The organism is Mesorhizobium sp. B3-2-1 (assembly GCF_006439515.1).
Taxonomy (GTDB): domain Bacteria; phylum Pseudomonadota; class Alphaproteobacteria; order Rhizobiales; family Rhizobiaceae; genus Mesorhizobium.
On sequence record NZ_VFTI01000006.1, the window covers coordinates 57,672 to 171,705 of the forward strand.

Annotated in this window: 109 protein-coding genes, 1 tRNA gene and 2 pseudogenes (2 of these 112 only partly in view); 54 read left to right on the plus strand and 58 right to left on the minus strand. The window is 62.3% G+C overall.

All coding sequences use genetic code 11. From position 1 onward, the window contains the following. On the plus strand, positions 1-284 hold the 3' portion of the coding sequence (locus FJW08_RS08250; protein ID WP_140764462.1) for a sigma-70 family RNA polymerase sigma factor. It extends 280 nt beyond the left edge of the window; 284 of the gene's 564 nt are visible here — the last part of the coding sequence; the start codon falls outside the window, past its left edge; its stop codon occupies positions 282-284. On the opposite strand, the gene FJW08_RS32350 is transcribed toward FJW08_RS08250, so the two are convergent. From FJW08_RS32350 to FJW08_RS08340, 20 genes and pseudogenes are all read right to left on the minus strand, one after another. After that, the gene (locus tag FJW08_RS32350; protein WP_181182874.1) at positions 285-461 is read right to left on the minus strand and encodes a hypothetical protein; all 177 of its coding nucleotides are present in this window, start codon (positions 459-461) and stop codon (positions 285-287) included. A 162-nt stretch (positions 462-623) separates the two neighbouring features. Beyond that, on the minus strand, positions 624-842 hold the full coding sequence (locus FJW08_RS32355; protein ID WP_027144326.1) for a hypothetical protein: 219 nt from the start codon (positions 840-842) through the stop codon (positions 624-626). Between the two features lie 222 nt (positions 843-1,064). Continuing rightward, positions 1,065-1,937 (minus strand): annotated as a pseudogene (locus FJW08_RS32890) (class I SAM-dependent methyltransferase); the annotation flags it as partial. Beyond that, complete coding sequence (locus FJW08_RS08260; RefSeq protein ID WP_140810103.1) at positions 1,843-2,835, minus strand: GNAT family N-acetyltransferase; 993 nt, start codon at positions 2,833-2,835, stop codon at positions 1,843-1,845. The gene FJW08_RS08260 and the pseudogene FJW08_RS32890, both read right to left, overlap by 95 nt. After that, complete coding sequence (locus FJW08_RS08265; protein ID WP_140764675.1) at positions 2,832-3,896, minus strand: glycosyltransferase family 4 protein; 1,065 nt, start codon at positions 3,894-3,896, stop codon at positions 2,832-2,834. Before FJW08_RS08265 ends, FJW08_RS08260 begins: the two co-directional genes overlap by 4 nt. Positions 3,897-4,055: 159 nt before the next feature. After that, a complete protein-coding gene (locus FJW08_RS08270) occupies positions 4,056-4,988 on the minus strand; it encodes a beta-xylosidase (protein WP_140764678.1) in 933 nt (310 codons plus the stop codon). Beyond that, positions 4,981-5,742, minus strand: coding sequence for a TIGR04290 family methyltransferase (locus tag FJW08_RS08275; RefSeq protein WP_140810104.1), 762 nt, complete (start codon positions 5,740-5,742; stop codon positions 4,981-4,983). Before FJW08_RS08275 ends, FJW08_RS08270 begins: the two co-directional genes overlap by 8 nt. Positions 5,743-5,744: 2 nt before the next feature. After that, entirely contained in the window at positions 5,745-6,548 is an 804-nt protein-coding gene (locus FJW08_RS08280) for a sugar phosphate nucleotidyltransferase (protein ID WP_140810105.1), read from the minus strand. After that, positions 6,548-7,648 carry a glycosyltransferase gene (locus tag FJW08_RS08285; protein WP_140810106.1) on the minus strand — a complete coding sequence of 367 codons (1,101 nt, stop codon included), beginning with the start codon at positions 7,646-7,648 and terminating at the stop codon, positions 6,548-6,550. Before FJW08_RS08285 ends, FJW08_RS08280 begins: the two co-directional genes overlap by 1 nt. A 14-nt stretch (positions 7,649-7,662) precedes the next feature. After that, positions 7,663-8,259, minus strand: a complete 597-nt coding sequence (locus tag FJW08_RS08290) for a histidine phosphatase family protein (protein WP_140764690.1) — start codon at positions 8,257-8,259, stop codon at positions 7,663-7,665. After that, positions 8,256-9,359, minus strand: coding sequence for an inositol-3-phosphate synthase (locus tag FJW08_RS08295; protein ID WP_140764693.1), 1,104 nt, complete (start codon positions 9,357-9,359; stop codon positions 8,256-8,258). Before FJW08_RS08295 ends, FJW08_RS08290 begins: the two co-directional genes overlap by 4 nt. 246 nt (positions 9,360-9,605) lie before the next feature. Then, positions 9,606-9,803 carry a hypothetical protein gene (locus FJW08_RS08300; RefSeq protein ID WP_224597712.1) on the minus strand — a complete coding sequence of 66 codons (198 nt, stop codon included), beginning with the start codon at positions 9,801-9,803 and terminating at the stop codon, positions 9,606-9,608. Positions 9,804-9,880: 77 nt separating this feature from the next. Beyond that, positions 9,881-10,927: a UDP-glucuronic acid decarboxylase family protein gene (locus FJW08_RS08305; RefSeq protein WP_140810107.1), complete on the minus strand. Its 1,047-nt coding sequence runs from the start codon at positions 10,925-10,927 to the stop codon at positions 9,881-9,883. 23 nt (positions 10,928-10,950) lie between these two features. Beyond that, on the minus strand, positions 10,951-12,054 hold the full coding sequence (locus FJW08_RS08310; RefSeq protein ID WP_140810108.1) for a glycosyltransferase: 1,104 nt from the start codon (positions 12,052-12,054) through the stop codon (positions 10,951-10,953). Next, positions 12,051-13,145, minus strand: coding sequence for a glycosyltransferase (locus FJW08_RS08315; RefSeq protein WP_140810110.1), 1,095 nt, complete (start codon positions 13,143-13,145; stop codon positions 12,051-12,053). The genes FJW08_RS08310 and FJW08_RS08315 overlap by 4 nt, the downstream gene beginning before the upstream one ends. Further along, complete coding sequence (locus FJW08_RS08320) at positions 13,142-14,272, minus strand: glycosyltransferase (RefSeq protein WP_140810111.1); 1,131 nt, start codon at positions 14,270-14,272, stop codon at positions 13,142-13,144. Before FJW08_RS08320 ends, FJW08_RS08315 begins: the two co-directional genes overlap by 4 nt. A 2-nt stretch (positions 14,273-14,274) precedes the next feature. Beyond that, a complete protein-coding gene (locus FJW08_RS08325; RefSeq protein ID WP_140810112.1) occupies positions 14,275-15,375 on the minus strand; it encodes a glycosyltransferase family 4 protein in 1,101 nt (366 codons plus the stop codon). Continuing rightward, on the minus strand, positions 15,360-16,652 hold the full coding sequence (locus FJW08_RS08330) for a TIGR04295 family B12-binding domain-containing radical SAM protein (RefSeq protein WP_140810113.1): 1,293 nt from the start codon (positions 16,650-16,652) through the stop codon (positions 15,360-15,362). Before FJW08_RS08330 ends, FJW08_RS08325 begins: the two co-directional genes overlap by 16 nt. After that, a complete protein-coding gene (locus tag FJW08_RS08335; RefSeq protein WP_140764711.1) occupies positions 16,649-17,728 on the minus strand; it encodes an NAD-dependent epimerase/dehydratase family protein in 1,080 nt (359 codons plus the stop codon). Before FJW08_RS08335 ends, FJW08_RS08330 begins: the two co-directional genes overlap by 4 nt. Next, positions 17,725-18,831: an NAD-dependent epimerase/dehydratase family protein gene (locus FJW08_RS08340; protein ID WP_140764714.1), complete on the minus strand. Its 1,107-nt coding sequence runs from the start codon at positions 18,829-18,831 to the stop codon at positions 17,725-17,727. The genes FJW08_RS08335 and FJW08_RS08340 overlap by 4 nt, the downstream gene beginning before the upstream one ends. A gap of 213 nt (positions 18,832-19,044) precedes the next feature. On the opposite strand from FJW08_RS08340, the gene FJW08_RS08345 reads away from it, so the two are divergent. Next, positions 19,045-19,317 (plus strand): hypothetical protein, encoded by a 273-nt coding sequence (locus FJW08_RS08345; RefSeq protein ID WP_140764717.1) that lies wholly within the window; start codon positions 19,045-19,047, stop codon positions 19,315-19,317. A 121-nt stretch (positions 19,318-19,438) separates the two neighbouring features. Here the strand turns inward: FJW08_RS08345 and FJW08_RS08350 are convergent, their stop codons facing one another. Then, positions 19,439-20,035 (minus strand): response regulator, encoded by a 597-nt coding sequence (locus tag FJW08_RS08350; protein WP_181182875.1) that lies wholly within the window; start codon positions 20,033-20,035, stop codon positions 19,439-19,441. 4 nt (positions 20,036-20,039) lie between these two features. Next, complete coding sequence (locus FJW08_RS32360) at positions 20,040-20,285, minus strand: hypothetical protein (protein ID WP_181178808.1); 246 nt, start codon at positions 20,283-20,285, stop codon at positions 20,040-20,042. 82 nt (positions 20,286-20,367) lie between these two features. Here FJW08_RS32360 and FJW08_RS08355 point away from each other — a divergent pair, with 82 nt between their 5' ends. The 4 genes from FJW08_RS08355 to FJW08_RS08370 all read left to right on the plus strand — a co-directional run bounded on the left by FJW08_RS08355 (position 20,368) and on the right by FJW08_RS08370 (position 24,667). Further along, entirely contained in the window at positions 20,368-23,478 is a 3,111-nt protein-coding gene (locus tag FJW08_RS08355; protein ID WP_140810115.1) for a CheR family methyltransferase, read from the plus strand. Then, entirely contained in the window at positions 23,475-23,852 is a 378-nt protein-coding gene (locus FJW08_RS08360) for a response regulator (protein ID WP_140764726.1), read from the plus strand. Before FJW08_RS08355 ends, FJW08_RS08360 begins: the two co-directional genes overlap by 4 nt. Positions 23,853-24,179: 327 nt before the next feature. Further along, complete coding sequence (locus FJW08_RS08365) at positions 24,180-24,446, plus strand: hypothetical protein (RefSeq protein WP_140764730.1); 267 nt, start codon at positions 24,180-24,182, stop codon at positions 24,444-24,446. Beyond that, on the plus strand, positions 24,443-24,667 hold the full coding sequence (locus tag FJW08_RS08370; RefSeq protein ID WP_140810116.1) for a hypothetical protein: 225 nt from the start codon (positions 24,443-24,445) through the stop codon (positions 24,665-24,667). The genes FJW08_RS08365 and FJW08_RS08370 overlap by 4 nt, the downstream gene beginning before the upstream one ends. Positions 24,668-24,775: 108 nt before the next feature. Here the strand turns inward: FJW08_RS08370 and FJW08_RS08375 are convergent, their stop codons facing one another. Further along, positions 24,776-27,076: an FdhF/YdeP family oxidoreductase gene (locus tag FJW08_RS08375; RefSeq protein ID WP_140810117.1), complete on the minus strand. Its 2,301-nt coding sequence runs from the start codon at positions 27,074-27,076 to the stop codon at positions 24,776-24,778. Between the two features lie 212 nt (positions 27,077-27,288). Here FJW08_RS08375 and FJW08_RS08380 point away from each other — a divergent pair, with 212 nt between their 5' ends. The 3 genes from FJW08_RS08380 (at position 27,289) to FJW08_RS08390 (ending at position 28,470) form a co-directional block, all read left to right on the plus strand. Further along, positions 27,289-27,507: a hypothetical protein gene (locus tag FJW08_RS08380; RefSeq protein ID WP_140810119.1), complete on the plus strand. Its 219-nt coding sequence runs from the start codon at positions 27,289-27,291 to the stop codon at positions 27,505-27,507. Between the two features lie 78 nt (positions 27,508-27,585). Then, positions 27,586-28,086 carry a diguanylate cyclase gene (locus FJW08_RS08385; protein WP_224597725.1) on the plus strand — a complete coding sequence of 167 codons (501 nt, stop codon included), beginning with the start codon at positions 27,586-27,588 and terminating at the stop codon, positions 28,084-28,086. Between the two features lie 156 nt (positions 28,087-28,242). Next, a complete protein-coding gene (locus FJW08_RS08390; RefSeq protein WP_181178809.1) occupies positions 28,243-28,470 on the plus strand; it encodes a hypothetical protein in 228 nt (75 codons plus the stop codon). An 860-nt stretch (positions 28,471-29,330) separates the two neighbouring features. On the opposite strand, the gene FJW08_RS08395 is transcribed toward FJW08_RS08390, so the two are convergent. Next, entirely contained in the window at positions 29,331-29,534 is a 204-nt protein-coding gene (locus FJW08_RS08395; protein WP_140810120.1) for a CsbD family protein, read from the minus strand. Between the two features lie 602 nt (positions 29,535-30,136). On the opposite strand from FJW08_RS08395, the gene FJW08_RS08400 reads away from it, so the two are divergent. Next, positions 30,137-30,319: a hypothetical protein gene (locus tag FJW08_RS08400; RefSeq protein ID WP_140810121.1), complete on the plus strand. Its 183-nt coding sequence runs from the start codon at positions 30,137-30,139 to the stop codon at positions 30,317-30,319. Between the two features lie 368 nt (positions 30,320-30,687). Here FJW08_RS08400 and FJW08_RS08405 read toward each other — a convergent pair whose 3' ends face one another. Then, positions 30,688-31,209: a ferritin-like domain-containing protein gene (locus FJW08_RS08405; protein ID WP_140764742.1), complete on the minus strand. Its 522-nt coding sequence runs from the start codon at positions 31,207-31,209 to the stop codon at positions 30,688-30,690. Between the two features lie 747 nt (positions 31,210-31,956). On the opposite strand from FJW08_RS08405, the gene FJW08_RS08410 reads away from it, so the two are divergent. From FJW08_RS08410 to FJW08_RS08425, 4 genes are all read left to right on the plus strand, one after another. After that, positions 31,957-32,859, plus strand: a complete 903-nt coding sequence (locus FJW08_RS08410; RefSeq protein ID WP_140810122.1) for a hypothetical protein — start codon at positions 31,957-31,959, stop codon at positions 32,857-32,859. A gap of 470 nt (positions 32,860-33,329) precedes the next feature. After that, positions 33,330-33,596 (plus strand): hypothetical protein, encoded by a 267-nt coding sequence (locus FJW08_RS32895; protein ID WP_224613777.1) that lies wholly within the window; start codon positions 33,330-33,332, stop codon positions 33,594-33,596. A 135-nt stretch (positions 33,597-33,731) separates the two neighbouring features. After that, on the plus strand, positions 33,732-34,013 hold the full coding sequence (locus FJW08_RS08420) for a hypothetical protein (protein ID WP_224613776.1): 282 nt from the start codon (positions 33,732-33,734) through the stop codon (positions 34,011-34,013). A gap of 2 nt (positions 34,014-34,015) precedes the next feature. After that, complete coding sequence (locus FJW08_RS08425) at positions 34,016-34,285, plus strand: hypothetical protein (protein ID WP_224598904.1); 270 nt, start codon at positions 34,016-34,018, stop codon at positions 34,283-34,285. 27 nt (positions 34,286-34,312) lie between these two features. Here FJW08_RS08425 and FJW08_RS08430 read toward each other — a convergent pair whose 3' ends face one another. Next, positions 34,313-34,639 (minus strand): hypothetical protein, encoded by a 327-nt coding sequence (locus FJW08_RS08430; protein WP_140764748.1) that lies wholly within the window; start codon positions 34,637-34,639, stop codon positions 34,313-34,315. Between the two features lie 62 nt (positions 34,640-34,701). Continuing rightward, positions 34,702-34,953: a DUF982 domain-containing protein gene (locus FJW08_RS08435; protein ID WP_140810123.1), complete on the minus strand. Its 252-nt coding sequence runs from the start codon at positions 34,951-34,953 to the stop codon at positions 34,702-34,704. Between the two features lie 264 nt (positions 34,954-35,217). Here FJW08_RS08435 and FJW08_RS08440 point away from each other — a divergent pair, with 264 nt between their 5' ends. The 3 genes from FJW08_RS08440 (at position 35,218) to FJW08_RS08455 (ending at position 37,692) form a co-directional block, all read left to right on the plus strand. After that, complete coding sequence (locus FJW08_RS08440; RefSeq protein ID WP_140810124.1) at positions 35,218-35,958, plus strand: DUF4142 domain-containing protein; 741 nt, start codon at positions 35,218-35,220, stop codon at positions 35,956-35,958. A 21-nt stretch (positions 35,959-35,979) separates the two neighbouring features. Next, positions 35,980-36,582 carry a general stress protein gene (locus tag FJW08_RS08445; protein WP_140764756.1) on the plus strand — a complete coding sequence of 201 codons (603 nt, stop codon included), beginning with the start codon at positions 35,980-35,982 and terminating at the stop codon, positions 36,580-36,582. 447 nt (positions 36,583-37,029) lie between these two features. Further along, positions 37,030-37,692, plus strand: coding sequence for a hypothetical protein (locus tag FJW08_RS08455; protein ID WP_181182876.1), 663 nt, complete (start codon positions 37,030-37,032; stop codon positions 37,690-37,692). 73 nt (positions 37,693-37,765) lie between these two features. Here the strand turns inward: FJW08_RS08455 and FJW08_RS08460 are convergent. Beyond that, positions 37,766-37,842, minus strand: a tRNA-Pro gene (locus tag FJW08_RS08460). A 198-nt stretch (positions 37,843-38,040) separates the two neighbouring features. On the opposite strand from FJW08_RS08460, the gene FJW08_RS08465 reads away from it, so the two are divergent. After that, complete coding sequence (locus tag FJW08_RS08465; RefSeq protein ID WP_140810128.1) at positions 38,041-39,561, plus strand: phosphomannomutase/phosphoglucomutase; 1,521 nt, start codon at positions 38,041-38,043, stop codon at positions 39,559-39,561. 18 nt (positions 39,562-39,579) lie between these two features. On the opposite strand, the gene FJW08_RS08470 is transcribed toward FJW08_RS08465, so the two are convergent. Further along, the gene (locus FJW08_RS08470) at positions 39,580-40,467 is read right to left on the minus strand and encodes an NmrA/HSCARG family protein (RefSeq protein ID WP_140810129.1); all 888 of its coding nucleotides are present in this window, start codon (positions 40,465-40,467) and stop codon (positions 39,580-39,582) included. Between the two features lie 113 nt (positions 40,468-40,580). Between FJW08_RS08470 and FJW08_RS08475 the strand changes: the two genes are divergently transcribed. Both FJW08_RS08475 and FJW08_RS08480 read left to right on the plus strand, forming a co-directional pair. Then, entirely contained in the window at positions 40,581-41,480 is a 900-nt protein-coding gene (locus FJW08_RS08475; protein ID WP_140762824.1) for a LysR family transcriptional regulator, read from the plus strand. 51 nt (positions 41,481-41,531) lie between these two features. Continuing rightward, a complete protein-coding gene (locus FJW08_RS08480) occupies positions 41,532-43,766 on the plus strand; it encodes a mannose-1-phosphate guanylyltransferase/mannose-6-phosphate isomerase (RefSeq protein ID WP_140762827.1) in 2,235 nt (744 codons plus the stop codon). 6 nt (positions 43,767-43,772) lie between these two features. On the opposite strand, the gene betB is transcribed toward FJW08_RS08480, so the two are convergent. From betB to betI, 5 genes are all read right to left on the minus strand, one after another. Then, positions 43,773-45,236 carry a betaine-aldehyde dehydrogenase gene (betB, locus tag FJW08_RS08485; protein WP_140762830.1) on the minus strand — a complete coding sequence of 488 codons (1,464 nt, stop codon included), beginning with the start codon at positions 45,234-45,236 and terminating at the stop codon, positions 43,773-43,775. A gap of 71 nt (positions 45,237-45,307) precedes the next feature. Continuing rightward, positions 45,308-46,960, minus strand: a complete 1,653-nt coding sequence (gene betA / locus FJW08_RS08490; RefSeq protein ID WP_140762832.1) for a choline dehydrogenase — start codon at positions 46,958-46,960, stop codon at positions 45,308-45,310. Between the two features lie 3 nt (positions 46,961-46,963). Further along, entirely contained in the window at positions 46,964-47,974 is a 1,011-nt protein-coding gene (locus tag FJW08_RS08495; protein WP_181182877.1) for a threonine/serine dehydratase, read from the minus strand. Further along, positions 47,971-49,500 carry a choline-sulfatase gene (gene betC / locus FJW08_RS08500; protein WP_140762839.1) on the minus strand — a complete coding sequence of 510 codons (1,530 nt, stop codon included), beginning with the start codon at positions 49,498-49,500 and terminating at the stop codon, positions 47,971-47,973. The genes FJW08_RS08495 and betC overlap by 4 nt, the downstream gene beginning before the upstream one ends. Continuing rightward, positions 49,497-50,087 carry a transcriptional regulator BetI gene (betI, locus tag FJW08_RS08505; RefSeq protein ID WP_140762842.1) on the minus strand — a complete coding sequence of 197 codons (591 nt, stop codon included), beginning with the start codon at positions 50,085-50,087 and terminating at the stop codon, positions 49,497-49,499. The genes betC and betI overlap by 4 nt, the downstream gene beginning before the upstream one ends. A gap of 198 nt (positions 50,088-50,285) precedes the next feature. Between betI and FJW08_RS08510 the strand changes: the two genes are divergently transcribed. Continuing rightward, entirely contained in the window at positions 50,286-51,452 is a 1,167-nt protein-coding gene (locus tag FJW08_RS08510; protein ID WP_140762845.1) for an acetyl-CoA acetyltransferase, read from the plus strand. A 76-nt stretch (positions 51,453-51,528) separates the two neighbouring features. After that, entirely contained in the window at positions 51,529-52,533 is a 1,005-nt protein-coding gene (locus FJW08_RS08515) for an asparaginase (protein ID WP_140762848.1), read from the plus strand. A 9-nt stretch (positions 52,534-52,542) separates the two neighbouring features. On the opposite strand, the gene FJW08_RS08520 is transcribed toward FJW08_RS08515, so the two are convergent. Continuing rightward, positions 52,543-53,919 carry a TIGR03808 family TAT-translocated repetitive protein gene (locus FJW08_RS08520; protein ID WP_140762851.1) on the minus strand — a complete coding sequence of 459 codons (1,377 nt, stop codon included), beginning with the start codon at positions 53,917-53,919 and terminating at the stop codon, positions 52,543-52,545. A gap of 117 nt (positions 53,920-54,036) precedes the next feature. Here FJW08_RS08520 and greA point away from each other — a divergent pair, with 117 nt between their 5' ends. Further along, positions 54,037-54,510 carry a transcription elongation factor GreA gene (gene greA, locus FJW08_RS08525; protein ID WP_140762856.1) on the plus strand — a complete coding sequence of 158 codons (474 nt, stop codon included), beginning with the start codon at positions 54,037-54,039 and terminating at the stop codon, positions 54,508-54,510. Positions 54,511-54,526: 16 nt separating this feature from the next. Here greA and FJW08_RS08530 read toward each other — a convergent pair whose 3' ends face one another. The 3 genes from FJW08_RS08530 to FJW08_RS08540 all read right to left on the minus strand — a co-directional run bounded on the left by FJW08_RS08530 (position 54,527) and on the right by FJW08_RS08540 (position 58,374). Then, positions 54,527-54,751 carry an AbrB/MazE/SpoVT family DNA-binding domain-containing protein gene (locus FJW08_RS08530; RefSeq protein ID WP_140762859.1) on the minus strand — a complete coding sequence of 75 codons (225 nt, stop codon included), beginning with the start codon at positions 54,749-54,751 and terminating at the stop codon, positions 54,527-54,529. A 63-nt stretch (positions 54,752-54,814) separates the two neighbouring features. Next, positions 54,815-56,935: a methylmalonyl-CoA mutase gene (gene scpA, locus FJW08_RS08535; RefSeq protein WP_140762863.1), complete on the minus strand. Its 2,121-nt coding sequence runs from the start codon at positions 56,933-56,935 to the stop codon at positions 54,815-54,817. After that, positions 56,932-58,374, minus strand: coding sequence for a methylmalonyl-CoA mutase subunit beta (locus FJW08_RS08540; RefSeq protein ID WP_140810131.1), 1,443 nt, complete (start codon positions 58,372-58,374; stop codon positions 56,932-56,934). Before FJW08_RS08540 ends, scpA begins: the two co-directional genes overlap by 4 nt. Before the next feature lie 324 nt (positions 58,375-58,698). Between FJW08_RS08540 and FJW08_RS08545 the strand changes: the two genes are divergently transcribed. Then, on the plus strand, positions 58,699-60,246 hold the full coding sequence (locus FJW08_RS08545; protein WP_140810132.1) for a helicase HerA-like C-terminal domain-containing protein: 1,548 nt from the start codon (positions 58,699-58,701) through the stop codon (positions 60,244-60,246). Positions 60,247-60,336: 90 nt separating this feature from the next. Here the strand turns inward: FJW08_RS08545 and FJW08_RS08550 are convergent, their stop codons facing one another. Next, on the minus strand, positions 60,337-61,263 hold the full coding sequence (locus FJW08_RS08550) for a LysR family transcriptional regulator (RefSeq protein WP_140762872.1): 927 nt from the start codon (positions 61,261-61,263) through the stop codon (positions 60,337-60,339). A gap of 191 nt (positions 61,264-61,454) precedes the next feature. Between FJW08_RS08550 and FJW08_RS08555 the strand changes: the two genes are divergently transcribed. After that, positions 61,455-63,152 (plus strand): GMC family oxidoreductase N-terminal domain-containing protein, encoded by a 1,698-nt coding sequence (locus FJW08_RS08555; protein WP_140810133.1) that lies wholly within the window; start codon positions 61,455-61,457, stop codon positions 63,150-63,152. Positions 63,153-63,168: 16 nt separating this feature from the next. Next, a complete protein-coding gene (locus FJW08_RS08560) occupies positions 63,169-65,682 on the plus strand; it encodes a CoA transferase (protein ID WP_140810135.1) in 2,514 nt (837 codons plus the stop codon). A 63-nt stretch (positions 65,683-65,745) separates the two neighbouring features. Here FJW08_RS08560 and FJW08_RS08565 read toward each other — a convergent pair whose 3' ends face one another. Then, the gene (locus FJW08_RS08565; RefSeq protein WP_140506114.1) at positions 65,746-66,570 is read right to left on the minus strand and encodes a L,D-transpeptidase; all 825 of its coding nucleotides are present in this window, start codon (positions 66,568-66,570) and stop codon (positions 65,746-65,748) included. Between the two features lie 171 nt (positions 66,571-66,741). Beyond that, positions 66,742-67,404 carry a haloacid dehalogenase type II gene (locus tag FJW08_RS08570; RefSeq protein ID WP_140810136.1) on the minus strand — a complete coding sequence of 221 codons (663 nt, stop codon included), beginning with the start codon at positions 67,402-67,404 and terminating at the stop codon, positions 66,742-66,744. Between the two features lie 155 nt (positions 67,405-67,559). Here FJW08_RS08570 and FJW08_RS08575 point away from each other — a divergent pair, with 155 nt between their 5' ends. From FJW08_RS08575 to FJW08_RS08590, 4 genes are all read left to right on the plus strand, one after another. Further along, positions 67,560-68,438 (plus strand): branched-chain amino acid aminotransferase, encoded by an 879-nt coding sequence (locus FJW08_RS08575; RefSeq protein ID WP_140762886.1) that lies wholly within the window; start codon positions 67,560-67,562, stop codon positions 68,436-68,438. 177 nt (positions 68,439-68,615) lie between these two features. After that, positions 68,616-69,218 carry a superoxide dismutase gene (locus tag FJW08_RS08580; RefSeq protein ID WP_140762889.1) on the plus strand — a complete coding sequence of 201 codons (603 nt, stop codon included), beginning with the start codon at positions 68,616-68,618 and terminating at the stop codon, positions 69,216-69,218. Positions 69,219-69,481: 263 nt separating this feature from the next. Next, a complete protein-coding gene (locus FJW08_RS08585; protein ID WP_140810137.1) occupies positions 69,482-69,919 on the plus strand; it encodes a cytochrome c in 438 nt (145 codons plus the stop codon). 33 nt (positions 69,920-69,952) lie between these two features. After that, positions 69,953-70,903 carry a cytochrome c gene (locus FJW08_RS08590; RefSeq protein ID WP_140810238.1) on the plus strand — a complete coding sequence of 317 codons (951 nt, stop codon included), beginning with the start codon at positions 69,953-69,955 and terminating at the stop codon, positions 70,901-70,903. On the opposite strand, the gene FJW08_RS08595 is transcribed toward FJW08_RS08590, so the two are convergent. From FJW08_RS08595 to FJW08_RS08605, 3 genes are all read right to left on the minus strand, one after another. Then, on the minus strand, positions 70,900-71,301 hold the full coding sequence (locus tag FJW08_RS08595; RefSeq protein WP_140810138.1) for an SET domain-containing protein-lysine N-methyltransferase: 402 nt from the start codon (positions 71,299-71,301) through the stop codon (positions 70,900-70,902). The genes FJW08_RS08590 and FJW08_RS08595 overlap by 4 nt on opposite strands. A 151-nt stretch (positions 71,302-71,452) precedes the next feature. Beyond that, complete coding sequence (locus tag FJW08_RS08600) at positions 71,453-72,079, minus strand: LysE family translocator (RefSeq protein ID WP_140810139.1); 627 nt, start codon at positions 72,077-72,079, stop codon at positions 71,453-71,455. A 19-nt stretch (positions 72,080-72,098) separates the two neighbouring features. Then, entirely contained in the window at positions 72,099-74,198 is a 2,100-nt protein-coding gene (locus FJW08_RS08605; protein WP_140810140.1) for a S9 family peptidase, read from the minus strand. A 609-nt stretch (positions 74,199-74,807) separates the two neighbouring features. Between FJW08_RS08605 and FJW08_RS08615 the strand changes: the two genes are divergently transcribed. Then, the gene (locus FJW08_RS08615) at positions 74,808-75,233 is read left to right on the plus strand and encodes a MucR family transcriptional regulator (RefSeq protein WP_027143963.1); all 426 of its coding nucleotides are present in this window, start codon (positions 74,808-74,810) and stop codon (positions 75,231-75,233) included. A gap of 272 nt (positions 75,234-75,505) precedes the next feature. Here FJW08_RS08615 and FJW08_RS08620 read toward each other — a convergent pair whose 3' ends face one another. Beyond that, positions 75,506-75,934, minus strand: a complete 429-nt coding sequence (locus tag FJW08_RS08620) for a SufE family protein (RefSeq protein ID WP_140762903.1) — start codon at positions 75,932-75,934, stop codon at positions 75,506-75,508. A 100-nt stretch (positions 75,935-76,034) separates the two neighbouring features. Then, entirely contained in the window at positions 76,035-76,385 is a 351-nt protein-coding gene (locus tag FJW08_RS08625) for a DUF5330 domain-containing protein (protein ID WP_140810141.1), read from the minus strand. A gap of 534 nt (positions 76,386-76,919) precedes the next feature. Between FJW08_RS08625 and FJW08_RS08630 the strand changes: the two genes are divergently transcribed. The 3 genes from FJW08_RS08630 to FJW08_RS08640 all read left to right on the plus strand — a co-directional run bounded on the left by FJW08_RS08630 (position 76,920) and on the right by FJW08_RS08640 (position 79,846). Then, positions 76,920-78,671, plus strand: a complete 1,752-nt coding sequence (locus tag FJW08_RS08630) for a HAMP domain-containing sensor histidine kinase (protein WP_140810143.1) — start codon at positions 76,920-76,922, stop codon at positions 78,669-78,671. Beyond that, positions 78,646-79,428, plus strand: a complete 783-nt coding sequence (locus tag FJW08_RS08635) for a peptidoglycan-binding protein (protein ID WP_140810144.1) — start codon at positions 78,646-78,648, stop codon at positions 79,426-79,428. The genes FJW08_RS08630 and FJW08_RS08635 overlap by 26 nt, the downstream gene beginning before the upstream one ends. Positions 79,429-79,498: 70 nt before the next feature. Continuing rightward, positions 79,499-79,846 (plus strand): DUF1491 family protein, encoded by a 348-nt coding sequence (locus FJW08_RS08640; RefSeq protein WP_127871331.1) that lies wholly within the window; start codon positions 79,499-79,501, stop codon positions 79,844-79,846. Here FJW08_RS08640 and FJW08_RS08645 read toward each other — a convergent pair. From FJW08_RS08645 to FJW08_RS08675, 6 genes are all read right to left on the minus strand, one after another. Continuing rightward, positions 79,824-80,849 carry a hypothetical protein gene (locus FJW08_RS08645; RefSeq protein WP_140810145.1) on the minus strand — a complete coding sequence of 342 codons (1,026 nt, stop codon included), beginning with the start codon at positions 80,847-80,849 and terminating at the stop codon, positions 79,824-79,826. The two genes, FJW08_RS08640 and FJW08_RS08645, sit on opposite strands and share 23 nt — an antisense overlap. A 461-nt stretch (positions 80,850-81,310) precedes the next feature. Then, on the minus strand, positions 81,311-81,880 hold the full coding sequence (locus FJW08_RS08655) for a DUF1254 domain-containing protein (RefSeq protein ID WP_140810146.1): 570 nt from the start codon (positions 81,878-81,880) through the stop codon (positions 81,311-81,313). Then, positions 81,873-82,457 (minus strand): DUF1214 domain-containing protein, encoded by a 585-nt coding sequence (locus FJW08_RS08660; RefSeq protein WP_140762929.1) that lies wholly within the window; start codon positions 82,455-82,457, stop codon positions 81,873-81,875. The genes FJW08_RS08655 and FJW08_RS08660 overlap by 8 nt, the downstream gene beginning before the upstream one ends. A 109-nt stretch (positions 82,458-82,566) precedes the next feature. Next, positions 82,567-84,720, minus strand: coding sequence for a penicillin-binding protein 1A (locus FJW08_RS08665; protein WP_140762932.1), 2,154 nt, complete (start codon positions 84,718-84,720; stop codon positions 82,567-82,569). Between the two features lie 223 nt (positions 84,721-84,943). Next, a complete protein-coding gene (locus FJW08_RS08670; protein WP_015318637.1) occupies positions 84,944-85,876 on the minus strand; it encodes a dimethylarginine dimethylaminohydrolase family protein in 933 nt (310 codons plus the stop codon). Between the two features lie 38 nt (positions 85,877-85,914). Next, positions 85,915-87,504, minus strand: a complete 1,590-nt coding sequence (locus tag FJW08_RS08675) for an amidohydrolase (RefSeq protein ID WP_181182878.1) — start codon at positions 87,502-87,504, stop codon at positions 85,915-85,917. Positions 87,505-87,580: 76 nt separating this feature from the next. Here FJW08_RS08675 and FJW08_RS08680 point away from each other — a divergent pair, with 76 nt between their 5' ends. The 5 genes from FJW08_RS08680 to FJW08_RS08700 all read left to right on the plus strand — a co-directional run bounded on the left by FJW08_RS08680 (position 87,581) and on the right by FJW08_RS08700 (position 92,578). After that, a complete protein-coding gene (locus FJW08_RS08680; protein WP_140810148.1) occupies positions 87,581-88,477 on the plus strand; it encodes a LysR substrate-binding domain-containing protein in 897 nt (298 codons plus the stop codon). A gap of 163 nt (positions 88,478-88,640) precedes the next feature. After that, positions 88,641-89,735: an ABC transporter ATP-binding protein gene (locus FJW08_RS08685; protein WP_140810149.1), complete on the plus strand. Its 1,095-nt coding sequence runs from the start codon at positions 88,641-88,643 to the stop codon at positions 89,733-89,735. Positions 89,736-89,804: 69 nt separating this feature from the next. Then, positions 89,805-90,917, plus strand: coding sequence for an ABC transporter substrate-binding protein (locus FJW08_RS08690; protein ID WP_140810151.1), 1,113 nt, complete (start codon positions 89,805-89,807; stop codon positions 90,915-90,917). 21 nt (positions 90,918-90,938) lie between these two features. After that, the gene (locus FJW08_RS08695; protein ID WP_140762949.1) at positions 90,939-91,772 is read left to right on the plus strand and encodes an ABC transporter permease; all 834 of its coding nucleotides are present in this window, start codon (positions 90,939-90,941) and stop codon (positions 91,770-91,772) included. Next, on the plus strand, positions 91,772-92,578 hold the full coding sequence (locus tag FJW08_RS08700) for an ABC transporter permease (RefSeq protein ID WP_140810152.1): 807 nt from the start codon (positions 91,772-91,774) through the stop codon (positions 92,576-92,578). Before FJW08_RS08695 ends, FJW08_RS08700 begins: the two co-directional genes overlap by 1 nt. Here FJW08_RS08700 and FJW08_RS08705 read toward each other — a convergent pair. From FJW08_RS08705 to FJW08_RS08720, 4 genes and pseudogenes are all read right to left on the minus strand, one after another. Continuing rightward, positions 92,575-93,356 (minus strand): annotated as a pseudogene (locus tag FJW08_RS08705) (fumarylacetoacetate hydrolase family protein). The gene FJW08_RS08700 and the pseudogene FJW08_RS08705 overlap by 4 nt on opposite strands. A 154-nt stretch (positions 93,357-93,510) precedes the next feature. Further along, a complete protein-coding gene (locus FJW08_RS08710; protein WP_140810153.1) occupies positions 93,511-94,134 on the minus strand; it encodes an HD domain-containing protein in 624 nt (207 codons plus the stop codon). A gap of 64 nt (positions 94,135-94,198) precedes the next feature. Beyond that, positions 94,199-94,576 carry a Rieske 2Fe-2S domain-containing protein gene (locus FJW08_RS08715; protein WP_140810154.1) on the minus strand — a complete coding sequence of 126 codons (378 nt, stop codon included), beginning with the start codon at positions 94,574-94,576 and terminating at the stop codon, positions 94,199-94,201. Further along, complete coding sequence (locus FJW08_RS08720) at positions 94,573-95,658, minus strand: amidohydrolase family protein (protein ID WP_140810155.1); 1,086 nt, start codon at positions 95,656-95,658, stop codon at positions 94,573-94,575. Before FJW08_RS08720 ends, FJW08_RS08715 begins: the two co-directional genes overlap by 4 nt. 169 nt (positions 95,659-95,827) lie before the next feature. On the opposite strand from FJW08_RS08720, the gene FJW08_RS08725 reads away from it, so the two are divergent. Continuing rightward, positions 95,828-96,673: a LysR family transcriptional regulator gene (locus FJW08_RS08725; protein ID WP_140810156.1), complete on the plus strand. Its 846-nt coding sequence runs from the start codon at positions 95,828-95,830 to the stop codon at positions 96,671-96,673. Between the two features lie 19 nt (positions 96,674-96,692). Here the strand turns inward: FJW08_RS08725 and FJW08_RS08730 are convergent, their stop codons facing one another. Then, the gene (locus tag FJW08_RS08730) at positions 96,693-97,859 is read right to left on the minus strand and encodes an iron-sulfur cluster-binding domain-containing protein (RefSeq protein WP_348642662.1); all 1,167 of its coding nucleotides are present in this window, start codon (positions 97,857-97,859) and stop codon (positions 96,693-96,695) included. A 126-nt stretch (positions 97,860-97,985) separates the two neighbouring features. Here FJW08_RS08730 and FJW08_RS08735 point away from each other — a divergent pair, with 126 nt between their 5' ends. The 14 genes from FJW08_RS08735 to FJW08_RS08800 all read left to right on the plus strand — a co-directional run bounded on the left by FJW08_RS08735 (position 97,986) and on the right by FJW08_RS08800 (position 113,537). Next, positions 97,986-98,393, plus strand: a complete 408-nt coding sequence (locus FJW08_RS08735) for a DUF3168 domain-containing protein (protein ID WP_140810159.1) — start codon at positions 97,986-97,988, stop codon at positions 98,391-98,393. A 171-nt stretch (positions 98,394-98,564) separates the two neighbouring features. Continuing rightward, positions 98,565-98,864: a hypothetical protein gene (locus FJW08_RS08740; RefSeq protein ID WP_140810160.1), complete on the plus strand. Its 300-nt coding sequence runs from the start codon at positions 98,565-98,567 to the stop codon at positions 98,862-98,864. A 90-nt stretch (positions 98,865-98,954) separates the two neighbouring features. Beyond that, entirely contained in the window at positions 98,955-99,620 is a 666-nt protein-coding gene (locus tag FJW08_RS08745) for a response regulator transcription factor (RefSeq protein ID WP_140810161.1), read from the plus strand. Positions 99,621-99,648: 28 nt separating this feature from the next. Then, a complete protein-coding gene (locus FJW08_RS08750) occupies positions 99,649-101,037 on the plus strand; it encodes an ATP-binding protein (RefSeq protein WP_246682279.1) in 1,389 nt (462 codons plus the stop codon). A gap of 182 nt (positions 101,038-101,219) precedes the next feature. Next, complete coding sequence (locus FJW08_RS08755; RefSeq protein ID WP_140810163.1) at positions 101,220-101,660, plus strand: hypothetical protein; 441 nt, start codon at positions 101,220-101,222, stop codon at positions 101,658-101,660. A 124-nt stretch (positions 101,661-101,784) separates the two neighbouring features. Beyond that, positions 101,785-102,924 carry a c-type cytochrome biogenesis protein CcmI gene (gene ccmI / locus FJW08_RS08760; protein ID WP_140810164.1) on the plus strand — a complete coding sequence of 380 codons (1,140 nt, stop codon included), beginning with the start codon at positions 101,785-101,787 and terminating at the stop codon, positions 102,922-102,924. An 8-nt stretch (positions 102,925-102,932) separates the two neighbouring features. Next, a complete protein-coding gene (ccmE, locus tag FJW08_RS08765; protein ID WP_140810166.1) occupies positions 102,933-103,376 on the plus strand; it encodes a cytochrome c maturation protein CcmE in 444 nt (147 codons plus the stop codon). Positions 103,377-103,408: 32 nt separating this feature from the next. Continuing rightward, positions 103,409-105,394, plus strand: a complete 1,986-nt coding sequence (locus tag FJW08_RS08770; protein WP_140810167.1) for a heme lyase CcmF/NrfE family subunit — start codon at positions 103,409-103,411, stop codon at positions 105,392-105,394. After that, on the plus strand, positions 105,391-105,858 hold the full coding sequence (locus FJW08_RS08775) for a cytochrome c-type biogenesis protein (protein ID WP_140810168.1): 468 nt from the start codon (positions 105,391-105,393) through the stop codon (positions 105,856-105,858). The genes FJW08_RS08770 and FJW08_RS08775 overlap by 4 nt, the downstream gene beginning before the upstream one ends. A gap of 131 nt (positions 105,859-105,989) precedes the next feature. After that, positions 105,990-107,540: a Do family serine endopeptidase gene (locus FJW08_RS08780; RefSeq protein ID WP_140810169.1), complete on the plus strand. Its 1,551-nt coding sequence runs from the start codon at positions 105,990-105,992 to the stop codon at positions 107,538-107,540. 355 nt (positions 107,541-107,895) lie between these two features. After that, complete coding sequence (locus FJW08_RS08785) at positions 107,896-108,570, plus strand: response regulator transcription factor (protein WP_181182879.1); 675 nt, start codon at positions 107,896-107,898, stop codon at positions 108,568-108,570. 8 nt (positions 108,571-108,578) lie between these two features. Then, the gene (locus FJW08_RS08790; protein ID WP_140810172.1) at positions 108,579-110,054 is read left to right on the plus strand and encodes an ATP-binding protein; all 1,476 of its coding nucleotides are present in this window, start codon (positions 108,579-108,581) and stop codon (positions 110,052-110,054) included. Next, positions 110,054-113,014 carry a bifunctional [glutamine synthetase] adenylyltransferase/[glutamine synthetase]-adenylyl-L-tyrosine phosphorylase gene (locus tag FJW08_RS08795; RefSeq protein ID WP_140810173.1) on the plus strand — a complete coding sequence of 987 codons (2,961 nt, stop codon included), beginning with the start codon at positions 110,054-110,056 and terminating at the stop codon, positions 113,012-113,014. The genes FJW08_RS08790 and FJW08_RS08795 overlap by 1 nt, the downstream gene beginning before the upstream one ends. A 49-nt stretch (positions 113,015-113,063) precedes the next feature. Next, on the plus strand, positions 113,064-113,537 hold the full coding sequence (locus tag FJW08_RS08800; RefSeq protein ID WP_140810174.1) for a hypothetical protein: 474 nt from the start codon (positions 113,064-113,066) through the stop codon (positions 113,535-113,537). Between the two features lie 45 nt (positions 113,538-113,582). On the opposite strand, the gene FJW08_RS08805 is transcribed toward FJW08_RS08800, so the two are convergent. Beyond that, positions 113,583-114,034 carry the 3' portion of an ATP-binding protein gene (locus FJW08_RS08805; protein ID WP_140810175.1) on the minus strand. The gene runs 1,870 nt beyond the window's last position, so only the last 452 of its 2,322 coding nucleotides appear in the window; the start codon falls outside the window, past its right edge — the gene reads right to left on this strand; its stop codon occupies positions 113,583-113,585.

The window sequence follows — 114,034 nt, forward strand, 5'->3', positions numbered from 1 at the left end:
CCACCCAGGAATGGAGCGTTCAGGGCAAGGAAGTTCACCGCGCGATTCAAAAGCTACCCGAACACCAACGCGAGGTTCTGATGCTGATCGGTGTTCTAGGGGTGAGCTATGAGGAAACGGCCGAGATATGTGGCTGCGCGGTGGGGACGGTCAAAAGTCGGCTAAACCGTGCCCGGGCCAACGTTCTCGAATTGCTTGGGGAGAGTTCGCTGCAGACATTGGTGGAAAGGCGAAACCATCTGTCGGACGGTCAGCTCGATATCGACGGTGACAGCCGCAGATAGTCAGTTCTTCACGTGACGTTTACGTCTCTCGACCAGCGCGTTTTGCAACTCCATCGCCAGTTTGGTCAGCCGGTCCGGTATCCTTTCCTGCTCAATCGCAGATAGGAGAGAAGTGATCTCCCGATCCATAGCCAGACCGAATTCTGGGTCCACCGTATCATCGCTCGAACGAGACATCATATTCTCTTGATAGACAGCAGTCCCTTGGTCGTAGTGTGGTGACGAATGCTCGACATTACAAGGTGAGGTTCGCCGCCGGCACGGTTGCTGGCTAGCCTTGCACAGATTTATTTCCTTAGCCCTATGTCGCCGCGGGCCAAGAATGGGGTGTGACGGCGTTCAATCCTTCGGCAACTGGTTCGCGGCATGGTCCTGATATTGATCGGACTTGATGCGATTGCCATCCAGTCCACGCTCCTCGCTGTGCTGCTTCTTGTCGCGATTGGACAAAACGGCGTTTTCTCCGACCTTGTCCTTGGGCAGGTCGGTCATCGCGCCGGCGCCGGTACCCTTGCCCTGTGTGCCGCGGCCGAAATGTTTTTTGTCGCCGGATGCCATGACTTTCTCCTTTGGATCGGTGACGTTCTTCAGCGCTTCTGGTTCGACGTCCGAACTGGCGGTGCGCGGTAATGTTCCGCCGCCGCGAGCAAGCAGGAAGGCATCGCCATCCCATAACCGAAACGGCTTCTCGCCATTGATGACGACCCGCAATTGGTGAGCTTCGGCCAGACGACTGATATCGGCGCGGTCCAAAAAAAGCGATCCGCGATAAGAATAGTTCAGCAGGGCCAGCCACCCCGGCTGTCTCAGAACGCGTGCAATCTCCTCGAAATGCCGCTCAGCCATGCCGGCCAGAACGAGATAAGGAAAGCAGTCGACCGCCAGCACGCAATCGAAACTGCTGTCGTCGAATTCGGTCAAGTCGAGACCGGAGGTTCGCCGCACCTCGACATTGCCCAGCGCGGCGCACCGCTCAGAGGCGATGGAGATCATCCGCGAGGATATGTCGATGCCGACCATCCGGTTGAAGGAGTTGGAAAGCGCACCTTCGAAACGGCCGATGCCGCAACCAATGTCCAGGACGTCCCGGCCGGTGCCGGTGAAATCCTGCTCTTTGAGCCATGCAGCGATTTCGTCGGTGGTGGCTGACAGCCTGTCCTCATCGCCGAGGGATGCGAGTTGGACGCTTGCTGTTCCCGAAATCGCTGCCGCCGCATCGAAGCTCGATGCCAATCGCGTGACGACAGCGGCATCTGTCTCGTCCTCGTCGCGTGCGTGCCGAACGGCCGCGCCCGTGGCCCGTAACAAGGCGAATGCGCTTGGTTTGCGGCGAAGCAGCCCGGCTACCTCTTGCAGTCTTTCCGCGTATTGAGGAACCGACGGGATGAGATCCAGCACGATCTCCGCCAATTCCGCCGCTCCGATCCTCGTCTGTAGGTAAAGCGCCAGCCTGGCGATGACGGCTTCGGCGCAAACGCCATCCTTCATGCAGTCTTCGACGGCCGATCTCATCGCTGTCCGGCTCTGGGCCGATTTTGGGCCGGTCGCGATCATGGTATCAATTCCGCGTCCAGACCCTGCGCATCGTCCACCTGTCGATGGCGCCCCAGCCATATTTGTAGGCTTCCTGACCGCGCAGGAAATCGAACTCATGCGCCCCCTCGCGGATCGACTCCTCGATCGCGTGGCCGATCAGGATCGCGCCTGGACTCTCTTCGGCATAAGCAGGGTCGAAGCCCCCGAGATAGGCATAGGCGCGACCGCGATGATGAAAGCCGTAATAGACGCCGACGGTTCTGCCGTCGATTGCGAGCAGCCAGCACCGGGCAAGGCCACGAGCGTCGAGCAAGGGAAGCGAGTGCCTGTGGAATTGCTTTACGGCGACGTCGGCCAACACACCACCTCCGCGTCCGGCCCAGCGCGCGTCGTGAAGGCGGATCAACTGATCGAGGAAGGTTTGGGGTTCGCCGCGTGCCGACGACAACGCGGTCCGGCCGCGCCTGGCTGCGGCCTGTCGCGCCCGTCGCAACTGGCGCCTTCGTCGGGAGGGCACACAGCCCGCAAGGGTTTCGTCGCCGGCGATAGCGAGCACGGGGCAAACGCCATGAAGGCCTGGCCGCCCGGCCTTCAGGTCGGGATGGATCATGGCAAGACCGGCAGCGTCTTGCGGCAAATCCGACAAGACCCATTGCGACCATTCAACCGAGAGGATCTTTTCAGCAATTGCGGCTGCGACCAGGGCTTCGGTGCCGGGAACACACAGGATGTCCAGATAGTCGCTGAGCGAAATCCCGACCGGAAGCAATTTCGAGCCCGCGACCCCGTGCTCGAGATAGAGCGGCGCCAGTCCCAACAGATCGCCTCCGTGCCAGACCGCGACCGTCGCCAGGTCGCCCGGCGCGAATGTACGCCACCATGGCACCAGCCAGGCGGGAGATTGAAACGGCGTCGCGGAAGAACTCTGCTCCCACAGTTTCCACCAGTGCGGCGCGAGGCTATCGAATTGCGCCGGATCATCGATGATCTCGCTACGCAGCACAGGCTCGCTCACGGTGTGGTGGCGAGGCGCGCGGCATCGGTGCCAAGTCGCGCCAGTGCTTGATAGGCATCCATGTAGGACGAGATCATTCGTTGCAGCGAAAACCGCCGCCGCGCCTCGGTCCGGCATGCCTCGGCGTCCAGGCTGGGTGCCGCAATGATGGCTTGGGCCATCTCGTCGATAGAGTTGACGAGAAAGCCGGTCCTGCCATGCTCGATCACATCGGGAAGCGCGCCATTTGGAAAAGCCACGACCGGCGTGCCGCAGGCCAGTGCCTCCATGGCGACAAGTGAACTGGTTTCGGCGGCAAGGCTCGGGATGACCAGACAGCGCGCTGCGTTGAGAAAGCGTCGCTTGGCGGTGAAACCGATCGGACCAAGGAAGCGGCGGCGGCCATCGAGTCGAGGTTGGACCTCGTCGCGAAAGTACCGCGTGTGCATTTCGTAGGGATAGACCTTGCCGCCGACAACCAGTGGCACACCCGCCCGTTTGGCTGCCTCCAGCGCCAGGTGAATGCCCTTTTCCGGGCAGACCCGGCTCAGAACCAGTGCAAAGTCGCGCTTAGCTAGCGGCAGACTGAGCGCCTCTATGTCGACGCCATTCGGAATTGGCGCCGCCAGCCTGGCGCCGGGAGGCGCGGTTTTCTGCTGGGCAGCCGAGACGGCGTGGAGCCACAGGTCGTCGCGCGTCGGGCGCAGTGCCTCGGCCGGATACCAGTCCAATGGCAAGTGAAGGGTCACCAACGTCGGGCCATCGGCTGGCAGGTAGGCGTCGAAGTCGATGCCATGCAGATGAACCACGTCGATCGGCCAAGTGGCGCGGGCCGTGGCGATCGCGGTCCGATGAGCCTGCTGCGCGCGGCCCTTTGCCGCTTCGTCGAGCACGCCGCGTTCCGCCGGTGTTTCCAGAAGGGTGCCGCTCGCGCTGGAACCCCGGCAGCCGACGACGACAGACCGGTGACCCGCGTGAACCAGTGCCCGATCGAGCATCGACAGGACCTGCTCGGCACCTCCGACCGCGTCCGGTCCCACAGGCGCGAGGGGATAGGCGACATTGAGGACGGTAAGCGTCATGGCCGGCCGAGCGATTGTGAGGGATGGGCGAGGGCGCTTGCGACCGGCCGCATGTCCTCGAAGCTCGAAGGCAGTGAATTGCGGCGAATTGCGTGGCAACCGCGGGCCACGATTTCCGTCAGCGCATCCGTTGATCGCGGACCGGATCGCATGAGAGCCTCACGCCGCCGAGGCCCGCTGCGTCGGAAGCGAGTCGGACGTCATGCTGGGCGCGTAGCGGCGGACCATCGATGCGCAGAATTCAGCGAATTCCTCGGGCACCAGTGGAGGGCTGGTGTGGTGAGGCATCATTCCACGATGTTCCGGCGTGAAGCAGAAGGTGACCGTGACATCGAAAGGGGCGAGGGCTTCCATCTGTCGGTCGAACCAGTCCAACGCATTCGGCCTGAAGCTGTCGGCCCAGGAAAGCCCCGTGCGCACGTTGGTGACGCCGAGCCGCTTCATCCATGCGACGGCGTCGTCCAGTCGGGGGTCCTCGAAATGAAACCACTGTACCAGCCCCATTGCAGGTGTGTGGCGCAGGAATTCTTCTATCGCCGGCTTCGGCGTACCGTCCTGGCGCAGCAGCCCCATGTGGAAATGACGATAATAGGAGGAGCCCTCCGCTTCGCGATGCCGCGTCGTTGCCCCCCATTCGCGCGGAAGGTCGTAGAGGCTATACCACTGAATTCGTGGTGCGTTGCCGAGCAGCAATTCGGCGGTGCGCTTGAGGCCCCAGACCTGTATTTCCTCGGCCCCGAAGGTCGATATGCCGACTTCGCTGACCCAGATGGGAAGATCGGTGACGGTTGCGATCTCGCCGATCCTCTGCGGCCATTCCTGAATTTGCCACAAGTTCCAGTCAAGAGGAAAGCCGTGTACCGCAACGGCGTCGACGTGGTCCAGTACGCCGAATCCCTTCATGTGCGCGATAAAGTCGGGGTCTATTGGCGAGATGCCGCCAAGCACCTTTGCCAGGGCCGGGTTCTCGGATGCGATCGCATCCGCCGACAGAATTGCCATCCTGGCAAAGCGGCTCCAATCGGGGTCGAGCTCGGGGTCCCAGTGCGATTTGTTGTTGGGCTCGTTCCAGATCATCGCGGCTTCAATCATGGAGCTTTCCTTTCGAAGGGTAAATTGCGCCGCCGCCGGCCGGATCGCCGGCCGCGCGACAGAAATAGACCTCCTGTTCGGGATGCAGAACGATCTCGAAACCCGCGCTGCGCAGCATCGCCTCGGTGCAGGCCCGGTTGGGTATCCACCAGTTGGTCGGATCATCCGCGTAGCGTTGCTCCACGAAATGCAGCTTGGGAAATTCTGGCCGGTCGAACAGATCATGCATCCAGAAGGGATAATTCTCTTCCAGCTCCAACAGATCCGCGCTGCCGCGTTGCATGGACTGAAAAATCATCATGTCGCCGGCGACGTGCTCGCGGATTAAGTCGAGCGCGAGCAAGGGGTGGCGCAGATGGTAAAGCACCCCCATGAACAGCACGACGTCGAATGTCTCGCGCAGGGCACCAACGTCGTAGACCGATAGCTTCTGGAATTCGATCTCGCAATCCGCGATCTCGGCCGCAAAGCGGGCCTGCGCCAGATAGCCCTCGTCGAAATCGATGCCGAGGACACGGGCGGCGCCTCGCCGTTTCATCTCGATTGAATAGAAGCCGGCATTGCAGCCGATGTCCAGCACGGTCTTGCCGGCCAGATCGGCAGGTATGGCGTCAGCGAATTTGCGCCATTTGATCAGGGGGTAATTGCCGAGAAAGTGGTCGGGTGCAGTTTCGACGCCGGCCAGTTCCATGTTGTGGAACCATGGGCCGAGCGCGTCGATGCGTCGTCGGATTTCGGCTTGGGAATGCAACATGGTCAGCCTCCTTCGCCCGGGACAACGGGAACATGCGAGTGCGTGCCGGGCATGATCGCGGCGGGCTGGTGAGGGGCGGATGGGACGCCGTCTTCAAGCAACCGTAGGGCTGTGCGATAGCCGTTGAAGGTACCGACATCGACATAAGCGGACCCAGCCTTGACACCGTGGGCCACACCGCCGGCCGCAAGGTAGGCGTTGATCAATGTGCCGATGTATTCGTCACGGCGGTCCCGCTCGCGCCACAGTACCGCAAGCCGATGCAGGATATGACCGGGCATCTTGAACGCGCCCCAAACCCAGTTCGTGGAGGCATCCTGTCGCTTGACCTGGATTTCGATCACGCGCTCGTCGTCCTCGGTGCAGACGGCGTCGAAGAATTCCGGGCGGTCAACGGGGAAGAGCAGAAATGAAAGCTGATCGTCGGGCAAATGACAGAAACCGTCCTCGGGAAACCAGATCGTATCTGGAAGACCGACCAGGACGACCTCGTCGGACGCCACGAGGGGCACTGCCCGGAAAATCGCATCGCAGAGGCCGACGGGGTTGGGCTGCACCACAAAGAGGGCCGTCGCGTCGCCGTAGCCGGCTGCGTAGTATTCCAGAATGTCGGATTTGCCCGATCCGATGATGAAGCAGATCTTGTCGACGCCGGCCTGCACCATGCGCCGCACCAGATACTCGCTTACTGCGCAGGGACGTTCGGTCTGGCCGTCGATCCGGCTGCCAACCGGCAGCAGCTCCTTCGAGAAACCGAGCGGTTGAATGCGGCTGCCACGTCCGGCAGCGGGCACAATGCCCAACATCAGACTGCTTCCTCCATCGGTTCGCCGACCGGATTTTGCGAGGCGTCGACCAGGATTTTATCCAGTTCCGCTGCACGCTTGGCGGAAGTGTGCTCGCTCAAGACCCGCTCGCGGGCACGCCTTCGGATGCCGTCGAGTTCAAGCTCCGGCAATTGCAGCGCGGCGACCACATCATCCGTGTCATGCGCCAGCAGGACTTCGCGGCCGGGTTCGAAGAAGTCCGCGAGGCCTGGCCATGCATCGGTAACGATGGCAGCCCCACACGCAGCCGCTTCGAAGAGCCGTCCCGACGGGCACCAGCCTTTTTGCGCCATCGCTTCCCGCGTGACGTTGAGCGTCAGCCGCGACGATGAGAAGAACGCCGGATGGTCGGCGGGCGGCAGATGCCTGACGAAGAAGATGTTGTCGCTCCACGGGAATTCCTGCGGATATTGCGCGCCGCCAATGATGAAGCGCTGATCAGGCAGGCGCATGGCCGGGCGGACCAGCAGCTTTTCGACGCCGGCCTGGCGATCTGCCGCGTAGGTCCCGAGATATGACAGATCGCCGGCGAATTCGGCCCGCTTCTCTGCCGGCCGGTGCCTGTCCGGATCGACATGCCCATAGAGCGGCATTACGTGACGCGCACCCAGAACCGTCTTCAGCGCCTCGATCGCCGAGCCGCCGGTGTAGCTCAGGACGAGATGGTAATCGGCAAGGCCCTCTGGTCCGAAATAGTGCGGACGCTCGCCGTGCTCGACGCGGGCAAGCGTGACTGGAGTGTCGAGATCGTAGAAGACGCGCAGCCCGCGACTTGCCTGCTGGGCAAGGCGGGAAGCTTCGACGGCGTCGGGGCAGTAGGAGGTGACGACAACGACATCCGCTTGCTTCATTGCCCGTTCCGCGACGCGGCGAATGTCCTCCCAGTCCGGATAGATGACGACGTTGCCGCCGTCGAGCTGATCCAGATCGCGGGTCCCGGCATAGTAGGGAGTGTCGCGTTCGAAAAAGGTGATGGACCAGCCCAGCCGGGCGAGGGCGCGGATCAGCCCGCGCCATAACGTGGCATGGCCGTTCCCCCATGAAGATGTAACGGTGAGACCGAAAATGACCATCCGCATGGGGAATTTCCTCGTCAGGCAACTTCATTCATTCGCAGGAGCTTTGAGCCCCAGTCGCCCGACACGATCGTCGTGATCGAGGCGGGATCTATGTCGAAGCGAAAGCAATCGCCGACTGACAAGCCGAGCACCTTGCAGACGGCGGCCTTGATAACGTCGGCATGGCTGATCAGGGCGATGCATTGGTTCTGACGCAGCTCGCGGACGTCGTTCATCAGCGAGACGATGCGCTGCTGGACGTCCAGCATGGTCTCGCCGCTCGGTGTCCTTGCCTCCTGCCGCTGGTCGTTCCACGCCCGCCAACCGGCGTCGTCATTCAATTCATCGAAGGTCTTTCCAGACCAGTCGCCGAAGTCGATTTCGTCGAGTTCGGCGCGGATCGCGATTTCACCGACACCGCAGGCGAGAGCAACCGGTAGCGCCGTCTCCTGCGTGCGCTCGCGTGGGCTGCACAAGACGGCGGCGATTGTCTCTCGGGCCATGCGCCCGCCAAGGTGCTCTGCTTGAGCTTTTCCGGTCTCGCCAAGGCAAACGCCGGCCATGCGCCCGGCAAGATAAGAGCCGACATTGTCGTGCGCAGCATGGCGGATCAAGAAGAACGTCGTCGTCATTCCGCGGCATCCAGCAAAGGCTCGTCCTTGCCGGCGATGAAGGCGAGCGTCCGCTGTCGGGCTTCGGCGTCGGTAAACTGTTCGGGAGGTGACTTCATGAAGTAGCTGCAAGGACCCGTGAGCGCTCCGGCGATGCCGCGGTCGAGCGCCAGCTTGGCGCAACGCACCGCGTCGATCACCACGCCGGCTGAATTGGGCGAATCCCACACTTCCAGCTTGAGCTCGGCATTAAGCGGCACGCCGCCGAAGGTCGTGCCTTCGACACGGATGTACGCCCATTTGCGGTCGGTGAGCCAAGGCACATGGTCGCTGGGTCCCACATGGATGTTGCCGGGCTCCAGGGGAACATCCAGCTGGCTGGTCACCGCTTGCGTCTTGGAGATCTTCTTCGATTCCAGCCGCTCACGTTCCAACATGTTAAGAAAGTCGGTGTTGCCGCCGAAATTCAGCTGATAAGTGCGATCGATGCGCACGCCGCGCTCGCGAAAGACATTGGCCAGCAGCCGGTGCACGATCGTCGCGCCGACCTGGCTCTTGATGTCGTCGCCTACCAGTGGCAGCCCGCGTTGCTCGAAGCGCCGCCGCCATTCCGGACGCGAGGCGATGAAAACCGGTATGCAGTTGACGAAGGCGCAGCCGGCCTCGAGCGCGCATTCAGCATAGAAGTGCGTCGCCTCCTCCGAACCCACCGGCAGGTATGAGACCAGCACATCGGCTCCGCTGTCGCGCAAGATCCCGCTGACGTTGGCAACCGGCTCTGGCGCCTCTTCGATCTCGTTGCGCAGATATTTGCCGATCCCGTCGAGCGTCGGCCCGCGCTCGACGCGAACACCGGTCGTCGGTGCGTCGGCAAAACGGAATGTGTTGTTCGGGGCGGCGTAGATCGCCTCCGCGACGTCGCGACCAACCTTGCTCTTGGCGACATCGAATGCACAGACAATTTCGATGTCGTCGACGTGATAGCCACCGAGATCGACATGCATCAGGCCCGGGACCGGTTCATTGCTTTTCGCATCACGATAATAGGAGAGACCCTGCACCAAGGACGACGCGCAATTGCCGACTCCAACGATGCCAACACGAATCTTTTTCGATCCCACGAAACTGCCGCCCTATGCTGTTCAAAGGTAAGTTCCTTGCGCCGAACCGCCACCCTGCCGGAATGTTCCCTTGCTCGACTGAAAAATTGTGACCACAAGCGGACCGAGAGTGCACGACAGCTTAAGGAGGGAGCGACCCGAGCGCTTGTCTCGCGGCACCACGCTGGATCATGCACGGCTGCCCGGACAGAGACTGCCGCGGAGTTCACGCGCTATCTGGCCCGGATCACGCCAGGGCGTGGCCCATCAATCCAGCCTTCGCAGCATGTCTGCTTCCTGCTCGAGAATAGCGGCCACTTCTTCCCGCTGCAGATGCGTCATCATCAGGCTGACGCAGCACTCCAGATAGGTGATCGAGGCTCGCCGCAAATAAGCAGCCATTTCCCGTTCCGCCATCTTGTCGATGTCCGTCGCGGATCGCTTGGGTTGCATGACGTCCTCCATATCTGGTCCTGTCGTCAAACCACAAGCTGGAGCGGATGTTCCCGCGGTTCGATGGGCAGATGCCGCGGTGCCGGCTATCAGGCAGGGAGGTTCTGCAGCCCGCCTGACATAGGCCTCGCCCTTGTGGCGCGACCGGGTATTTCATCGCCGATCTGGCCGCCTTCGAGCGAAGCGAAATAGTCGATCGTCCGCGCGAGCCCCTGGTTGAGAGGCACTCTCGGCGTCCAGCCGAGCAGTTCTTTCGCGCGCGATATGTCAGGCTGCCTACGTCGAGGATCGTCCTGCGGCAGCGGCAGAAACGTCATGTCCGACTTGGTGCCGGTCATCGCCTTCACCAATGCGGCCAGCTGCATAATGGTGAATTCTCCGGGATTGCCCAGATTGATCGGCTTTCCCGGATTCGGAGCGATATCCATCAGACGCATCAACCCATCGATCAGATCGGAGACGTAGCAGAAAGATCGCGTCTGCAAGCCGTCGCCGAAGATCGTCAGCGGGCGCTTCTCCAAGGCCTGCATGATGAGGTTCGAGACGATGCGGCCGTCCGCCGGGTCCATTCTCGGCCCGTAGGTATTGAAGATACGTGCGACACGAGCATCGGCGTTGGCGGCTCTCAGATAGTCGAAGCAAAGTGTTTCGGCAGTGCGCTTGCCCTCGTCGTAGCAGGCGCGTGGGCCGATGCAGTTCACGTGGCCGACATAATCCTCCCTCTGCGGATGTTGTTCCGGATCGCCATACACTTCACTCGTGGAGGCCTGCAGCAATCGGGCATCCTTGCGGGCGGCGAGTTCAAGCAGGTTCAACGTTCCGATGACGCAGGTTCGTGTGGTGTGGATCGGATCGGCCTGGTAACGCGGCGGCGACGCGGCGCATGCCAGGTTGAAGATGCGGTCCACCGGCTCACCAAGGTGCAACGGACGGCAGATATCCTGCTCGATCAACCGGAAACCCGGATGGTCCATGATCGCGTTGATGTTCTCCATGCGCCCGGTGAGAAAATTGTCGGCGCAGATCACGCGCCAGTCATCGCGTAACAATGCTTCGCAAAGATGCGATCCGAGGAAGCCCGCGCCACCGGCAACGAGCACCGTCTTTGCCCTTGGCGCTTTTTTTGTTTGTCGCATCGCGATTTTCTCCTGTCTGCCGGTCATGCTGCACTTCCGATATTGAGATCGAGGACCACCGCCCCTTTTTGCGTAAGCGCCGTGATGAATTCGCGAGCCCTGGCCACACCGGTGTGGGAGGCAAGGACGAGTTCGCGTGCCCGGTCTGCCATGGCGAGACGTGTACGAGCCGATTCCCGGGACAGAATCGCGACGACATCATCCGACTTCTTGGCCGTGTGGATCGTCGATGCGGGAAAGAAACTGTCGAGGCCTGGCGAGCGATCGCTGATGATCGGCGTGCCGCAAGCGGCGGCCTCGAAAAGTCGCACGCTGGGCGACCATCCCGCGGCAATCATGGAACTGCGTGTGACGTTCAGCGTATAGCGCTGACGGCTGTAGAATGCGGCGTGATCGGCCGGCGGCAAATGTTCGATCCGCTCGACGTTGTCGGGCCAGTCGAGGTCGGAGGGATATTGCGAGCCGGCCACCACGAAACGCCGATCCGGCATGCGATGCGCAGGCTCGAGCAGGAGCGCATTCAGCGTGGCCTGTCGGTCCATGCTGTAGGTGCCGAGATAGCCGAGATCCCAGCGGATCGAATCCGCGGTGCGGTAATGCCGTTCCGGATCGACCGAACAGTAGAGCGGCTCGGCGCGGCGCGCACCGAAGGTCTGCGCCAGATCGGTAAGCACTGGGCCGCCGGCGAAAGAGAAATAGATGTCGAAGTAGGGGATCTGGCGCCAGCTCAAATAGTCGCAATCGTCCGCCGACAGCTTCGCCAGAGTCACAGGCGTGTCGATGTCGTAAAAGCAGAATTGTCCCTTGCAAAGTGAAGCGACGATGTCGATGACTGCGCGCCCTTCCGGCACGAAAGAACCGATGACCACGACGTCGGCCTCTTGCAGGCACCGTGCGTAGTCGCGTTGCAGTTCCTGTACGGTATCGTAATAGCGCAAGGAGCAGAAATCCGGATCGCGCAAATCGCGGTGATTGGCGTACCACGGCACATCGCGCTCCAGAAAAGTAACGCGGTGGCCGAGATCGTGAAGGCCCTTCAGCAGACCTCGAAAGGTGGTGGCGTGGCCGTTTCCCCAGGACGAGGACAGCGACAGGCCGAGAAAAACGATATTCAACTGCGTGGTCACTCAGCTGCCTCCACGGTCCCATGCGTCAAATGCCGTTTGAAGACTTCATCAGCCACGGTCGCCCGCAACGCGTAGGTATGGTCGGCGAGAACGCGGCGAAGTGCGGCCTGGCCGATTGCCTTTGCCCGACCAGGGGTCAGCGCCCGCATGATTTCGGCGACATCGCCACCGTCGCGCGCCACAAGGATTTCCTCGCCGGGTTTCAGGAACAGATCCACGCCCAACCACGAATCGGTGATAAGGCAGGCGCCGGCGCCTGCCGCCTCGAAGACACGCGTGGCCGGTGAAAAACCATTGGCCGCCATGCTGTCGCGGCTGATATTCAGCACGGCCTTTGGCGTCACATTGAAGGCGTTGTGATCGCGGGTCCCGACATGGCCGAGCCAGTCGACATTGGCGGGGAGCGGCTTGTCGCCCCAGCCCGATCCGCCGAGCAGAAACCGTTGTCGCGGCAGCTGGCTCGCGGGATCGAGGAAGAAGGATCCCACACGTGCTTCACGATCCGGCAGCCTGTTGCCGAGGAATGCCAGATCGCAGGCAAAGCGGGCATTGCCGGCGACCGGGTGATGCGTTTCTGGATCGAGCGCGTTATAGATCGGCACGCACTCGTTTGCGCCCATGGCACGATAGGCCCAAACGACAGGATCGCCGCCGCCATACGTCAATACGAGGTCGATTTCCTGCAGCGCGTGATGCAGCGGGTGGTCCGGCTCCCCGCGCAACTGGGCGAGCGTGGCCGGTGCATCCACGTCCCAGAATACCGTGAGCGCATCGCTGCGGGCGTGGTCCAGGACGGCGCGCAGCAGCGCCTCGTCCTCGAAACCGACGCCGCTCGCCTTGACGACGATGTCGGCCTCGGCCGCACGCGCCGCCACCTGTATCAGGGCATGCCCGGTCGCCTCGTAAACGACGACGGTGCACCATTCCGGCGCCTCGATGTCCCGGTTCTTCTGCCTGTCATAGACGTCGGGCTCGTAGAAGGTGATTTCGTAGCCCAGTTGGGAAAGCGCCTTCAGCAAGCCACGGTAATAGGTCGCGGCACCGTTCCAATAGGACGACAAAAGGCTCGATCCATAGAATGCGATCTTCATGCGGCGGCTTCCTTTGCGGCGGTCGGGTGAGTGGTGTGCCGATTCGTGCATTGCGACAGCACGTCGAACAACTCGTTGACGCGGTGCCGGCAGGTGTGTCGCGAACGGATGGTCTCAAGACCCGAGGCCACCAGGGAGGTTGCGAAATCGGAATCGGCCAGCACCGCCTGAATGTGTTGCCGCATTTGGATGCCATCCTCGGCAAACAGGAAGTCGACGCCGGGTCTGAAAAGCTGCTCGACATCCGACCATGGCGCTGAAATCAGCGGGATGCCGCAGGCGAGTGCCTCGAACATGCGGATCGTTGGAATACCGGGCAGGCTTTCACGGTAGGGGCGCCGCGGAATGTGCACCGTGACACGATGCGCGGCAAACGCTTTGGGCACTTCGGCGTTGGCGATCCACCCTTCGTAGCACAGGCCACCGGCGGCCAGGTCGGCAAGTGCCGGCTTGGGATAGCGCACACCGTGAACAGTGGCCTCAAGGCCGAGATCGCGCACCGGTTCGATCAGGAACTCCCTGAGTTCGGCGGTCCGTTCGTCGTCGCCCCAGTTTCCGATCCAGACCAGATCGGACGTGCGGTGGATCTCCGGGTGGGGCTTGAACAGGCGATCGTCCGCCGCTTCATGCCAGGTGAAGACACGCTTGCCCCAGCCGGCGCGCAGATAACTCTCGCGCAGCGCTTCGCCAAAGGCGAGAACGCCGTCATAATGCTCCAGACGGAGCGCCGAGATTGCTTCGGCGGCCGACACGGCCCGGTGATGAGTGTCGTGAAACAGAAGGATGAAGTTGCCGCCACCGGCCCGGACACGGCCTATACGAGCGACAAGCTCCGGGTCGGTCCATTCGTGGACGATCACCACGTCGGCCTCGGCGATCCAGGCTTCGTGGTCGAACCCGGCATCATAGGTCACCGGCATCAATTCGGGGAAATCCTTGCGGAAACGTTCGATCGCGTAGGATCCCTTCTCGGCCAGCAGGCTCGACCGGCTCCAACCGTCCGCCGGCTCCAGAGCAATGGCCTGATGCCGGCGGGCTACCAACTCCCGCATGACGCCCCGAAGGAAATGGGCATTGCCGTGGTTCCAGTCTGAGACGAGGGAGTGGGTGTAGAACAGGAAGCGCATGATCAGCGCTCAGCCACGGCCAGCGCCGCCTTTTCGTAGACATCGCGCATGGCCACTGCCTGCCTCGCCAGCGTGTACCTGCGGCTGCGGCGGAGGGCTGCCTGACCGAGTTCCCCCCTGTGCCCGGCATCGCTAGAAAGGCGATTGATGCAGGCAGCCAGATCATGCGGGTCGCGCGCGTCGAAGAACATCGCGGCCCCGTCCCATAATTCGCGATAGGTCGGGATGTCCGAGAGCACCAGGGGCGTTGCCGACATAGCCGCTTCCAGCGCCGCCAGGCCGAACGGTTCGTAGAGCGATGGCGATACAAAAATGCCGGCGCGGGCCATCAAGGAGCGCACCTCGTCATACGGCAGTGCCCCGAGAGGAACGGCGTGGTCGACGGTGGCACGCTCGCCGTTCGGGCCGTGCATCGAACCGGCTGTAAAGATGGGCCATTGCGTCAAGGAGGCGGCCTGGTCGACCGCCGCCACGTTCTTTCCCTCGTCCCACCAGCGGGCGGCGGCGAAGACCAGCGGCTGGCGGTGTTCGACGTGCGGGACCGGACGTGCGCCATTTCCCACGACGTGGAGGCGTGCGATCGGGCCATAGCACGTCTCAAGCAACTGGGCATGACTGCCGCTCGGCGCGATGACCGCATCGGCCCTTTCGAAGCCGCGCCTGTTGCACTCTTTCTGCCAGCTCCATGCGCTGTCCAACGCCTGTCCCCTGACGGAATGGAACCATGTCGTTACGCATGAATGCGAAACGACTATGACTGGGCAGGGCGCATCCAATCCCACCGCCTCCGTCGGCGCGTTGAGGTGCACGAGGTCGATGGCATGGTCACGCATCGGCGCACGCAACTCCCGCGGCAAGCCGTCCAGATCGCCGGCGTCGCGGGTCATCCAATCGAGCGGCGTGTTCAACCATATCAGCGTTGCGAAGGACCGCGCCTCCTCGGCCTGCTGCCTGGATGGTTGCGGCCCCAGACCGGCGAACACGATGCTGTCGCCGCCCTTGACCAGTTCCCGGCCGAGGTCAAGTGCATAGCGCCATACTCCGCCCATGGCGTCGACCGTCATCAGGATGCGCCGTTTGCGCGACCTCAGTGTCCGCAACATGCCGCCTCCAGTTCCGCCAGCGGACGCGGACGCTTCTCCTGGATGTCGCTGAACTTCTGGAACGATGTGAGATAATGGTCATGGGCGCGCTCCCAGGCGAGATCGTCGGGTTCGCCCCAAAGCTCGCGATAGCTGGGCGAACTCGGATATGGATAAAGCGGGACGGGTTCATTGGCCCACACGCCATTGTCGATCAGGTGGGTTCGCCAGTGATCGACAAGTGCCGGATCGTCCTCGACCACGCCGATCAGATTGGCCTGGACGAAGGGAACGTGGCGTCTGGCTTTGACAAGCAGCGCGGCAAGTTCCTCGGTGCCCAGCCGGCAGCGCTTGGCCAGCATGGCGCGCCCTTCCACCGTCAGGCTTTCGAGCCCGGCTTCGATGGATACGCAGCCGGCCGCGCCCAGCAATTCAAGCAGCTCGGGTTTCCAAAGATCGATGCGGGTCTGTACGCCGAATTTCACGTCGCGATCGACCAATGCCTCCAGCAACGCTTTTTGGGGGAGGAAGATTTCGTCGATGAAGTAGATGTAGCCGACACCTTGGGCGATCAGCCGATCGATTTCGCTCACCACCGCTTCGTGGCTGCGGCGGCGATAGGCATCGCGGAAATCGATCTTGGCGCAGAAGCTGCAACTGTACGGACAGCCGCGTGACGCCTCGACCTCCGCGCCGAACCCATGCTGTTGGTCATCGAACCTGTGATGGTGATGCGAATGGGCGGCGATCCAGTCGGATGGCCATTCCAGCGGCGGATGATCGACAAACGCACTGGCATGGACGCCGCCGTTCGAAACCAGTTTGGCGTCCCGCAGATAGGCGGTCGAGGGGACCAAGCTCCAATTGTCGCGCCCGGCAAGGTCGGCGACGACTTCCTCGCATTCGCCGCGCACGACAATGTCGACGCCTAGCTTGCGCAAGGTCGGCGCCGGCGTCGCCGAACCATGCGGCCCGACGGCGACCGTGCGTCCGCCGCGCCCGGCGAGACGATTGAGGAAATCGGCCGGCACGCGCAACTCCGGCGGTGCGCAGCGCCAAAACAGATAGGTCGGCGCGGTGCTGACGACCGTCATCGCAGGCGCGAAATCAGCCACACGTTCGTAGAGCCCTGAGTTGTCGAGCTTCTGCAACTGGCCGTCCAACAGCAGCACCTCATGGCCGGCCGCTTCGAGCAGGGCTTTGGAATAGCCGAGTTCCAGCGGCAGATGCGGTTGGCGGCAGCCGAAATAGATGCTGTCGTCATACGTCCAGGAGGGGTTGACCAGGGCTATTCTCATGCGACGCACCTCACGGCTTCGGAATGGGGCTCGAGCCGGTGGCGCTGCAGCCAGTCGGCGAGATGGCGAATGCCCTCGCGCCACGCGACGTGTGCCTTCCAGCCAAGCGCGGTCTCGATTTTGCGGGTATCGGCGACGAAGAAGGGCTGGTCGCCGGTCCGCTCTCCATCGTGGCGGATCGAAAGCTCACGGCCGGTCAGGCCGCCGATCTCGCTCAACAGCATACGCAGGCTGAGCGCATTTTCTGGTCCGCCGCCAAGATTGAATGCCTGGCCATTGGTGATGTCGATATGGTCCAGCACGGCCCTGTAGGCGGCGACCGCATCGGCGACGTACAGGATGTCGCGCACCTGCCTGCCGTCGCCATAGATGGTGATTGGCCGTCCCGCCAGGGCACTGAGCAGGAAGTGCGCCACCCAGCCCTGGTCCTCGGTTCCAAACTGGCGCGGACCGTAGATGCAACTCATCCGCAGCACCGCCGTCTGCATGCCGTATGATTTGGCATAATCGAGCACATACTGGTCCGCCGCGCCCTTGGAGCAGCCATAGGGGGTGCAGAAATCCAGACCTCGGGTCTCATCGATGCCGCCGGCCTGGATGGCGCTGTCGCAAGCTATGTAGCGGTCGCCGTCCTCGCGAACCGTGACATCGGGGAGGCTGCCATAGACCTTGTTGGTGCTGGCGAAAATCACCGGGATGCGCTCACCACTCAGTCGCGCCGCTTCCAGCACGTTGAACGTTCCCCGGAGGTTGATGTCGAAATCCTCGTCCGGCCGGACCAGGCTCGTGGTGACGGCCGTTTGCGCGGCCAGATGGAAGATCGCCCTGGATCTCATCAAAACGGGCGCCAGGGTATTGGCGTCCCGCACATCGACGGTTTCGACGGTAAGGCGGTCGCCATGTTTCCGGGCCAGCCATTCAAGGTTCTGTTCGACGCCGGGACGACTGAAATTGTCGACCACCAGCACTGGCTCGCCATCCGACAGCAGGCTGTCGGCCAGGTTTGATCCTATGAAGCCGCTGCCGCCGACGATGGCGACCGGCGCTTCGCGACGGTCGCGTGCGCCCGGGCTCATGACACCAACCCGCGATCTTCGAGCTCGCGCTTCATTTCGGCGCCGCGGTCGACAGCGACCGTGTTGCGTACCCAGGAGACGAAATCCCCGAGAGAATTCTCCAATCGGCGCCCCGGTTCGAAACCGAGCAGCTCACGTGCTTTGGAAATATCGGCGAAGCAGTTGCGTATGTCGCCGGAGCGCGCCTTGCCGAGCAGCTCGGGCGAACGGCTCGGGGTTCCCATGGCCTCGGCCAGCAAACGCGCGACTTCGCTGATCGCATAGGCCCGCCCGCTGCCGATGTTGATGACGTGGCCCTTTGCCTGACGTTGCTGCAGCGCAAGGCGGAAGGCGCGGGCGACGTCCTGCACATGAACGAAATCGCGCTTCTGTTCGCCATCCTCGAAGATCATCGGCCGTTGCCCATTGGCGAGACGTGAAGCGAAGTTGGCCAGCACGCCGGTATAGGGATTTGATAGCGCCTGGCCGGCTCCGAAAACATTGAACAGGCGCAGCGCGACCGCATCGATGCCGTACGCTTCGCCGAAGATCAGCACGGCGCGCTCCTGGGCGTATTTCGTCAGCGCATAGATCGAGGCGAGATCGACCGGCTTTTCCTCGTCCGTCGGCACCGGCGAAAGGGGTTCGCCTTCCGGCGACAGCGGATTCCACTGTCCGCTTTTGATATCGCTCGCCTTGCGCCGGGCGTTATTGATGCGCCGGCCGTGAGGCGTGACATAGAGGCCCTCGCCATAGACGCTCATCGAGGAGGCGACGACGATCCGCTCGACCGGGTGTTTGATCAACGCCTCGAGCAAGGTAGCCGTGCCGAGATCGTTGGTGCCGACATAACGCGTTATCTCGTACATCGATTGTCCGACGCCGACTTCCGACGCCAGATGAATGACCGCGTCGACGCCTTTCAGCGCTTCGGCGACGACCTCGCGGTCGCGGATGTCGCCCTTGAGCAGTTCGGCTCCGCGCGGAAGCGCGACCGCTTCGCCCGCATGCACCTGCTCCAGCAGGGCATCGAGAATGCGAACGGAATAATCCTGAGTGATGAGTTCTTGTGTGACGTGGCGGCCAATGAAGCCGCAGCCTCCTGTAACCAATATGCGTTTCACGACGACTCCTCGGACAAGTGACCTCGGCGCCCCGAACTTTTCGGCAAAAGGTTTGTTCCCTGTGCTTCAACAAAGTTCCCTTCGCGGGCGTCGGCGGAAGCGAGCGCATCGCCATCGGCCCATATGGTGGAACATTGGCGCCGCAATACTGTTAGGGCGCTCGAGGCCGCCATGACGCCGCTACGGCGAAGCCAATCATCAAGGGAGATTTCAATGTCGCAGTCTCAGACGACCACCAATCACGACGAAATTCGCAAATGGGCCGAGGAGCGGCAGGGCCGGCCGGCGGTGGTTCGCACCAAGGGCGAGGGCGGCATACTGCGGATCGACTTCGGCGAGCCCGAGGAAGCATTCGACCCCGTCGATTGGGACGAGTTCTTCCGGATATTCGACGAGAATGATCTGGCGTTCCTGTATCAGGCCAAGACCAGCGACGGAAAAGCCAGCCGCTTCAACAAATTCGTCGAGCGTGAGCGCAAGGGTTGAGAACGCCAGCCTGCGGGCGATCCAGCCGGACTCCAGAAAATCTTGGAATTCGCTGGAACAATCGACGGCTCCATTTGCAACCCCAAGGGAGCGACTTAGCCTCGGGCTCGGAGGATAAAATTCAATGCATGAGCTTTGCGCCGCGGGCTTTCGCCACCTCTCGCATGATGTCGTTGAGCCAGTTTTCAGTGGACTGGCCAAGCTGCCTTTGGTCGATGTCCCGGATGGCTTGCTCGAGTGTTCTCTCGACGAGCCGGTCCGATGCGTTGACGTCTCCCAGCAGAAGACGCGCCGCGAGGCGCAGTTTGGGCAAAAGGCTAAAGACGTCTTCTGGCGAAGGGGGCAAGGCGATGTCCGCTTGTTCCGACCCCTGCGCTGGAAAAAGGGCGTTGAACACGGCCTTGCTGCCCGAGGATTTTCGCAAATTGGTGGCGTAGCGAAGACGTTCCGGAATGGCGATGTCGTTGTCGCCGCTGAAGAACACGAACGGGATGCCACGGTGCATCAACTTGTCCGCGATCGGAAACACGTGTCGGCCGTTGAGATTGATGTCAAGGATCGCAGCTTCGGCTTGGTCGGTATGTTCGGCCGCCTGCTCGACGGTTGCCGCGGGTCCGAGGATGATGGCGCCCATGTTGCCGAAAAACCGTGCGAGATCTCCCGCCATCGCCCATTCGTCTTCGACAATCAGAATATGCAATCCCCGCAGATCGCGCACGTCGTCATCCTTTCTTCGAAGGGAGTTTAGGATGCAGAGAAGCTGCTTTCCATTTTCTATCATCCAGAGCCGCCTGCAATCGTTTCGCAAGCACCAGCATGCGACCCGGGACGGGCCCTGCATCGAGGTACTTGATTAATTGAGGCGAACCTGGCGCCATAGGTGCCAGGAGCTTCAGGCCAGCAAAGCGTTTTGTCATTGAACCACCATGGATGTCGGGTTCAACGTCATTCGTGCTGCCTTGTTCCATTCTGCCTGCGCGCTATATGGTTGTGTCCTGTCCGAACCGATCTTGAGGGAATCATGTCGGGTCGGTGAAAGAGGGACATGCCGTGACAGCCCGATCCATCAAGTTCCCCATCGTCGGCGTCGGCGCGTCAGCGGGTGGCATTCCCGCGATGGAAGGGCTGTTCAAGGGCATCACCAGTCAGCCCGGCATGGCGTTCGTGGTCATCACGCATCTAAGCCCCAAGCGCAACAGCCTGCTGCATGAGGTTATCGACCGCTACACCGAGATGCCCGTGGTGGTGGTCGAGGACGGCGTGGCTGTTGAACCGGACCACGTCTATGTGATGCCGGAAAACGTCACTCTCGTCATCGAGGATGGCGTCTTGCACCCGAGGCGGCCCAATGGGCTTACCCAGGAGCGTAAACCCGTCGATATTTTCTTCAGCGCACTGGCCGACGACCAGGGCGAATACGCGGTCGGCGTCATTCTGTCGGGCGGTGATTCCGATGGAACCTTGGGCGTCAAGGCCATCAAGGAGCGAGGCGGGCTCACCGTCGCGCAAGCGGCTGACGGCTACGGTCCGCGCAATCCCGACATGCCGCAGAGCGCCATTGCCAGCGGGCTCATCGACGTCGCCGTGCCCGCCGAGGAGATTGGGGCGAAGCTCGTGGCTTACGCCCGCGGCTTCGACACGCTGGACGGGCTGGCGAGTGACGAGGACGTCCATGCGGCAGACCTAGATCAGGTCCGCGAACAGATATACGGGATCTTGCGCAGCCACTCCGGCCACGACTTTTCAGGTTATAAAACCAAGACATTCCTGCGCCGGATCAAGCGGCGCATGCAGATCGCCCAGATTCAGTCCATCGGCGCCTATATCGATTGGCTGAAGAAGGACCCTCGCGAGGTGATGAACCTGTTTCGCGATCTGCTGATCAATGTCACCAACTTCTTCCGCGATTCCGACGCCTTCGAATTGCTCGAACAAAAGATCATACCGCGGCTGTTCGACGGCAAGACGGCGAGCGATACTGTCAGGGTCTGGGTTCCCGGCTGCGCCACGGGCGAAGAGGTGTTTTCCATCGGGATCTTGCTGCGGGAACACATGGAAACGCTTTCGGCCGTGCCTCGCGTCCAGATTTTCGCCACCGACATAGACGAGCCGGCGCTGGCGGTTGCGCGCGCGGCACGCTATCCCGAAGCGTTGATGCAGGGACTTTCCCCGGAACGCAAACAGCGGTTCTTCAACGGCGATGGCGAAAGCTACGTCCTCAGCAACGAAATCCGGGAACTGTGCATCTTCTCGCCACATAGCGTCATCCGCGATCCGCCCTTCTCGCGCATGGATCTGGTTTCGTGCCGTAACCTGCTGATCTATTTCGGCCCAGCCATTCAAAGCCGCGTTCTTCCTGTCTTTCACTATTCGCTGAAGCCCGGGGGTTATCTTTTCCTCGGCACGTCCGAGAGCGTTGGGCAGCACGAAAATCTGTTTGCCACCGTCGACAAAAAACATCGCCTCTTCCAGGCACGGGAGCATGTCTCGCCGCACATCAGGCTGCCGGCCCTGATCGGCGATGTTCCTTCCGGCGTTTTTCCCGCCGAAACCGCTGGCTTGAAGAAGGCAACGGTCGGCTATCCGCTGCGTCAGGCTGTCGAGGCGCAGGTGCTGGAGCGGTTCGCGCCGCCGCATGTCCTCGTCAACGCCGAAGGCGACGTCGTCTACTATTCGGCGAGGACCGGCAGGTATCTCGAAGCGCCGCAAGGTATCCCCAGCCGGCAGTTGCTGACGATGGCGCGCCGCGGGCTCCGGCTGGACCTGCGTGCCGCATTGAGGGAAGCGACCACGACACGCCGCACGGTCGTGCGGGAAAACCTCGCCGTCGAGGAAGACGAGGAACGCGTGCAACCGATCAGGCTGACGATCGAGCCGCTCGCCGAGCGGGGCAATGGTGAGCCGCTTTACCTTGTCCTCTTCGAGCCGTCGGGACCGACGCAGGCCCGATCCGATGAGGCCGGCGGAAGTCGTGACAGCGACAGCACCGCCGATCTCGAGCGGGAACTGCGCGATGTAAGAGAGCGTCTCCAATCCACCATAGAGGAATACGAGACCGCCCTTGAAGAGGTGAAATCCTCGAACGAGGAACTTGTCTCCGTCAATGAAGAGTCGCAATCCACCAATGAGGAACTTGAAGCGTCCAAGGAAGAGATGCAGTCGCTCAACGAAGAGCTCAACACGATCAATGCGGAGTTGACCAGCAAGATAGAACAACTCGATCACGCCAACAGCGATCTGCGGAACCTGTTCGAAAGCACCGACATCGCGACCATTTTCCTCGACCGCAGTCTTGTGGTGCGGACCTTCACGCCGGCGGCTTCGTCCTTCTTCAGCCTGCGCCCCTCCGACGTCGGCCGGCCGTTGACTGATTTGTCGAGCCAACTCGATTATCCCGAGTTGAAGCAGCACATCGACAACGTGTTCGAGACAGGCGAGACCCTGGATCATCATCTTGCGCGCGATGCCAGGGGTCTGTTTCACATGGTCCGTATCAACCCCTATCGGGACAAGGGCAACAGGATACAGGGCGTCGTGGTGACACTGGTCGACGTTACCACCCTGGCGCGGGCGGAAGAGCATCAGCAGGTACTCATCTCGGAGCTCAACCATCGCGTCAAGAATATGCTGGCGGTGATCGCCAGCATTGCCAACCGCACGCGGGACAGTTCCGATACGAAGGAAGAGTTCGTGGACGCGCTGATCGGTCGGCTGCACGCCATGTCCCGCGCCTACGGACTGCTGACCCGCGAGAGGTGGAAGGAGGCTTCGGTCAAGGAATTGCTCCATCAGGAACTCGAACCGTTCGGCATCGAACGGATCGACCTCGATGGCGACGACGTAAAACTCGGCCCGCAACAGGGCCTTTCCCTCAGTATGGCGATCCACGAACTGGCCACCAATGCGGCCAAGCATGGCGCCTTGTCCAAGCCCCAAGGCAGGATCGGCGTCAAATGGGAGATGGATGGCGACAGTTTCACGCTCGGCTGGCGCGAAAAGGACGGCCCTCCAGTCAATGAGCCGTTGAACGATGGCTTTGGCCTGAACCTGTTGAAGGGGGAAATCGGCTACAGGCTCGGCGGCCATGTCGAGACCTCCTTCCGCAAGAACGGTCTCGAGATCCAGATCGCCTTTTCGGCAAACCATAAGGACGCGACATGAGCGATAGATCGCGCGTTCTGGTGGTCGAGGACGAGTGGCTGATCGCGGAGGACGTCGCGTCTGAGCTGCGTGCAGCGGGCTATCCGGTGGTCGGCCCTGTTTCGTCCGTTGCCGCCGCGCTTCAACTTGTCGAGGCGGACAAGGTCGATGTGGCGTTGCTGGATATTCAACTCAACGCTGAAACGAGCCTGCCGGTCGCGGAAGTCTTGCTGGCCCGCGGCACTCCGTTTGCCTTCGTAACGGGATTTGGGGAGCGCGATGTTCCAGCCCCGTTTCGAAGCTGCAAATTCGTGGCAAAGCCCGCAAGCGAAACGGACATCCTCACCGCCGTGGCGGAGCTCGCGTCGCTTCGCGCAGCCAGGAAACAGTCGTGATTTAAAGCCTGTCGTGATCAATCCAGCGGATTACGAAGGACGGACCGATCTCGCCATTCTGGAACCGTGGCCAAAAGCGGATCTCCCGTTCAGGCGTGAACAACTCGAAGACGTCAAAGTGGAACAACTGGCGTCGATTGGTGTTCGGTATCGTGTGGCGTCATTGCTCCCCCCGATTGACGCGGCACGATCGGGTTCCCCTCAACCTGATCAGCCCGCGCACTCCCCGGCCGGGAAGCGCGGGCTTTCCGTCAGGAGCGGTCATGTTTTGAACCAGGTGGAACAACCTACCCGTTCGGCAGTTCGGCGCGCAGGAGGAACCACCAAATGCATTATGCCGATGAAATCGCGCTCAGGCGCGTGAAGATGCTGGTTGAACAATATGTTCTCGCCAGAAGCAGAAGGTATGATTTCGTGTCGACCGAGCTGGCATGCAAGGCCATTCGTCGGGTGGTTCGGAGCCCCATAGAAGATGCCGAACTGGATCATCTGCTGGCCCGGAGTGCGGTCAAACAGGGGCTTTCGGTGCGGTTCGACCGCGTAGGCCACTTGGAGGCTGCTTCAGCCGAGTTCACCGAGGAAAAGCCGGCATGAGAGCGGCGTTGTCAATATGTGTGGTCGCGGCGTTCCTTGCCTTGGCGGGCTGCAACGACAATGCCGACCCTGTCAAATCCAAGACAGATACGATGAACAGCCAGCCGGTCGACAAGAACCCGACGACGGATACCGATCCGACGCCACAGTCCAGTACTGGCGGGGACCAGCAGGGCACGCAACCCAAGCAGCCGGCATTGCCGAAGCGATCTGGCGGTTAGGGGTCAACCGGCGGTCAGGGTTGACGCCACTGCCTGTTCAGGATTTTGCCGCCAGCCAAAATGGTGGGCGAGGTGGAAAGGGGATGCCCCTCTGGTCTCGGTCATATATCAGCCGATAATTCTTACCGGGACCGACTTCGCGGCCGGCACGTGAGCCTTCTTGGCGCGATGCCAGAGCGGCACCAGGGGATTGAGCTCTGGATAATAGCCGGCGCAGTTGCCTTGAGGCACGGAATAAGGTGTCACGCGCAAGCCACGCACGCGCCGCTCCACGCCGTCATCTGCATGGGTTTCGAGATCGACCTGCTGCCCCGCGCTCAACCCGAACCGCTGGATGTCGGCCTCGTTCATCAGCAAGACCATGCGTGCGCCATGGATGCCGCGCAGCCTGTCATCATAACCGTAGACGGTTGTGTTGAACTGGTCATTGGAACGCACCGTCATCAGCGTCAGGACCTTGCGCCCCGATATATCGATGTCGGGGTTCGTCTCGAGCGTCGTCGGCAGCTTGAAATTGGCCTTCTTGTTCGGCGTCTCCCAAACTCGTTTCGATGCCTTGATGTCGCGATGAAAGCCTCCAGGCGCCAGGAACCGTTTGTTGAACTGGCGAAAATGTTGTGGGAAGCAGCGCTCGATCTCGTCGCGAATGCGCGAGTAGTCGGCAACCCACTCGTCCCAAGGGATTGAACTCGAGCCCGGCACGGTGGCCTTGGCCAGCTCGGCGACGATCTTCGGCTCTGAAAGCAGATTTGGCGAAGCTGGCGGGCGTGATCCAAACGAGCCATGGATACAGGCGGTGGAATCCTCCATGGAAACGGTTTGATCGCCGCTTGCCTGCCGGTCTCTCTCCAGCCGCGACAGGCAGGGCAACAGATAAGTTACCGCCCCAGGGATGAGATGACTGCGGTTGAGTTTGGTCGCGATTTCGACATGCAGGCCCAATCGCCGCCAAGCCTTCTCGACCAGGCCGGTTTCGGGCACGGCGCGCACGAAATTGCCGCCTAGGCCGACAAAGCCCTTCACCGAGCCAGCAATGACACCTTCGCAGGTCTCGACCGTATCGAGGCCCTTTTCACGCGGAGGCTCGAAAGCATAGAATTCGGCGAATTTGTCGAGCGGAACGAGCTCAGGCTTTTCAGATATGCCGACGGTGCGCTGGCCCTGGACGTTGGAGTGACCACGTAGCGGCGAAATGCCGGCGCCGGGTTTTCCCATGTTGCCGCGCATCAGCAGCAGGTTGCACAGCATCTGGACGTTCTCGGTGCCGTGCCTGTGCTGCGTCAGACCCATCCCATAATTACCGATCACCGCATTGGAGCGGCCGTAGACTTCTGCCACATGCTCCAGATCCGCTCGCGCGATGCCCGACCGTGTGACGATGTCGTCCCACTTGGCAGCGCGTAAATAGGCTTCGAAATCAGCAAAACCGTGCGTGTGTTCAGCGACGAACTCGACATCGAGGACGCGCAAATTTCCATTCTCCCGAGCCGCGTCGTCGAGTGCCAGCACCGCCTTGGCAATCCCGGTCATCGCTGCAATGTCGCCGCCGCTGCGGACCTGGAAGAAGTCGCTGGACATCTTGGTGCCGGGGCTTGGCGACAACATTTCGACGGGGTCCTGCGGATTCTTGAAACGCCTAAGCCCTCGCTCCGGCAAGGGGTTGAATGTGAACACCGGCACGTCACGCTGGCGAGCCTCCTGCAGCGGGTGCAACAGCCGCGGCGCCGTCACGCCGGTGTTGTGGCCGAAGAAGAACATCATGTCGCATTTGGAAAAGTCTTCGAGCTGCACGGTCCCAACCGGCGAGCCGATCGACTCGGGAAGCCCGACCGAGGTTGATTCGTGACACATGTTGGAAGAGTCGGGCAGATTCGACGAACCGTAGATGCGGGCGAAGAGCTGATACATGAACGACGCTTCGAGCGAGGCCCGGCCCGATGTGTAGAAGACGACCGACTTCGGATCGAGCCGCCGAAGTTCCATGCCGATCTCGGCAAAGGCTTCATCCCAGGAGATCGGCTCATAGCGGTCGTTGACAGCGTTGTAGCGCAGCGGATCGGTGAGCCTGCCTTGCTTTTCCAGGTCGCGATCCGGCCAATCGAGCAGTTCGGTGACCGAATGTCGTGCGAAGAAGTCGGGGCCGCAGCGCAGCTTCGTCTGATCCCACATGGTGGCCTTGGCGCCATTTTCGCAAAACTCGAAGGGTCGCGGCTCCGCTGGCTTGGCCCATGAGCAGGAAACGCACATGTAGCCGTCCGCCTTGTTCTGCTTGAGCAGCGTGCTCCATATCCCAGACATCAGCAGGCCTTCGCCATATGCCTTGCGGATCAGGGAGGACAGGGATCCCCACCCGCCCGTCGGGTGGTCGTATTTCTTGATTTCGACACGATCGGTAACGGCGGGTTTCATCGCGGGTCGTCCTTGCGAAAGCCATTACCAAACCTCGCCCCTGCTTGATTGTTCCCGATTGTGCGAAACGAACGTCGCTGGTGCAATTTGGCCGCCCTCAATCCTCGCTTGCCAGGCCAGTACGGGCGACCATCGGTGTCTCGGCATCGGTTCGCACCTGCTGTGGAACTATTTTGGTCATTAGCTGTTCGGCAAGGGAAGGGAGCAGCGCGATGGAGCGACGCAACGCGGTAATTTCGCTGGTGATAGCCGCCGTCATTATCGTCGGATTCCTGATCGGCTTTCATTACGTTGATATGGGCTGGCGCACCTCGCCCCTGAAACGAGCGCCTGAGCAGAACCAGGGGGGTAACGCTCCGGCGGATACCTCACCGGCCGCGGGCATCCAGAAAAATCCCAAGGAAAATACAGAAATGCCGGGGCAGCAGTGATTGACGGCTTTCTAGCAACAGCAGCTTGGCTCAGCAGGGACGCTATCTTTCATATGAACTCAGACGAGAGGACGTTGTGTGTCAGATCCCTCCGTTCTGATCCTGATGTATTTTCTTCTCCCCGTCTGGTTGGTCGCCGGTTTTGCCGACTGGCTCTGCCATCGCGCGTCGCATATCGAGTCGACCGCGGGCGCCAAGGAATCGCTGATCCATCTCGTGATGTTCGCCGAGGTCGGCGTGCCATTGCTTGCCGCCATGTTCCTCGATGTGAACGCCCTCGTCGTAGCCGTCATGATCGTCACCTTCTTCATTCACGAGGCGACGGCGATCTGGGATGTGCGCTACGCCACAACGGCGCGCACCGTAAATGGGGCTGGTCAGCGTCGTCTCCCTCCATTGGGGACGTTGCTTGCACTGTTCGGGACAGGACGGCAAACCGCACGTTTTGATCTTGCCTGGAGATCGCAGCCGCTGCCGGTGACTTATATCGTCTGCGTGATGGTCGTGATCCTGCTTTTCGAATTGCTGCCTTATCTGGAAGAATTCGTCAGGGGTTCCGTGCCAATGCCGGCAGGCTGATCCCGCCGAAAGCCGGACGCGACCCGGGCCAGACGACATTGCGGTGACGCGCCTATCGGAAACGACGTCTGCAACCGTCTGGGCGCGTCCTGCGCGGAACATCTCCGCTTTGCTGGCCATTATCAGAGGGTGAGAGCACGGACATGGAGTGTGCTGATGGGCATCCTTTCCGATCTGGACAAGAAGCTGACCGACAACATGTATGAGCATGGCAGCGAGCTTACCGATGCCGTTGCGGATCTGCCGCGGGCGATCGTCGAAACCGTCGACCGGCTGATGCCCTTCATTCAGCCGGAAGCGCGCGAGGCGGTAAGATGTCAGGTCCTCGGCCTAATCCACGAATACAGGATCGAGAATCCCGCAGGCGCGAGCGAGCAGGGTTGAACGAACCGGCATGGTCTATCGAATGAGGCTCGGGTCGGCTGACATTGCTCCCTTTGCCACGTTCCATTTCTCGCCATCCGCGCCCGCGCGGCGTTCGATTGACCGGCATGCGGCGCACTCCAGATCAACTTATGATTTGCTTCGGTCGTGGGGAGACTGTTCTTGTGGCGCATCAAGTGCCGGCTTTGGCCTTCGGTGGCCGTCATCTAAGGCTGGATTAGATTACCGGTGGCCGTTGGTCTGGGCGTTTCGACGGGATGCTCGTGCCATGGCCGCCACCAAACGACGGCTGCAATGAACAGCGGCCAATTGCTGCCGGGCCGCGGTTCGGTTCGCACAATGCTTCTGCTAGGATAGTGCTATCTGGTCTCGCTTCGGCGGGCCCACGCCATGCTTCGTGCCTGCTGCGTGATAGATGAGTCCATGTGATGGAAGCAGTTCAACCGCGGCCTGGCTCCGCTGCCCGAATGGCCGTCCGGCGCCCAGTAATTGTAGACACCCCAACAAGCATTGCCCGTGCGCCGCGGCAATTCGCTTGGAGCGCGCTATTTTCCTCAGTGCAGCTGTCGCCACGGTCCTAATCGCCGAACTAGCGAACGAGTACGACTTCCATCTCAGCTGCACGGTACGACTGAATGGAGGCGCAAAGTCGCCATGCGATAGGCCAGGACCGGGCTTCTTCTCCCGATCTGGCACACTTTAACGCCAAGTTGGAAGGATGAGATCGTGTGGTGGTGCATGGTATACCAGGCAGCGAAGCTTGAGGCACCGGCGACGTGAATGGGAGATACCGCAATGAAGGACAAAGCTGGTCGCGACTGAGCCCGGACTGAAGGCTGCGGCTCCCTCGCCCCCGCACGCTACCAGCCCTGGCGGGCATACCATTCGTCGATATCGCGACGAACTCGGTCCTTCTCGGTACCGTAGCGCTCCTGGATCTTGCCTTCTAGCTGGTCGCGCTTGCCGCCGATGCGGTCGAGATCGTCGTCGGTAAGCTTGCCCCACTGCTCCTTGACCTTGCCCTTAACCTGCTTCCAGTTCCCTTCCACGCGGTTCCAATCCATGCTCGGAAGTCTCCTTGTTGAACACGAGGGCAAACGGCTGCAGGGCGCAGATGTTCCGGTGCAGAGTGAACTGCCGCTGGTTTTATTTTTGGAACATTTCTGAGCTTGCGATTTGGGAATGAGACGGCGGGCAGTCCCCGCACCCTCGCAAAAGGCGGCTTGCGGGACCGGGTTCCAGAGCCAGCACCGGGCCCCCTGGCTCTTCCCGCCGCGGGCGGAGCCTAGGATTGAAGCTTGTACCTCAAAAATCCATCGTCTCTGTTGGTACCGCGGTGTCTCGAGTTTGCCGGCTTCAGTCCGCAGGGCGCCAGACGATCCTATTCTGAGAATCTGAGACTCGAAGCCTGCCGATCCGCAAGTGTTCTGATCTGAGGCGGCTCGTCCCAAGCAAATGCTGACACCTTCGATGTCGGGTAAATGTTTCGCTTGTAGGAGCGATTTTGTTGGTCGTGTCCCATCAAGTGGTGTAGCTGGCGGTTACGAAGCCGCTCGCGAGCGCGCCGTTAGTAGCGCTGTAGCGAGTGAGCGGCGTGTCGGTGGTCATCGGCGTTTTCCGGTAGGGTTTGGTTGTTGACGCCAACCCCATTTCGGAAGGACCACCGATGACCGACGACATGATGAACCTGCGCACGCTCGTGGAGAAGACCCCGGATGCCGATCTGCTGCGCGAGATGATCGGCTTTGCCGCCGAGCGGAAGCGCCCCGGCCGTGACAAGCCTGCCGCATCCAAGCTTCCATTGCGGCTTGCAGGGCGCGGCGCATCTTGTCCGAGATGCTGGCCGTGAGCCGCCGTGGCTGTTGGCTGACATCGGACCTTTCGTCCTGACACTAATGCGCAAACTGTCGTGTTACGATCTGATGGCGCTAGGTCACCGATCTGACGGTTCTCAAAACAGATGAGGAGAGTTGCTACGTCCAGAATCAATCCCGCGCCTTGCTCTTTCACCCCGGCAGCGCAGTTGTCGCCCGGTCGTGGCAACTGCACTCGGCACAGGGCCGCCGGGCCAAGACCCAGAACGGTCCAATCAATTGCGAATGCTGATTAATGTGCACAAGGCAGCATACGTCCTTAGGTGAAAACCGCGGCCTCGGTCGGGAGACCGAGGCCGCATCGCCAGTTTTTGGCACGCGAACCGAGAGTATGCGAGGCGCCTCAGGCGGCCGCCTGCAAGGCCCGCTCGTTCGCGCCGCTTTCGCCCAGCTTAGTAAGGGTTTCGTCGGTGGCGGATTCTTCCTTGAGAGTCTGGCGCAGCAAGGGCAGCGCATCCTTCAGGCCCAGTTGCTCCGCCCACGCAATCAGCGTGCCGTAGCGCGCCATTTCATAGTGCTCGACCGACTGGGCAGCCGCCACGAGGCCCGCGTCGAGTGCCGGCTCGTTCTTGTATTCCTCGAGGATTTCCGAACCCTCTTCGATGATCCCGTCGATTGCGGGACACGTCTTGCCCCGGGCCTGCTTGCCTAGCATTTCAAAAACTTGCTCGAGCCGGTCGACCTGACCTTCCGTCTCGGTGCGATGCTTTTCGAAGGCTGCGCTCACCTCTTCCGATTGCGCCGCCTTGGCCATCTTCGGCAGCGTCTTTAGAATTTTCTTTTCCGCATAGTAGATGTCTTTCAGGCCATCCACGAACAGGCTTTCCAGGCCGTTCGCAGCGCCGAACGAACTGTTCTTCACCATCAATGTCTCTCCTTCGGTTGGCTTGCTGTTCCAAACAGAACGGCGTTCGCCCAGTGTTCAAAGTTAGCGAAATTCGAGGAAGGCGTTTCGACTTCCTCGAGCAACCAGAACCGACAGAGTCAAGCGACGTTCCCGGCGAAATATTTTGTGATCTTCTACTCGACGAGGCACGGGGTCGGGCTGGGACGGTGATCACTTCGGGGGCGCTCGCCGCCGCGCGGAAAGATTTGGTCTATCATGGTGAGCGCGGCACTTGGCCCGGCAGGGACCAGCAGATCCTGGGCGGCGACCTTCCGAGATGCGGCAAACGCAATTGCCAGACGGCATATGCCGTCATGCGTCGTCGACCCGCCGACCAAATGCGCTAGCTGTAACGGGAAAATAGCGCAATTCACCGAAACCGGCTGTCTCGGACGGTGTATGATCGTCGGCAGCCTGATGACGCTGCTGGTCTCGCAGGTCTGATGGCGGAAAGGCTGAGTTGCCGCCTCATCCGATCGGCCGCGCTCCTGGCCGGGGGACGGGAAACGAATGCAATGGGAGGCGCCAGATCAGCTGAACGAACCTTGTCTATTCTGTCCTTGATCTGGGTGACTAGACCTTTGGAACGAAAGCCGGTTCCGGGAATTGGTATTCGTCTCGACAATACAGGAGGTTGCCATGGGACGCGGTATATTGCTTTGGCTGCTGGGAGTTCCAATCCCGATAATCATTCTGCTCATGCTGTTCGCACGCTAGGAGCGTCAGATGAACCCTGTAATTGCTGACATTGAAGTTTCCGGCTCAAGGGAGTCGTCGTCATCAGCCGTGAGCTGGGCCCCGATCATTGCGGGCGCTTTTGCTGCGTCGACGCTGACGATAATCCTGATGCTGATCGGCTCGGGACTGGGACTGACGATGATTTCACCCTGGACCGGCGCAAGCGCGTCGGTCACCACTTTCGCGGTTTCGGCCGCCGTATGGCTGGTCGTGGTACAATGGCTGTCGGCCGGGTTAGGCGGTTATCTTACCGGCCGCCTGCGCACAAAATGGGTCGGCGTTCACGATGATGAAGTCTACTTTCGCGATACCGCGCACGGCTTCCTTGCCTGGGCCTTAGCAACGCTGCTGGTTGCGGGGGTCTTCGGCTCGGCTTTATCGGCAACAGTCGGGGCGGATGTGCAGGCCACGTCCAACGTCGTCTCGGGCATGGCTGCGGGCGCTACTTCGGCCGTCACGAATGCCGCGGGCGGCGCGGGTGACAATGACAGCTTGGGCTACTTCGTCGATGCGCTGTTCCGGCCAGCCAATAGCGGAACCGCCGCTCCTGCTGGCCAGAACGATGCCGGCGCGACCGCCCAGGCGACCCACATCCTTGTCGCGAGCGCTTCCAGGGGAGGGGTATCGGCCGACGACAAGACTTATCTTGCGAAACTGGTCGCATCCCGCACCGGGCTTTCGGAGGCCGATGCCGCAAAGCGCGTAGGCACGGTTCTCGCAGGAATAGAAGACGCCAAGAACAAGGCGAAGGCCGCCGCGGACACTGCCCGAAAGGCAAGCGCCACTTTTGCGCTGGTCGGCGCCCTTTCGATGATCGTGGGTGCTTTCATCGCCGGCGTTGCCGCGGCACTTGGCGGCAATCAGCGCGATGAAGACGCGGCCCGCCACTGACCGCCAGCTACCTTGCTGGGTTGCCTGATCAAATTCGCCCGTCGGCTTGCCGGCGGGCGCTCGTCTTTGGTGGAACGTGGTAGTCGAAATCAAGGTCGGCTGGTCGAGAGTCTCCGCCTGAGCGAACGTGCTGTGGTGATGTAAGTTGGCCAGCCTCGGCGCCTCGATATCGCCATACCTGTTCTATTCCTCCGGGGCCATCGAGGACCAGTGGGACAAGAGCTATCTCCGTGCCAATCGGGCCATAGCGGGACTGGGATGGCGTTCGGGGGGACCATTTCGGTAGGCGTGCTGATCGTGGCCGCCCTCATGCTGGCGACGCACGGCTTCGACCAGGTGGAGGACTATCACCAGTTGCCGTTGATGCTGATCCCAGTATTCGGCTTGTGGGGTTTCGTCCTGCTCATAGCCTCTCTCGCCATTACCTGCCTCGGCGCTGCTCTCGAAGTCGAGCTGCAGAGGCTTACCTCGTGGCTCAAGGTTTCGGCTGGACGTGGGGCGAGGATCGCAAGCCGCGCGACAACCCAGGGTTCAGCGCGGTGTACACGGTATCGTTGTTTCTTGCCGCTATCCCCATCATGCTTGGTCTCGATCCGCTGAGGCTCACCATCTTTTCCATGGCGCTGACGGCGGCCAGCTTGCCGATGACCGTGGTTCCACTGCTGTTTCTGCTGAACGACGCTATGTCGGCGCGCATCGCAACGGTATTTTCTCCAATGCCGCGGTCATCTTCATGATCGCGCTCGGCTTTGTGCTGGCTGTGGTGACGATTCCGCTGCAGATATTCGGAGGCACATGATGAAATTGCTGCGTGATCTCCTGGACAAGCAGGTGGTTGACCGCGAACAGGTCAAGGCAAGATCGATGGGCTGGTGGCGGAGTTGCGGCAGGGCAAGCCGCCAAGGATCGTTGCGATCGAACTTGGCTCCATCACTTTGGCGCGCCGCCTCGGCGCAGGACCCGGGCGGTGGATGGCGCAACTCGCGGCAAAGCTGGGCGGCAAGCGCCATGGCGAGCCGCATCGGATCGCCTGGCACAAGGTGCAGGATATCGGTATCGATATCGAGTTCAATGTGGATGTGCGTCAGACGTCGATCTTCGCCTGGCAGGACTGGCTGCGCGATCATGTCATCGGACGCATCCCGGGAGCTTGATGATGACCAACGTCAATCTCGAACATCTAGCTGGGCGATGCGTTCTATCGCAACGAGGCAAGAGCATCGGCTACATCGAGGAAATCTGCGCCGAACGGGATGACGACGATTTCGTCGCGTGGCGGTGCTCGATCTGTTTCGGCTGCGCCGCCGTGATGGTCTGTACCGCATCCCTTGGGACAAGCTCGACATCCGACCCGGCGCGCCCGCGGCTGCTGTGCCCGATGACCGAACTCTCTGGCATGAAGAGCGCACCCGATCTTCGCGAATAGGTCATCGCCGCGCATCGTCGTGAATTTTCAGCGCAGCATGCTCGCGGCCAGAAAAACCGCGGCTGCCACCAAAACGACAGCTGCTATGACCAAGAGCGGCCAGTTGCCGCGAGGCCGCAGTTCCGGTTCGCCTTCGATCGGCCGCATCGCATTGGCGAAGCTGGCGTCGTTCTCGAATTTTGGCCGGGAACGTGGCGGCTCTGCTTCAGCTACCGGATTTTGTGTGTCGGCCGCCTCGGCGTCGGTTTCCAGCGGGGCAATGGCGGGATCGAATCCCGGCGTTTTGTCCTGCGTCGCTCCCGCCTGAATCTCTCCTCTGGCAGAGGCAGGAGTAGGATTTGACATCTTCGCCATGACCTCTCTCTTTCCAATTTCCAACCGAACTCTGCCAAATCCGCGGCGGAGGTTTGCAATGCCTAGATTTGCTCAAGCAGGATCCTGGCGTCCTTGGCCGCAACGATGAACGCCTGTCTCGCGACCTTTGGATCTTTTTCGCCACGCATCACGGCGAGGCACGCCCTGATCGCGGCAAGACACATTTCGGATGTCGGCTTTGGCCAGTCCCGCAGCAGCACTTCAGCGGCATCGGACACCGGGACGACAACCCTGTCTCGTTCAATTCGGCCCGGTTGAATGACGACCGTTTTTCTGAAACGGCCTGTAAGCACCTGCCCCTCCGAGACCTGCCCCTGTCACTTTACGAAGCCTGCCGAAGGAGACGGCGTCGCGCAGACCGCTCCCAACTCTGCGACCGTCGATTTGTTCCCGCGCACCCGGCGTTTGGAATGGCGGCGCCTGGAAACCGCTTGCCTCCACGGCGGTCTTTGGCGCCGCCTGGTCCGCCATCGTGTCATCTGGACGCGGGGAACAAAGCGCATTTTGGCTTGTTAGGAACGCAGCGAAAATTCGCTCACTGATAAAGGATAAAGCCGATGAAAACACGACACCTTCTTGCCGCCTTCGCCACTGCTTCCGTTGTTCTCGCAATGCCTGCCTTCGCTGCCGACAGTGCCCAGGATTTTGTCGACAAGGCTGCCGTAGGCGGCAAGTTCGAGGTCGATTCGAGCCAGATTGCCCTGGGCAAGACCCAGGACCAGCGCATCAAGGATTTTGCTCAGATGATGATCCGTGACCACGGCGCCGCCAACGCCAAGCTGGAAGCGGTCGCCAACCAACAAAAATTGAAAGTACCGGCAGCGCTCGACGCCCAGCACCAAGCGGATCTGGACAAGCTCAAGAACGCGCAGCAGCCGATCGATCCACTCTATGTCGACATGCAGCGCAAGGCGCATGACGACGCAGTCAAGCTGTTTGAAGATTATGCCAGCGGTGGTGACAACGCGGCACTCAAGACTTTCGCCCAGCAGACGGTCGGTACGCTGAAGATGCACCAGCAGACGATCGAAAAGATCGCCGCCGGGCAGGATGACATCACCGGAGCGACAACGCCGGCGGTGAAGACCGACAATACTCCGAACGCCGCCGCTCTCGTGCCGGGCGCAAACAGCTTCACCGAAGCCCAGGCCAAGAGCCGTATCGAGAATGCGGGATATAAAAACGTGTCGAAGCTTACCAAGGACGACCAGGGCATCTGGCGCGGTCAGGCCGCCAAAGGAGGCGAAAACCTCAACGTTGGGGTCGATTACCAGGGCAACGTCGTTGCAAGCAAGTGAGCATGGATCAGGAGAAATCACATGAAAACGGTAACCGGACTTTTCGACAATTATGACGACGCAGCCGATGCGGTCGGCGAGCTCGAGGCGACGGGCGTTCCGCATTCCAATATCAGCATCGTCGCCAATAACTCGGATGACTGGTACGACACAAACCGTTCCGAGGCCGCCGAAGATGCGGGCAGCGGTGCGGGAATCGGAGCTGTGGTCGGCGGTGCCGGGGGCCTGCTCACGGGGCTTGGCGTCATGGCCATCCCTGGTGTTGGCCCCGTGGTCGCGGCCGGATGGCTCGCCGCCACCGCCGTGGGAGCGGTGGCCGGTGCCGTCGCCGGTGGGGCGGCCGGCGGCATCATCGGCGCCCTGACGGACTCGGGCGTGCCCGAGCGCGATGCACACGTGTATGCGGAAGGTGTACGCCGCGGCGGCACCCTGGTGACGGCCAAGGTGCAGGACGAGCTCGTGCCGAACGCCGAGGAGATCTTGGGTCAGTCCCGATCGGTCGACCTGACTGAACGCCGCAGGATGTACGAGGCCGACGGCTGGACCGGCTTCGACGTCAATGCAGGCGAATACGTGCCAGGCGAGATCGACCGCGACCGGGGACGCGCAATCAATCGACGCTGAAACCGAATCCGCGGACGAGGTCGGGAAACTGGACCTGATCCTGCTGCGGCACCGAATGTAGCCCTCGATCCTGCTTCGTTATGACGGAGCGCTACGATCGAACCCATCTCGACGGAATCGGGTTGGGTTCGATCTCACTTGTGGGGAGCCGTAGGCACGGCGAAGAGGCAGGCGTGAGCCTCTGCCTTTTTCTGCCTTCTACGGAATCGGCCCTGCACGATCCTTCAGTGACGGAACGGACGGGCCGCCCGCAATAGATGTCATTAAATCAGCTTTGCCGCTCTTAAATGCGTACATCACTGGGGATGCCGATTTCATGGCAGAATTTCCACTTATCACCGACATCCATATTTCCAAGCCCGGCTCTTTTACAACCAAAACATTGCGGACACGTTTGTCTTACGGTCCGCAACCAGGAGGAGGATGCCGTGAACGGAATAATCTATCTTGTCGGCCTCGTGGTGGGCGTTTTGTTCATTCTGTCACTTTTTGGACTTCGGTAAGATCATGGCCAAAATAGCCCCGACGGAAAGCGTTGCAGTGACCCCAAAAGGGGCTACATCGTCCTATCTTGAATGGGGAGGCATATTCGGCGGGGGTGTCATTGCTTGCGCCACTTCAGTGGTTCTTTTGCAATTCGGGTCAAGTGCTGGTTTGGGGCTGGGTTCTCCAACTCTTCCCAACGGGGGCGCCTCTTGGAATGTGCTCGTGGCCGGGCTGTGGGTAGTTATCGTCGCCATAGCAAGTTCCGCAGCCGGCGGTTATGTAGCTGGACGAATGCGCACGCGCTGGGAAGATAGCAACCAAAGCGAAAGCGAATTCCGCGATGGCATACACGGCATCGCAGTCTGGGCTCTAGCGACACTCGGAGCAGCGTTTTTCTTGGCGATGATTGCTGGCCACGGCGCGGCCGCCATAGCCAATCCCGCTGTCAACGAAAGCACGATGCGCCTTTCAGCCCATATAGCTGCCATATTTGGCTTTGCGACTGCTGCAGGCTCCGCGCTTGGCGCTGCGGCAGCATGGTTTGCAGCGATTTCCGGGGGTGAACACCGCGATGAGGGAATCGCTTTTCACCACGTCGTGCCGGTGTTGTTGCGCAAGCGCTAGGCCGCGGCATCTGTTTCTGTGGGGATATCTGTGGGGTAGCGGAAATGCCGTGTTGCTAACCCATTGTTTTGACTGGTCGGAGTGGCAGGATTTGAACCTGCGACCCCCTCGTCCCGAACGAGGTGCGCTACCAGGCTGCGCTACACTCCGTGACCAGACGCGGGCTTATAGCTGCCACACTTCGTTCCTGCAAGCGGCATTGGCAGCACTTCTGTCGCATTTCGTGCGCTTTCGTCGGGCAGTGCCGGAAAGCCCGGATTTCCATCTGGGATAAACGCGGCTTAAAGCCTTGTGTGCTAAGCCGCTGCGTCGATAGATTGTGTTTCTGCAGCCTGGAGCTCTGCTGTCTTGCCCCCAAAAATCGTTGGTGAAGCATGGCCCAACAGCTTCGAATTCGAAACCGCGGCGCTGATCAAGGCATCCGGTTTTCGGGAATACGATGCGCGCTGGTGGTTCGGCCATCCCGGTTCGACGGTGCCGCCCGAACTTAACCTGATCGGCGTTCAGGCGCTGGGTATGGGGCTGGGCACGATGATCCGCCGTCTCGGCGTTGGACCCGACATCGTCACCGGACATGATTTCCGTTCCTATTCGCTTGGCATCAAGCTGGCATTGGTTTCCGGACTGATGGCGGCCGGCGCACGGGTGAAGGATATCGGCCTGGCGCTGTCGCCGATGGCCTATTTCGCGCAGTTCGCACTGGAGACGCAGTCGGTGGCGATGGTCACTGCCTCGCACAACGAAAATGGCTGGACCGGCGTCAAGATGGGTGCGGCGCGGCCGCTGACCTTCGGGCCCGAGGAGATGAGCGCGCTGAAGGCGATCGTGCTGGCCGGCGATTTCGACCTTACAGGCGGCGGCTCCTATGATTTCGTCCGCGATTTTCGCGCCACCTATCTCGACGACCTGACCATGGGCAAGCGCTTAACACGAAAGCTCAAAGTGGTTGCCGCTTGCGGCAATGGCACTGCCGGCGCCTTTGCACCTGACGCGCTGGAACGGATCGGCTGCGAAGTGATCCCGCTTGATGTCGAGCTTGATCATACGTTTCCAAACTACAATCCCAATCCGGAAGACATGCAGATGCTGCATGCCATCAGGGACAAGGTGCTGGAGACAGGGGCCGATGTCGGGCTGGGTTTCGATGGCGACGGCGACCGCTGCGGCGTCGTCGACAATGAAGGCAGCGAGATCTTCGCCGACAAGGTCGGCGTCATGCTCGCGCGGGATATTTCCAGCCAATATCCGGGTTCGACCTTCGTGGTCGACGTCAAGTCGACCGGACTGTTCAACACCGACGCGGTGCTGCGCGCCAATGGCGCGGCTACCGACTACTGGAAGACCGGCCATTCCTACATCAAGCGCCGCGTTGCCGAACTCGGCGCGGTCGCCGGCTTCGAAAAGTCAGGTCATTTCTTCTTCAACCCTCCGATCGGGCGCGGTTATGACGACGGGTTGGTCACGGCAATCACCATCTGCCAGATGCTGGACCGCAACCCGGCCAGTTCGATGGCCGATCTCTACCGTGCGCTGCCGCTGACCTTCGGCACGCCCACCATGTCTCCGCACTGCGCGGACGAGGTGAAGTACGGCGTCGTCGAACGGGTGGTTTCCGATTTTCAGGCGATGCAGCGGGACGGTGGCAGTTTCGCTGGCCAGAAGATCGTCGACCTCGTCACCGTCAATGGCGTGCGCGTCGTTGCCGAGGACGGCACCTGGGGTCTGGTGCGCGCCTCGTCGAACAAGCCGGAACTGGTCGTGGTCGTCGAAAGCCCGGTCTCGTCCGAGCGTCGCCGGCAGATGTTCGATGCCGTCGACGCCGTGCTGCGCCGCAGTCCGGAAGTCGGCGCCTATAACCAGACTTTCTAGTTCAGCGTTCTGGCTAGTTCAGCGTTCCAGCGCTTTGGTCGTCAGAACGCTCCAGTCGAACGCGCGCGCCCAGTCGGCAAAGCCGTGCCAGCGCACCTCCGGAAATTCCCTGTGCAAGCTGGCGATGTCGACGTCGTAGCCGACGCGGTCGAACCATTCGAACATCAGCGCAGCGTCCTCGCTTTGCTGACGAGCAACCGCGATCGGTATTTCCTGATAGCGGATCGGATGGCCGATGGCGCCGGACAGGATTGCGGCCTGTTCTTCGCCCGACAATTCGTCGCCGGCGAAATCGAAGCGCTTGCCGAATACCCGTTCCCGCCGCTCGGCGAGGGCGGCCACGAAAGCGCCGATATCCGCCAGGGCGACCAGTTGAAGCACCCGCTTGGGCGGCATCGCGAAGGCATGGATGCCTTGGTTGAGCGCACCGATCGACCACGGCGCAACGGCATTCTCCATGAAGGCCACCGGCGCGCTGATCGAATAGGGAACGCCGAGCTGCTCGATATACCGCTCGACCAGATATTTGCTTTCGAAATGCGGGATGCCTGTCTTCTTGTCGGCGTCGGCAACGGAGGAATAGATCAGGTGTCCGACGCCGGCGGTCTTCGCAGCATCGGCGGCAAGGATCCCCAGACGGGTCTCCTCCTCGAGGCCGGCTTCATACCTGTTGCCCATCAGGAACATGGTGTCGACGCCTTTTGCGGCGCTCACGACCGAGCCCGCGTCAGCGAGATCGCCGGCCACCATCTCGGCGCCGGCCGACGCCAGTTGCCGCGCGCCCTCGCTGTCCGGCCTGCGCGTCAGTCCCTTGACGCGATGGCCCCGGGCCAACAGCGCACGCGCAACCGCGCCACCTTGCTGGCCCGTGGCGCCGGTCACAAGAACGCTACGTTTGCTGGTCATTTCGTCTGCTCCTTCTTCTCTGTCTGACTTGTTTGTCCGGAGCAAAATTACGCCCTGTCCGATTGATGCATAATTGCCTATAATTGGAAAACGTTGTTCCACTTGTGAGCACAATGGTTGATCTCAATGATGTCGTCGTGTTTGCTCGCGTCGTCGAAGCCGGCAGCTTCACCGCCGCAGCACGCCTGCTCGCCATGCCCAAGACGACGGTCAGCCGCCGTGTCGCCGCGCTGGAACGCGAGGTCGGCGTGCGCCTGCTGCAGCGCACGACACGCAGCCTCAACCTGACGGATGCCGGGCGGTCCTATTATGAGCAGAGCAGCCAAGGGTTGCGGGCGATAGAGGAGGCGAATCTGCGTCTCGCGGAGGCGAGGGCAGAACCGTCGGGCACCATCCGCGTTTCGGCCCCAGTAGGTTTTGGCAGCTACTTCCTCATCCGCGCCGTGGTCGACTTTCTGGAGTTGTATCCAAAGACCAATGTCGAGCTTCGCCTCACCGACGACAAGCTCAACCTGGTCGAGGACGGCATCGACCTTGCCTTCCGCACCGGCACCCTCCAGGATTCGACGCTGATCGCCCGCAAGCTCGGCGCCACGCGCAGGCTGCTCTGCGCCAGCCCCGACTATCTCACACGATACGGAATGCCGGAAAGTCCGGCGGATCTAGCGCGCCATCGATGCGTCATCGCGGGTCCATCGGCGTCAGTTGCCCACTGGGTGCTGGATGGACCACAAGGCCAGGAGACGGCCGTGGTTGCGGGGCGCTTCGCCGCCAATGAAATGCAGGCGGTGGTTGCGGCCGCGCTCGCGGGCTTCGGCATCGCACAATTGCCCCAGGCGATGGCCGAAGGGTTGATCGATCAGGGGCGCCTGCAGCGCGTTCTCGATGACTACACGACACCGGCCGGCGGACTGCATGTCCTCTATCCGAGCAGCCGCCACCTTTCGCCCTTGGTCAAGGCCTTTATCGAACTGGCGGCCGAGCGGATTTCCAATCGGGCAAATACCGCTTAAAGGGCGTCTGTGCTACCCAATCGACCTCCAATTCCCGAGCGCGAGACCTGAATGACCGAGCGGATCGTCAGTTTTGTCATGAGCGGCGGCGTCGGTTCCCGGCTATGGCCGCTGTCGCGTGAGGACAATCCCAAGCAGTTCCACGATCTGTCGGGCGATGGCTCCATGCTGGCCAAGACCTTGCGCCGCCTGACGGCGAGAGCGGCTGGCGAGACGCCGATCTTCCTGATCGCTTCGGAGCGTCACGCCGATCGTGTCCATGCCGACTTGGCCGGTCTCGATCTTGCCGGTGGCGGTCCCCTGTTCGAGCCGGCGGGACGCAACACCGCCGCCGCCGTCGCGCTGGCGACCTTGCGCACTTTGTCGGAATTCGGAGACAGCCTGGTGCTGGTGGTGCCCTCGGACCATGAAATAGCGACGGCAGGGCAATTCTGGCAAAGTATCGAAGCGGGATCTGAGGCGGCGCGCGCCGGCCGCCTGGTGGTGTTCGGCATCAAGCCGACCCAGCCGGAAACCGGTTATGGCTATATTGAGGTATCGGCCGAGAAGGGCGGTGTGTTCGACGTTTCGCGTTTCGTCGAGAAGCCCGACCTTGCGACGGCCAATGACTATCTCAAGGCGGGAAATTTTTACTGGAACACCGGCATCTTCCTGTTTCGGGCAGGTGCCATGCGCGACGCCTTCGAGGCCTTCCAGCCCGATATCTGGCACGCCACCGAAGCGGCCTACAGGGCGGCGACATCGGACCTGTCCGGCCTCTATATGCCGCTGGAGCTCTACACGGCCATCCCATCGAACTCGATCGACTATGCCATCATGGAGCGGGCAAAAGACATTGCCATGGTGCCGGCCGGCTTTCGCTGGAACGATCTCGGCTCCTGGCAATCGCTCCTCGATGTCGGTCCCGCCGACGGCCAGGGCAATGTCATCGTCGGTGATGTCGTCGCCATCGATTGCGAGAATTCCTATATCCGCAGCGACGGCCGCCTGCTGTCGGCGATCGGCATGAAGGACGTTGCCATCGTCTCGACCTCGGATGCCACTTTCGTCGCCCCGGTCAGTCACAGCCAGCACGTCAAGAAGATCGTCGAACAACTCGAAAAATCGGGACGGCTGGAAACCAGATTCACGCCGGCGCATGACCGCGTCATCGAAAGCGGCGCCTGGCGGCGGCGCGTGCATCACTGGCTGTTTCAGGAGACCTTGCCTCTATGGTCGACATCAGGCGTCGACGAGCGCCACGGCGGCTTCCATGAGGCGCTTGGCTTCGACGGCTCCCCGCTGTTGAAGCCGAAGCGCATGCGTACCCAGGCCAGGCAGGTTTATGCTTTCGCGGTGGCCAAGGGCCACGGCTGGACCGGCCCGGCCGACCGGCTGATCGCGCATGGCATCGACTTCATGGCGGGGCAGGGCCGCACCGAACGAGGCGGTTGGGTGCGCACACTGAATGTCGATGGCTCCGTCGCCGACCCGGTCGAGGACGCCTACGATCATGCCTGCATCCTGCTGGCATTGGCGCATGCGCATATGTCGGGCAATGCCGATGCCTTGCGGCTCGGCGAAGAAACCTTCGCCTTCCTCGATGCGCATCTGGAGGACAGCCGCATGACCGGCTTCCTCGAGACATCGAGCGGGGCTGGCGAGCGGCGCTCCAACCCGCACATGCATCTGCTCGAAGCTTTCCTGGCCTGGTACCAGGCGACCGGCGAGCGCGCGCATCTGCGCCGTGCGGCGCGCATCATCGACCTCTTCCGCAGCCATTTCTTCGACCCTGAGAGCTGGACGCTCGGCGAGTATTTCGATGCCGAATGGAAACCGGTCTTGGGAGAGAAGGGGACCTGGACCGAACCTGGCCACCACTTCGAATGGGCATCGCTGCTGGTCGATTTCGCCGACCGCAGCGGCCAGGCCGAACTGAGTGTCTTTGCCCGAAAACTCTATGCCTCGGCGATCGCCAACGGCCTCAACCGTGCCACCGGCCTTGCCTATGGGGCAGTCTCGCGGCAGGGCCTGCCGCTCGACCTGATATCGCGCAGCTGGCCGCAGGCCGAGGCGCTCAAGGCGGCGATCGCACTGGATGGCTCGGGCGGCCCTGATCTGAAGCCGGAGATCGAGGCGCGCGTCGGCCGGCTGTTCCGCTGGCACATCGACCCGGCGCCGCTCGGTCTGTGGATCGACCGCATCGACGAGCGCGGCCGCTCGCTGGCATCGGACGTGCCGGCGAGCATTTTCTATCACCTGGTCTGTGCGCTGACCCAGTATCTGGATGGCACGACGGAGAAGTAGGCGGGATCAGTACGGACTGGCGACGTCCCCGGTCTCGACATAGATCGACTTCAGCTGCGAATAGAGCGCCAGTGCCGCCAGGGAGTTCTCGCGGCCGATGCCGGATTGCTTGACGCCGCCGAAGGGGATTTCCACCGGCGTCAGATTGTAGGCGTTGATCCAGCAGGTCCCAGCCTGCAACTCGGCGATGACGCGGTGGGCGCGCGGCAGGTCGCGTGTGAAGACGCCGGCGGCAAGGCCGAACTCGGTGTCGTTGGCGCGCTCGATCACCTCGTCCTCGCCATCGAATTTCAGCACGCTCATGACCGGGCCGAAAATCTCCTCGCGGGCGATCCGCATCGTGTCGGTGACGCCGGTGAACACCGTCGGCTCGACGAAGAAGCCGCCCTGGAAGCCCTGCAGCGACGGCACATTGCCGCCACAGGCCAGCGTCGCCCCATCCTGCTTGCCGGCCGCGATATAGCCGACGACCTTCTCGTGCTGTGACTTGGAGACCAATGGCCCCATCTGCGTTTCCGGATCGAGCGGATCGCCAATGCGGATTTTCTTGGTCCGTTCGACCAGCCGCTCGACAAAGCGGTCGTGAATCCCGCTCTGGACGAAGACGCGCGTGCCGTTGGAACAGATCTGGCCGGCCGAATAGAAGTTGCCGAGCATGGCGCCGCCAATGGCATTTTCGAGATCGGCATCGTCGAAGACGATCAGCGGCGACTTGCCGCCGAGTTCCATCGTCGCGTGCTTCATCTTGGACCCCGCCAGCGACAGCACCTTGCGCCCGGTCGGCACCGAGCCGGTCACCGAGACCTTGGCGACGACATCATGGCCGACAAGCCCGGCGCCGACATCGCCATAGCCTTGCACGACGTTGAACAGTCCGTCGGGCAGGCCGGCTTCCGAGTAGATCTCGGCCAGCGCCAGCGCCGAAAGCGGCGTGTTCTCCGATGGCTTGAAGACCATGGCGTTGCCCATGGCGAGCGCCGGCGCCGATTTCCAGCCGGCGATCTGGATCGGATAATTCCACGCGCCGATGCCGACGCAGACGCCAAGCGCCTCGCGGCGCGTGTAGGCGAAGGGCCCGCCGAGGTCGACAGCTTCGCCGTTGAAGACGGCGACCGCGCCGGCGAAATATTCGAGGCAATCGGCTGCCGAAGGGGCGTCCGCCACCAGCGTCTCCTGGATCGCCTTGCCGGTGTCGAGCGTCTCGATGCGGGCAAGATCGGCGTTGCGGGCGCGCAAGATGTCTGCGGCACGGCGTAGGACGCGGCCGCGCTCGACCGGTTTAAGTCGCGCCCAGGCCGGCTGTGCGGCGCGTGCGGCCTCGATGGCGAGTTCCAGCACGTTCGGCGTCGCCGAACGCAACATGGCGATGGTCTCGCCCGTGGCGGGATAGATGACCGGTAGCGGCGCGCCGCCTTCGTCCTCGATATAGCGTCCGTTGACATAGTGCGAAGCCGTGGGCTGGGCGCGCATGGGAAATCTCCAAATCATTTCGCCCCCACGCATCGGCTGTCGGGCGGCTCACTCTATCGGCGGATCATGGCCTATCTGTCAGACGCCTGCCAGCGCGGATTGATCCACGGTTCCTGGTTGGACGGCGCGAGCGGTGTGCGGCCAAGGATGTGATCGGATGCCTTCTCGCCGGTCATGATCGACGGCGCGTTGAGGTTGCCGTTGGTCACGCGCGGGAAGATCGAGGAGTCGGCGACCCGCAATCCGTCGACCCCGATGACCCGGCATTCCGGATCGACCACGCTCGATTGATCATCGGCGCGGCCCATTCGGCAGGTGCCGCAGGGGTGGTAGGCGCTTTCGGCATGGTCGCGAATGAACACATCGAGATCGTCGTCCGACTGGACATGGCTGCCCGGCGAGAGTTCCTGTCCGCGATAGGCATCGAAGGCCGACTGGCCGAAGATTTCGCGGGTCAGGCGGATGCAGTGGCGGAACTCCGCCCAGTCGTCCGGATGCGACATGTAGTTGAAGCGGATGACCGGCTTCGCTTTCGGATCGGGCGAGCGCAGCGTCACCGAGCCGCGCGACTTCGAGCGCATCGGCCCGACATGCGCCTGGAAGCCGTGCGACTTCGCCGCCGCCTTGCCGTCGTAGCGAACCGCCGCCGGGATGAAGTGGTACTGAATGTCGGGATAGTCGACGCCTGCCTGCGAGCGCACGAAGGCGGCGGCCTCGAAATGATTGGTGGCGCCAAGGCCCGATTTGAAGAACAGCCATTGCGCCCCGATCATCGCCTTGGAGAACGGGTTCAGCACTGAATTCAGCGTGATCGGTTTGGTCGCTTCCTGCTGGATGTAGAGCTCCAGATGATCCTGCAGGTTGCCGCCGACGCCGGGCCGGTCGGCCACGACGGCGATGCCGTTTTCGCGCAAATGCCCGCCCGGCCCGATACCGGACAGCATCAGGATCTTTGGCGAATTGATCGACGATGCCGCGACGATCACTTCACGTCGCGCCTTAACGACCTGAATCTGTTTGTGAGCTTCGATCTCGACGCCGATGGCGCGTTGATTCTCGATGATCACCCGGCGCGCAAAGCCTTTGACGAGACTCACGTTTTTGCGCCTGAGCGCCGGCTTCAGATAGGCTGATGCCGCCGACCAGCGGCGGCCACCCAGAATGGTCTGCTCCATCGGGCCGAAGCCTTCCTGCTTGGCGCCATTGTAGTCGTCGGTCAGTTCAAACCCTGCCTGGCGGCCCGCTTCGACGAAGGCGCCATAGAGCGGATTGCGGCGCGAGCCTCGCTGCACATGCAGCGGGCCGCCGTGCCCGCGCCAGCCATCCTCGCCGCCGTTCGAATCCTCCATGCGCTTGAAGTAGGGCAGCACGTCGGCGAAGGCCCAGCCGGCGGCGCCCTGTTCTGCCCAATGGTCGAAGTCGCGGGCGTGGCCGCGCACATAGACCATGCCGTTGATCGAGGATGAGCCGCCGATCACCTTGCCGCGCGGCGTCGCCAGCACGCGGCCGCCCAGATGCGGCTCCGGCTCGCTGGCGAAGCCCCAGTCGTAGAGGCTCATGTTGAGCGGGATCGACAGTGCCGACGGCATCTGGATCAGAGGTCCGAGATCGGTGCCGCCGAATTCGACGACGATGACCGAATGCTTGCCGTCTTCAGACAGGCGATAGGCCATGGCCGAGCCGGCGGAGCCGGAGCCGATGATGACGAAATCCGCTTCAAGCATGGTTCAAATGCGCCCATCGTTCATATGCGTGATGAAATCGGCGAGCGAAACGTTGCCGCCGGTTGCAACCACAAGGACGGTCTTGCCCTTCACATCGACCTTGCCGCCGAGCAGTGCCGCGAGTGATGCCGCGCCAGACGGCTCAAGCACCAGCTTCATCCGCTCGAAGGCGATCCGCATGGCGCCGCGCACCGACTGGTCGTCGACGGTGATGCCGCGAACGCCCGCGGTCTTGACCGCCGCGAACGGCGCGTCGCCCGGCCGTCGTGACATCAGCCCGTCGCAGATCGATTTCGGGCCGATCGGCATGGTCTCGATGCTGCCATGCGCCAGCGAGGAACCCATGCCGTTGAAGCCTTCGGGCTCGACGCCGATGATCTCGGTCGCCGGCGACAGATAATGGAAGGCGAGCGAAACGCCGCCGATCAGCCCACCGCCGCCGACCGAGCAAAACAAAAGATCAGCGCTGGCGTCCTTGGCGGACAATTGATCGAGCGCTTCGAGGCCGGCGCCCGCCTGGCCGGCGACGATCTCCGGATCGTCGAAAGGATGCAGCAGGGCCAGGCCTTCGGTCTCCGCGATCCCGCGCGCCTTGGCGGCGGCGACTTCCTCGCGGGCCCGATCGCCGTGATCGGTCAGCACGACGCGCGCGCCGTAGCCTGCGGTGGCGTCACGCTTGGCGGCCGGCGCATCGATTGGCATGACGATGGTCACCGGAATGCCGAGCGCCTGGCCGGCCGCGGCCAGCCCTTGCGCGAAATTGCCGGAGGAATAGGCGACGACGCCCTTCTTCGCCTCGTCGGGCGAAAGCCGCTTCAGCCGCCAATAGGCGCCGCGAACCTTGAACGATCCGGCCCATTGCAGCGATTCCGGCTTGATGAAGACGCGGGCCGCACCGGTTTCCTTGGCGAGCGCCGCCGATTCCAGCAATGGCGTGACCTGCGTCGCCTGGGAGGTGACGGCATAGGCCTTTCTGAGATGATCGAGGGAAGGGACGAGAAGGTCTGCCATCATTCGCCTCGCGGATACCTTTTGCTCTCTTCGAGATTGTCGAGGTTCATGTGATTGCGCATGTAGCGCTCGGACGCCTTCTGCAGCGGCTGGAAATCCCAGGGATAATAGGCGCCGTTGCGCAGCGCCGGATAGACGACCCAGCGGCGTGCCTGGCTCTCGCGCACGGCGGCGTCGAAGCCGGCCATGTCCCAACGCGACCGCACCTTTTCCATGAATGCCGCCACCAGGCTCGCATTGGCAGGGTCGTCGGCGAGATCGTCCCGCTCGAGCGGATCGGCCTCGAGATCGAACAATTGCGGCGGATCGAGTTCGCAATGGACGAATTTGTATCTGCCGTCACGGATTGCCACCAAGGGTGCATAGGAGCCTTCCGCGGCGTACTCGATCAATACCGGTGCCGTGCGCTGTCCGCCCTGGGTGAGCGGCAGCAGCGACTGGCCGTCGGTCCATGGCGCGATCGCCTCGATATCGATGCCGGCGAGGTCACAAAGCGTTGGTGCCACGTCGAGATTTGAGACCGGCGCCTCGATCAGCCCGGCACGAATGCCCTTGCCGGCAATCATCAACGGCACCCGCGCCGAGCCTTCGAAGAAGCTCATCTTGAACCACAGGCCCCGCTCGCCGAGCATGTCGCCGTGATCCGAACAGAACAGGATTATCGTGTCGTCGAGCATGCGCGTTCGCGTGAGGACGTCCAGGAGTTCGCCGACCTTGTCGTCGACATAGGAGATGTTGGCGAAATAGCCGCGCCGCGAACGACGCACCTGCTGGGGCGTGATGTCGAAAGAGGGATAGTCGCTGGCGTGGTACAGCCGCTGGGAATGGGTGTCCTGATCGTCATGCGCGATGAACCCGGTTTCCGGGTCCAGCGCTTGGCAATGCTCATAGAGATCCCAATACTGCTTTCGCGCGACATAGGGATCGTGCGGATGCGACAGCGAGACGGTAAGGCACCAGGGCCGATGGCTCGCATCATCCTGTTCGCGCGAAAGCTGATAGAGCTTCTGCGACGCGAGGAACACGACTTCGTCGTCATACTCCATCTGGTTGGTGGTTTCGGCGACGCCGGCGCCGGTCACCGAACCCAGATTGTGATACCACCACTCGATGCGCTCGCCGGGTTTGCGGTAGTCCGGCGTCCAGCCGAAATCCGCCGGATAGATGTCGGTGGTCAGCCGCTCCTCGAACCCATGCAACTGATCCGGTCCGACGAAATGCATTTTGCCCGACAGGCATGTGTAGTAGCCGGCGGCACGCAGATGATGGGCGAAGGTCGGGATCGACGAGGTGAATTCCGCCGCATTGTCATAGACACCGGTGCGTGACGGCAACTGGCCGCTCATGAACGAGGCACGGCCCGGTGCGCAGAGGGGCGAGGCGGTGTAGTTGTTGGCGAAGCGCGCCGAACGCGCGGCCAGCGCTTTCAGATGCGGTGTGTGCAGAAATTCCGCCGGGCCGTCCGGGAAAAAGGTCCCGTTGAGCTGGTCGACCATGATAATCAGGAAATTGGGTCGCTTCGCTGTCACTGTTTGTGCCGTCCGCCAAGTTTGGTTTCGAGATAATCCTCGACCAGCGCGATCGCGGTCGCGGCGTCGGGCACGCCATCCTTCAGCGCGCGCCTGATGTAGAGCCCGTCGATCATCGCCGCCGTCGCTTCCGCGGCGCGGTCGGCTTCGGTCCTGGGCAGGATGCCGGTCAATCCGCTCATCAGGTTCGAATGCAGCCGCCTTGCGTAGATTCTGAGCAGCCGGCGCAGCGAGGACGACTGCTGCGCCTCGACATAGAAGGCGAGCCATGCGGCGATGGTCTCCGCCTGGAACTGGATGTCGGAAAAGTTGACGGCGACCACGGCCGAGACGCGCTTGCGCGGGGAAGTGGCGGATTGAAGCGCGCGGCGCATGTCGGTGGTCAGTTCAGCCAGGATGTGCCGCATCGTCGCGAACAGCAGCTCATCCTTGGCGCCGAAATAGTGATGGGCAAGAGCTGAAGACACACCGGCGCGCCCGGCAATCTCGGACATGGTCACGTCAAGCGAGCCACGCTCGCCGATCGCCGAGATCGTCGCGTCGATGAGCGCCTTGCGGCGCAATGGCTCCATTCCGACTTTTGGCATGCTGTTTCCGATTTTGCGGGGAGATTATTTTTTATTGACGCGTCAATCAATAAAAAAATCGACGCTCGCGCGACCTGCACCAAGCGATTGTTGCATTGCGGCCCTTCACGGTCCGGGCAAGAATGTTTATATTTGAACAATAAAGGCGAAGCACGCCACGAGCCACGGGCGAGGCTGGCGCCAAGGATGGAGACCGCCATGACCGCATGCATCGTTGGCTGGGCGCATTCGCGCTTCGGCAAGCTCGAGGGTGAAACGCTCGAAAACCTGATCGTCAAGGTCGCGACGGACGCGCTCGATCATGCCGGCATCGGTCCGGACGAGGTCGACGAGATCGTGCTTGGCCATTTCAACGCCGGCTTTTCGCCGCAGGATTTCACGGCAAGTCTGGTGCTCCAGGCGGACGACCGGTTGCGCTTCAAGCCGGCCACGCGCGTCGAGAACGCCTGCGCCACCGGTTCGGCCGCCGTCCGGCAGGGCATTCGCGCCATCGACGCAAACGCCGCCCGGATCGTGCTGGTGGTCGGAGCCGAGCAGATGACGACGACGCCCGGGCCGGAAATCGGCAAGAACCTGCTCAAGGCGTCCTATCTGCCCGAGGACGGCGAGACGCCGGCCGGCTTTGCCGGCGTCTTCGGCAAGATCGCGCAGGCTTATTTTCAACGCTATGGCGACCAGTCGGATGCGCTCGCCATGATTGCCGCCAAGAACCACAAGAATGGCGTCGACAATCCCTATGCGCAGATGCGCAAGGATTTCGGCTATGAATTCTGCAGGCAGGAGAGCGAAAAGAACCCCTTCGTCGCCGGTCCGCTGAAGCGCACCGACTGCTCGCTGGTTTCCGACGGTGCCGCAGCCCTTATCCTTGCCGACACGGCAACGGCGCTGAAGATGCGCCGTGCCGTCGCCTTCCGCGCCAACGAGCATGTGCAGGATTTCCTGCCGATGTCGAAGCGCGACATCCTGACCTTCGAAGGTTGCGAACAGGCCTGGACCCGCGCGCTGAAGAATGCCGGCGTGACGCTCGATGATCTCTCCTTCGTCGAAACGCATGACTGCTTCACCATCGCCGAATTGATCGAATATGAGGCGATGGGGTTGGCGAAGCCCGGTGAGGGCGCCAAATTGGCGCTGGATGGCACGACGGCAAAGGACGGCCGCCTGCCGGTCAATCCCTCCGGTGGCCTGAAGGCCAAGGGCCATCCGATCGGCGCCACCGGCGTCTCCATGCATGTCTTGACCGCCATGCAGCTTGTCGGCGAAGCCGGCGGCATCCAGGTGCCGGGAGCGAAACTCGGCGGCATCTTCAACATGGGCGGTGCGGCTGTCGCCAACTACGTTTCCATTCTGGACCGGATCAGATAGACCGCCCGCATTACAGCGCCGCGCGCCGTTGGGCGGGCGAAGGACGCTGTAACATTTTGATTTTGCGGGAGGTGACATGACAAATCCGGTTCTGATCGAGGTTTTGCGCGGCGCCATTGTCGAGAGCGCCCATCGCGGTGCCGTCGCCGTCTTCGATGCCGACGGCAAGCCGGTCCTGGAGATCGGCGACACTTCGAAGCCGGTCTTTCCCCGTTCCGCCGTCAAGGCGATCCAGGCCCTGCCGCTTGTCGAAACGGGTGCTGCCGATGCGTACGGCTTCGGCAACCGCGAACTGGCGCTGGCCTGTGCCTCCCATTCCGGCGAGCCTGCGCATGTCGAACTGGCGCGGTCCATGCTGGCCAGGGCTGGGTTGGACGGGTCGGCACTCGAATGCGGGACCCACTGGCCCTCGAACCATGGCGCGGAGATTGCGCTCGCGCGTGCCGGCGGTTCGCCAAATGCGCTGCATAACAATTGTTCCGGCAAGCATTCCGGATTCTTATGCACCTGCGTCCATTCAGGCATCGCGCATCGCGGTTATGTGAGACCGGATCACGCTCTGCAGGAAATGGTGCGCGACGCCATGCAGGCAGTCACCGGCGCTGTCCACGGTGCCGACGAACGCGCGATCGACGGCTGCTCGATCCCGACCTATGCGGTGCCGCTGAGGAGTTTCGCGCTCGGCTTTGCCCGCATGGCCACGGCACAGGGCTTTGGCCCGGAGCGGGCAAAGGCTGCGAAGCGCCTGCTCTCCGCCTGTATGGCGGAGCCGTTCTTCGTCGCCGGCACCGGCCGTGCCGATCTTGCCTTGATGGAGGCAGCACCTGGCCGAATCTTTGCGAAAGGCGGAGCCGAGGGCGTCCATTGTGCCGCAATTCCGGAACTCGGCCTCGGTATCGCCGTCAAATGCGATGACGGTGCCGGGCGCGCCGGCGACGCCATCGCCGCCGCCGTGCTCGCCAGGCTGCTGCGGGCGGACGAGGCCTTGGCGGCGAAGCTGCTCGAACTGGCGAACGCGCCGATCGAAAGCCGGATTGGCGCCAAGGTCGGGGCACTGAGGCCGACGCCGGCCTTGAATTGAAAGCAGCGATCAGCTGACGCGGTTGCGCTCGACGGACAGATGCGCATAACCGCTGCTGCTGGTCTGGGTGAGGTCAGCTGTTACCGGCTCCGCCCAGCGCTGCCCGACGACGGCCCCGTTCAGCGCACCATCGATGACATTGTCGGAAATGACGGCAGTGCCGGCACCCTCGACCACGCTGACGACGATGCCGGTGCCTGCCTTGCGGATGATGTTGCCGGTGGCCACGACATTGCGCAGATACGGCCCCCAGCCGATCGACATGCCATAGAGCGGCGCGTTCTCGATGACGTTGTTGGAAGCGATGGTGTCGGCTTCGACGGCAATGCCGACACCGAACCCTGGCGGGTCCGCTGTGTAGGGGACGCTGGTCGACAAATTGCGCACGATGTTGCCGGAGCAGACACCCATGCGGCCGCCTTCGTTGAAGTTGACGATCGAGATGCCGTTGGCCGCACCATCGACGATATTGTTGCTGATGACGGCGCCCTCGAACGAGAATTCGGAATAGACCGCGGTCTCGCCCGAGCGTGAGCAGGTGTTGCCCGATATCTGCAAATTGCTGGAACTGTTGGCCCGGATCGCCGAAAAAGCGCAGTCCGAAACCACATTGCCCGAGATGACGACATTTCCGGCGCGGAAGGCATTGATGCCGTTGCCGTTCTGGCCGGTACCCCCGCTGCGCGCGCCAATGTGTTCGACGCGGTTGCCGGTGACCATGGTGCCGTCTTCCGCCGCTTGCCAGCGATGCACCAGGATGCCGCCATTGGCGCAATCGGAGACGGTGTTGCCTGAAATTGCCAGGCCTCCGGCTTCGACTGAATAGATGCCGGCATCGGCGGCCCCGGATATGTCCGAGCGCTCGATCCGGCCCACCGCATGTTCCAGCGCCAGCCCGTTCTTGCCGCTGCCTGTGATCTGGCAGTTATCCACCATCAGGTGCGCGACCCGGCGCAAATCGAGCAGCCCCTGTGCGTAGTCGCCCATCGAGCGGTTCGAGCCGTCGAAGACCAGCCCGCTGAGTTCGATATGGTCGGCCTGTTCGGTCATGAACAGATGGCCGTCGCCGCCGTAGACGATCCGCGTGGCACCCGGCACGCCGGAAAGACGCACGCGGCCGGGCAGCGAGAGATTGGACACCACATAGGTGCCGGGCGGCAGGAAGACCGGCATGTCGCGGCCGTTCGCGTCGCGCAGCAGCTTGGCGAAGGCCTTGCTCTGGTCGTCAAACGTACCCGGCTGCACGCCAAGTTCGGTGGCGTTGATCGAGCCGCGCATCGAGGCTTTCTCGATGCCCGTCAGGCTGGCGGCTGTCGCCTTGCCGAGCGCAAGGCCCATGACGGCAAAGCCGGCGGTTTGCGTCAGCAACGTTCGTCTGTTCAACATCGGCACAGAATCCCAGTGTTCAGCCCCGACACCGCAGGAATCATGCCAGACGTCCGGCGCGCCTCTTCTCAGCGGCAATGGCTTGCCGAGCAGCTACTCGGCGCCTAAGTTCAGGGAATGAGCAGAGCTTTTACCCGCGAAGAAGACAGCGAGAATGCCATCGCCGGCGTTGGCGAGCGGCCGATCAGCACACACCGTAACCTTGTGACGGAGCGCGGCCTGGCGCAGATCGAGGACAATCTGGCCGATCTGCGCGATATCATGGCGAAAGCGGAGCGGAAAGCCGACCGCGAGCGCATCGCGGTCGTGTCGCGCGATCTTCGCTATTGGACCGCGCGGCGCGAGAGTGCCGAGCTTTCCGTGCCTGAGCCCGGCAGCGATGTCGTCCGCTTCGGCATGGGAGTCACGCTGGAAAGTGATGATGGCAAGAAGGTGCACTGGAAGATCGTCGGCGAGGACGAAGCCAATCCAGCCAAGGGCAGCATTTCGCATGTCTCGCCGATGGCGGTCGCGCTGTTTGGCAAGAAGCTCGGCGACGTCGCCAGCGTCAACGGCAAGGAGTGGGAGATCGTCAAGCTCTCGGAGAGTTGACGCAAGCTAGGTCCGTCTACTTGGCCATACTTTGCAATGCGGCCTCATACTGGTCCATGACATCACGAGCAGCGCGCATCTGCCGTTCGACGTCACTTCTCACCGGTCTTAGAATGCCGCAGTCATCGGTTTCGATGATCTGGAATTGATCGCCTACTCGCATGTTCAGGTTGTCCAGCATTTCCTGCGGCAAGATCACGACACCTGATCCGTCGTCGAGCTTGCGGACAATAGTCTTCACGGCTGTTACCCTTGGTTGCATTCGTCATTGTGACACAACCTTTCCAGCGCTACAATGTTTCGCTCAACGCGCCAGCAGCCGATCCAGCAGCCGATCCGCCGCTTCCGGAATGACCGTGCCCGGCGGGAAGATTTCCGCAGCACCCGCTCGTAGCACCGCATCGTAGTCCTGCGGCGGGATAACGCCGCCGGCCACGATCAGCATGTCGCCTCGGCCGAGCTTCTTCAGCGTGTCGCGCAATTCGGGGATCAGCGTCAGGTGGCCGGCTGCCAGTGATGAGGCGCCGATGATGTGGACGTCATGCTGGACAGCCAGCCTGGCGATCTCTTCCGGCGTCTGGAACATGGCGCCGACGGTGACGTCGAAGCCGAGATCGGCGAAGGCGGTGGCGATCACCTTCTGCCCGCGGTCGTGGCCGTCCTGTCCCATCTTGGCGACGAGAATGCGCGGCTTGCCGCCGTTTTTCTTTTCGAAGGCATCAAGCTTGTCCTGCAGCCGATCGACCACAGGATTGTCGCCAAGCGCCTTGCGGTAGACACCGGAAATGGTCTGCACCGTGGCCACATGGCGCCCATAGGCTCTTTCCAAGGCGAACGAGATTTCGCCGACAGTGGCATTGGCGCGCGCGGCGCGGATGGCGAACTCCAGGAGGTTGTCCTGGCCTTGTGCGGCACGGGTCAGCGCATCCAGCGCGCTTTCGACGGAGGCGACGTCGCGCGTGCCTTTCAGCCGTTGCAGCTTCGAGAGTTGCCTGGCCCTGACCTCGGCATTGTCGATCTTCAGAACGTCGACTTCGATATCGGTTCCGGGGCGATGCGCATTGACGCCGACCAGCATCTGCTCGCCGGAATCGATGCGCGCCTGCGTGCGGGCCGCGGCTTCCTCGATGCGCAGCTTGGGTATGCCCTTTTCGATCGCCGCCGCCATGCCGCCGAGAGCCTCGACCTCCTCGATATGGGCAAGCGCACGCGCCGCCAGATCGTGCGTCAGCCGCTCGAGATAGGCCGAACCGCCCCACGGATCGATGATGCGCGTGGTACCGGATTCCTTCTGCAGGATGAGTTGCGTGTTGCGGGCGATGCGCGCCGAATGGTCGGTCGGCAGCGCCATTGCTTCGTCGAAGGAATTGGTGTGCAGCGACTGTGTATGCCCCTGGGTCGCGGCCATCGCCTCGATCATGGTGCGGATGATGTTGTTGTAGGGATCCTGCGCCGTCAGCGACCAGCCGGAGGTCTGGCAATGGGTACGCAGGGACAGCGACCGCTCGTCCTTCGGCGCGAAGTTCTTTTTCATCAGCGTCGCCCACAATAGGCGTGCGGCCCTGAGCTTTGCCACTTCCATGAAGAAGTTCATGCCGATCGCCCAGAAGAAGGACAGGCGCGGCGCGAAGCGGTCGATATCGAGCCCTGCCGCGACGCCGGCGCGGGCATATTCGATGCCGTCGGCGATCGTATAGGCGAGTTCCAGGTCGGCGGTCGCGCCTGCCTCCTGCATGTGATAGCCGGAGATCGATATCGAATTGAACTTCGGCATGTTCTTCGAGGTGTAGGAGAAGATGTCGGAGACGATCCGCATCGAGGGCTTCGGCGGATAGATGTAGGTGTTGCGGACCATGAACTCCTTCAGAATGTCGTTCTGAATGGTCCCCGCCAAATCCTTCTGCGCGACGCCTTGTTCTTCGGCCGCCACGATGTAGAGCGCCATGATCGGCAGAACCGCGCCGTTCATAGTCATCGACACGGTCATGTCGCCGAGCGGAATGCCGTCGAACAACTGCCGCATGTCGAGGATGGAATCGATGGCCACGCCCGCCATGCCGACATCGCCGGCGACACGCGGATGGTCTGAATCATAGCCGCGATGCGTGGCGAGATCGAAGGCAACCGAAAGACCTTTCTGGCCGGCGGCAAGGTTGCGCCGGTAAAAGGCGTTGGACTCCTCGGCGGTCGAAAAACCTGCATATTGCCGGATCGTCCAGGGCTGCTGGACATACATGGTCGGGTAGGGGCCGCGCACGAAGGGCGCCAGGCCCGGATAGGTGTCGAGATGCGGCAACCCCTTGAGGTCGCCCTGGCTGTACAACTGCTTGACGACAAGACCTTCCGGCGTCGTCCGCTGTCCCTTGACCTCGACCGGTGCGCGGCGGGGTGGCACCCAGCCGATCTGACTGAAATCCGGAATCAAGAAGCGGCCCCGATGGATTGATCGATGCGGACCGGCGACAGCGCTTCGCACAGGACGACACCCTCGGTGAAGGCAGGTCGCCGCTCTGCGTTCAGCGTCTCGATCGGACGCTCGCTCTTCAAGGGGTGAAGCGTGGCGCCGATGATGGCCCGCTCGCCTGACTTGAAGGCAATGCCGCGCTGGGCGGCGGCAGTGCGGACGCGCTGCTGGATATGTCCGTCCCGAAGGCTGGACAGCACGCCCCCCTCTGCCTCGATCGTCTGCAATTCCGCCCACGCTGCTTCGCAAAGGTCTGACGTAAGCGCTTCGACGGCACCGGAGCCATAGGCGGGATCGGCGACATGATCGACATGGCTTTCATTGGCCATGATCAGCTGCGCGTTGCGCGCGACGCGGCGGGCAAAAGCAGCCGGCAGGCCATGCGCGATCGTATGCGGCAGGATGGAGATCGAATCGGCGCCTCCCGCCGCCGCGGCGAAGCAGCCGATCGTCGTGCGCAGGATGTTGTTTTCGGGGTCCAATGCCGTCATCATGCGAAATGATGTCTCGGCATGGATGTTGGCCGTGGAATTGGGGATCGAGCAGGCCTCCTGGGCTCGTGCCCACAGCCTGCGCAAGGCCCTAACCTTGGCCATTGACAGGAACTGGTCCTGGTCGACGCTGAGCGCGAAACCGATATGAGGCGCGGCATAGACGAGCGGCTGCCGCGCCTTCTCGAACATTCTCAGATACGAGACCGCCGAAGCCAGCATGATGCCGAGTTCCTGCGCTTCCGTGGCGCCGGCATTGTGAAAGACGCGACCGTCCGCCTCCAGAAGCACACCGGGGACGCCCATCGAGAAGAAATGCGCCAGCGATTGCGGCATCGATTCCTGCAGCGCCTCGATCGACATGCGCAGCCGGCCGGTGCCGGCGAGGATAGCAGCCGGATCGATGCCGAAGGAAAGATTGAGCTTTGCCGGATCGGAGCGGCGCTTGCTTAGGAACGCCACCAGCCAGTCAGCCATGGGGCGGCTCCAGGGGTGGGTGTCGATGCGGATCTGGATCCTGTTGAGGGGCACGCCCTCCAGCACCGTCTCCAGTGCCTGCGCCGTCCTCGGCAGGCCGTAGCCGAACGCGTTCGGGGCACCCTCGAAGACAAGCGACAGTCCCGTCGCGCCCTGCGCGATGTCTTCCAGGGCCTGGCCCTTGGCGCGATCGACATTGGGGTCGTCGACACGCTGGCTGACGATCCAGGGCGATTGAGGATTGGCGCGCACGATCGGTTCGGCTCCGGTCGCGCGGTCATAGAGCGGCTCGACGCGGATGTTGTCGTCGGTGTGCGAGACCAGCTTTTCCTCGAAGGGTGCGCCGGCCAACGCCTTTTCCGCCAAGGCCAGCCATCGCTGACGCTGCGCATCCGTTGGCTCAACATCCCTGGTCAAGGCTCCGGCGCCCATTCATCGTCCTCGTTCTATGTGGCCGCACCAGACCGGACAGCCCAGTCTACGGTCCCCGGTCGGTTATCGCAATGCGCGTCCAAGGCCCTTATCCCACTCACCTGATATTCGATCCACCTGATATAGGGCGGCTTGCGTAGGCGGACCATGAACGATTGCCAAACACCATCGAAATTCGCAAGTTCCAAAATCCGCTCCTGGCGATTACCCGATTGGATGATTGGCCCGCGTTGGACAATTGTCATTGTCGCTGTGCAACGGCCTAACTATACCTTTCGGGCAAAGGCTGGCTTTAGACACATCAGTTTGCGGAGACCCGGACATATGGCTGACGACACCAGTATTTTCATCGGCGCCAGCCGCAAGCCCGACGACAGCTATCAGCGCGCCGAAAATCTGCTGCTGCAATACGGCAACCGCCACGGCCTGGTGACCGGCGCCACCGGTACCGGCAAGACCGTCACCTTGCAGATCCTGGCTGAAGGTTTTTCCAACGCCGGCGTGCCGGTCTTCTGCGCCGACATCAAGGGCGACCTTTCCGGTATCGCCATGATGGGCGCCGCCCAGGATTTCCTGGTCAAGCGGGCACAACAGGTCAAGCTCGACCCTTATGATTTTCAGGAATTCCCGGTCATCTTCTGGGACCTGTTCGGTGAGCAGGGCCACCCCATCCGCGCGACCATTTCGGAAATGGGACCGCTGCTCCTGTCGCGCCTGATGAACCTGACGGACGCACAGGAAGGGATCATGAACATTGCCTTCCGCATTGCCGATGAAGAGGGCCTGCTTCTCCTCGACCTCAAGGACCTGCAGGCGCTTCTCGCCAACATTGCGGAGCGCGCCGAAGAGATCAGCGCCCGCTATGGCAATGTAACGAAACCCTCTGTCGGCGCCATTCAGCGCACGCTGCTGGTGCTGGAGCAGCAGGGCGCGGCGAACTTCTTCGGTGAGCCGGCCTTGCGGATTTCCGACATCATGCGCACGACCCGTGACGGTCGCGGCGCCATCAGCGTGCTGGCCGCCGACAAGCTGATGATGAATCCGCGCCTCTACGCGACGTTCCTGCTCTGGCTGATGTCGGAGCTGTTCGAGGAACTGCCCGAAGTCGGCGACCCCGACAAGCCGAAGCTGGTCTTCTTCTTCGACGAGGCGCACCTCTTGTTCGACGAGGCGCCGAAGGTGCTGATCGACCGGGTCGAGCAAGTGGTCCGCCTGATCCGCTCCAAGGGCGTCGGCGTCTATTTCGTCACGCAGAATCCTCTGGATATTCCCGAAAAGGTCCTGGCCCAACTTGGCAACCGCGTGCAGCACGCGCTGCGCGCCTACACGCCGCGCGAGCAGCAGGCGGTGAGGACGGCGGCCGAAACCTTCCGGCCCAATCCCGACTTCGACTGCGCCACCGCCATCACCCAGCTCGCCACCGGCGAGGCGCTGGTTTCGACGCTGGAGGCCAAGGGCATTCCGTCGATGGTCCAGCGCACGCTGATCCGTCCGCCGTCATCGCGGCTTGGACCCATCACCCCCGCCGAGCGGCAGAAGCTGATCGGGGAAAGCCCAGTCACCGGCCAGTATGACCAGGTCATCGACCGCGAATCGGCCTTCGAGATGCTGCAGAAAAAGGCCAAGGAGACGCAGGACGCAGAGGCGCAGGCGCAGCAGGCAGGCACTGGCGGCTCGCGCTGGACCATTCCAGGCTTCGGCAATGACGATCCAACGCCGCAGTCCGGCGGCCGGCGCGCGCCGGCCCCGCGCCCTTCCAACCGCCAGACGGTGGCGGAAGCGGCGATCAAGTCGGTGGTGCGCTCGGTTGGCTCGTCGGTCGGACGGGCGATCGTGCGCGGAATATTGGGCAGCCTGTCGCGGGGACGTTAAGCCGCTCCGGACCGGTGGATGCCTTCACAGGCGACCTGGACCGACGGCTTCAAAGCCCTCGGCAGCTTCGGCGCCGGGCTGAAGGCGTGTCTAATGTTCACCGCGCCAGATTCGCTCGATGACGTCGAAGGCCAGAGAGACATTTGGATCGGATCGCCGCGCGAACAAGCAGGCAAAACCCAGGCTGGTCTCCAGCTTGACCCTGTCTGCGATAACCAGGCCGTTTGCCTGCCGTTCATTGAGCGCGATCGATTCCCGGCAGAGGCTCAGCCCGAGGCCGGTACGAACCATCGCCAGCATCGAGGTTTCCTGGTCGACCAGGGCGACGATATTCTGCTTGAGGCCGCCAAATTGCCTGGCAAGCAGCCTGTTATGGACCGATTCCGATGGAGTGCCGATCCAAGGAAGCTCGGCAAGCTCCTTCCAGTCCCTCCCTGCCACCATGCCGGCAAAGCCAGGCGGCGCCACGACGCGATAGGTCATGCGTGACAATGGCTTGATGAAGAACTGGGCCTCGGATTGCGTGTCGGCGGCATCGGTGCTGGTGCCGAAATCATCGAGATCGCCGAGAAAAAAGCCGACATCCAGTTCGTTGCGCTTCAGCCGGATGGCGACCTCGCCACTCATGCCTTGCCGAAGTTCCGTGTCCATGCCCGGGCCACTTTCGGCGAGAGCCTGCAGAAACGCGCCCAGGCGGGTGAATTCAGGGTCGATGATCGTACCGATCCTGAGTTTGCCGCGCAGCTTCGTGCTGAGATGCCTGGCGGTCTGTCTGAACTCAGCCGCCTGAGCCAGCACCTGCTGGCCTTTGGCCGCAAGCAGCGCGCCGTCGCGCGTCAATTCAAGTCCGCCGGCGGTCCGATGGAACAGTGTCACTCCGACGTCCTGGGAAAGCCGTTTGAGCTGAAGGCTGACGGCAGGCTGGGTGAGATTCAGCAATTCGGCCGCCTTGGTGACGTTGCCTTCCTGCGCCACGGTAACGAACGCCTTCACCAACCTGAAATCCAGATGATCCATATAAATTTCCGTTATAATCGTTTCTCCAATTTATCATTGGATTCAGCTGACAGATAGCCGCATTGTGGCATGGGAAGCATGTCGATGATGGTCGCGGGCGACGGGAATTATAAGAAAAACCCGGCTTGTAGTGCCCTTGTGAACGCGGCGCGGCGCTGCTGTTCATCGCATTTCGCGGAGGATTGACGGGAATGAAGGCGCGCGGCGTTCGCTCGGATATTGACGTTTTCGATTACATAGTGGTCGGCGCCGGGTCGGCGGGTTGCCTGCTTGCCAGCCGTCTCAGCAGCGATCCCGCCAGGCGGGTTCTGTTGATCGAGGCTGGCCGGAACGACAGCTACCCCTGGATTCACATTCCCGTGGGTTATCTTTACTGCATCGGCAATGCGCGTACCGACTGGCTTTACAACACCGAGCCCGAGGCGGGTCTCAACGGCCGCTCCCTGCGTTATCCCCGGGGCAAGGTCCTGGGTGGCTGCTCCTCGATCAATGGCATGATCTACATGCGCGGCCAGTCTCGCGACTACGATCAATGGGCGGCAGTCACCGGCGACGGCGAGTGGTCATGGGAAAAATCGCTGCCGGACTTCATGGCGCATGAGGATCACTATCGCCTCGACAACGGCGCCGACCCCGCCACCGGCGACAACAGCCGGTTCTCGGACATGCATGGCCACGGCGGCGAGTGGCGCATCGAAAAGCAGCGTCTCAAATGGGACATTCTCGAATCCTTCACCGACGCCGCTGTTCAGGCGGGCATCCCACGATCTTCAGATTTCAACGGCGGCGACAACGAAGGTGTCGGTTACTTCGAGGTCAACCAGAAATCCGGCTGGCGGTGGAATACGTCGAAAGCCTTTCTGCGGCCGGTTCGCCATCGCCGCAACCTGGCGATCTGGACGGAAGCCGAAGTCGACAGGCTGTGCATCGAAACCGCGCCGGATGGGCGTAAGCGGTGCACGGGATTGTTCCTGCACAGGCGCAACCGGCTGATATCGGTGCAGGCGAAATGTGAGGTCATTCTGTCGGCCGGGGCGATTGGCTCTCCGCAAATACTGCAGCTCTCGGGAATTGGCCCGGCGGCGCTTCTCAAGGGGGCCGGCATCGACGTCGAGCTTGATCTCCCAGGCGTTGGAGAAAATCTGCAGGATCATCTTCAGATTCGCGCCGTCTTCAAGGTCACCAATGCCAGAACACTCAACACGCTTGCCAACAGTCTTGCCGGTAAGGCTATGATCGGACTGGAATACGCTTTGAAGCGCACCGGGCCGATGAGCATGTCGCCATCGCAACTCGGCGCGTTCACACGCTCCGATCCAGGCCAGGCGCACGCCAATCTCGAATATCATGTGCAGCCGCTTAGTCTCGACGCATTCGGCGAACCCCTGCACACCATCCCGGCCTTCACCGCCAGCGTCTGCAACCTCAATCCGACCAGTCGCGGCAGTGTGCGGGTCCGCTCCGCTCAGCGCGGGGAAGCGCCCGCCATCGCCCCCAACTATTTGAGCACCGAGGAAGATCGCCAGATTGCCGCCGACAGCATCAGGCAGATCAGGTCGATCGTCGGCCAGCCGGCGCTTGCAAGATATAATCCCGTCGAATGGAAGCCCGGCGTGGAATTCCAGAGCGATGAAGATCTCGCGAAACTCGCGGGCGACATCGCAAACACCATCTTCCATCCCGTGGGAACCGTCAGGATGGGGCACAACGACGACGGGATGGCCGTTCTCGACAGTCGGCTGCGTGTCCGCGGCATCGAGGGATTGCGGGTTGTCGACGCCAGCGTGATGCCGACGATCACCAGCGGCAACACCAGTGCTCCCACGATGATGATCGCCGAAAAGGCGGCGCGCTGGATCATCGACGACGCGCAGCGACACGGACACTGAGCAAGAGATCACCGCCATGACATCGATTTCGCGTTCGGCACTGCCGCTGTCCGGCATCAAGATCATCGAATTCGGACAGTACATCGCCGGTCCCGCGGTGGCCATGATCCTGGGCGATCTCGGTGCGAGTGTCGTTCATGTCGATCCCCCCTCGGGTCCGCTCTGGGACAATCCGGCCAATGCAATTCTCAACCGCAACAAGTTGAGCGTCACGATCGACCTGAAAACCGCAGCAGGCTTGAACGAGGCGAACGCGCTGGTCGCCCAAGCCGACATCGTCATCGAGAATTTCAGGCCCAAAGTCTTGGCCCGGCTCGGCATCGACTTCGAAGCGCTGCGAAAAGTCCGTCCCGAGTTGATCACGGTATCGATCCCCGGCTTCGCCTCGAACGATCAACTGCGCAGCGACTGGCGCGCCTTCGAGACCGTTATCGCGGCCTCGTCCGGCGTCTTCACGGACATGGGGCTCAACCGGGTGCTGATGGGGATCAATCCGTCCTTTTCGCCGCTGCCCCTGGCCTCCGCCTATGGCACCATGCTCGCTGCTTCCGCAACCGTTCTGGCTCTTCAAAGTCGCCAGCGGACCGGACACGGCGATCATATCGAAGTGCCGCTCGCCAGCGCGGTGATGGAGGGCTTGTCCTACAACTCCATCAGGATCGAAGACTATCCGCTTCGCTATCAGACGCAGCGCGAGCGGGAGATCGAACGGCGCCGCAAGGAAGGCCTGCCGATGGACATGTCCTATGGCGACTTGCAGGAATTCCTCGATCCCTTCTATCGCAGCTACATGTGCGGCGACGGTCGGATGTTCTACGTCGTCTGCCCAAGCCACAAGAACCACGCCAAACGCTGCCTGCAGACGCTGGGCCTTTACGATGAACTCGTGAGTGAAGGGCTCCGCGAGGAAGACGACACCTATCTTCCCGTCTCGGAATGGTCGTCGGACGCGTCGCTCGGCGTCTATCCCTTGCCGAAATTCTGGGCCGACAAGATTGCCGCAAGGATGAAAGCGGTTTTCCTGACCCGCACTGCGGCGCAATGGGAGCGCATTTTCGGCGAGGGGTTATTTCCGGGAGCACCGCAGCGTTGGCTGCAGGAATGGATCGCCGACGATCATGCCAGGGCAACTGGCCTGATGATCGAGGTCGACGATCCCATACTGGGCCGCATGATCCAGCCGGGGCCGATGGTATGGCTGCAGGAAAGTGCGCAAGCCATGCTGAACCCGGTGCCGCGTAGCTGGGTAACCGTGGCCGAGGCCCAGGCAAGGCTGGCTGAAGTGAAACGGCAGCTCCCGCCTGTTCCAACCGCCAATGCCTCGGTCGGCTGGCTCGACGGCATCAAGATACTCGACCTCTGCAACGTCATCGCGGGCCCGCACTCGGTCGCGTACCTCGCCCGCTTCGGCGCGGAGGTGATCAAGATCGATCCGGCAAAACCGTTCTACGACTGCTGGAACACGGTGATTTTTGGCATGTCCCACATGCGCGGCAAAAAATCCGCGCTGCTGGATATCGCAACCGTTGACGGGCGCGAGGCATTCGAGAGATTGGTCAAGTCCGTGGATGTCGTCGTCTGGAACGCCACCGACCGTCAGGTCGAAGTCATGGGACTCGACCTCGAAGGGATGAGAGCCCTCAACCCCGACGCAATTTTCTGTCAGCTCGATTGCTTCAGTGGCGTCCGCGTCGGACCGCGCACCAACTATCTTGGCTATGACGATCTGGTTCAGGCGGCGACCGGCATCATGCTTCGGTTTGGGGGATCGATGCAGACGCCGGAAGAACATGCCCATGTCGGCACCATCGACGTCATGTGCGGCTTTGGCGCCGCTGTCGGCGTGGCTGCCGCGCTTTTCCAGAAATCCACAACCGGCGTTGTCGGCCGGCCACGCACGTCGCTGTCGGCGCTGACAGGGCTGGCGCAGATCCCCTTCTGCTACGACTATGAGGGCCGCCGACCATTCGACGAACCGGCGGGCCGCGAGACAAAAGGGTTCGACCCATTGTCCCGGCTTTATGAAACGGCGTCCGGTGGTTCGATCCTGCTATGTGCGTCGGACGCCGACTTACCACGCTTCGAGACAGTAGAGGGATTGACAGGGCTGGCTTCGATACCGGAGCCCGACCGGGAGACCCATCTGGCCAAGATATTCATGACCGAACCGGCCGAGATTTGGCAACAGCGCCTTGTCGAGGCTGATATCGGTGCATCGCCTTGCGAGAACATCGAGACGATCCGGGGCCGGAACGCAAGGATGGCGGACGGCAGGCCTGGTACCGAATATGGCAGTTACTCATTCTCCGTCTTCCCGGATCACCCGAGCGGCCACGCGGTGACCCAACTTGATCCTTTCGCCGTCCGGCCCAGTGAGGGAAAGGTCTATGCTCTTGCGTCGGCAGAGAAATACGGCGCCTCGACACGCACCGTTCTCGCCGCCGTCGGCTATGACGATGCTGAAATCGACAGAATGCTGAAGTCGGGTGCCGCCAGTGTTTCCTGGAGCAGCGCCTATTTGCCAGGCTGAGAACAGACACCAATGGCTCAAACTCCAAGGCGGCGTGGTTCGCCGCCTTGGATATCGATCAACTCAGAAAATCGCGTCCGTCACCGCTTTGACCGGTCCGAGCAGGACCGATCCGTCCGGCACGCCGGCGTCGATCGGGATGGCCTTGTGATTGGCCGTCGCCACCATCGGTTGGCGGGCGTCGCTGGTGACGATGACCGGCGTTTTCGACGGCACGCGATCATAAAGGTCGATGATGTCCTGGTTCATCAGGCGCACGCAGCCCGACGACACCGATTTGCCGATCGAACGCCATTCCGGCGAGCCGTGCAGGCGATAGAGCGTGTCCACATTGCCCTGGAAGAGATAGAGCGCGCGCGCCCCGAGCGGGTTCTTCAAGCCTCCGGGCATGCCGCCATTGTCGGCACTGTACTGCTTCAATTCCGGCTGGCGAGCGACCATCTCGTCCGGCGGCGTCCATTTCGGCCATTTCTGCTTCCACTGGACGACCGCGTCGCCCGACCATTCGAAGCCAGCGCGCCCGAGGCCGACGCCATAGCGGATGGCCTGGCCGCCCGGGCGAACCAGATAGAGGAAATGGCCCGTCGTATCGACGACGATGGTCCCCGGCTTCTGTCCGGTCGGATCGGGCACAATCTGGCGCAGGAACTGCGGATCGATCCTGTCGACGGGGATGGCCGGCAGATCGAAGCCGCCATCGCTGACAGCCGCGTACATCGACGCATAGTCGGCGAGCGGAGGCTCGACATAGGTTGGCGGCGGCGGCTCGGCTGGCCCCGGTCCCGTGGTGGCGCATGCCGAAACCGCGATCGAGGCGGCGCCCAGGGCTGCGGCGTTGAGAAAGCCGCGACGGCTCAGGCGATAAGATTCGATTTCGGTTATGGACATGGCTGCCTTCTTTAAGACTCAGATCGCAACAAAGCGTCAACATGCCGACGTCCGCTACGGGTGCCTGACAACACCTGAGGCGATAGACGGTTCCGATTCTGGCTCGAACGTGGACAAACAAAGGCGAAGCTGTGACTGCGCCGCCACTGTGGCGTTGGAGCCACAGGTCTATCAGGCGCCGGATACGAGTGCCTCCAGCGACGGCAGGATCAGGGCCGGCGGCAAGTCCCGGTATTCCTCCGGCTGGTTGGAGCGGTTGATCCAAACCGTGCGGAAGCCGAATTTGGTGGCGCCCGCGATGTCCCAGCGATTGGAGGACTGGAAGGAGATCGCGCCGGGATAGAGGCGCCATCCCGTGGCGACAATGTCGTAGACTGCTGGATCGGTCTTGAAGCGACGCGCCGCATCGACCGAATAGATGTCGTCCAGGACCTGGTCGAGTGCCGCTGACTTGACCGCCGCCTCCAGCATTTCGGGCGAGCCATTGGAGAGGATCGCCAGCCTGGCGCCCGAAGCCTTGAGCGCTTTCAGCACGGCCGGCACTTCGGGGTAACAGTCCAGCCTCCAATAGGCTTCCAGCAGTTTCGCCTTGAGGCTCGGATCGGCCGAAGGGACCTTACGCAAGGCGAAGTCCAGCGCCTGTTCCGTCAACTGCCAGAAATCGGCATAGGCGCCCATCAGCGTGCGCACCCAGGAGTATTCGAGTTGCTTGGCGCGCCAGACTTCGGACAGGAGCTGGCCGTCCGGTCCGATCGCGTCTGCATGGCGGCGCACGGCCGCGTGTACGTCGAACAGCGTGCCATAGGCGTCGAAAACATAGGCGGCGTATTGCATGGCAACAGTTTTGAGGCGAGGCGGGACAAGGTGCAAGCCTTGATTGCCTCGCACCCGTCGCTGGCCTCAACAAAACTCCCCGATGCTGGTTGACGGCAGCGACCAAAGCATCATCCAATGTTGTCACACAAGATTGACCGGAACAGGAAAACGCGATGACACTGGCTGCGGCGGCGCAATCCGCGACATGGACTTTCGTCGATGGCGATTGGTATGAAGGCAATGTCGCCATTCTGGGACCGCGCAGCCACGCCATGTGGCTCGGCACCAGCGTGTTCGACGGGGCTCGCTGGTTCGAGGGCGTCGCGCCCGATCTCGAACTTCATGCCGCACGCGTCAATGCCTCGGCGACCGCGCTCGGCCTGGCGCCGAACATGACGCCCGAGCGGATCGTCGGGCTGACCTGGGACGGATTGAAGAAGTTCGACGGCAAGACGGCGGTCTACATCAGGCCGATGTACTGGGCCGAGCATGGCGGCTACATGGGCGTGCCGGCCGATCCCGCCTCGACCCGTTTCTGCCTGTGCCTCTATGAATCGCCGATGATTTCGCCGACAGGCTTTTCCGTGACCGTGTCGCCGTTTCGGCGCCCGACCATCGAAACCATGCCGACCAACGCCAAAGCCGGCTGCCTCTATCCCAACAACGGCCGCGCCATCCTCGAGGCCAAGGCGCGCGGCTTCGACAACGCGCTTGTGCTCGACATGCTGGGCAATGTCGCGGAGACCGGAAGTTCGAACATCTTCCTGGTCAAGGACGGCCATGTGCTGACGCCGGCGCCCAATGGAACCTTCCTGTCCGGCATTACCCGCTCGCGCACGATGGCGCTGCTCGGCGACTATGGGTTCAGGACGACCGAAAAGACGCTGTCGGTGCGGGATTTCCTCGAAGCGGACGAAATCTTCTCGACCGGCAACCACTCCAAGGTGGTGCCGATCACCCGCATCGAGGACCGCGACCTGCAACCTGGCCCGGTGGCCAAGAAGGCACGCGAACTCTATTGGGATTGGGCGCATTCGACCTCGGCTGGCTGAGGCGGCCAGTCCGGCCTTTTTGTCGCTGCGCGGTTGGCCGCGGGAAAAGCGTGTGACAGTTCTCGGGAACCCGCTTAGAAAGGGAACCGACGCTCCACTTCCGGAGTTGTTCCAGCTCAACCCCGACCTATCTTACTCCGGTATCCACACCGGATTTTCCACGAGGGAGTACTACCCATGGCTTTCGAATTGCCCGCTCTGCCCTACGACTATGAGGCCCTGCAGCCCTATATGTCGAAAGAGACGCTGGAGTATCACCACGACAAGCATCACAAGGCCTATGTCGACAACGGCAACAAGCTCGCCGCCGAAGCCGGCCTTGGCGATCTTTCCGTCGAAGAAGTGGTCAAGCAGTCGTTCGGCAAGAATGCCGGTCTCTTCAACAATGCCGCGCAGCACTACAACCACATCCATTTCTGGAAGTGGATGAAGAAGGGCGGCGGCGGCAACAAGCTGCCTGGCGCGCTGCAGAAGGCTTTCGACAGCGATCTCGGAGGCTACGACAAGTTCAAGGCTGATTTCATCGCCGCCGGCACGACGCAGTTCGGTTCGGGCTGGGCCTGGGTTTCGGTCAAGGACGGCAAGCTGGCGATCTCGAAGACGCCGAACGGCGAAAATCCGCTCGTTCACGGCGCCTCGCCGATCCTCGGCGTCGACGTCTGGGAGCACTCCTATTACATCGACTACCGCAACGCTCGCCCGAAATATCTCGAGGCCTTCGTAGACAGCCTGATCAACTGGGATCACGTGCTCGAACTCTACCAAAAGGCAAATGCCTGATCGATCTTCCGAAAAGGCCCGGCACCCCGGGCCTTTTCTTTTTATGTCGAAGCCCCACCGCAGCTAATGCATGTCGCCCGGAAGTGTCGTCGGTTCCGGGACAACGACATGCATAAAATCAGAAGCTTACAGCAGGTCGTGCGAATCCTATTCGCCGCGACATGCTGTAGGGTCGTCCAAATCCATGCGGAGAGAAGGGAATATTCCTCCTCCTGCATCCGTTAACGTCCTATCCTGAAATACCTTCTCACGGAGCCAAATGAATGAGAAAGCTTGTCATCGCCATCTCCATGCTCGCGCTCGCCGCGTCGGCCGCCTTTGCCGATCCGATCCTCGACCGGCAGGCTCTGATGAAGGAACGCGGAAAGATCGTCGGCGGCCTGTCGAAAGTGGCCAAAGGCGAGGAGCCCTTCGATGCCGCCGCGGTGCTGACGCAGTTGCAGGCGTTGCAGGTAAATGCCGAGAAATTCGACGTAGAGGCCTTGTTCCCGAAGGGCAGCGATGCCGGCGACACCACGGCGGCGCCAAAGATCTGGGAAGACATGGCCGGCTTCAAGGCGACCGAGGATAGGTATCTCGCCAAGGTCAAGGCCACGGTCGCAACCGCTCCGGCCGACGTCGACGCGCTGAAGACGCAGATCGGAACCATCGGCTCGGACTGTGGCACCTGCCATCAGGGCTACAGGGTTAAGAAGGGCTGATCTCCTGACATGGCATGGCTTAAATCGCCAGCCATGGCATGGCTGAGGAAGCTCGCCGGCGCAGCCCTCGTTCTTGGCATCGCCGGCGCGGCCGCCGGGTGGCTGCTGTCGGCGCCGGTCAGGCTGGAAGCAACGGCCCTGGCCCAACTCGGCCCCGGCGATGTTGCCCGCGGCAAGCGCATCTTCTATGCCGGCGGCTGCACCTCCTGCCACGCGAAACCCGGGTCGCAGGGCGATGCACGGCTTCAACTCGTGGGCGGGCTTGAACTCAAGACGCCGTTCGGCACCTTTGTTCCGCCCAACATTTCGCAAGATCCCAAGGATGGCATCGGCGCATGGTCGGTCGAGGATCTCGCCAATGCCATGCTGAAGGGTGTTTCGCCCACGGGTGAGCATTTCTATCCGGCATTCCCCTATGCCTCTTACGCGCGCATGAAACCATCTGATGTCGCCGACCTCTACGCTTTCCTGAAGACGCTTCCCGCCGTCGCCGGCAAGGCGCCGGGCAATTCGTTGGCGTTCCCGTTCAACATCCGGCGAGGCATCGGCCTATGGAAGCGCCTCTATCTCAGCGACCAGCCTGTCATTCCCCTGCCTGATGGCACGCCGGAACCCGTGATGGCAGGCCGCTACCTGGTCGAAGGGCCGGGTCATTGCGGCGAATGCCATACGCCGCGCGACTTGGCTGGCGGCATCAGGAAGGGCCAATGGCTGGCCGGTGCCGTGGCCGCCGAGGGCTCGGGCGTCGTGGCGAACGTCACTTCGGGTGAGGGGGGTATCGGCAGCTGGTCCGCGTCCGACATCGCAAACTACCTCGAAACCGGGTTCACGCCGGATTTCGATTCCGTCGGCGGCGCCATGGTCGACGTGCAGCGCAACATGGCCGAGCTGACGGCGGACGACCGTGCGGCGATTGCCGCCTATCTCAAAGCGGTGCCGCCGCACCCCAACGGCTATCCGGCCCGCAAGAAAAGCACGAACTAATCTTCGGATTCCAGGTGGCGATCGCCGAGGAAATCGAAGCCCGTTTCGAAGAAATGGTGGTAGTTGCAGGTCAATTCCTCACCCGGGGTGATGTCGCGCAAGGCGTAGGTTTCCTCGGGCGACGAGACATCGCAATTCGGCTCGTCGTCATGGTTCATGTAGCGGGCGTCGTCGGCTTCGAAGACGATATAGGCCGGATCGCGCCGGTCGGGGTAGGAATAGCGGTCGAGATAGTTCTTCACCGGCCCGGTCTCGCTCTCATAGGTTTCGACGTCGATGATCCGGTCGAACCGGGGGTCGAGCTTCCAGACCAGCGTGCCCTTGGCAATGTGCTTCTTGGCAAACACGCCGATGCCCTGGATCGGCGATTTGTCGAGATAGACGTCGACGAGCAGCATAATGGACCCTTGTGCGAGTTCGGGCTTCGTTGCCCGGGAAAATCGTGCTTTGGGTAGCGCGCGACCGTCGCAATTGCGAGCGAAAATCAGCCGGGCGGAACTCAAAAAATCATGATCATCATGGCTGCCGGCAAACCTGGGCCGCCTGGCCTCAGCGCTGTTGCAAGGCCAGGCGGACACCCAAGGCGCAATAGATGCCGCCGACAACCTTGCCCTGCCATTTCAGCATCGTCGGATTTCGGCGCAGGAAACTGCCGAGCCGCCCTGCGCTCACGGCAAACACCACTGTGCTGAATAGGCCCAGCACGACGAAGATGATCCCCAATGCGGCCAACTGAACCATCGCCGATCCGTTTTCGGGCCGCACGAACTGAGGCAGGAACGCTAGGAAGAAAAGCGCGGTCTTGGGGTTGAGCACCTCGGTCAGGACGGCCTGTCGAAACGCCTTGCCGGCGGAGATTGCAACCGCGCCGGCGGTCGGATCGGTCGGCGCTTTCTCGACGATGGCGCGAATGCCAAGGTAAACGAGGTAGGCCGCGCCGATATACTTTACGATGCTGAACAGCGTCGCTGATGTGGCGATGATCGCCGAGATGCCGACCATCGCCATGACGGTATGAAACACGTCGCCGGCCGCGATCCCGGCGCCGGTGGCGATCCCGACCCTCGTTCCCGAACTTGTCGCGCGCGCGATCGTCAACAGCGTGGCAGGACCCGGAATGAAGACAAAGCCGAACACAACCGCGATGTAGGCTATCAATGTGGACAGATCGATCACCGCGGCGTTCCTCCGTAAGCTATGCTTTGTCCGTCACCTTCAGCGTGAAGGCATAAGTATAGGCGATCTCCTCCAGGCGCGAAAACCGGCCGGACGCACCGGCATGGCCGGAATCCATGTTGATCTTGAACAACACCGGATTGTCGCCGCTCTTGCGGTCACGTAGCCGCGCCACCCACTTGGCCGGCTCCCAATAGGTGACGCGTGGATCGGTCAAACCGGCGAGCGCCAGGATCGACGGGTAGTCGAGCGCGGCGACATTGTCGTAGGGCGAATAGGCGGCGATCGTCCGGTAATCATCGGCCGACGCGATCGGATTGCCCCATTCCGGCCATTCCGGCGGGGTCAGCGGAAGCGTCGCGTCGAGCATGGTGGTAAGCACATCGACGAACGGAACCTCGGCCACGATGCCCCCGAAGCAATCCGGCGCCATATTGGTGACGGCGCCCATCAGCATGCCGCCGGCCGAGCCGCCTTGCGCGACGATGCGGTCATGCGTGGTATAGCGTTCGGCAACGAGGTGGCGGGCGCAGGCGATGAAATCGGTGAAGGTGTTCATCTTGTGCGCCCGCTTGCCGTCATCGTACCAGCCATAACCCTTGTCCTTGCCGCCGCGGACATGGGCGATGGCAAAGACCACGCCGCGGTCGACCAGCGAGAACCAGTTGGTATTGAAGGCGGCCGGCACGGCAATGCCGTAGGAGCCATAACCGTAGAGCAGGCAAGGCGCGGAGCCGTCCAGCGGCGTGTCGCGGTGATGCAAAAGCGAGATCGGCACCAGTTCGCCATCGGCCGCGGGCGCCATCAGCCGCCTCGTGACGTAGTGGTGGGGGTCGTGGCCGGACGGCACTTCCTGGGTCTTGAGCAGCACGCGCTCACGGGTGCGCATGTTGTAGTCGAACATCTGCGACGGCGTCGTCATCGACGAGTAGGAGAAGCGCATCATCTCGGTGTCGTATTCCAGGGACCCTGAAAGGCCGAGCGAGAAGGCTTCCTCATCGAAGAAAATCAGATGCTCTTCGCCGCTGGCACGGTCACGCACGACGATACGCGGCAGGCCTTCCTTGCGCTCGAGCCGGACCATGTGGTCCTTGAATCCGATCACCGACAGGATCAGCCGGCCCGGTTCATGCGGCACCAGTTCCTGCCAGTTGGCGCGGACCGGATCGCTCGCCGGCGCCGTCATGATCTTGAAGTCCTTGGCACCGCCCGCGTTGGTCAGGACAAAGAAGATATCACCGCCTTCCTCCAGCTCATATTGAAGGCCGGTCTCGCGCGCCGAAACCAGCTTAGGCTCGGCAAACGGATCGCTGGCGCTCAGCAGGCGGTATTCCGAAGTCTCATGGTCATTGATGCCGATCATGATCCATTGATTGTTGCGGGTCCCGTCGACGTTCATGAAGAAGCCGGGGTCGGTTTCCTCGTAGATCAGGCGGTCGTTTTCAGGGGCCTGCCCCAGTGCGTGGAACAGCACCTTCGACGGCCGGTGGTTTGGATCGAGACGCGTATAGAAGAACCCGTCATTGCCCGCGTCCCACACGCCCGAACCGCCGGTGGCGGGAATCTGGTCCGCCAGTTCCTTGCCATCGGCAAGGTCGCGCACACGCAGCGTGTAGAATTCGGAACCCTTGTCATCGAAGGCCCACAGGAGCTTGCGATGATCGGCCGAATGTTCGACGCCGCCGAGCCGGAAATAGGCCTTGCCCTCGGCCTCGGCGTCGCCGTCGAGCAGAATCTGCTCGGGTCCGCCATCGCGCGGCATGCGGAAATAGCGCGGCTGCTCGCCGCCAAGCTTGAAGGAAGACCCATAGGCGTAAGGCCCGTCCTTCATGGGAACGGAAGAATCGTCTTCCTTGATGCGGCCCTTCATTTCCTTGAAAAGCTGCTTTTGCAGATCCGATGTGTCGGCCATCAGCGTCGATTGGTAGGCATTCTCGGCTTCGAGTTCGGCGCGGATCCCAGGATCGAGCAACGATGGATCCCTGAACATCTCCTGCCAATTATCCGCCCTGAGCCAGGCATATTCGTCAGTTCGCGTGATGCCGTGATGTGTGTCGGAGACCGGCCTTTTTTCGGGGGCAGGCGGGTTGACGATTGGAAATCGGGAAGTCCTGGTCATTGAGTCTCGCTCTGGAAATATCTTGAACGACGAATGAACACGCCGATCAGGGCGGTTCAAGAGCCGTGGCGTAGAGGTGGTGACGGCCCATGAGATGGCCGGGAGGAGAGAAGATGACCATTCGGTCTCGTATTACTGCGGCCTTCGCCGTTGTTTTGCTAACTCTGGTCTTTGCCGGCCAGTCTCATGCGACCGTATTCGCGGCTTGGCAAGTGGCCAGTGCGCAATGGGTTGGCAACCTGTGGTTTTGTGAACAGATATGAACAACCAAGCTTGTCGGTTTGGCCGCCAAGAAAACCGGAGCATTGAAACTTGCTTTGTGAGTTATCGCGAATGTAACGGTTAGCTGACCCAACGTCAGCCTTTGTCGGTTTGGCGACCGAAATATCGAAAAATTACATGGCGCACGAAAGATTGAAGCTGATCCCGGAATAGTTGATCATCATTCCTAAATATAATGCGCGGAGCGAATTGACTTACTTGACGTGTGGTCGCATTGATGTCCCCGTGACACGAATCGTCGCAGCTCTATCTGCGCAAAATTCGTGCAATGCCCTGATTGTAAAAAAGGGCACAGACCGACGTAACTCTTGTTGGGGCCTGAAGACCATGGATATTGTCGAAACACCTTCCCGAAACAATGATGCGCTGATCGAGCTAACCGCCGATGTGGTGGCTGCCTATGTCAGCAACAATCCCGTGCCGGTCGGCGAACTGCCGAACCTGATATCCGATGTCCATGCCGCTCTCGGGCGTGTGGGCGGAACCGTCGAACAGCCGCCTGCCGACAAGCAGAAGCCGGCTGTCAACCCGAAGCGCTCGGTTCATGACGACTACATTGTCTGTCTTGAGGACGGCAAGAAGTTCAAGTCGCTCAAGCGTCACCTGATGACCCACTACGATTTGACGCCCGATCAGTATCGCGAAAAGTGGAACCTAGACCCAAGCTATCCGATGGTTGCCCCGAACTACGCGGCGGCCCGTTCGCAGCTTGCCAAGAAGATGGGCCTTGGCCGCAAGCGCAAGGCGCGGTAGTCGCGGCTTGCCGGATTAGAACTGAAATCAAACGGCGCCTTCGGGCGCCGTTTGATTTTGCGGGCGAGAGCAATTCCATGAAAGTGTGAACCGGTTTTCCCGGGAAAAGCGCGTTGCGCTTTCCCTAATGCATGTCGCCCAAAAGTGACCTCGGTTTTGGGAAGACGACATGCACAAAAACAAAGACCTAAAGCGCGTCGCCTGAATCCGTTTCGACGCGAAACGCTTTTGGAATTGCGTCAAAACAAAGAAGATCGCAGGCAGAAAGCCTGTCAGGCAGTCTGCGCGAGCGCCATCTCAGCGTCGCGTTTGATGCGCTTGACCATCGAGCGAAGGCCATTGGCGCGCTGGGGTGACAGGTGCTCGTCGAGGCCGAGTGCCTTCAGCGTCGTTTCAGCATCGGTTTTCTGGATTTCGCTGGCCGACTTTCCGGAAAACAGCGCCAGCATGATCGCTACCAGTCCGCGCACGATATGGGCGTCCGAATCGCCTGTAAAGGTGATGACGGGATCGGCGCCCGGACCCCGTTCGGTGGTAAGCCAGACCTGGCTGACGCAACCTGGCACCTTGTTGACGGCGTTACGCTCCGCATCGGGGAAGGGAGGCAGCGCTTCGCCAAGCTCGATGACGTAACGATAGCGGTCCTCCCATTCCTCGAGGAATGAGAAGTCGTCTCGGATCGTCTGGATCGTGGTCGTCATGACCCGGATATAGTGATGCGGCAGCGCCGCGTCACGGAAAAAACAAGGACACCGCAGGCGTCGAGAGGGCAGACGGTCCGCGGTGCGCCGTCGAGACGGCTTAATTCTTTATCGGCAGATTGACCGTTTCGGGCAGGACGATTTCTTCCGGCACGCTGCCCGTCATTGTCGATGTGTCGGGGCCGGCGGACTTGTCGTCCAGCATGGCGGCCGCGATCTTGGCGGTCTCCTTGGCTCGTGCGGTGATGGTGTGCATCGCCGATTTGCCCGTCTCGCAGACATCGGGCTTGCGTTCGCATATCCCGGCGATGTCGCCGACAGCGTCGCGCGCCGCGAACAGGGCCTGGATGGGCCCGACGCTTTCCTGGCCCGTTTCATCGGACCCGACACCCAGCGGCAGCGCCAGCAGCACCAGTGAAAACCAGAAAGCCATTCTTATCAGGAAGAACATGCCTCGCCTCTCGTCGTGACCGGATCATGCATCACATGGCATGACCTCTTTTATGGGCAGGATGTTGGCACGCAGGCACGAAGGACGGCTTGCACGATCGCCGAGAATTTTCCTCAAATTTTAGGCAAACTCGAAACGAAGCGTTTTTGCTGTCGATTTGTTTCGTATCGGAACGATTCTCGTTACCATCCGATAACCATCTATGTAATTGTTTATACGATATTTTTCGCAAACGAAGGCGATCCCGTTCCTGCTTCTGGGCCGCTGATGGCGGGCGTTCGCGAATAACCCTCCGTTTACTATGGCTGCATTTGCCCGGGTTTTTGGCCGCCGTCATCCCGATATTTGCCGCAGGGCCGGCCTTGGTCGGCCCTGCCTTATCCATTCCTTAAACGCTGAATGCGAGTTTCAAAGCCAACCAAGACAATCTGCGAAAGCAGAGCTGTTCACGACGAGTGCGAGTGCGTTGAGTTGATGCCGATCGAGGCCAGATACGCTGAATTGCCTGGCGCAATGGCGGCCGGTTGTGAACGCATGGTTCATCCCAGCGTTCTCGGGCGGAGCGACCGCGAGCGCCAGCGCCGTTTCATCGGGGTCATGCTGGCCGCGCCGTTCTTTGCAGCGGGTGCCGCGGTCACGCTGGTTACATCGGGCATGGGGGCGGCCGTGACCATGGCCGCCATCTTCGCGGCCTTCGGACTGTGCTGGTTCGTCGCGCTGCTGGTAGCAGCGACGGGCAAGATGGCCGCCGCGGGACCCATCGCCCTGGCGATGGCGGCGATTGCCCTTGGCGGTCTCATCGGTGCCGCCGGCGGATTGAGTTCACCTGTCGCCATGCTTGCGCTTGCGCTGCCATTCGAAGCCTGTTGGATCGGCGCCTCGCGGCGTGCGGCATTGTGGGGAGGCGCCTCGGCCGTCATCGCCATCGCCCTTCAGTCCCTGTCGGCCGCCTTCCTTCCATTCGCGGACGCGCACATCGCCGCCTGGCACTGGCTGGTGCCGTTGGCCTGGGCGCTGACCCTCATCCCGCGCATATCGGCGTTTCGCGGCGCCGCCGGCGCGGCCGATACGGTCGATGCCGGTGACCGACTGGAAGACATCATCGACGCGGTGGTCTTGCGGGTTGCCCGCCACGGCGAAGTCGTGGATGCGTCCGCCAAAGCGCGCACGCTTCTTAAATTGCCGCCTGAGCTGTTGTCCGGAACGGGCCTCTTCGATCGCGTCCACCTGTCGGACCGTGTCTCCTATCTCAGCGCCCTGGCCGACATGCGTGACGGCGCACTGTCGCGCCGCCTCGAATTGCGCATCAGGCTGCCCCAGACTGGCAACGGCGCTCACGCCGGAAATGGTTTTGTGGCCGACAACTATCAGCCATTCGCGCTCGAACTCCTGCGCGGCGAGGAACAAAGCGACGTCTTCACGCTTGTCCTGCGCGAGAATGACGAGACCGCGCGGCTGCGCGAAGAACTGGCGCAAGCCAATGAGACGGCCGCCGCCGCCGAAGTGGCCAAGGGCCGCTTCCTTGCCGTGGTGAGCCATGAGCTGCGCACACCCTTGAATGCCATCATCGGCTTCTCCGACATGCTGCTGCACGAGATGTTCGGCGCCTTCAAGGACCCGCGCCAGAAGGAATATGTCGGCCTCGTGCGCGATTCGGGCCAGCATTTGCTGGCGGTCGTGACATCCATACTCGACGTATCGAGGATCGAATCGGGCGCCTATGCCACCGAACCGGAGCCGTTCCGGTTCATGGAAGCCGTCGACATGTGCCAGTCGATGATGCGGCTGCAGGCGCAGGCCAAGAACATCGACCTGCAGACTCAGATCGCCCCCGACGCAGGCGATATCAATGCGGATCGCCGCGCCGTACAGCAGATGCTCATCAACCTCGTTTCCAACGCGATCAAGTTCACGCCCGACGGCGGCGATGTCGTCGTCGGCGCCAAGCGGATCGGCTCACGTCTGCATTTCTGGGTCAGGGACACCGGCATCGGCATTGCCGAGGAGGATTTCGCCAATCTCGGCAAACCCTTCATGCAGATCCAGAACGACTATACCCGCCGTTTCGAGGGGACGGGTCTTGGCCTTTCCCTGGTGAAGGGGCTGGTGACCTTGCACGAAGGGACCATGTCGATCGAAAGCATGCCGGGCGAGGGCACCACGGTGACCATCAGCCTGCCGGTCAGCGGGCCGAAGGGACGCCCCGCCAACCCGACCGGAGTGCTGACGATGCCGGTGACGAGGGCGAAAGGGGACGCAAATGGCTCGCTCCGCAAAACAGGCTAAGGCGGTCAAACGCCGCAGCAACGCCTTTCAGGACGGCGCCATCGCCGTCGGCGGCATGATTTCGCGCAATCCCGTCCTGGTGGGAGGATCGACCGCATTCCTGGTGACGCTGTTCTACGTCTCGGCGAACGCGCTGTGGTATCAGCCTTTCCCGCACGCCGGGGCGTTTTTCGCCACCCGTAATTTCCAGGGCTTTCCGCACGCCGCAGCCGACGAGCCGGAGACGACGATCAACATCGTGCGATCCAATGCCGCGCCCGCCCCGATCAAGGGCGATCCGGTGGTCGAGCAGGTGCAAGGCATATTGAAGGATCTCGATTTCTATTCAGGCACCGTCGACGGCATTTCCGGCCCCAACACGCGCAAGGCCATACAGGCATACCAGCAGAAGGTCGGGCTGAACGCTTCGGGCGAGATCGACGCGCTGCTGCTGGACCAGCTGGGCGCAACGCCAAAGACCGCCGCCGTGCCCAAGCCGCAGCCTCGTCCCAATGTGGCGCCGGCCGCCGTTCCCGTCTCCTTGCAGACGAATGAGGCACAGACGAATGCCGCTTCGCAGGGGCCTGATCCCCGCATCGTCAAGATCCAGGCCGGGCTCAAGGCCTTCGGCAATGACGACATGCAACTGGATGGTGTCGTCGGTGCGCGCACCAAGGCGGCGATCAAGGAATTCCAGTCGCTGTTCGGGTTGCCGCAGACCGGCGAGCCCGACGAGATCGTCTACGTCAAGATGCGCGAGATCGGCCTGACCAACTGACGGCCGAAACGACGGCTCGCTCTGCTTACGAAATTTCGATAGAGAGCCCGCATGTCGTCGGGAGTCTTCCATGCGCGTAACCGCTGATCTGTGGGTTTCGGCCCTGTTGCGCCGCGTTTTCGGCGCCGGCGGATTTGCCGCCGTGGTCAATCGCGGTGCGACCGAGGCCGGGGCTGTCTTCATCCTGGCCCGGGGCAGGATGGGTGAAACGGCTCTCTACGGGCCGGCGCCGCAGACAAGCTACGATTCGGCCAAGCCAGAGGACCGTTTTTTCAGCCTTCTCGCCACCGGCGATGATGCCGCCGTGCTGGACGCCAGACTTGAGCGCGAGAAAAAATTCGATCCCGACATCTGGGTGGTCGAGATCGAGGCCGGGAGCGTTCCCGTCGAGGAGCTTATTTCCGTGAAGACGCCCTGAGGCCGGGAGCGTCGGCTTCGTCGCTGTTGGAGGTCTTGCGGCTGTCGACGTTTGTCGGCGAAGCGTCGCGAGCCGTCCTGGACAGGGTTTCGGCTTTCCATCCCCGCACTTTGTCCAGGGCTGCATCGCGATGCAGCAGGCGGTAACGGTCGAGATAGGTGCGGATGGCTTGCGGATGCGGGAACAGGCCGGGATAGACGGCAACCGTGATCAGGAATGCCCGGTCCTCGCTGAAGTCGAGCGAGCGCAGCGCCGCAAGCAGCGGCGCATAATTCTGGTTGGCGGTCAGCGATCGCGCGATCGAGAAATCAATGTCGAGGGCGTCCGCTAGCGCGGTCTGGAAGAACGCGGCGTTTCCCGTCAGTGCCGTCTCGCGCAGTTTGACGTAAGTATCCGCACCTGGGAACGCATCGACCTTCGCCGCCAAGGCTTCGTCGCCGGTGTGCATCATGGAGCGCAGCCTGCGCCGTGCGTTCTCGGCGGCAACGCCGGGCGTCTGCTGAGTTTCCGCGCTGTCCGCCGTCGCCTTCGTTTTCACGGCAAGGCTTTGCGCCGGGGCTGCTTCCGGATCCCGCACCCGCACCAGGGTCGGTCGTTCGAGCGCCCTGATCAGATCTGCGATGGTCGGGTTCAGGTCTTTGCGCCGTGATATGGCGCGCGCATGCGGCAGCCCGTGCCGGCCAATCAGCGCGATCAGGTCGATATCGCTGACCGCGCGTGAGCGGATGAGCAGCGGGGCGGCAACGTCGACCGACTCCTCGCAGAGGCGCCGCACCAGGGCCGCGGGCGCATATTCGCATTCGGAAAGGGCGGCTGCCACGTAGCGCCGCGATTCGACGGGCACATCGTCGAACAGCGGCAGCGTCAGGTCTTCGAGCTGCCCGATCTCGCGGCGCGACGGGCGGGTCAGCGAGCAGAATGCCGACACGGCGGCGCGGAACAACCTTTCGGCTTTTCCCGATTCCGTCCTTATCGCGATTTGCCTGAAGTCCGAAGATGACACGAAGGATACGCCTGCAACAGAAACACACCTGGCCTCGCGCCACCGGGACTATGTCGGTTTCGCGATTACCTCGGTCAGAACGTTCTGACCTGGGAACAAAGATCAAGTTAGCGGCGATCCGTTAGCGCTCCGTTAACCCTCTGCCGGCCTTAATGATATTTGGAGGCGTTGCGTTGTGCTCCGGGGAAACCGAGAGGAATGCGCGAACCATGGGCATGGTACTGTCTTTCGTGCCGCGTGCGGCACCGACCAATCGAGCCAAGCAAACCACCGAAATACCGGCGGCCGTAATCATATTTCCCGGCATCCGCTATGAGCGGTCCAGCACCGGCGAAGTGCGGCCTGCGGGGCCAGACAAGCCAGGATCGCCACGGACGCCCGTGCCGCACCACTGAGCTTGCTGAAGCCATGGCGTGGTTCGTCAGCCCGTCTGCTCCGGATCTGCGGTCGAGGATTGCGGGTTAGAAATCCTGCAGCTCGCAGGAACTCTGATCGAGAAAGCGCGACACGATCGGCTTCCAGCTCTCGTCCGGCACGAAGCTGCGGATGACGAAGATGCCCTCGTCGATGGGCGCCTCGACGAAAATCGCTCCCTGCAGGCCTTCGGGCAGGTCCTTGCGCACGTCGATCATCTGCGCCGGCGTCAGCACGACCGCATCCAGCTTGCCGCCCGTCGCCGTGTGGTCGTTGAAGGAATAGATGTTGTGACCGCTGCGGTCATAGACCGACACCGACCAGAAGGGGACGTCTCCCGGCGCCTTGATCCGGACCATTCCTTCCTCGAGGTCGAAGCGGCAGGCCGTGGCATAGAACAGCGGGTCGACCGATTTCACCACCGGCGCGCCGCCGGCTTCGGCATCCAGCCGGTTCATCCTGTAGAGATCCGAGGCCATGGAGAGACGCGACCAGGCGTCACGTTCCGAAAATTCCGGCACCAGAAGCAGGACGATAATGTGGACGATGCCGGCGCCGACGAGGCCGAGCAGAATGGCATGCAGAAGCCTGCGCAAGGCGGCTCGCAAACTACGCATCGCAGCCCGCCCTCACGATCCTGGGCAGCGAAACGTCCGATAGGCCGGTGCTGCTGGCGATTGGCGTGTCGTAGAAGGTCAGGACGAAATACATCCTTCCCGAACCGTCGGTCAGAAGCCAGTTGCCCGGCATCGGGTGATGGCCGACGGAGATGATCACGGAATTGTCCGGTTGGCGCAGCACGGCGTAGGACTGGAGCGCCGCAAGCCGCGATTTGCCGGTCTCGACGACGCCGAGCGATTGATCGGCGGCATAAAGCGTCCAGAACCGGGCTGTCGGAAATCCACCCTCGATCCTGTAGGTGCATTCCCGCTTGAGTTGGTCGCCGGCGGCATCGTTTTCCGCCACGAAGGATAGGCCTTCGGCGCGGCCGAGCGCCAGCACGCCCTCACGCGCCACTCGCGCCTTGGAATAGGGATCTGCCGCCGGTGTGCCGATATCGGGGAAGGCGGTCCACTGGCCGATCCTGATCGCGCCGACGCCGTCCTGGATCTTCAGCGCGTACCAGACGCTGGCGCCGCCCCCGCCAACGGCTATGGCAAGCGAAATCAGCATCAGGAAGGCGTTCTTGAGCATGAAGGGCCTGGTGCGCGAAGGATTGCCGTTCGGGGATATCGCGGCGCGGGGCCTTGTGGCAAGCCGGCGTGATGGATTTGCCTGCCGGTCTTGTCTTGCCGGGCGGACGTCACAGGGCCGAAAGCGTCTCGGGTGGAGTGGGGGCGTCGAGTTTTGGCGCCGTCTGGAACAGTTGGCTCATGTCCCGCAGCGTCTGCGTGGTTCGGCTGGACAGCACCGGCGGCCGTTCGGCGGCGGCGTCGGCTGCCGCCTGCTCCTCGGTCTTCTTCTGCGCCTCGGCGGCCTTGGCCGCGATCTCCTCGTCGACGAAGGGCTTGTCGATGCCGGGGATCGGCTTGAGGTCGATGTTCTGGTGCGCGTAGACCATCAGCCGCTGCCACACCATCGCCGGCAGCGAGCCGCCCGTCATGTTCTTGGTCGGCGAGAAATCGTCATTGCCCATCCAAACGGCAGCCGTGTAGTTGCCGGTGAAGCCGACGAACCAGGCATCGCGGTAGGATTGTGTCGTGCCGGTCTTGCCGGCGACGACGATGTTGGGAATTTGCGCCCGCCGCGCCGTGCCCATCACCGGTACGGCCGTCAGCATGGTGTTCATGGATTTCAGCGCCTGCTCGGACAGCACGCGATGCGGCGGCGGCGCGTCCTTGGTCCAGTCATAAACCACGTCGCCGGTGCGTGTGACGAGCTGGGTGATGCCGTGCCGGGAGCCGACGAAGCCGTTTTGGGCAAAGACGCTGTAGCCCGTCGCCTGGTCCATCACGGTCATGCCCGAGGTGCCGAGCACCATCGTCTTGTGCCCTTCGAGCGGCGATTCCACGCCAAACGATTCCGCCAATGCCTTGATCGGCGCGATTCCGAGATGATCCTTGGCCAGCCGCACCGGCACGGTGTTGATCGACTTGGCCATCGCCATGATCAGCGTGACATTGCCCGCCGACTCGCCGCTGTAATTGTGCGGCGACCAGTTGCCCCAACTGATCGGCCCGCCTGATATGATCGAATTCGGCGTGAAGCCGTGTTCCATCGCCGTGGCATAGACATAGGGCTTGAACGACGAGCCGGTCTGGCGCAGCGCCTTGGTGGCGCGATTGAACTGGCTGGCGCCATAGTCGCGGCCGCCGACGATCGCCCGCACCGCGCCATTGGTCTCGATGACCACCACGGCACCTTCGGCGACGTTATACTCCTTGCCGAACTGGCGCAGATGGAACTCGAGGGACTCCTCCGCAGCCTTCTGGATGTTGGCGTCGAATGTGGTGTGGGCAACCAGGGAGTGCTGGCCGGGCTTGGCGATCTTCTTGACCTCGTCGAACGCCCAGTCGAGGAAATAATCCGGGCTTTTCTGCTCGCCGCGGTCGACGACGTCGGCCGGATGCAGCCTTGCCTGCAGCACCTGGCCTTCGGTCATGAAGCCGGAATCGACGAGGTTGGACAGCACTACGTTGGCACGTGCGCGCGCCGCCGGCAGGTTGATGTGCGGCGCGTATTTGGTCGGTGCCTTGAACAGGCCGGCCAGCATCGCCGCCTCGGCAAGGTTCAGGTCCTTGACGCTCTTGCCGAAATAGAAGTCCGCCGCCGCCTCGATGCCGAACGTGCCGCCGCCCATATAGGCGCGGTCGAGATAGAGCTGCAGGATTTCCTTCTTCGACAGATTGGCCTCCAGCCACAGCGACAGGAAGGCTTCCTTGATCTTACGCTCGAACGTGCGCTCGTTGGTCAGGAACAGGTTCTTGGCCAGCTGCTGGGTGATGCTGGAACCGCCTTGGACGACCGAGTTTGCCCGCACATTCTCGAAGATCGCGCGCGACAGGCCGAGCACGTCGATGCCGTAATGCTCGAAGAAACGCCGATCCTCGGTGGCAAGCACCGCCTTGATGACGTGGTCCGGCATCTCGTCGACCGGCACGGAATCGCGCTGGATGATGCCGCGCTGGCCGATCTCGTTGCCGTAACGGTCGAGGAAGGTGACGGCGAAGTCGCCTTGGGCGCGCCAGTCGCCGGTAGTGTCCTGGAAAGCGGGTATCGCCAGCGCCAGCATCACCACAATGCCGCCGGCGCCGAGTGTAAACCCTTCGCTCAACAGTTCGATGACGCCACGGCGCCAGCCCTTGAGGCGGAAGCGCCGCGAGAAGATCGTCGCCGCTTCCCAGAATTGCCGTGCCTTGAAACCGATCTCATAGAGCGAGGAATCGAGCCACGCGTCCAGCGCCAGAAGGCGGGAGGCGATCGGACCTCTTCTCTTGCGCGGTTCAGGGCTGACCATTCAAAAACCCGGCTCGGCTCTGGCGCGACCTGAAAAACCGCAAGCGGGCAATTTCAGGGCGGCGCCCTGTTCCGACTATTCATCCATTTTGCCGGCACCCACAAGGGCGGCGAGGACACAGCCGCAAGGTTTGTCGATGGAAGAGCCAGGTAGCCGGCGGGCCGGTTCCTCGCCCGCCAGATTCTGGGTCTGGCGGGCGAGGGGGATTTGCCTCCCCGAACTATCAGGCCGCTTCGCGCTTCAGCGCCTGCGCCATGCAATGGATACCGCCGCCGGTCTTGGAGATTTCGCTCATGTCGACGGCCGCGACCTCGAAGCCGCGCGCCTTGAGCTTTTCGATCAGCGTCTTGCTGGAAGTCGGCGCGATCACCCGGTCCTTGCCCAGCGACATGAAGTTGCAGCCGAGCGCCATCGTGTCCTGGAAGGGAACGTCGATGATTTCGTGACCCTTGCCCTTCAGCCAGTCGACGATGCCGGGCTCGGTGCAGGCGAGGCAGACGGCGGTGAGCTTTTCGGCGATCGGCACCACCATCAGGTCGATATGGACGTAATATTCGTCGATGAAGGCGATACGTGTTTCCCAGCCTTCTTTCTCGAACCATGCCTGCACCTGGCGGGCGCCTTCCTCCTGCGTGCGGGCGCCGCCGCAGCCGATCAGCACCACGCCGTCCTCGATGACATTGAAGTCACCGCCCTCGAAGGTGCCTGCCGTGACCATGTCGTAGATCGGGATGCCGAGCTTTTCATAGGTGCGAATGGCCGCGTAATTCTCGCCGCGCCGCCACCAGTTGGCCATGGCGGTGATGATCGCGCCATAAGGCGTCATGACGCTGGAATCACGGGAATAGACCTGCATCGGCAGTTCCGGCGTCGGCTCGTGCCAATGGATGTTGACGCCGAAATGCTCGTAGGCCGCGACAAGATCCTTGTGCTGCGCCTGCGCGATCTGGACGTTGCAGGGTGCTTCGCGCAGATGTTTTCGCGAGAGCGAGCTGGTCGAGAGGTGACGCAGGAAGTTCGGCGATCCGAGCAGCACGTCCGTCAAGACGTCGGTCTCGTTGGCGAAGCCCCAGACGGTCAGCGGCTTGGTGCCGCCGGCCGGGTTGCGGCGCTGCAGCGAAAACGGCTCGGCGATGATGCGGTCATGAACGGTCATGCGGTTCTCCTCGTAGCTTGTTCTCAAGGGTTGGTCGGTCATGCGTTGCTTGGGATCCACCAGTCGCGCCCGCGCGCGGTGGTGACATATTCCGGCCAGCGGAAATTGATCGGCGGCTCGTAGTCGCAGAGCGGCGCGATCCAGGTGGAGCCGCCGATGCCGCCGCCGGTACGGGCGATGAACTCGTTCATCGCCTCCTCACGGGCGGTTTTGTCCTCGAGCAGGCGCAGCGCCGCCAGCGCTACCGTCTTGGCGGCGCAGATGACCATCGGGTCGATCGTCGCGGGAATGCCGCCCAGCGCATTCATCACCCAGGAGGGATAGGCACTGCCATTCGCCGAACGGAGCGCCGGGCGGGCGACATAGAAGCGCGCGGTCGGCGCGTGCCAGCTCATGTCGGTGTAGTCGTCGGAAGTCGAATTGACCTGGGAGGGCGGCAGGTCGCGGCGCAGGATCGCCTCGGCCTCTTGTGGGGCAATCAGCCGCTCCAGCTCGTCAATAAAGGGGTTGTCGGTCGCGGTGCCGCCGGCATTGACCTGGATTTCGCGCGCGACCGTCCTGGCGGCCTCGTCCCAGTGCGGCGGCCCGACCGTCGACAGGGCTTCGTAGGCAATCCCGGCCATGGCGTGGTTGGCCAGCCCCGGCCGCGACTTCGACACCCAGTGCCGCTCGTAGCGGCAGCCGCTGATCGCGGCCGCGGCCGCGGCGTTGCGGTCGAGCACCGCTGTCACCTGCTTGGCCATACCAATGGTCGGCACGCGGATCATGTACTGGATCTCGGCCAGGCCCGCCGGCAGATTGTCGGCCGTGGCCTGGCCCGCCGTCAGGATCGCCTCGCTGATCGACCAGCCGCCCTGATGCGGCAGCATGGAATCGCGCAACGCCTTGGAGGCCATGTACATGGTCATCAGCGCATCGTTGGCTCCCGGTGCCCTGACCGCCGAATGCGCCTGCGGGATCGGTGCGCCGTCGCCCGCCGCCCGCGTCCAATTTTCGGGTTCGTCGCAGACGAACCGGTAGATCATCGCGTAGGCCGCACCGCAATGCGTGTCCCAGCGCGCGGTGTTGCAGAGCGGCAGCATGTAGAAGGGATGGAAGGAGATCATGCCGGCAAGACCGTCATAATAGCCTTTTGCCGCATGGATCGGCTTCGAACCGCGCACCTTTTCGGCCGGCTCGCCGGTGAAGCGCAGCGTGCCTTGAATGCCGTCGCGCTGCATGGCGGCCTTGGTCGCGAGCAGGCCGCCGAGGCTCGCTATGCCGAGCCCCGAATGCGGATCGGTATGCCCGCCGGCCTCGGCGCCAAGGCCAGGGCGCGGCTGTCTCACCGTCACTGCCTCCTGGCAATTGCCGGGCACGGCATCATATTCGGCATACATGCCGACGGTCGGTCCGGCGCCATTCGTCCAGTGGGCGCAGAAGGCGGTCGGCATGCCGCCCGAGCCTTCCTCGACCGTAAATCCCTCGCGCGTGAGCCGATCAACATACCAGGCGGCCGATTGGTACTCGCGCCACGCGGTCTCGCCGAACTCGAAGATGGTGCGTGTCCAGGCCGACAGCAGGGGCTGAATGCCGTCGAGGCAGGCAAGCGCTGTCTCTTGCGCCGATGTCGTCACCGGTTTGTCCATGCTCTAGAAGAAAGCAGTGAAGCGGCTCGCCAAAAAGTGATATGTTTTCCCGGTTCGTGCAAATTCGGTTCACCTCTTGAGAATTCCATCCACACAGGCGCTACGAGCCCTCGACAGTTTCGCCAGGCATGGCAGCGTCTGGCGCGCCGCCGACGAACTGCACCTGACCCGCAGCGCGGTGAGCCATCAGTTGCGCTTGCTGGAGCGCGACCTCGGCTTCGATCTCCTGCAACGCATCGGCAAGGGCGTGGCGTTGACGCCGCGCGGCCAGCGCTACGCGGCCGATGTCAGGAAAGCGCTGACGGTGCTCGGCGACGCGGGAACGCACAACAGTGGTGCCGGGGTTGGCGGCTCCTTCGCCGTCTCCTGCCCGCCGGGCTTCGCCTCGATGTTCCTGTGCACCCATATCGGCGAGTTCCAGCAGATGTATCCGGATGTGGCGCTCTCGGTGCTTACGCCGCGGCGGCTCGACGATGTCAGCAATCCGGAGGCCGACGCCTTTATCGCCTTTGGCGTCGGCAACTGGCCTAACCGCGCGGTGGAGTTGCTCTGTGAGGTCTCGTTCACGCCGCTTTGCAGCCCGACACTGCTCAACAAGGTCGGTGGATTTTCCAAACCCGCCGACGTTCTGCGCGCCAATCTGCTCCATCTTGGCGACACCGAGGACTGGGCACGCTGGCTGGCGCTGTCCAAGGTGGAAAATCCTGACACCGAGGGCGGTATCTTCTTTTCCGACATGAACCTCGTCTTTTCGGCGGCGGTCGCCGGGCAGGGGATTGCGATGGGCGACGAACTGACCGGCCGCCGGGCGCTGAGCGAAGGCCGTCTCGTCAAGCCGTTCGAGGCGTCGGTCCCCTCGCCACGCTCGTATTTCCTGGTTTTCGAGCATGCAAAGGCGGGGCATCCGGTGCTCAATGCCTTCAGCGGTTGGTTGAGAGCGAAGCTGTTGGAAAACAGGCTGGCGACGTATTGAGGTCGGCCGATCCCGCCACGAGCGAAATTGACGGCTCCGCCGTCCCGCTATCTCGTAAAACCCGCCAGACGTGAATCAAATTTGCCGATCAGGCGAAAACTATTCGGTTGCGGTGAGCTTCGGCCCTGCCTACGATTTGGCTCAACGGAAGGATAGAGGCAGGATGCAGCAACCCGGCCGGGCCGCAGAGATCAAGGCAATTGGGATCGGCAAGAGCTTTGGCTCGTTCCGTGCGCTGGACAATCTGACGCTCGATATAGGCCGCGGCGAGTTCCTGACACTGCTCGGCCCCTCCGGCTCCGGCAAAACCACCTTCCTGATGATCCTGGCCGGCTTCGTGCAGCCGAGCGAGGGCAGGCTTTTCAGCGACGGCGCCGACATCACCGACCGCCCGGCCGAGCAGCGCGCCGCCGGCATGGTGTTCCAGGGCTATGCGCTGTTCCCGCATATGAGCGTCGAGGCAAACATCGCCTTCCCGCTCAAGGTCCGCAAGAAACCGGCCGTCGAGATCAAGAAACGCGTCGGCGAGATGATCGAGCGCGTCGGTCTGATCGGCCACGAGAAGAAATTGCCGTCGCAGCTTTCCGGCGGCCAGCAGCAGCGCGTCGCACTTGCCCGCGCGCTGGTGTTCGAGCCGGGCGTGCTCCTGCTCGACGAGCCGTTTTCGGCGCTGGACAAGAGCCTGCGCGGCCAGATGCAGGCCGAGATGAAGCGGCTGCATCAGGAGACCGGCACCACTTTCGTCTTCGTCACCCACGACCAGAGCGAGGCGCTGGCACTGTCCTCTCGCGTCGCCATCTTCAACCATGGCAAATTGCTGCAGGTCGGGGCGCCGGACGAAGTCTACGACCGGCCGGACAATCGCTTCGTCGCCGAATTCCTGGGCGAGATCAACATGCTGCCGCTGAAAGGCGTGCGCAGCGCCGATGATGGCGCCACCGGCCTGTGCGAGGACCGCGCCGTCAGCCTGCGTGGCAATCCGGCCACTGTCGGTGCTAACGCCATACTGGCGATCCGCCCCGAACACATGTCGATAGCGCGCGAGGCCGCCGCCGGAGAGAACGGTATCGCCGCGACGGCGATCGCATCGACCTATCTGGGGGCGGCAACCAAGCTCGACCTCACAACGCGCCAGGGTGCAAAAGTGACCGTCTCGGTGCCCAACGAGGTCGCGGCGGCTGCTCTCAGCAAGGGCAATTCCGTCTGGCTGACATGGCCGGCTGAAAAGGGTTTCCTCCTTCCGGACGGAGGACAATGACCGCCGGCGCGGCCTGATCCGCCGCACCGGCTTCCGGATTAAAATCAACGAAAACAAAGGGGAACTGACATGAACGACACCAAGAAACAGGCCATCGAAACGCTGTCCGAAAGGACGATACGTGGTGAGATCTCGCGCCGGCAGTTCACGCAGTTGGCGGCGCTCGTGCTCGCCGGCACGCCGTTGCTGCTGCGTTCGAGCGGCGCATTCGCCGCTGCGAAGGAACTGGTTCTGGTCAACTGGGGTGGCGACGCCATCACGGCCTATGACGCGGCCTATGGCCAGGCTTTCACCAAGGACACCGGCATCACCGTCAAGATGGACGGCTCGGGCCCGACCGAAGGCGCGATCGCCGCGCAGTTTAAAAGCGGCGCCCCGACCTGGGACCTGGTCGATGTCGACCCGTTCTCGGCCATCACGCTCGGCGCGCAAGGCATGCTCGAGCCGATCGACTACAACATCGTCGACAAGAAAAAGATGCGGCCGGGCTTCGGCTGGGACTATGCCGCCTCGACCTATTTCTTCTCCTATGTCATCGCCTACGATTCCGAGAAATACGGCAAGGATGCGCCGACCGGCATGGCCGATTTCTTCGATGTGAAGAAATTCCCGGGCAAGCGTTCCCTCTACAAATGGGGCGTGTCGAGCTGGGAAGCGGCCCTTTTGGCCGATGGCATCGCGCCGGCGTCGCTCTACCCGCTCGACTTGAAGCGGGCGCATGACAAAATCGCCGCCTTCAAGGAAAACGTCGTCGCTTATTGGGGCGGCGGCGCCGAGAGCCAGAGCGTGCTGCTCAATGGCGAAGCCTCGATGGCGATCGTCTGGTCGACGCGCGCCTCGCTGATCGAGCAGGATTCCGGCGGCAAGATCAAGTTCATCTGGGACCAGGGCCTGATCTCGCCCGGCGCGCTGGCCGTGCTCAAGAACAACCCTGGCGGCAAGGACGCCGCGATGAAGTTCATCGCCAGCGCCCAGGATCCCCAAAAGCAGCTCGTCATGTTCGACAAGCTCGGCCAGGGTCCGGCCAATCCGGCCGCCGACGCGCTGATCCCCGCCGACAAGAAGCGCATCAACCCCGTCGATCCCGAGAACATGAAGAAGCAGATCCCGCTCGACATGGATTGGTACGCCAAGAACTACGGTGCCGCACTCGACGAATACACCAAGATCATCTCCGCCTGACCCGCGGGATGCTGAACTGACATGAGAGGCGTCCTCTCCGACAGGATGGGCGCGGCGCTGTTGATGGCGCCGCTGCTCCTGTTTCTCGGCCTTGCCTATGCCTGGCCGTTTCTCGGCGTGGTGAAGTGGAGCTTCACCTTGCCGACGCCTGGGCTTGGCCAGTACGGGGCATTGCTCACCGACGATCTGGTGCAGTCGGTGTTCATCCGCACCCTGCGTATCGCTGCCATCGTCACCATTGTGTCGGTCGCCGCCGCCTATGCCATCACGGTCGTCTGGGTCCGCGGCAGCCCGGCGCAGCGCCTCGTCGCCGAATTCTGCATCCTGGTGCCGTTCTGGATCTCGGTGCTGACGCGAGCCTTCGGCTGGGTGGCGCTTCTGTCCAATCGCGGCCTGATCAACACCTGGCTGCAGTCGATCGGTTTCATCTCCGAGCCGCTGACTTTGGTGCGCAACGAGTTCGGCGTCATTGTCGGCATGACCCATTTCCTTATTCCGTTCGCGGTCTTTCCGCTGGCGTCAGCCATGCGCAGCCTGGACGAGCGCGTGCTGCTCGCCGCACGCGGCCTCGGCTCCAGCCGCATGCGCACCTTCTGGACGGTGTTCGTGCCGATGACGCGCTCCGGCATCATCGGCTCCGCGATGATCGTCTTCGTCTTCTCGCTTGGCTTCTTCGTCACACCGGCGATCCTCGGTGGCGGCCGCAGCGTCATGATCGCCGAATTGATCTATCTCCGGATATTCCAGAGCCCGGACTGGGGGCTGGGGGCTGCGATCAGCGTCGTGCTGGTACTGTTCGTCGGCGCGCTGATGGCGCTCCTGTTCCGTTATGTCAGACCGAAGCAGCTCATCTGATGCCTACCTATCGCCCTGGACCCGTCTCGCTGATCCTCGCCGTGCTGGTGGCGCTGTTCCTGCTCATGCCGCTGCTCGCAGTCATTCCGGTATCGCTGACGCCCAGCCGCATGCTGGCGATGCCGACGGGCGAATTGTCGCTGCGCCACTACCGCTCGCTGATCGAGGATCCGCGCTGGCTCCAGTCGATCCTGCTTTCGATCCGCATCGGCATTGTCAGCAGTGCCATTTCAACCGTGCTGGCGCTTTGTTTCAGTCTCGGCGTCTGGATGTTCCAGCCGCGCTTCACCGCGACCCTTGTCGGCTTCGTGCTGCTGCCGATGGTTGTGCCGCCGGTGGTATCGGCGGTGACGCTCTACTTCCTGCTCACTTCGATCTCGGGCGTCAGCTCCTTCTTCGGCTACGACACCTGGCTCGGCGTCGCCATGGCGCATTCGGTGATGACGGTGCCGTTCGCGACCGTGCTGATCCTGGTCTCGCTCAGCCAGCTCGACCGCCGCATCGACCTCGCCGCGCGGGGTCTTGGCGCAAGTGTCTGGGAGCGCGCCACGCGCGTCATCATGCCCAACATCAAATTCGGCATCGTCACCGCGGCACTGCTCTCCTTCGTGCTCTCCTGGGAAGAGATCGGCGTCACCCTATTCATCACCTCGGTCAACGCCATCACGCTTCCGCGTCTGATGTGGATGGGGCTGCGCGACAACATCGACCCGGCGATCGCGGCGCTTTCCGTGATATTGATCATCATCACGGTGCTGGTTCTGGCGGTGAGGAGCGTCGTGGTCCGGCAGCGCGGCGAGCCTTAAACGAACCGCACCGAGACTTTGCCAAACCTGCCCAAATCGCCAATGACCTCGTCACCGGCCTCGACGCGTATCGGCGTCACGCAAGTGCCGGTGATCACCACCTGTCCCGGCTGAAGCGCTATACCCAGGCCCGACAGCTCATTGAGCAGCCATGTCAGCGCGATGCGGGGGTCGCCGAGGACTGCCGCACCGGTTCCGTCGTGTCGCGACTTGTCCGAAACAATTCCGGCCACCGGGTGCTTTGCGAGGTTTACGTCACGCCATTCGTCTTGCGTGGGCTGGCCGATGACAAACAAATTGGCGCAGGCATTGTCCGCGATGGCGCTCCGACGGCGCAGAAATCGTCGTAGCGCGAGTCCGGTATTTCGATCGCCGGATGCAAGCTCGCCACGGCGTCCATCACTTCTGCGATTTCATAAGGTGCCGGGCGAGGTGGGAGCTGGCGGCCGAATCGGAAGGCGAATTCGATCTCGGCGACACGCATCTTGCTCGTCGCGAGCGAAACGGTCCCGCCAACCTCGACCGCTTTCTCTGCCAGCAGGCGCCCGGCCATCGGGCCGTCGACATTGATATGCCTTTGACCGGCCAGGCTGGTTGCCGCAATCTTCCAGCCGAAAAGCGGGGCCGCCGAACGATCCATGACATGGGCCTGGATGGCATAGCCTTCGGTCCGCGTCTTCGGCCGCAGCTTCTCGGGTATAGCGGCGAGATGGGTGCCGTTGTCCCAATGGCTTACCAGCAGATGCGACGCGGCCCTGGCCTTTGCTGGATCGAGCATGGTCAGCTCCGGGAATCGAAGAAATAGCTCGCTGCCGATCAAAGCCGGCAGGGAACATGCCGTTATGTTGGCCATGCCATAGTGGTTAGCCTACATGACCAGACAAGCACGAGTCCACGTCCATGCTTCGCTTGTTGAGTGTGGTGAGCAGAAACTACGTCCCGGACCGGGCGGCAGCGGTGCGCTCATCCGACAGGGGCGCGCGGACCGCGGCCCTTGTCACCGCCGGGTCGTAGCTCTTGCGCGCGAACACCTCTTTCACTAGCGGGGCAAAGAACGCCAGCGGCAGGGTCGGATAATCCGGATCGAAGCTCGACTGGTCCCATTTCTCGCAGAATTCGGCGCAGTCGTCGAAGTATGGGCTGCCCCGGAATGTTTCCCGCTTGTTCGGATTGGCCCCGACATGTTCGCCATAGTACAGCAGCTGGAAATCGCCGTGCTTCTCCACCACCCAGGTGCACTGTTCGCGCACGAATGGCCGGATGATGGCCGCGGCATATTCGTCATGATTGTAGGGGGCATAGATGTCACCGACGTCGTGGAGCAGGGCCGATACCACCCAGTCGGTGTCCGCTCCGGCATTCCAGGCCCTGGTTGCTGCCTGTAGGGAGTGGCCGAGCCGCGTCACCTTGTAGCCCGACAGGGATTTGTCGAGTTCGACCATGGCGGCGAGCAGCCTATCGGCGGTGCCATCGGCATATTCGATCTCGTGTTCGGTGAGAAACGCGTAGTCCTCGCGGTCCCCATCCTTCATCTGCGTGAATTTTACGGTTTCCATGGTCGGTGCCTCTAATCAGTCGCCGCGTTGCATCGTTTTCGATCCGCCGAACATCTCGTCCGGCTTATCGACCGAGTTCGACGTAAAGATCTTCGCCGTCCCGGTGGACGGGGAAACTTCGTGCCTTGAGCCGATCGTCGACGAGGCACTTTCCGGACCGGATCTCGAACTCCCATCCATGCCAGGCACAGCGAACGAGTTCGCCGGCGCGCTCATAGACGAACTCGGTCTTGTCGGTTTGTTTGGTGGTTCCGCAGACCGGTCCTTCGCACAACTGTCCAGCGCGATGCGGGCATATGTTCAGCAGGGCGGCATAGCCGTCGTGGAGTTCGAAGATGCCGACGCTTATACGGCCGAAGGTGACGATCTTCGGCCGCTCGGTCGTTACCTCGGCGACCTTGCAGGCAAAAGTCCGGGAGGGGGCTACAGCTGCCTCCATCATGCGACCCTCGCGGTTGCCGCCGGTGCCTCGATACGCTTGTAGACTTCAAGCGCGTTTAGCCCCATCACCTTGTCGCGCCATGCCGGCGGGATGTGGAGATTGGTCGGTGCGTCGAAGTCCCAGTGGGGATAGTCGGACGCGAAGAGCAGCGTGTTCTGACCGTCCATATGCTCGAGCGTCTCCCAAAGGTGCTTCACATTCTGCGGCTGCTCCAGCGGCTGAGTGCTGAAGCGGATGTTGCGGCGGCAATATTCCGACGGCAGCATCCTCAGCCATGGCGTCTCCTTGCGTAAGGCCTTGAAGTTGGCATCGAGCCGCCACATCAACGAAGGCACCCAACAGACGCCGCATTCGATGACGACGAAGTAGAGGTCGGGATATTTCTCGAACACGCCGTTGGAGATCATGCTGACCACATGGGTCATCGCCGGCTGGCTGAGCAGCGCATGCGTCTCCCAGTAGTAAGCGGTCGGGCCGCTGGCGACGGCATTGTGATTGACGCCTCCCTGGCCGCCAAAATGAATGGCGAAGGGCAGGCCGACCTCCGCGCAAGCTTCGAAGATAGGATGGTAGAAGGGATCGCCGTAGGGGCGCTGCGAGCCATGGCTTGCAAGGACCTGGACGATGTCCTTGTGTCCGCCCAGGCGCCTTATCTCGGCCGCCGCCCCATGTGGATCGGTCGGAGAGATGATGATCGATCCCTTGAAGCGTCTGTCCTTGGGCAGCCACCAATCGATCATGTAGTCGTTATAGGCGCTGACCAGCGCATTGGCGTAGTGGTAGTTGGCCAGCGTCGAGGCTTCCAGCGGTTCATCGGCCGTGAGGATCGCAACGTCGATATCGTAGAGATCGAGATGCTTCTCCTTCATGATCAGGTAGTTGTCGTCCTCGGTCTGCGGCTTGATGTCATGCCGCGAAAATCCTTCGGGATGGAGCCACGGGCGATGTCCATGCGGGAAGCTGCCCGCCGGGCCGGGCTTTTCGCCGCGGACCATGAAATCGCGCCAGTAGGGCTCGAGATAGGGCAGGAGGACTTCAGCACTGGACCAGTAGTTGTGCACGTCCGTGTCGACGATAAACATTGATGCATCACCTGCCGAGGAGGGTTGGATGCACGAACAGTGGACTTCGGCGCCGTCGGCCGCAACGCAGTCGCCGGCCGCAGTTTAATCGAAGAACCCGATTACCCATTGCCTGCCAGGGCAGAAAGGCGCTAGCCGATTGGGATCGCCTCGTTCGCTGATGGCTGGAATGCAGATAGAATTGCTCGATACCTTTCTCGATCTCATCGAGACCCGGAATTTCAACAGGACCGCGGAGCGGCTTGGCATCACCCAGTCCACCGTCTCGAGCCGCATTCGCACGCTCGAGACGCTGCTGGAAAAACAGCTCTTCATTCGCAACAAGAGCGGGACGGAGCCCACCGCCGCCGGTGTACGCTTCGAGCAGCATGCGCGCGCGGTAAAGCTCAGATGGCTGGATGCGCGCCGCGAAATCCAGTCGGTCGGCAAGTTCGACCGTCTCATCCGCATCGGCATTCAGTTCGAGCTTTACGAGCGCGTCCTGCAGGAATGGCTGGTCTGGGTGAGGGCGACGATGCCCAAGCTGGCAATCTATGTCGAGATCGACTACTCGAACCAGATGATCCTGGACCTCACGACCGGCAGCCTCGATCTCGCCGTCCTTTATTCGCCGCAGCATCTTCCCGACATTCACTATGAGCAGATCGCCGAGGAGAGCTTCGTGATGGTCTCCACGCGCGGCGTGGCGTTCAGTGACATCACGCCGGCGGACTACATTCGCGCCAACTACTCCGCATCCTTCGATCGCGCGCACAAACAGATGCTGCCCGAACTGGAAAACAGCCCGGTTTCGACCGGAAACGGCGGCGCTGTCGCCCATCTGCTGAGAAGCCAGGGCGGCACGGCCTTCGTCACCGAGGCGGTCGCGACGAAATTGCTTCAGGAGAAGGTGGCGGAGCTCGTCGCCGACGCGCCAAGAATCTCCCATCCGATCTATTCCGCCGTGCACGTGCGGCATCATCATTCACACACCCATGCCCGCTTGCTGAAGGCGCTCAAGCTGATGACGGTATAGGCGCCGCAGACGCAGGTGGTTACAGGTCGACAGCGATGTCGCTGGTCGGTGTGCTGCAGCAGGCAAGGACAAAGCCCGCCTCGCGCTCGGCATCCGAAAGGCCCCCCATCTCGTTCATGTCCACCGCGCCGCTTGCCAGCATGACCTTGCATGTTCCGCACAGGCCCATTCGGCAGGACGTCTCGACATGGATGCCGGCGGCTTCGGCAATATCCAAAATGGTCTCACCGGCGCCGGCCACACGATTGATGCTGCAACGCTGGAAAAGAATGCTTCTTGCCTCGCCGCCTTGTCCCCGGTCAGCTGCAGATTTGATGGCGCCCGACGGCGCTGGGCCGAAGGCTTCTTCGAAAATCTCGCGTGCCGGTACCCCAAGCTCAAGAAGGTAGCGGCGCATCGCTTCCATGAACGCCGTCGGCCCGCATAGAAAGGCGCTACGTTCTGCCGCGTCCGGCACGAGTTCGGCCAGCTTCGTCATGTCAAGCCGGCCGCCGGCGCCAAAGGCGCCGGACGCCTGGCTGCAAACGGTCTCCACACGCAGCCCAGGCAGTTGGGCAAAGCTTCGCAGTTCGTCCTCGAAAAGAAGATCGCCTGGTGTTCGCGCACATTGGATGAGGCAGATATCGAGATCGCTGCCGGCATCACTGAGCGACCGCAGCATTGACATGAACGGGGTGACGCCGCTGCCCGCGCAAAGGAAAAGTGCCTTTTGGAAGGCACGGCCCTCAAGCGTGAACATGCCACCGGCTTTACCGATCTCGGCCGTCGCGCCTGCGCCGAAATGATCGTGGAGGATACGAGTCGCCTTGCCGTCCTTGGCGGCCTTGATCGTCAAAGCGATACGCTGCGGGCGGCTTGGTGGCGAGGCTATGGTGAAGACGCGGGAAAAGTGTTCACCGTTCCAGCCGAAGCGGATGGTGGTGGACTGGCCGGCACGGAAGTCGAAACCCCTGCCGTCGACGCGCTCGAAGACCAGCGTGACGACGTCGCTCGTCTCCTGGATGCGGTCCGTGCAGACACACAGGCGCGACGTATCGAGGAGGGCGCCATTGCCGGCGCTAGTGGGTACGACATTCATGGGCCGTCTCCAAAGACAGGTGATCTGGCTTGCGATAGCAGATCGGAGCGTGCCCATGCCGCATCTCGTTAATCGGAAAAAGCGTTCACATTTTACACCGGGACTCATGCCATGGCTGGCGTTGTCGATAGGATCAGCTGATCCAGAGCTTGCCGTTACTCCAACTCTGGCGGAATCCGTTCATGGCGACTAGGTTGCAATAGGTGCAGCCGCGACAGGCGAGGGGAATGACATATGACCGCGCCCGGTGATTTGCAGCAGGCCCTGTTCCTCAGGTTGAAAAGCGATGCGTCGCTATCGGCGCTGCTGGGCGGCGCCGGACTGCTCGAGCGGCCAACCGATAACGCCGCCTTTCCCTATGTGACTTCAGGCCAGACCTCTGCCTTCGACTGGGATACCGGCGCCGAGAACAATGACGACCAGCTGATCACGCTGCATGTCTGGTCGAAGGCCCATGGCGAAGCCGAAACGGTTGCCATCATGGCCGCCATCGAAGCACGCCTTGCCGACGCGGTGCTGGTGATCGGCCCGCGTGGCCAGACGCGGCTGTCGCTGGAATTCAGCGAGGCGCGTTATGATGAGGAACTGCTTGTCCATCACGGTCTGCTGCGATTCCGTGCGCTGACGCAGGAAAACGCCTGACGCGCTTTCAATATCATCGAAACGGAGTCTAAACTGCGCTTTCGCGGGTTTCACTGGTGGGGCGGTGAAATCCGGATTGTCTGTCTCGCGTTGCAGGGGTGTGGCGAGCATGGTTTCAGGGCCGTTCACCGTTCATTTCACGTTCAGCACCGATGCGTTACAACGCCGGTCATGAAAACGCTTCGCTCCCATTTCCGAACCGCGACCCTGGCGCTTAGTGCAGCCGGGCTGTTTGCGTCGCAGGCAATGGCGATACCGGTGATCGCGCCCGACCAGCCCAGCCCGATCGTCCTGGTCGCATCCGACTGCTATGCGATCGGTCAGCAGGTGGCCCAGCAGAATGGCGGGACGCTCGCCAAGGCCTCGGCGTCGACGCGTGGCGGCCAGCCGGTCTGCGTCATCGTCGTGCTCGTGCCCGGCAAGGACGGGCAGCGTCCGCGCCGCTCCGAAATCGTCGTTCCACAGAACTGACGCAGTCTCCCTTCCTACAGGGCTCCGTTTCCCAGGCCGGCGGAATCGGCCTATATCTGCAACTTCAGTCCAACAGGCATTGGTCCCCGCATGCGCGTACTCGTCGTCGAGGATGACAAGGATCTCAACCGGCAGATTTCGGATGCGCTGGTCGATGCCGGCTATGTCGTCGACCGTGCCTTCGATGGCGAGGAGGGGCATTTCCTCGGCGACACCGAGCCTTACGATGCCGTCGTGCTCGACATCGGCCTGCCGCAGATGGACGGCATCAGCGTGGTCGAGCGCTGGCGTCGCGGCAGCCGCAAGATGCCGGTGCTGATCCTGACGGCGCGTGACCGCTGGAGCGACAAGGTGTCCGGCATCGACGCCGGCGCCGACGACTACGTCACCAAGCCGTTCCACATCGAGGAAGTGCTGGCGCGGGTCAGGGCCTTGATCCGCCGCGCCGCCGGCCACGCCTCGTCGGAACTGACCTGCGGGCCGCTGCGCCTCGACACCAAGGCTTCGAAGGCCGATGTCGCCGGCGTGCCGCTGAAATTGACCTCGCATGAATTCCGGCTGCTTGCCTATCTGATGCACCACATGGGCGAGGTCGTTTCGCGCACCGAACTGGTGGAACATCTCTACGACCAGGATTTCGATCGCGATTCCAACACGATCGAGGTCTTTGTCGGGCGGCTGCGCAAGAAGATGGGCATCGACATGATCGAAACCGTGCGCGGCATGGGCTACCGCATGCGTGAGCCGGAGGCGTAAGGCGGAACCGCTCCCTACCAACCCAACCGTGGGCAGACGGCTTTCGCTGCGCGCATGGCCGCGCTCGCTGACGTTCCGCGTCATCGCCTTCTCCACGGTGTGGGCGATCCTCACCCTGGTCGTCATCTTCACCCTGATCACCACGCTTTACCGCCAGGCCAGCGAGCGAGGCTTCGACAGCCTGCTGTCGGCGCATTTGTTCAACCTGATCGGCTCCATCGGCATTTCCGACAGCGGTGCGCTGACCGGTTCCCCCGATCTTGGCGACCTCCGTTTCTCGGAACCGAATTCGGGCTGGTACTGGTCCGTCGAGCCCGCTTCGGAAGGGGTGCATGGCGATCTTCATTCTTCGTCCATGACCCGGACCGTCCCGTCGCCCGGCGTGGCGGATGTTCCCTTCAATGCCAATTTCCAGCGCAGCTATGCCGCGCAAGGCATCAACGGCGAGGAACTGGTCGTGTTCGAGAGCGAATTCGTTCTCGATGCGAAGAACCGCGCCGCGCGCTTCCGCGTCATGGGCAACAAGACCGAACTGGAGCAGGAAATAGGGACCTTCCAGCGCCGCTTGCTGACCTATCTCGGCCTGTTCGGCATCGGCATGATCGCCATCAACGCCATCGCCATCCTGCTCGGGCTGCAGCCTCTGCGCAGGGTCCGCAACGCGCTTGCCATGGTGCGCGAGGGCACCGCGCAGAGGCTCGACGGCCGATTCCCGGCCGAGATCGAACCCTTAGCCAACGAAACCAACGCGTTGATTGAAAACAACAAACGCATTGTCGAACGCTCGCGGACGCAGGTCGGCAATCTCGCCCATTCACTGAAGACGCCGCTCGCCGTTCTGCTCAACGAGGGCCGGGCGCTTGGCGGAGCCAAGGGACAATTGATCGCCGAGCAGGCCGCCTCCATGCAAAAGCAGATCGACCACTATTTGCAGCGCGCCCGCGTCGCGGCGCAGCGCGACAGCGTCGTCTACCGCACGCCGGTGGCGCCGCTGGTGCAGCGCATGGTGCGCGTCTTGCAGAAGCTCAACCCGCAGACCAACCTGTCGCTGGCGCTGCCGGCCACGGAGATCGTCTTTGCCGGCGAACGCGAAGACCTCGAGGAACTGCTTGGCAATCTTCTCGAAAATGCGATGAAATGGTCAAAGAGCGTGGTGTCGGTTGCGGTTGCGCCGTTGACCGGCAGCGGTGACAACCTGTTCGAGATCAGCATCGAGGACGACGGCCCCGGCATTCCCGAGGACAAGGCGCGCGAAGCCATGAAGCGCGGACGGCGCCTGGACGAGACAAAACCGGGAACGGGTCTCGGCCTCGCCATTGTCGCCGACCTCGTCAACGAGTATGGAGGCGGCCTGGTGCTGGAACGCTCCGGCATGGGCGGATTGAAGGCGGTGGTGCGATTGCGGAGCCTTCCGTGACGTTTCCGGGCCAATCGACACCGATGGGCGGCGCATGCTATGGCGGCATATCGATTGACATCGTACCGGCCGGCGGCGGCCAAATTTCCGACAAATATCAACACTATGGCCACGCCCACTTCTCAGATGATGCTCCCCGCGCATCCATGGCAGGCTCCAACTCAGGAATACCGGTTGTTGGCATGAAGATTCGCGTCGCGCTTGTTTCCGCCTTGCTGGCCGTATCGGGCTGCACCACCTTGGGCGGCAAGGGTCCGACCGTGGCGGCGACACCGGCGTCGACGCCCCCGGCGGGGGGCAAGGTCGTCACCAAGTCGATCATTTCCGCCATGGGCGGCGGTCTCATTGGCGGGTCGATCGGCAATGGCCTGAGCGACACGGAGAAGCGCAGCGCGCTCGAGGCCGAATACAAGGCGCTCGAATACAACACCAGCGGCCAGAAGGTGACGTGGAAGGGCGATCAGGCCTCGCGCCATGGCGAGGTCGTTCCAGCCCAACCTTACCGCGTCGGTTCGCAGGACTGCCGCCAGTACACGCAGACGGTATTCACCGGCAGCGCCAGTGTCACGGCGCACGGAACGGCCTGCCGCAATGCCGACGGCAGTTGGACACCACTGACCTAGCCGGCCGGATCCGGTTGCGATCCGGCCAGTTGATGTCGATCAAGGACATTCGGCGCGCCTGCCGTCAAAGCGTCGCAGGATGCCTGTGTTGGCAGGGCAAGGCTCTGCCTTTATTGGAAGAACCATGCTGTTCTGGGTCATAGCCGCAATTCTCACGCTGGGCGCCAGCCTGGCGGTGCTTTTGCCGCTGGCTGGGGCCTCCAAGGACGCGTCGTCGAGCGGCGATCACGATCTGGAAGTCTATCGCGATCAATTGGCCGAACTCGACCGCGACGCCGCACGCGGCCTGATCGGGCCCGCTGAAGCGGCCGAGGCGCGCGCCGAGATCGCCCGCCGCATCCTTCGCCTGGACAACGCGGATATGGCGGACAAGACATCTGGCAGATCAGCATCGGTCACGGCACGGCTCGTCGCGACCGTCGCCGTGCTGGTGGTACCGTTGGTCAGCTGGGGACTCTACAGCCAGATCGGCTCGCCTGACCTGCCGTCGCAGCCGCTCAGCGAGCGGCTGGCCAAGAACCCGGCCGATAGTTCGGTCGATGAACTGGTGGCGCGCGCCGAAGCCCATCTTGCCGCCAATCCTTCCGATGGGCGGGGCTGGGACGTTCTGGCGCCGGTCTATCTGCGCATGCAGCGCTTTGCCGACGCCGCGGCGGCCTACCGCAACGCCATACGCCTGGACGGCGACAATGCCGCCCGCCAGGCCGGCCTCGGCGAGGCGATAGCCGGTGCCACGGGCGGTATCGTTTCGGCCGATGCCCAGGATGCCTTCGAGGCGGCCTTGAAGCTCGATCCGGCCAACGCGAAAGCCAGCTTCTATCTGGCCATGGCGTTGGCACAGGAGGGCCGCGGCAAGGAAGCGGCCGCAGCCTGGCAGGCGATGCTTGGCAGGTTGCCGCCGGATTCACCGTGGCGGGGCGCCGTCGAACAGGCATTGGCCAAATCCGGCGGCCCCGAAGTCGCTTCCGGCGCGGCCGCGAAAGGCCCCGATGCCGTCGATGTCGACGCGGCATCCTCCATGTCGCCGCAGGACAGGGAAGCCATGATCAACACCATGGTCGCCGGCCTCGACGACAAACTTCGTCAAAATCCGCACGACCCGGAAGGATGGATGCGGTTGGTTCGTTCCTATGTCGTGCTGGGCAAGACCGATCAGGCACGCGATGCGCTGGGCCGCGCCATTGCGGTCTTTGGAGCCGACAGCGACGAAGCCAGGAAATTCACCGCCTTTGCCGCCTCGCTCGGCCTGACGGCGACGGAGTAGAACTTGACATGACGCGCAAGCAGAAACGATTGTCGGTGATTGTGGGCGGCTTGGCTTTCCTCGCCGCCGCCACCGGCCTGACCTTCTACGCGCTTGGCCAGAAAGCGTCCTATTTCTACATGCCGGCCGATCTGACCACTGCCAGCGTACAGCCCGGCCAGCGCATCAGGCTCGGCGGTTTGGTCGAAAAAGGCACCATCCAGCGCGGCCAGGGCGCGACGGTCGCCTTTTCCGTCACCGACACCCACAAATCGGTCAAGGTGAGCTATACCGGCATCCTACCCGATCTTTTTCGCGAAGGGCAGGGCGTCATCACCGAGGGCACCTTCGGCGCCGACGGCGTCTTTGTCGCCGACAGCGTGTTGGCCAAGCACGATGAGCGTTACATGCCCAAGGAAGTTGCCGACGGGCTGAAGGCCAAGGGTGTCTGGCAGGAGAGCAAGAGTGAGTAACCCCGGCGGGAGAGCAAGCGTGAGTCGCGGGAATGGTTGAGACCGGACATTTCGCCCTGGTTCTGGCGTTCGCGCTTTCACTGGTGCAGACCATCGTGCCGCTGTTTGGCGCGCGGCTGAACAACCAGCGCCTGATGGCAGTCGGCGGTCCGGTCGCGGTGACTGGTTTTGCGTTGACCGCGCTGTCCTTCGCCGCCCTTGCCAGCGCCTATGCAAGCTCCGATTTTTCGCTGGCGAACGTTTGGGAGAACTCGCATTCGCTGCAGCCGCTGATCTACAAGATCACCGGGACCTGGGGCAATCACGAAGGCTCGATGCTGCTCTGGGTGCTGATCCTGACCTTCTTCGGCGCGCTTGTCGCCGCTTTCGGCTCCAACCTGCCGGCGACGCTGCGCGCCAACGTGCTTGCGGTGCAGGGCGCCATTGGCGCTGCCTTCTTCCTGTTCATCCTGGTGACGTCCAATCCTTTCATCCGGCTCAACCCGGCGCCCATCGAAGGCCGCGATCTCAACCCGATCCTGCAGGATCTTGGCCTCGCCATTCATCCGCCGCTGCTCTATCTCGGCTATGTCGGCTTCTCGATCTGCTTTTCCTTCTCGGTCGCGGCCCTTATCGAGGGTCGCATCGATGCCTCCTGGGCGCGCTGGGTGCGGCCATGGACGCTGGTCGCCTGGATGTTCCTGACCGGCGGCATCGCGATGGGATCGTACTGGGCCTATTACGAGCTCGGCTGGGGCGGTTTCTGGTTCTGGGACCCGGTCGAAAACGCTTCCTTCATGCCGTGGCTGGCGGGCACCGCGCTGTTGCATTCGGCCATCGTCATGGAAAAGCGCTCGGCTTTGAAGATCTGGACGCTGCTGCTCGCCATTTTGACCTTCTCGCTGTCGCTGCTCGGCACCTTCCTGGTGCGTTCGGGCGTCCTGACTTCCGTCCATGCCTTTGCCACCGATCCAACGCGCGGCGTCTTCATCCTGTGCATCCTGACGTTGTTCATCGGCGGCTCGCTGTCACTGTTTGCGCTGCGCGCCTCGAAGTTGACGGCAGGCGGCTTGTTCCATCCGATTTCGCGCGAAGGCGCACTCGTCCTCAACAACCTGTTCCTGACCACGGCGACCGCCACCGTGCTGGTCGGCACGCTCTATCCGCTGGCGGTCGAGGCTTTTTCGGCCGACAAGATTTCGGTCGGAGCGCCGTTCTTCAACCTTACCTTCGCACCGCTGATGGTGCCGCTGCTGGTGATGGTTCCCTTTGGGCCGCTGCTGGCCTGGAAGCGCGGCGATGTGTTTGGCGTCGCGCAGCGTCTGATGGTCGCGTTTGCGGCCGCCCTTCTGGCGACGCTGGTCACCGCCTTGTTCATCGACGGCGCTTCGGTACTTGCCGCGCTTGGCGTCGGCCTTGCCGTCTGGTTGATCCTTGGTGCGCTAACCGACATCGCCGTCAAAGCCGGGGTCGGCAATGTCGCCGTGCCGGTCATGGTCAGGCGCCTGGTCGGTCTGCCACGCTCGGTGTTCGGGACCGCTTTCGCGCATCTTGGCCTCGGCCTGACGGTGCTCGGCATTGTCGGCACGCTCTGCTTCGGCACGGAGAAGATCCTGTCCATGCATGCTGGTGAAATCGTCGAAATCTCCGGCCGCACGGTTCGTTTCGTCGGCCTCTATCCTGCCCAGGGACCGAATTACAGCGAGGATCGCGGCCGTTTCGAGCTGATCGGGGTCAGCGGCAGCCCTGTCGGCGAAATCAGTTCCGCCAAGCGTTTCTATCCCGTGCGGCAGATGACGACGACGGAGTCCGGCATCAAGACGATCGGCCTCTCCCAGCTCTACATTTCGCTCGGCGACGAGGGCAAGGACGGCTCGGTCGTGGTGCGTCTGTGGTGGAAGCCGCTGGTGACGCTGATCTGGGGCGGCGGCCTGGTGATGATGGCGGGTGCGGCCATGTCGCTGATGGACAGGCGCCTGCGTGTCGGCGCGCCATCGCGCCGTCGCAAGCAGGCGGTGGTGCCGGCGGGCCTGTCATGAAGGCAAGGTTTTCACTGACGTCGATTGTCCTGCTGCTGGCACTGCTCTTCGCCGGCACGGCAATGGCGGTGAAGCCTGACGAGATGCTGGCGGACCCGGCACTCGAGGCGAGAGCCCGGGCGCTGTCGGAAGGCTTGCGCTGCATGGTCTGCCAGAACCAGTCGATCGACGAATCCGACGCCGACCTTGCTCGCGACCTGCGGATCCTGGTGCGACAACGCCTCGTCGCCGGCGATACCGACCAGCAGGTGATGGATTATGTCGTTTCCCGTTACGGCGAGTTCGTGCTTCTGAAGCCACGTTTTGATCTCAGGAATGCCCTGCTTTGGGGCACGCCGGTGCTGCTGCTGCTGGTGGGAGGTGTGTTCATTGCTCTAAGCGCGCGATCGCGCCGGACGCTGGCGACGAAATCCCTGTCAGCCGACGAGCAGGCGGCATTGGACGCGATCCTGCACCGCGACTGACAGCCCAGTCGCCCGCTAACATTACCAAAGTTTCATGTGTCGGAAATGGCGCTGTAATGTCCGCCGTTCTAATTCTCGTTTCCTGAGGATGCCGATCAAGGCGCGTCCGCTTGAAAGAGGATAAGAGATCCATGAATATTGCCCCCAATTCATATTCCCGCACCCGCAAGCGTCTTCTGGCTGCCGTCGCGTCCGTCGCTGTCGCCGGTGCTATCGGCGTTGGCGCGCTGACCAGTGGAACCAGCCCCGTTCTGGCTGACGCCGTGCGTGTCGAGGCTCCGCAGGTTCCGAGCTTCGCCGATGTCGTGGAGCGCGTTTCGCCAGCCGTGGTCAGCGTCAAGGTCAAGGCCAAGCTGCAACCGACAGCCGATGACGGTTCCGGCGATCAGGGCGGTTTCGACAATCTTCCCAACAATCCGCAGCTGCGCCGCTTCTTCAAGGAATTCCGCGGCTTTGGTGACCAGGGTGGCCAGAACGACGAAGGTCACCGCCGCTTCGGTCACCGCGATCGCAACAACGACCAGCCGCGCCCCGTCGCGCAGGGCTCGGGCTTCTTCATTTCCGAAGACGGTTATCTCGTAACCAACAACCACGTCGTCGACGAGGGCACCGCTTTCACCGTGGTGACCAATGACGGCAAGGAACTCGACGCCAAGCTGGTCGGCACCGATCCGCGCACCGACCTCGCCGTGCTCAAGGTCGATGGCGGCGGCAAGTTCACCTATGTCGACTTCGCCGACGATTCCAAGGTTCGCGTCGGCGACTGGGTCGTGGCTGTCGGCAACCCGTTCGGCCTCGGTGGCACCGTCACCGCCGGCATCATCTCGGCGCGCGGCCGCGATATCGGCGCTGGCCCTTATGACGATTTCCTCCAGATCGACGCCTCGGTCAACCGCGGCAATTCGGGTGGCCCGACCTTCAATCTCAACGGCCAGGTGGTCGGCATCAACACCGCCATCTTCTCGCCCTCGGGCGGCAGCGTCGGCATCGCCTTCGACATTCCCGCCACAACCGCCAAGCAGGTCGTCGCAGACTTGATGAAGAACGGCGCGGTCCAGCGCGGCTGGCTCGGCGTCGAAATCCAGCCGGTCACTTCCGACATCGCCGAATCGCTCGGTCTGAAGTCCAACAATGGCGCGTTGGTTTCGAGCGCCCAGGACGATGGCCCCGGCAAGAAGGCCGGCATCACGGCAGGTGATGTCATCACCCAGGTCGATGGCAAGGATGTTGCCTCGCCGAAGGAACTCGCCCGTCTGATCGGCGCCTATTCGCCGGGCAAATCGGTTGACGTCACCGTGTGGCGTGACGGCAAGAGCCAGACGGTCAAGGTCGATCTCGGCAAGCTGCCCGCCAGCGACAAGCAGGCGTCGGGCGATCAGCAGCAGCAACCCGCCGCTCCGGCAAAGCCGGACACGCTGGCTGATCTCGGCCTCACCGTCACCAAGTCCGAAAACGGTAAGGGTCTGGTGGTGACCGACGTCGACCCCGACAGCGCCGCCGCCGACCGCGGCATCCAGCCGGGCGACGTCATCACCGCGGTCAACTCGGCGGAGGTCAACGGCACCGAAGACGTCACCAAGGCCATGGCCGATGCGGTCAAATCCGGACGCAAGGCGGTGCTGATGCAGATCACCCGTGACGACAACAACCGCTTCGTCGCGGTGCCGGTGGCCAAGGGCTGAGACGACTTTTCCAATGCGGCGGTTTCAACACCCCCGAGTCGCCGCATGGGAAAGCAAGAAGGAGAGCCCGTTAGTCAGTCATCGCGCTCTTCTTCAGCGGCAGCGGGCTTCCCATCGCCCGCTGCCGCGCCCCGCATATGGCTGCCCATCACGCCCTCGTGCCCGAAGCCGGTCGGTTCGGTGGTTGCGGGATGACGACATGACCGGGAACTGGCATGTCCGGCGTAACGACGCCACGGAACAAAGATTTTATCGCGTACGCTCTCGATCATCCTGATCGCGATGCGTTTTGGCAAAGGCTAAAATGCAGATGCCGGCTACTCAACCTTCCAGCGAAATCGCGTATAACGGCCCTATGAAGATTCTCGTCATAGAAGACGATCGCGAGGCTGCAGATTATCTGCAGAAAGCCTTCACGGAAGCGGGTCATACCGCGCATGTCGCGGGTGACGGCGAGACCGGCTTCGCGCTTGCCGATGCGGGTGATTATGACGTGATGGTCATCGATCGGATGATGCCGCGCCGCGACGGCCTGTCGGTCATTGCCGCTCTCCGTTCCAGGGGCAACACGACGCCAGTGCTCATCCTGTCTGCGCTGGGCGAGGTCGATGACCGTGTCACCGGGCTGCGCGCCGGCGGCGACGACTATCTGACCAAGCCCTATGCCTTTTCCGAACTTCTGGCGCGTGTCGAGGTGCTGAACCGACGCGCCAGCGCCAAGGAGGCCGAGACCATCTACCGGGTTGGCGACCTTGAACTCGACAGGCTGTCGCATTCTGTCCGCCGGGCGGCGCGCGAGATCACACTGCAGCCGCGCGAATTCCGCTTGCTCGAATATCTCATGCGCCATGCCGGCCAGGTTGTGACGCGCACCATGCTTCTCGAAAATGTCTGGGACTATCATTTCGATCCGCAGACCAATGTCATAGATGTCCACGTCTCGCGGCTGCGCGGCAAGATCGAAAAGGGCTTCGACAAACCGATCCTGCATACGATTCGCGGCGCCGGATACATGCTGAAGGGCGGCTAGGCGGCAGCATGGCGCTTTCCGTGCCCGCCATCATGAAGACGACGGCCGCACGGCTTTCGGCGCTTTATCTCCTGCTCTTCGCACTCTGCGCGGTGCTGCTCGTCCTCTACATGACTTCGCTCTCGGCGCGCATGTTAACCGCGCAGACGCAGGAGACCATCAACGACGAGGTGCTCGGCCTTGCGCGCGCCTATCAGCGGGGTGGCCTGCCGGTATTGGTCCGCGTGGTCGAGGCCCGCTCGCGCCAACCCGGCGCCAACCTCTATCTGATTGCCGATGCCAACGGCCAGATCCTGACCGGTAACGTGCAGAGTCTGGAGCCGGGAGTTCTCGAAAACGAAGGCTGGACCACCAGCCCTTTTTCGTATCAGCGCTTTGGCGAGGGAGAGCTCGATCGTCTACGCAATTTGCCTGCCGACAAGGGGACGGCACAGCCCGACCAGAGCGACACGCAGGCGCAGGGCGAGAAGGGCCACAACGCCATTGCCCTGGTGCTGCGGCTGCCCAATCAGATGATCATGCTGGTCGGCCGCGATCTCGGCGAACCGGAGCGGTTCCGTGCCGTCATCCGCCGTTCGCTGGTGCTGGCGCTCGGCATGATGGGGGTGGGCGGCATCCTAATCTGGTTCTTTGTTGGCCGCGCGGCATTGAAGCGTATCGACGGGGTTTCCGAGGCAAGCCGGCGCATTATGGGCGGTGATCTCAGTGGCCGGTTGCCGGTGACCGGCGCCGGTGACGAGTTCGACCGGCTATCGGAAAACCTCAATGTCATGCTGGCCAGGATCTCCACGCTCAACGAAGGCCTGAAGCAGGTATCCGACAACATCGCGCATGACCTGAAGACGCCGCTGACCCGGCTGCGCAACCGGGCCGAAGCGACGCTTTCCGGCAAGCAGAAAACATCGGATTATCGGCAGGCGCTGGAAGGCACCATCGCCGAGTCCGACCAGCTGATAAAAACCTTCAACGCCATCCTGATGATCTCCCGGCTGGAGGCTGGGTATTCTTCCGAGCACACCAGCCGCGTCGATCTGGCGGAGGCCGTGCGTGATGTGGTCGAACTTTACGAGCCGGTGGCCGAGGAGGCTGGCGTTTCGCTGGACGCCGAGGTGAACGGTGCTTTTGTCGTCGACGGCAACCGCGAACTGATCGGTCAGGCGCTTTCCAACATCGTCGACAATGCGATCAAGTATTCGACCGATTCGACGTCCAAACCGGCGGTCCGTGTGACGCTCGAACGCACGCATGGCGAGATCAGGCTTTCCGTCGCCGACAACGGCCAGGGCATTCCCGACGATGCCGATCGCGCCCGAGCGACGGAACGCTTCGTGCGGCTTGAGAAGAGCCGTTCGCAGCCTGGTTCGGGCCTTGGCCTCAGTCTCGCCAAGGCGGTCATGACATTCCATTACGGCCGGCTTGACCTGTTGTCTGGCAATCCGGGACTATCCGTGGTCATGAGTTTCCCCGCGCGGGAGGACCACTGATGGCGGCCGTTGCCAAGCGGAGCAATACAGGCTGGCTGCTGAGCCTGGAAACCCCGCTTGCTCCGCTCGACGAGGGCCGGGCACGGCAGGAACTGTCCGAAATCGCGGATGCAGCGCGCGAAGAAGGGTTGATACGCGCGGCCAAATTCCTGGCCGGCAAGGGGACGGCGCAGGATTTCCTGGCCGCCGTCTTCGACCTTTCGCCGTTCCTGCGCGATACCGCGCGCCGCCGGCCGCAAATCCTGGATGGCCTGTTCGACCTGCCGATCGAGGCCCGCCTGAAGGCGATCACCGCCGCGATCGACCAGGCGCCGCTGGCCGAAACGGTCTCGGAATCCGGCCTGATGATGGAACTGCGCCAGCACAAGGCCGAGGCGCATTTCCTGATCGCGCTCGCCGATCTCTCGGGCGAGGCCGAAACCGCGCTGACAGTAAGGCGGTTGAGCGATCTCGCCGACGCCTGCGCCCGCGCGGCCGTCGATTTCCTGCTGCGTGACGCGCACGGCCAGGGCAAGCTCAAACTGCCCGACCTGGACAGCCCGTCGCATCAATCGGGCTGGATCCTGCTCGGCATGGGCAAGCTCGGCGCGCACGAGCTGAATTTCTCCTCCGACATCGACCTCGTCGTGTTCTTCGATCCGGAGGCGCCCGCCGTGGTCGATCCTCTCGACGCTACCGACCTGTTCTCGCGCCTGACGCGGCGGCTGGTGCGCATCCTGCAGGATCGCACCGAGCACGGCTATGTCTTCCGCACCGACCTGAGATTGCGTCCCGACCCCGGTTCGACCCCGCTGGCGATTCCGGTTGAAGCCGCGCTTCGCTACTACGAGGCGCGCGGCCAGAACTGGGAGCGTGCCGCGATGATCAAGGCGCGCCCGGTCGCCGGCGATCTCGCCGCGGGCGATGCCTTTCTCAAGGAGCTCCAGCCCTATATCTGGCGCAAATATATGGACTACGCCGCGATTGCCGACGTCCATTCGATCAAGCGCCAGATTCATGCCCACAAGGGCCATGGCGAGATCGCCGTGAAAGGGCATAACGTCAAGCTTGGACGCGGCGGCATCCGCGAGATCGAGTTCTTCGTCCAGACCCAGCAGCTCATCGCCGGCGGCCGCTTCCCGGAGCTGCGCGGCCGCGAAACCGTGCCGATGCTCGGCCAGCTCGCCGCCCGAGGCTGGATTACATCAGACGCGCGTGACGCGCTCGCCCGCCAGTACTGGTTCCTGCGCCGGGTCGAACACGCCATCCAGATGGTTGCCGACGAGCAGACGCACATGCTGCCGGAAGACGATGAAGGGCTGGAGCGCATCGCCCGTATGCTGGGCTTTGCCGACGCGGCCGCGTTTGCCGGGGTGTTCCGTGCCTCGCTACAGCAGGTCGAGCGCCACTATGCCGCGCTGTTCGAAACCGCGCCCGAGCTTTCGGCCGGCATCGGCAACCTGGTCTTCACCGGTGACGTCGACGACCCGGACACGCTGCGGACCCTGCACGGTCTCGGCTTTCAGCGGCCAAGCGATATCTGCCGTGTCATCCGCGGCTGGCATTTCGGCCGCTATCGCGTCACCCGGTCGGCGGAGGCGCGCGAGCGGCTGACGGAACTGACGCCGGCACTGCTCAAGGCTTTTGGCCAGACGCGCCGGGCCGATGAGGCGCTGGTCCGTTTCGACGAGTTCCTTGCTGGCCTGCCGGCCGGCATCCAGCTGTTCTCATTGCTGCAGTCGAACCCCGCACTGCTCAGGCTGATGGCGACGATCATGGGCGCGGCGCCCCGGCTGGCGGCGATCATCACCCGCCGGCCGCATGTCTTCGACGGCTTGCTCGACCCGGCATTGCTGACCGAGCTTCCCGACCGCGCCTATCTCTCGGCACGGCTTTCCGCCTTCCTCGAAGGCGAAAGGGCCTATGAGGAGGTGCTCGACAGGCTGCGCATATTTGCTTCCGAACAGAAATTCCTGATCGGTGTGCGGCTGCTCGCGGGCTCGATCGATCCGGCCCGCGCCGGCCGCGCTTTCTCCGATCTGGCGGACCTGACCATCGCGGCTGCGCTGCAAGCGGTGACCGCCGAATTCGCGGTGCGCCATGGCACGATCGCCGGCGGCGTGGTTTCGCTGCTCGGCATGGGCAAGCTCGGCAGCCGCGAATTGACCGCCGGATCGGATGTCGATCTCATTCTGCTCTACGACCACGATGCGGATGCCGAGGACTCCGACGGCGACAAGCCGCTGGCGCCGTCGCACTATTATTCCCGCATGACGCAGCGGCTGATATCGGCCGTGTCGGCGCCGACGGCGGAAGGAGTGCTCTACGAACTCGACCTGCGGCTGCGGCCTTCCGGCAACAAGGGACCGGTCGCCACCCACATCGATGCCTTCAAGAAATACCAGCGCCAGGAGGCCTGGACGTGGGAACACATGGCCCTGTCGCGGGCACGGCCGATTGCTGGTGACGCCAGCCTGTGCGGCGAGGTCGAGGCGGAAGTTGCCGCGGTGCTGTGCCAAGCGCGCGATGCGGCAAAGGTGAGGGCCGAGGCGTCGGACATGCGTGCCATGATCGAGCAGGAAAAGCCGCCCCGCGACCTGTGGGACATCAAGCTGATTCCCGGCGGTCTGATCGATCTCGAATTCATAGCCCAGGTGGCTGTCATCACTCGGCAGGTCGAGGCCGGGCCGCGCGTCACCGGCACGGCCGAGATCCTGTCTCGCCTGACGCCCCGTTTCGCCAATGCCGGGATCAGGCAGGACCTTGGCGATGCTTACGCCCTGTATCTGGCGCTGACCCAGATGACGCGGCTGTGCCTTACCGGACCCTTCGAACGTGACGACGTTCCGCCGGGGCTTTCAGATCTGCTTCTGGCGGTCACCGACCTGCCGGATTTCGGTGTGCTGGAGGCACACCTCAAGGAGACGTCGCAAAAGGTCAGGAAGGATTTCGACCTTTTGCTTCGTGCCGGGGGTTCGTGATCACGAGCGTTCGGCCGCATCGGGGGTGACGATGCAACAGGAGAAAACCATGAGAAAGACAACCAAGCTCGCACTTGCCTTCATCGCCCTGGCCGGAGCCGTCGGCGGTGGCGCCTATGCAGAGAATGTCGACAGCGCGAACATGCGTGAGCGCACCATGATGCGGCTCGACAAGGCAATGAAGGACAATGGCGGGACCATCACGTTCGACCAGTTCTCCAATGTCGTGGACGCGCGGCTCAAGAAGCTTGTCGCCGACAATGGCGGCAAACTGACTGTCGCCCAACTCGCCGACGCACTGGAGAAGGCGCGCTTCGAACGCATGGCCAGGCGCATCATCGCCCGGTACGACAGCAAGGGCGACGGCACGTTGACATCAGACGACATCACGGGCCGCGAAAAGAAGCTTTTCGCGATACTCGACAAGAACAACGACGGAAAGATCGAGAACCGCGAGCTGCCGAAGAGCGGGCGCTTTGGCCGCCATCGTCAAGGAGGCGACGACGAAAACGGCATGCAGTGAGGCTGCCTGACGCAGGCTCCGGCGCCGTCAGCCGAGGCCTGCCGCTCAGGCCGCAACCTTGATCGTCGATGTTGCCTTCTTCAGCGGAATGCGCACCGACACGATCGTGCCGACGCCTTCGGTGGAACGGATCTTCAGTGCGCCTCCTTGCAACTCGGCCAGCGAGCGCGAAATGGCAAGGCCGAGGCCGGAGCCTGCATGGTTCTTGGAGAACTGGTTCTGCACCTGCTCGAAGGGACGCCCCAGCTTGCCGAGCGCTTCCTTCGGGATTCCGCAGCCATTGTCCTCGATCGTCAGCACCAGTGCGCCTGACGTGTTGCGGGCCCTGACCGATATGTGGCCGCCCTGGCCGGTGAATTTCACAGCGTTGGACAGAAGGTTGATGACGATCTGCTTGATCGCCCGGCGATCGGCGAACAGCGTCAGCGCGTCGGCGATACGCGTTTCCACGGTGATCGCCTTTTGCGCCGCCTGCAGCGAGACGACACGCACCGTCT

Bases quoted from the DNA above. Each gene is read 5' to 3' on its own strand.
- FJW08_RS08735 (WP_140810159.1), top strand. From the start codon at position 97,986: ATGACCGCGCCCGGTGATTTGCAGCAGGCCCTGTTCCTCAGGTTGAAA.
- betB (WP_140762830.1), bottom strand. From the start codon at position 45,236: ATGCGCGCCCAGCCCACGGCTTCGCACTATGTCAACGGACGCTATATC.
- FJW08_RS08365 (WP_140764730.1), top strand. From the start codon at position 24,180: ATGCATTATGCCGATGAAATCGCGCTCAGGCGCGTGAAGATGCTGGTT.
- FJW08_RS08655 (WP_140810146.1), bottom strand. From the start codon at position 81,880: ATGCGTAGTTTGCGAGCCGCCTTGCGCAGGCTTCTGCATGCCATTCTG.
- FJW08_RS08475 (WP_140762824.1), top strand. From the start codon at position 40,581: ATGGTTGATCTCAATGATGTCGTCGTGTTTGCTCGCGTCGTCGAAGCC.
- FJW08_RS08410 (WP_140810122.1), top strand. From the start codon at position 31,957: ATGAACCCTGTAATTGCTGACATTGAAGTTTCCGGCTCAAGGGAGTCG.
- FJW08_RS08715 (WP_140810154.1), bottom strand. From the start codon at position 94,576: ATGATGGAGGCAGCTGTAGCCCCCTCCCGGACTTTTGCCTGCAAGGTC.
- FJW08_RS08545 (WP_140810132.1), top strand. From the start codon at position 58,699: ATGGCTGACGACACCAGTATTTTCATCGGCGCCAGCCGCAAGCCCGAC.
- FJW08_RS32360 (WP_181178808.1), bottom strand. From the start codon at position 20,285: ATGGAACAAGGCAGCACGAATGACGTTGAACCCGACATCCATGGTGGT.
- FJW08_RS08725 (WP_140810156.1), top strand. From the start codon at position 95,828: ATGCAGATAGAATTGCTCGATACCTTTCTCGATCTCATCGAGACCCGG.
- FJW08_RS08695 (WP_140762949.1), top strand. From the start codon at position 90,939: ATGAGAGGCGTCCTCTCCGACAGGATGGGCGCGGCGCTGTTGATGGCG.
- FJW08_RS08770 (WP_140810167.1), top strand. From the start codon at position 103,409: ATGGTTGAGACCGGACATTTCGCCCTGGTTCTGGCGTTCGCGCTTTCA.
- betI (WP_140762842.1), bottom strand. From the start codon at position 50,087: ATGCCAAAAGTCGGAATGGAGCCATTGCGCCGCAAGGCGCTCATCGAC.
- FJW08_RS08405 (WP_140764742.1), bottom strand. From the start codon at position 31,209: ATGGTGAAGAACAGTTCGTTCGGCGCTGCGAACGGCCTGGAAAGCCTG.
- FJW08_RS08300 (WP_224597712.1), bottom strand. From the start codon at position 9,803: ATGGAGGACGTCATGCAACCCAAGCGATCCGCGACGGACATCGACAAG.
- FJW08_RS08700 (WP_140810152.1), top strand. From the start codon at position 91,772: ATGCCTACCTATCGCCCTGGACCCGTCTCGCTGATCCTCGCCGTGCTG.
- FJW08_RS08290 (WP_140764690.1), bottom strand. From the start codon at position 8,259: ATGACGACGACGTTCTTCTTGATCCGCCATGCTGCGCACGACAATGTC.
- FJW08_RS08755 (WP_140810163.1), top strand. From the start codon at position 101,220: ATGAAGATTCGCGTCGCGCTTGTTTCCGCCTTGCTGGCCGTATCGGGC.
- FJW08_RS08540 (WP_140810131.1), bottom strand. From the start codon at position 58,374: ATGGGCGCCGGAGCCTTGACCAGGGATGTTGAGCCAACGGATGCGCAG.
- FJW08_RS08625 (WP_140810141.1), bottom strand. From the start codon at position 76,385: ATGTTCTTCCTGATAAGAATGGCTTTCTGGTTTTCACTGGTGCTGCTG.
- FJW08_RS08560 (WP_140810135.1), top strand. From the start codon at position 63,169: ATGACATCGATTTCGCGTTCGGCACTGCCGCTGTCCGGCATCAAGATC.
- FJW08_RS08425 (WP_224598904.1), top strand. From the start codon at position 34,016: ATGACCAACGTCAATCTCGAACATCTAGCTGGGCGATGCGTTCTATCG.
- FJW08_RS08320 (WP_140810111.1), bottom strand. From the start codon at position 14,272: ATGCGCTTCCTGTTCTACACCCACTCCCTCGTCTCAGACTGGAACCAC.
- FJW08_RS08785 (WP_181182879.1), top strand. From the start codon at position 107,896: ATGAAGATTCTCGTCATAGAAGACGATCGCGAGGCTGCAGATTATCTG.
- FJW08_RS08270 (WP_140764678.1), bottom strand. From the start codon at position 4,988: ATGATTGAAGCCGCGATGATCTGGAACGAGCCCAACAACAAATCGCAC.
- FJW08_RS08630 (WP_140810143.1), top strand. From the start codon at position 76,920: ATGGTTCATCCCAGCGTTCTCGGGCGGAGCGACCGCGAGCGCCAGCGC.
- FJW08_RS08665 (WP_140762932.1), bottom strand. From the start codon at position 84,720: ATGGTCAGCCCTGAACCGCGCAAGAGAAGAGGTCCGATCGCCTCCCGC.
- FJW08_RS08390 (WP_181178809.1), top strand. From the start codon at position 28,243: ATGGGCATCCTTTCCGATCTGGACAAGAAGCTGACCGACAACATGTAT.
- FJW08_RS08515 (WP_140762848.1), top strand. From the start codon at position 51,529: ATGACAAATCCGGTTCTGATCGAGGTTTTGCGCGGCGCCATTGTCGAG.
- FJW08_RS08510 (WP_140762845.1), top strand. From the start codon at position 50,286: ATGACCGCATGCATCGTTGGCTGGGCGCATTCGCGCTTCGGCAAGCTC.
- FJW08_RS08795 (WP_140810173.1), top strand. From the start codon at position 110,054: ATGGCGGCCGTTGCCAAGCGGAGCAATACAGGCTGGCTGCTGAGCCTG.
- FJW08_RS08790 (WP_140810172.1), top strand. From the start codon at position 108,579: ATGGCGCTTTCCGTGCCCGCCATCATGAAGACGACGGCCGCACGGCTT.
- FJW08_RS08685 (WP_140810149.1), top strand. From the start codon at position 88,641: ATGCAGCAACCCGGCCGGGCCGCAGAGATCAAGGCAATTGGGATCGGC.
- FJW08_RS08620 (WP_140762903.1), bottom strand. From the start codon at position 75,934: ATGACGACCACGATCCAGACGATCCGAGACGACTTCTCATTCCTCGAG.
- FJW08_RS08335 (WP_140764711.1), bottom strand. From the start codon at position 17,728: ATGAGCCCGGGCGCACGCGACCGTCGCGAAGCGCCGGTCGCCATCGTC.
- FJW08_RS08330 (WP_140810113.1), bottom strand. From the start codon at position 16,652: ATGAGAATAGCCCTGGTCAACCCCTCCTGGACGTATGACGACAGCATC.
- FJW08_RS08670 (WP_015318637.1), bottom strand. From the start codon at position 85,876: ATGACCGTTCATGACCGCATCATCGCCGAGCCGTTTTCGCTGCAGCGC.
- FJW08_RS08690 (WP_140810151.1), top strand. From the start codon at position 89,805: ATGAACGACACCAAGAAACAGGCCATCGAAACGCTGTCCGAAAGGACG.
- FJW08_RS08275 (WP_140810104.1), bottom strand. From the start codon at position 5,742: ATGTTGCATTCCCAAGCCGAAATCCGACGACGCATCGACGCGCTCGGC.
- FJW08_RS08360 (WP_140764726.1), top strand. From the start codon at position 23,475: ATGAGCGATAGATCGCGCGTTCTGGTGGTCGAGGACGAGTGGCTGATC.
- FJW08_RS08660 (WP_140762929.1), bottom strand. From the start codon at position 82,457: ATGCTCAAGAACGCCTTCCTGATGCTGATTTCGCTTGCCATAGCCGTT.
- FJW08_RS08430 (WP_140764748.1), bottom strand. From the start codon at position 34,639: ATGGCGAAGATGTCAAATCCTACTCCTGCCTCTGCCAGAGGAGAGATT.
- FJW08_RS08580 (WP_140762889.1), top strand. From the start codon at position 68,616: ATGGCTTTCGAATTGCCCGCTCTGCCCTACGACTATGAGGCCCTGCAG.
- FJW08_RS08470 (WP_140810129.1), bottom strand. From the start codon at position 40,467: ATGACCAGCAAACGTAGCGTTCTTGTGACCGGCGCCACGGGCCAGCAA.
- FJW08_RS08520 (WP_140762851.1), bottom strand. From the start codon at position 53,919: ATGTTGAACAGACGAACGTTGCTGACGCAAACCGCCGGCTTTGCCGTC.
- FJW08_RS08710 (WP_140810153.1), bottom strand. From the start codon at position 94,134: ATGGAAACCGTAAAATTCACGCAGATGAAGGATGGGGACCGCGAGGAC.
- greA (WP_140762856.1), top strand. From the start codon at position 54,037: ATGAGCAGAGCTTTTACCCGCGAAGAAGACAGCGAGAATGCCATCGCC.
- FJW08_RS08740 (WP_140810160.1), top strand. From the start codon at position 98,565: ATGAAAACGCTTCGCTCCCATTTCCGAACCGCGACCCTGGCGCTTAGT.
- betA (WP_140762832.1), bottom strand. From the start codon at position 46,960: ATGCTTGAAGCGGATTTCGTCATCATCGGCTCCGGCTCCGCCGGCTCG.
- FJW08_RS08305 (WP_140810107.1), bottom strand. From the start codon at position 10,927: ATGCGACAAACAAAAAAAGCGCCAAGGGCAAAGACGGTGCTCGTTGCC.
- FJW08_RS08640 (WP_127871331.1), top strand. From the start codon at position 79,499: ATGCGCGTAACCGCTGATCTGTGGGTTTCGGCCCTGTTGCGCCGCGTT.
- FJW08_RS08375 (WP_140810117.1), bottom strand. From the start codon at position 27,076: ATGAAACCCGCCGTTACCGATCGTGTCGAAATCAAGAAATACGACCAC.
- FJW08_RS08550 (WP_140762872.1), bottom strand. From the start codon at position 61,263: ATGGATCATCTGGATTTCAGGTTGGTGAAGGCGTTCGTTACCGTGGCG.
- FJW08_RS08615 (WP_027143963.1), top strand. From the start codon at position 74,808: ATGGATATTGTCGAAACACCTTCCCGAAACAATGATGCGCTGATCGAG.
- ccmI (WP_140810164.1), top strand. From the start codon at position 101,785: ATGCTGTTCTGGGTCATAGCCGCAATTCTCACGCTGGGCGCCAGCCTG.
- FJW08_RS08775 (WP_140810168.1), top strand. From the start codon at position 105,391: ATGAAGGCAAGGTTTTCACTGACGTCGATTGTCCTGCTGCTGGCACTG.
- FJW08_RS32350 (WP_181182874.1), bottom strand. From the start codon at position 461: ATGTCTCGTTCGAGCGATGATACGGTGGACCCAGAATTCGGTCTGGCT.
- FJW08_RS08800 (WP_140810174.1), top strand. From the start codon at position 113,064: ATGAGAAAGACAACCAAGCTCGCACTTGCCTTCATCGCCCTGGCCGGA.
- FJW08_RS08345 (WP_140764717.1), top strand. From the start codon at position 19,045: ATGTCGCAGTCTCAGACGACCACCAATCACGACGAAATTCGCAAATGG.
- FJW08_RS08575 (WP_140762886.1), top strand. From the start codon at position 67,560: ATGACACTGGCTGCGGCGGCGCAATCCGCGACATGGACTTTCGTCGAT.
- FJW08_RS08480 (WP_140762827.1), top strand. From the start codon at position 41,532: ATGACCGAGCGGATCGTCAGTTTTGTCATGAGCGGCGGCGTCGGTTCC.
- FJW08_RS08590 (WP_140810238.1), top strand. From the start codon at position 69,953: ATGGCATGGCTGAGGAAGCTCGCCGGCGCAGCCCTCGTTCTTGGCATC.
- FJW08_RS08565 (WP_140506114.1), bottom strand. From the start codon at position 66,570: ATGTCCATAACCGAAATCGAATCTTATCGCCTGAGCCGTCGCGGCTTT.
- FJW08_RS08745 (WP_140810161.1), top strand. From the start codon at position 98,955: ATGCGCGTACTCGTCGTCGAGGATGACAAGGATCTCAACCGGCAGATT.
- FJW08_RS08280 (WP_140810105.1), bottom strand. From the start codon at position 6,548: ATGTTGGGCATTGTGCCCGCTGCCGGACGTGGCAGCCGCATTCAACCG.
- FJW08_RS08595 (WP_140810138.1), bottom strand. From the start codon at position 71,301: ATGCTGCTCGTCGACGTCTATCTCGACAAATCGCCGATCCAGGGCATC.
- FJW08_RS08325 (WP_140810112.1), bottom strand. From the start codon at position 15,375: ATGTTGCGGACACTGAGGTCGCGCAAACGGCGCATCCTGATGACGGTC.
- FJW08_RS08605 (WP_140810140.1), bottom strand. From the start codon at position 74,198: ATGACCAGGACTTCCCGATTTCCAATCGTCAACCCGCCTGCCCCCGAA.
- FJW08_RS08570 (WP_140810136.1), bottom strand. From the start codon at position 67,404: ATGCAATACGCCGCCTATGTTTTCGACGCCTATGGCACGCTGTTCGAC.
- FJW08_RS08395 (WP_140810120.1), bottom strand. From the start codon at position 29,534: ATGGATTGGAACCGCGTGGAAGGGAACTGGAAGCAGGTTAAGGGCAAG.
- FJW08_RS08555 (WP_140810133.1), top strand. From the start codon at position 61,455: ATGAAGGCGCGCGGCGTTCGCTCGGATATTGACGTTTTCGATTACATA.
- FJW08_RS08675 (WP_181182878.1), bottom strand. From the start codon at position 87,504: ATGGACAAACCGGTGACGACATCGGCGCAAGAGACAGCGCTTGCCTGC.
- FJW08_RS08315 (WP_140810110.1), bottom strand. From the start codon at position 13,145: ATGAAGATCGCATTCTATGGATCGAGCCTTTTGTCGTCCTATTGGAAC.
- FJW08_RS08380 (WP_140810119.1), top strand. From the start codon at position 27,289: ATGGAGCGACGCAACGCGGTAATTTCGCTGGTGATAGCCGCCGTCATT.
- FJW08_RS08585 (WP_140810137.1), top strand. From the start codon at position 69,482: ATGAGAAAGCTTGTCATCGCCATCTCCATGCTCGCGCTCGCCGCGTCG.
- FJW08_RS32355 (WP_027144326.1), bottom strand. From the start codon at position 842: ATGGCATCCGGCGACAAAAAACATTTCGGCCGCGGCACACAGGGCAAG.
- FJW08_RS08720 (WP_140810155.1), bottom strand. From the start codon at position 95,658: ATGTTTATCGTCGACACGGACGTGCACAACTACTGGTCCAGTGCTGAA.
- FJW08_RS08440 (WP_140810124.1), top strand. From the start codon at position 35,218: ATGAAAACACGACACCTTCTTGCCGCCTTCGCCACTGCTTCCGTTGTT.
- FJW08_RS08495 (WP_181182877.1), bottom strand. From the start codon at position 47,974: ATGATGGCAGACCTTCTCGTCCCTTCCCTCGATCATCTCAGAAAGGCC.
- FJW08_RS08445 (WP_140764756.1), top strand. From the start codon at position 35,980: ATGAAAACGGTAACCGGACTTTTCGACAATTATGACGACGCAGCCGAT.
- FJW08_RS08730 (WP_348642662.1), bottom strand. From the start codon at position 97,859: ATGAGTCCCGGTGTAAAATGTGAACGCTTTTTCCGATTAACGAGATGC.
- FJW08_RS08780 (WP_140810169.1), top strand. From the start codon at position 105,990: ATGAATATTGCCCCCAATTCATATTCCCGCACCCGCAAGCGTCTTCTG.
- FJW08_RS08265 (WP_140764675.1), bottom strand. From the start codon at position 3,896: ATGACGCTTACCGTCCTCAATGTCGCCTATCCCCTCGCGCCTGTGGGA.
- FJW08_RS08635 (WP_140810144.1), top strand. From the start codon at position 78,646: ATGGCTCGCTCCGCAAAACAGGCTAAGGCGGTCAAACGCCGCAGCAAC.
- ccmE (WP_140810166.1), top strand. From the start codon at position 102,933: ATGACGCGCAAGCAGAAACGATTGTCGGTGATTGTGGGCGGCTTGGCT.
- FJW08_RS08370 (WP_140810116.1), top strand. From the start codon at position 24,443: ATGAGAGCGGCGTTGTCAATATGTGTGGTCGCGGCGTTCCTTGCCTTG.
- FJW08_RS08400 (WP_140810121.1), top strand. From the start codon at position 30,137: ATGACCGACGACATGATGAACCTGCGCACGCTCGTGGAGAAGACCCCG.
- FJW08_RS08285 (WP_140810106.1), bottom strand. From the start codon at position 7,648: ATGCGGATGGTCATTTTCGGTCTCACCGTTACATCTTCATGGGGGAAC.